At 43.4% G+C, this 115343-nt stretch carries 104 protein-coding genes, 1 riboswitch and 3 other annotated features (2 of these 108 running past the window's edge); of the genes, 83 read left to right on the plus strand and 21 right to left on the minus strand.

Annotated features, from left to right (window positions below; genetic code table 11):
- The 23 genes from radC to BM243_RS01170 form a co-directional block, all read left to right on the plus strand.
- A protein-coding gene (gene radC / locus BM243_RS01060; RefSeq protein ID WP_074909210.1) for a RadC family protein crosses the window boundary here: on the plus strand, positions 1 to 548 show its 3' portion. It extends 133 nt beyond the left edge of the window; the window shows 548 of its 681 coding nt (coding positions 134-681); its start codon lies beyond the left edge, outside the window; the stop codon is at positions 546 to 548.
- Positions 549 to 570: 22 nt separating this feature from the next.
- Positions 571 to 1584, plus strand: a complete 1014-nt coding sequence (locus BM243_RS01065; RefSeq protein ID WP_031575883.1) for a rod shape-determining protein — start codon at positions 571 to 573, stop codon at positions 1582 to 1584.
- Positions 1585 to 1587: 3 nt separating this feature from the next.
- Positions 1588 to 2436 (plus strand): rod shape-determining protein MreC, encoded by an 849-nt coding sequence (mreC, locus tag BM243_RS01070; protein WP_074909213.1) that lies wholly within the window; start codon positions 1588 to 1590, stop codon positions 2434 to 2436.
- Complete coding sequence (locus tag BM243_RS01075) at positions 2436 to 2924, plus strand: hypothetical protein (protein WP_074909216.1); 489 nt, start codon at positions 2436 to 2438, stop codon at positions 2922 to 2924. The genes mreC and BM243_RS01075 overlap by 1 nt, the downstream gene beginning before the upstream one ends.
- Positions 2925 to 3061: 137 nt before the next feature.
- Positions 3062 to 3700 (plus strand): septum site-determining protein MinC, encoded by a 639-nt coding sequence (locus tag BM243_RS01080; protein WP_074909219.1) that lies wholly within the window; start codon positions 3062 to 3064, stop codon positions 3698 to 3700.
- Between the two features lie 18 nt (positions 3701 to 3718).
- Entirely contained in the window at positions 3719 to 4516 is a 798-nt protein-coding gene (gene minD, locus BM243_RS01085) for a septum site-determining protein MinD (protein ID WP_074909222.1), read from the plus strand.
- 12 nt (positions 4517 to 4528) lie between these two features.
- On the plus strand, positions 4529 to 4792 hold the full coding sequence (gene minE / locus BM243_RS01090; protein ID WP_031575901.1) for a cell division topological specificity factor MinE: 264 nt from the start codon (positions 4529 to 4531) through the stop codon (positions 4790 to 4792).
- A gap of 106 nt (positions 4793 to 4898) precedes the next feature.
- Positions 4899 to 6038 carry an FtsW/RodA/SpoVE family cell cycle protein gene (locus BM243_RS01095; RefSeq protein ID WP_074909224.1) on the plus strand — a complete coding sequence of 380 codons (1140 nt, stop codon included), beginning with the start codon at positions 4899 to 4901 and terminating at the stop codon, positions 6036 to 6038.
- A gap of 43 nt (positions 6039 to 6081) precedes the next feature.
- The gene (locus BM243_RS01100) at positions 6082 to 7491 is read left to right on the plus strand and encodes a ribonuclease E/G (RefSeq protein WP_074909227.1); all 1410 of its coding nucleotides are present in this window, start codon (positions 6082 to 6084) and stop codon (positions 7489 to 7491) included.
- A 125-nt stretch (positions 7492 to 7616) separates the two neighbouring features.
- A complete protein-coding gene (gene rplU, locus BM243_RS01105) occupies positions 7617 to 7931 on the plus strand; it encodes a 50S ribosomal protein L21 (protein ID WP_031575909.1) in 315 nt (104 codons plus the stop codon).
- A 2-nt stretch (positions 7932 to 7933) separates the two neighbouring features.
- Positions 7934 to 8266: a ribosomal-processing cysteine protease Prp gene (locus BM243_RS01110; protein ID WP_074909228.1), complete on the plus strand. Its 333-nt coding sequence runs from the start codon at positions 7934 to 7936 to the stop codon at positions 8264 to 8266.
- Positions 8267 to 8270: 4 nt separating this feature from the next.
- Positions 8271 to 8570 carry a 50S ribosomal protein L27 gene (rpmA, locus tag BM243_RS01115; RefSeq protein ID WP_031575914.1) on the plus strand — a complete coding sequence of 100 codons (300 nt, stop codon included), beginning with the start codon at positions 8271 to 8273 and terminating at the stop codon, positions 8568 to 8570.
- A gap of 117 nt (positions 8571 to 8687) precedes the next feature.
- Entirely contained in the window at positions 8688 to 9965 is a 1278-nt protein-coding gene (obgE, locus tag BM243_RS01120) for a GTPase ObgE (RefSeq protein ID WP_074910871.1), read from the plus strand.
- 11 nt (positions 9966 to 9976) lie between these two features.
- Positions 9977 to 10273, plus strand: coding sequence for a ribosome assembly RNA-binding protein YhbY (gene yhbY / locus BM243_RS01125; RefSeq protein WP_031575920.1), 297 nt, complete (start codon positions 9977 to 9979; stop codon positions 10271 to 10273).
- Positions 10270 to 11454, plus strand: a complete 1185-nt coding sequence (gene nadD, locus BM243_RS01130; protein ID WP_074909231.1) for a nicotinate-nucleotide adenylyltransferase — start codon at positions 10270 to 10272, stop codon at positions 11452 to 11454. Before yhbY ends, nadD begins: the two co-directional genes overlap by 4 nt.
- Positions 11444 to 12403, plus strand: a complete 960-nt coding sequence (locus BM243_RS01135) for an RluA family pseudouridine synthase (RefSeq protein WP_074909234.1) — start codon at positions 11444 to 11446, stop codon at positions 12401 to 12403. Before nadD ends, BM243_RS01135 begins: the two co-directional genes overlap by 11 nt.
- 90 nt (positions 12404 to 12493) lie before the next feature.
- The gene (locus BM243_RS01140) at positions 12494 to 12727 is read left to right on the plus strand and encodes a hypothetical protein (RefSeq protein WP_074909237.1); all 234 of its coding nucleotides are present in this window, start codon (positions 12494 to 12496) and stop codon (positions 12725 to 12727) included.
- A gap of 214 nt (positions 12728 to 12941) precedes the next feature.
- Positions 12942 to 14858, plus strand: coding sequence for a 1,4-alpha-glucan branching protein GlgB (gene glgB, locus BM243_RS01145; RefSeq protein ID WP_074909240.1), 1917 nt, complete (start codon positions 12942 to 12944; stop codon positions 14856 to 14858).
- Complete coding sequence (locus tag BM243_RS01150) at positions 14855 to 15991, plus strand: glucose-1-phosphate adenylyltransferase (RefSeq protein ID WP_177213431.1); 1137 nt, start codon at positions 14855 to 14857, stop codon at positions 15989 to 15991. Before glgB ends, BM243_RS01150 begins: the two co-directional genes overlap by 4 nt.
- Before the next feature lies 1 nt (position 15992).
- On the plus strand, positions 15993 to 17129 hold the full coding sequence (gene glgD, locus BM243_RS01155; protein WP_074909246.1) for a glucose-1-phosphate adenylyltransferase subunit GlgD: 1137 nt from the start codon (positions 15993 to 15995) through the stop codon (positions 17127 to 17129).
- A gap of 9 nt (positions 17130 to 17138) precedes the next feature.
- The gene (gene glgA / locus BM243_RS01160) at positions 17139 to 18572 is read left to right on the plus strand and encodes a glycogen synthase GlgA (protein ID WP_074909249.1); all 1434 of its coding nucleotides are present in this window, start codon (positions 17139 to 17141) and stop codon (positions 18570 to 18572) included.
- A 13-nt stretch (positions 18573 to 18585) separates the two neighbouring features.
- A complete protein-coding gene (locus BM243_RS01165) occupies positions 18586 to 21009 on the plus strand; it encodes a glycogen/starch/alpha-glucan phosphorylase (RefSeq protein WP_074909253.1) in 2424 nt (807 codons plus the stop codon).
- A 102-nt stretch (positions 21010 to 21111) separates the two neighbouring features.
- Positions 21112 to 22938 (plus strand): glycoside hydrolase family 13 protein, encoded by a 1827-nt coding sequence (locus tag BM243_RS01170; RefSeq protein WP_074909255.1) that lies wholly within the window; start codon positions 21112 to 21114, stop codon positions 22936 to 22938.
- A 62-nt stretch (positions 22939 to 23000) separates the two neighbouring features.
- Here the strand turns inward: BM243_RS01170 and BM243_RS01175 are convergent, their stop codons facing one another.
- Positions 23001 to 24344 (minus strand): D-alanyl-D-alanine carboxypeptidase family protein, encoded by a 1344-nt coding sequence (locus BM243_RS01175; RefSeq protein ID WP_177213432.1) that lies wholly within the window; start codon positions 24342 to 24344, stop codon positions 23001 to 23003.
- A gap of 131 nt (positions 24345 to 24475) precedes the next feature.
- Here BM243_RS01175 and BM243_RS01180 point away from each other — a divergent pair, with 131 nt between their 5' ends.
- Complete coding sequence (locus tag BM243_RS01180) at positions 24476 to 25057, plus strand: helix-hairpin-helix domain-containing protein (RefSeq protein ID WP_074909261.1); 582 nt, start codon at positions 24476 to 24478, stop codon at positions 25055 to 25057.
- 83 nt (positions 25058 to 25140) lie between these two features.
- Here the strand turns inward: BM243_RS01180 and gltX are convergent, their stop codons facing one another.
- On the minus strand, positions 25141 to 26607 hold the full coding sequence (gltX, locus tag BM243_RS01185; RefSeq protein ID WP_074909264.1) for a glutamate--tRNA ligase: 1467 nt from the start codon (positions 26605 to 26607) through the stop codon (positions 25141 to 25143).
- A gap of 83 nt (positions 26608 to 26690) precedes the next feature.
- Positions 26691 to 27584 carry a ComEC/Rec2 family competence protein gene (locus BM243_RS01190; RefSeq protein WP_083422533.1) on the minus strand — a complete coding sequence of 298 codons (894 nt, stop codon included), beginning with the start codon at positions 27582 to 27584 and terminating at the stop codon, positions 26691 to 26693.
- Between the two features lie 186 nt (positions 27585 to 27770).
- Here BM243_RS01190 and BM243_RS01195 point away from each other — a divergent pair, with 186 nt between their 5' ends.
- A complete protein-coding gene (locus BM243_RS01195; RefSeq protein ID WP_074909267.1) occupies positions 27771 to 28514 on the plus strand; it encodes a lysophospholipid acyltransferase family protein in 744 nt (247 codons plus the stop codon).
- 43 nt (positions 28515 to 28557) lie between these two features.
- Here BM243_RS01195 and BM243_RS01200 read toward each other — a convergent pair whose 3' ends face one another.
- Complete coding sequence (locus BM243_RS01200; protein ID WP_031575961.1) at positions 28558 to 29025, minus strand: Lrp/AsnC ligand binding domain-containing protein; 468 nt, start codon at positions 29023 to 29025, stop codon at positions 28558 to 28560.
- Positions 29026 to 29268: 243 nt separating this feature from the next.
- On the opposite strand from BM243_RS01200, the gene BM243_RS01205 reads away from it, so the two are divergent.
- A complete protein-coding gene (locus tag BM243_RS01205) occupies positions 29269 to 29652 on the plus strand; it encodes a hypothetical protein (protein WP_074909269.1) in 384 nt (127 codons plus the stop codon).
- A gap of 73 nt (positions 29653 to 29725) precedes the next feature.
- On the opposite strand, the gene BM243_RS01210 is transcribed toward BM243_RS01205, so the two are convergent.
- Complete coding sequence (locus tag BM243_RS01210) at positions 29726 to 32764, minus strand: vitamin B12-dependent ribonucleotide reductase (protein ID WP_242943491.1); 3039 nt, start codon at positions 32762 to 32764, stop codon at positions 29726 to 29728.
- A 189-nt stretch (positions 32765 to 32953) separates the two neighbouring features.
- On the opposite strand from BM243_RS01210, the gene BM243_RS01215 reads away from it, so the two are divergent.
- From BM243_RS01215 to BM243_RS01225, 3 genes are read left to right on the plus strand one after another with little or no spacing between them, the layout of a single operon-like run.
- Positions 32954 to 33469, plus strand: coding sequence for a gamma carbonic anhydrase family protein (locus BM243_RS01215; protein WP_074909277.1), 516 nt, complete (start codon positions 32954 to 32956; stop codon positions 33467 to 33469).
- Positions 33462 to 34319 (plus strand): CvfB family protein, encoded by an 858-nt coding sequence (locus BM243_RS01220; protein ID WP_074909281.1) that lies wholly within the window; start codon positions 33462 to 33464, stop codon positions 34317 to 34319. The genes BM243_RS01215 and BM243_RS01220 overlap by 8 nt, the downstream gene beginning before the upstream one ends.
- A gap of 13 nt (positions 34320 to 34332) precedes the next feature.
- Positions 34333 to 34815, plus strand: a complete 483-nt coding sequence (locus BM243_RS01225) for a GAF domain-containing protein (protein ID WP_074909284.1) — start codon at positions 34333 to 34335, stop codon at positions 34813 to 34815.
- Between the two features lie 57 nt (positions 34816 to 34872).
- On the opposite strand, the gene BM243_RS01230 is transcribed toward BM243_RS01225, so the two are convergent.
- The 3 genes from BM243_RS01230 to BM243_RS01240 all read right to left on the minus strand — a co-directional run bounded on the left by BM243_RS01230 (position 34873) and on the right by BM243_RS01240 (position 40717).
- Positions 34873 to 35907 carry an aromatic acid exporter family protein gene (locus tag BM243_RS01230; RefSeq protein ID WP_074909287.1) on the minus strand — a complete coding sequence of 345 codons (1035 nt, stop codon included), beginning with the start codon at positions 35905 to 35907 and terminating at the stop codon, positions 34873 to 34875.
- Positions 35908 to 36060: 153 nt separating this feature from the next.
- The gene (locus BM243_RS01235; RefSeq protein ID WP_074909290.1) at positions 36061 to 38721 is read right to left on the minus strand and encodes a calcium-translocating P-type ATPase, PMCA-type; all 2661 of its coding nucleotides are present in this window, start codon (positions 38719 to 38721) and stop codon (positions 36061 to 36063) included.
- Positions 38722 to 38803: 82 nt separating this feature from the next.
- Positions 38804 to 40717 carry an NAD(+) synthase gene (locus tag BM243_RS01240; protein ID WP_074909292.1) on the minus strand — a complete coding sequence of 638 codons (1914 nt, stop codon included), beginning with the start codon at positions 40715 to 40717 and terminating at the stop codon, positions 38804 to 38806.
- 302 nt (positions 40718 to 41019) lie between these two features.
- On the opposite strand from BM243_RS01240, the gene BM243_RS01245 reads away from it, so the two are divergent.
- The 17 genes from BM243_RS01245 (at position 41020) to BM243_RS01325 (ending at position 59968) form a co-directional block, all read left to right on the plus strand.
- Positions 41020 to 44733, plus strand: coding sequence for a phosphoribosylformylglycinamidine synthase (locus tag BM243_RS01245; RefSeq protein ID WP_074909295.1), 3714 nt, complete (start codon positions 41020 to 41022; stop codon positions 44731 to 44733).
- A gap of 35 nt (positions 44734 to 44768) precedes the next feature.
- Positions 44769 to 45251: a 5-(carboxyamino)imidazole ribonucleotide mutase gene (gene purE / locus BM243_RS01250; protein WP_074909297.1), complete on the plus strand. Its 483-nt coding sequence runs from the start codon at positions 44769 to 44771 to the stop codon at positions 45249 to 45251.
- Positions 45248 to 45949 (plus strand): phosphoribosylaminoimidazolesuccinocarboxamide synthase, encoded by a 702-nt coding sequence (gene purC, locus BM243_RS01255; RefSeq protein ID WP_074909300.1) that lies wholly within the window; start codon positions 45248 to 45250, stop codon positions 45947 to 45949. Before purE ends, purC begins: the two co-directional genes overlap by 4 nt.
- A 5-nt stretch (positions 45950 to 45954) precedes the next feature.
- Positions 45955 to 47346, plus strand: a complete 1392-nt coding sequence (gene purF, locus BM243_RS01260; RefSeq protein ID WP_074909303.1) for an amidophosphoribosyltransferase — start codon at positions 45955 to 45957, stop codon at positions 47344 to 47346.
- A 2-nt stretch (positions 47347 to 47348) separates the two neighbouring features.
- Positions 47349 to 48350, plus strand: a complete 1002-nt coding sequence (gene purM / locus BM243_RS01265; protein ID WP_074909305.1) for a phosphoribosylformylglycinamidine cyclo-ligase — start codon at positions 47349 to 47351, stop codon at positions 48348 to 48350.
- On the plus strand, positions 48338 to 48925 hold the full coding sequence (locus tag BM243_RS01270) for a formyltransferase family protein (protein WP_074909308.1): 588 nt from the start codon (positions 48338 to 48340) through the stop codon (positions 48923 to 48925). Before purM ends, BM243_RS01270 begins: the two co-directional genes overlap by 13 nt.
- Positions 48900 to 50399, plus strand: coding sequence for a bifunctional phosphoribosylaminoimidazolecarboxamide formyltransferase/IMP cyclohydrolase (purH, locus tag BM243_RS01275; protein WP_074909312.1), 1500 nt, complete (start codon positions 48900 to 48902; stop codon positions 50397 to 50399). The genes BM243_RS01270 and purH overlap by 26 nt, the downstream gene beginning before the upstream one ends.
- A 10-nt stretch (positions 50400 to 50409) precedes the next feature.
- The gene (gene purD, locus BM243_RS01280; protein ID WP_074909315.1) at positions 50410 to 51663 is read left to right on the plus strand and encodes a phosphoribosylamine--glycine ligase; all 1254 of its coding nucleotides are present in this window, start codon (positions 50410 to 50412) and stop codon (positions 51661 to 51663) included.
- Between the two features lie 100 nt (positions 51664 to 51763).
- Positions 51764 to 51865: riboswitch (SAM riboswitch) on the plus strand.
- 83 nt (positions 51866 to 51948) lie between these two features.
- Positions 51949 to 52920, plus strand: a complete 972-nt coding sequence (locus BM243_RS01285) for a methionine ABC transporter ATP-binding protein (RefSeq protein WP_074910875.1) — start codon at positions 51949 to 51951, stop codon at positions 52918 to 52920.
- Positions 52910 to 53551 (plus strand): methionine ABC transporter permease, encoded by a 642-nt coding sequence (locus BM243_RS01290; RefSeq protein ID WP_074909318.1) that lies wholly within the window; start codon positions 52910 to 52912, stop codon positions 53549 to 53551. The genes BM243_RS01285 and BM243_RS01290 overlap by 11 nt, the downstream gene beginning before the upstream one ends.
- Before the next feature lie 143 nt (positions 53552 to 53694).
- Positions 53695 to 54486: a MetQ/NlpA family ABC transporter substrate-binding protein gene (locus tag BM243_RS01295; protein ID WP_074909320.1), complete on the plus strand. Its 792-nt coding sequence runs from the start codon at positions 53695 to 53697 to the stop codon at positions 54484 to 54486.
- Between the two features lie 191 nt (positions 54487 to 54677).
- The gene (locus tag BM243_RS01300; RefSeq protein WP_074909323.1) at positions 54678 to 55940 is read left to right on the plus strand and encodes a 4Fe-4S dicluster domain-containing protein; all 1263 of its coding nucleotides are present in this window, start codon (positions 54678 to 54680) and stop codon (positions 55938 to 55940) included.
- Positions 55941 to 55952: 12 nt separating this feature from the next.
- Entirely contained in the window at positions 55953 to 56825 is an 873-nt protein-coding gene (locus tag BM243_RS01305) for an RnfABCDGE type electron transport complex subunit D (protein WP_074909326.1), read from the plus strand.
- Positions 56825 to 57829, plus strand: a complete 1005-nt coding sequence (locus tag BM243_RS01310) for an FMN-binding protein (protein WP_074909328.1) — start codon at positions 56825 to 56827, stop codon at positions 57827 to 57829. Before BM243_RS01305 ends, BM243_RS01310 begins: the two co-directional genes overlap by 1 nt.
- Position 57830: 1 nt before the next feature.
- Positions 57831 to 58544: an RnfABCDGE type electron transport complex subunit E gene (locus BM243_RS01315; protein WP_074909330.1), complete on the plus strand. Its 714-nt coding sequence runs from the start codon at positions 57831 to 57833 to the stop codon at positions 58542 to 58544.
- On the plus strand, positions 58544 to 59119 hold the full coding sequence (gene rsxA / locus BM243_RS01320; RefSeq protein ID WP_074909333.1) for an electron transport complex subunit RsxA: 576 nt from the start codon (positions 58544 to 58546) through the stop codon (positions 59117 to 59119). Before BM243_RS01315 ends, rsxA begins: the two co-directional genes overlap by 1 nt.
- A gap of 18 nt (positions 59120 to 59137) precedes the next feature.
- Positions 59138 to 59968 (plus strand): RnfABCDGE type electron transport complex subunit B, encoded by an 831-nt coding sequence (locus BM243_RS01325; RefSeq protein WP_074909336.1) that lies wholly within the window; start codon positions 59138 to 59140, stop codon positions 59966 to 59968.
- Positions 59969 to 60123: 155 nt separating this feature from the next.
- Here BM243_RS01325 and BM243_RS01330 read toward each other — a convergent pair whose 3' ends face one another.
- Positions 60124 to 61302, minus strand: a complete 1179-nt coding sequence (locus BM243_RS01330; RefSeq protein ID WP_074909340.1) for an acetyl-CoA C-acetyltransferase — start codon at positions 61300 to 61302, stop codon at positions 60124 to 60126.
- A gap of 427 nt (positions 61303 to 61729) precedes the next feature.
- On the opposite strand from BM243_RS01330, the gene BM243_RS01335 reads away from it, so the two are divergent.
- The 3 genes from BM243_RS01335 to ymfI all read left to right on the plus strand — a co-directional run bounded on the left by BM243_RS01335 (position 61730) and on the right by ymfI (position 63920).
- Entirely contained in the window at positions 61730 to 62149 is a 420-nt protein-coding gene (locus BM243_RS01335; RefSeq protein WP_177213433.1) for an NfeD family protein, read from the plus strand.
- 1 nt (position 62150) lies between these two features.
- Positions 62151 to 63101, plus strand: a complete 951-nt coding sequence (locus BM243_RS01340; protein ID WP_074909347.1) for an SPFH domain-containing protein — start codon at positions 62151 to 62153, stop codon at positions 63099 to 63101.
- Positions 63102 to 63194: 93 nt separating this feature from the next.
- Positions 63195 to 63920 carry an elongation factor P 5-aminopentanone reductase gene (gene ymfI / locus BM243_RS01345; RefSeq protein ID WP_074909350.1) on the plus strand — a complete coding sequence of 242 codons (726 nt, stop codon included), beginning with the start codon at positions 63195 to 63197 and terminating at the stop codon, positions 63918 to 63920.
- A 111-nt stretch (positions 63921 to 64031) separates the two neighbouring features.
- Here ymfI and BM243_RS01350 read toward each other — a convergent pair whose 3' ends face one another.
- From BM243_RS01350 to BM243_RS01360, 3 genes are read right to left on the minus strand one after another with little or no spacing between them, the layout of a single operon-like run.
- Positions 64032 to 65537: a sensor histidine kinase gene (locus BM243_RS01350; protein WP_074909352.1), complete on the minus strand. Its 1506-nt coding sequence runs from the start codon at positions 65535 to 65537 to the stop codon at positions 64032 to 64034.
- Positions 65530 to 66213, minus strand: a complete 684-nt coding sequence (locus tag BM243_RS01355; RefSeq protein ID WP_074909354.1) for a response regulator transcription factor — start codon at positions 66211 to 66213, stop codon at positions 65530 to 65532. Before BM243_RS01355 ends, BM243_RS01350 begins: the two co-directional genes overlap by 8 nt.
- 23 nt (positions 66214 to 66236) lie before the next feature.
- Positions 66237 to 67550 (minus strand): aminotransferase-like domain-containing protein, encoded by a 1314-nt coding sequence (locus BM243_RS01360; protein WP_074909356.1) that lies wholly within the window; start codon positions 67548 to 67550, stop codon positions 66237 to 66239.
- A gap of 184 nt (positions 67551 to 67734) precedes the next feature.
- Here BM243_RS01360 and BM243_RS01365 point away from each other — a divergent pair, with 184 nt between their 5' ends.
- The 6 genes from BM243_RS01365 to BM243_RS01390 all read left to right on the plus strand — a co-directional run bounded on the left by BM243_RS01365 (position 67735) and on the right by BM243_RS01390 (position 79183).
- On the plus strand, positions 67735 to 68466 hold the full coding sequence (locus BM243_RS01365) for a class I SAM-dependent methyltransferase (RefSeq protein WP_074909357.1): 732 nt from the start codon (positions 67735 to 67737) through the stop codon (positions 68464 to 68466).
- Positions 68467 to 68483: 17 nt separating this feature from the next.
- Positions 68484 to 69731, plus strand: a complete 1248-nt coding sequence (locus BM243_RS01370) for a M16 family metallopeptidase (protein ID WP_074909359.1) — start codon at positions 68484 to 68486, stop codon at positions 69729 to 69731.
- A complete protein-coding gene (gene recX / locus BM243_RS01375) occupies positions 69706 to 70350 on the plus strand; it encodes a recombination regulator RecX (RefSeq protein WP_074909361.1) in 645 nt (214 codons plus the stop codon). The genes BM243_RS01370 and recX overlap by 26 nt, the downstream gene beginning before the upstream one ends.
- A 177-nt stretch (positions 70351 to 70527) precedes the next feature.
- On the plus strand, positions 70528 to 74811 hold the full coding sequence (locus tag BM243_RS01380) for a 2-hydroxyacyl-CoA dehydratase (RefSeq protein WP_074909363.1): 4284 nt from the start codon (positions 70528 to 70530) through the stop codon (positions 74809 to 74811).
- 12 nt (positions 74812 to 74823) lie between these two features.
- Positions 74824 to 75039: a binding site (T-box leader), on the plus strand.
- Between the two features lie 103 nt (positions 75040 to 75142).
- Entirely contained in the window at positions 75143 to 77779 is a 2637-nt protein-coding gene (locus BM243_RS01385) for a valine--tRNA ligase (protein WP_074909366.1), read from the plus strand.
- A gap of 99 nt (positions 77780 to 77878) precedes the next feature.
- Complete coding sequence (locus BM243_RS01390) at positions 77879 to 79183, plus strand: bifunctional folylpolyglutamate synthase/dihydrofolate synthase (protein WP_074910877.1); 1305 nt, start codon at positions 77879 to 77881, stop codon at positions 79181 to 79183.
- Between the two features lie 56 nt (positions 79184 to 79239).
- On the opposite strand, the gene BM243_RS01395 is transcribed toward BM243_RS01390, so the two are convergent.
- Positions 79240 to 79764: a DUF4364 family protein gene (locus BM243_RS01395; protein ID WP_074909369.1), complete on the minus strand. Its 525-nt coding sequence runs from the start codon at positions 79762 to 79764 to the stop codon at positions 79240 to 79242.
- Between the two features lie 205 nt (positions 79765 to 79969).
- Between BM243_RS01395 and BM243_RS01400 the strand changes: the two genes are divergently transcribed.
- The 5 genes from BM243_RS01400 (at position 79970) to BM243_RS01415 (ending at position 83065) form a co-directional block, all read left to right on the plus strand.
- Complete coding sequence (locus BM243_RS01400; protein ID WP_074909372.1) at positions 79970 to 80662, plus strand: single-stranded DNA-binding protein; 693 nt, start codon at positions 79970 to 79972, stop codon at positions 80660 to 80662.
- A 54-nt stretch (positions 80663 to 80716) separates the two neighbouring features.
- Positions 80717 to 80884 carry a hypothetical protein gene (locus tag BM243_RS15170; protein WP_177213434.1) on the plus strand — a complete coding sequence of 56 codons (168 nt, stop codon included), beginning with the start codon at positions 80717 to 80719 and terminating at the stop codon, positions 80882 to 80884.
- A gap of 130 nt (positions 80885 to 81014) precedes the next feature.
- Positions 81015 to 81746 (plus strand): class I SAM-dependent DNA methyltransferase, encoded by a 732-nt coding sequence (locus BM243_RS01405; RefSeq protein WP_074909375.1) that lies wholly within the window; start codon positions 81015 to 81017, stop codon positions 81744 to 81746.
- 1 nt (position 81747) lies between these two features.
- Positions 81748 to 82632 carry an Hsp33 family molecular chaperone HslO gene (gene hslO, locus BM243_RS01410; RefSeq protein WP_074909378.1) on the plus strand — a complete coding sequence of 295 codons (885 nt, stop codon included), beginning with the start codon at positions 81748 to 81750 and terminating at the stop codon, positions 82630 to 82632.
- Positions 82633 to 82789: 157 nt separating this feature from the next.
- Positions 82790 to 83065 carry an HU family DNA-binding protein gene (locus tag BM243_RS01415; protein WP_031576063.1) on the plus strand — a complete coding sequence of 92 codons (276 nt, stop codon included), beginning with the start codon at positions 82790 to 82792 and terminating at the stop codon, positions 83063 to 83065.
- 54 nt (positions 83066 to 83119) lie between these two features.
- On the opposite strand, the gene BM243_RS01420 is transcribed toward BM243_RS01415, so the two are convergent.
- The 4 genes from BM243_RS01420 to BM243_RS01435 all read right to left on the minus strand — a co-directional run bounded on the left by BM243_RS01420 (position 83120) and on the right by BM243_RS01435 (position 87864).
- Positions 83120 to 84859, minus strand: coding sequence for an NADH-dependent [FeFe] hydrogenase, group A6 (locus BM243_RS01420; RefSeq protein WP_074909381.1), 1740 nt, complete (start codon positions 84857 to 84859; stop codon positions 83120 to 83122).
- Between the two features lie 5 nt (positions 84860 to 84864).
- Positions 84865 to 86742, minus strand: coding sequence for an NADH-quinone oxidoreductase subunit NuoF (locus BM243_RS01425; RefSeq protein ID WP_074909384.1), 1878 nt, complete (start codon positions 86740 to 86742; stop codon positions 84865 to 84867).
- A gap of 1 nt (position 86743) precedes the next feature.
- Positions 86744 to 87220: an NADH-quinone oxidoreductase subunit NuoE family protein gene (locus BM243_RS01430; protein WP_074909387.1), complete on the minus strand. Its 477-nt coding sequence runs from the start codon at positions 87218 to 87220 to the stop codon at positions 86744 to 86746.
- Between the two features lie 308 nt (positions 87221 to 87528).
- Positions 87529 to 87864, minus strand: coding sequence for a hypothetical protein (locus BM243_RS01435; protein ID WP_074909389.1), 336 nt, complete (start codon positions 87862 to 87864; stop codon positions 87529 to 87531).
- A 203-nt stretch (positions 87865 to 88067) separates the two neighbouring features.
- Positions 88068 to 88287, plus strand: a binding site (T-box leader).
- Between the two features lie 41 nt (positions 88288 to 88328).
- Here BM243_RS01435 and thrS point away from each other — a divergent pair.
- From thrS to BM243_RS01450, 3 genes are all read left to right on the plus strand, one after another.
- On the plus strand, positions 88329 to 90338 hold the full coding sequence (gene thrS / locus BM243_RS01440) for a threonine--tRNA ligase (protein ID WP_074909392.1): 2010 nt from the start codon (positions 88329 to 88331) through the stop codon (positions 90336 to 90338).
- Positions 90339 to 90342: 4 nt separating this feature from the next.
- Positions 90343 to 90732, plus strand: coding sequence for an HNH endonuclease signature motif containing protein (locus BM243_RS01445; protein WP_074909395.1), 390 nt, complete (start codon positions 90343 to 90345; stop codon positions 90730 to 90732).
- 123 nt (positions 90733 to 90855) lie between these two features.
- Positions 90856 to 91482, plus strand: coding sequence for a glycerol-3-phosphate acyltransferase (locus BM243_RS01450; protein ID WP_074909398.1), 627 nt, complete (start codon positions 90856 to 90858; stop codon positions 91480 to 91482).
- A 60-nt stretch (positions 91483 to 91542) separates the two neighbouring features.
- On the opposite strand, the gene ndk is transcribed toward BM243_RS01450, so the two are convergent.
- Positions 91543 to 91938 carry a nucleoside-diphosphate kinase gene (ndk, locus tag BM243_RS01455; protein ID WP_074909403.1) on the minus strand — a complete coding sequence of 132 codons (396 nt, stop codon included), beginning with the start codon at positions 91936 to 91938 and terminating at the stop codon, positions 91543 to 91545.
- 123 nt (positions 91939 to 92061) lie between these two features.
- Between ndk and BM243_RS01460 the strand changes: the two genes are divergently transcribed.
- Entirely contained in the window at positions 92062 to 92532 is a 471-nt protein-coding gene (locus tag BM243_RS01460) for a DNA-deoxyinosine glycosylase (protein WP_431602432.1), read from the plus strand.
- A gap of 35 nt (positions 92533 to 92567) precedes the next feature.
- Here BM243_RS01460 and BM243_RS01465 read toward each other — a convergent pair whose 3' ends face one another.
- Complete coding sequence (locus BM243_RS01465) at positions 92568 to 93005, minus strand: DUF2680 domain-containing protein (protein ID WP_074909409.1); 438 nt, start codon at positions 93003 to 93005, stop codon at positions 92568 to 92570.
- A 97-nt stretch (positions 93006 to 93102) separates the two neighbouring features.
- Positions 93103 to 93396: a hypothetical protein gene (locus BM243_RS01470; RefSeq protein WP_074909412.1), complete on the minus strand. Its 294-nt coding sequence runs from the start codon at positions 93394 to 93396 to the stop codon at positions 93103 to 93105.
- A 176-nt stretch (positions 93397 to 93572) separates the two neighbouring features.
- Between BM243_RS01470 and BM243_RS01475 the strand changes: the two genes are divergently transcribed.
- The 18 genes from BM243_RS01475 to BM243_RS01560 all read left to right on the plus strand — a co-directional run bounded on the left by BM243_RS01475 (position 93573) and on the right by BM243_RS01560 (position 114496).
- Positions 93573 to 94277 carry a response regulator transcription factor gene (locus BM243_RS01475; RefSeq protein ID WP_074909415.1) on the plus strand — a complete coding sequence of 235 codons (705 nt, stop codon included), beginning with the start codon at positions 93573 to 93575 and terminating at the stop codon, positions 94275 to 94277.
- Positions 94267 to 95757 (plus strand): sensor histidine kinase, encoded by a 1491-nt coding sequence (locus tag BM243_RS01480; protein WP_074909418.1) that lies wholly within the window; start codon positions 94267 to 94269, stop codon positions 95755 to 95757. The genes BM243_RS01475 and BM243_RS01480 overlap by 11 nt, the downstream gene beginning before the upstream one ends.
- A gap of 274 nt (positions 95758 to 96031) precedes the next feature.
- Positions 96032 to 96523 carry a translation initiation factor IF-3 gene (gene infC / locus BM243_RS01485; RefSeq protein ID WP_431602433.1) on the plus strand — a complete coding sequence of 164 codons (492 nt, stop codon included), beginning with the start codon at positions 96032 to 96034 and terminating at the stop codon, positions 96521 to 96523.
- Between the two features lie 22 nt (positions 96524 to 96545).
- Positions 96546 to 96743 carry a 50S ribosomal protein L35 gene (gene rpmI / locus BM243_RS01490; protein WP_031576107.1) on the plus strand — a complete coding sequence of 66 codons (198 nt, stop codon included), beginning with the start codon at positions 96546 to 96548 and terminating at the stop codon, positions 96741 to 96743.
- Positions 96744 to 96768: 25 nt separating this feature from the next.
- Positions 96769 to 97125 (plus strand): 50S ribosomal protein L20, encoded by a 357-nt coding sequence (rplT, locus tag BM243_RS01495; RefSeq protein WP_074909427.1) that lies wholly within the window; start codon positions 96769 to 96771, stop codon positions 97123 to 97125.
- Between the two features lie 232 nt (positions 97126 to 97357).
- Complete coding sequence (locus BM243_RS01500) at positions 97358 to 98713, plus strand: TrkH family potassium uptake protein (protein WP_074909435.1); 1356 nt, start codon at positions 97358 to 97360, stop codon at positions 98711 to 98713.
- Positions 98714 to 98723: 10 nt separating this feature from the next.
- Entirely contained in the window at positions 98724 to 99389 is a 666-nt protein-coding gene (locus BM243_RS01505) for a potassium channel family protein (RefSeq protein ID WP_074909438.1), read from the plus strand.
- The gene (locus BM243_RS01510) at positions 99382 to 100185 is read left to right on the plus strand and encodes a TrmH family RNA methyltransferase (RefSeq protein ID WP_074909440.1); all 804 of its coding nucleotides are present in this window, start codon (positions 99382 to 99384) and stop codon (positions 100183 to 100185) included. The genes BM243_RS01505 and BM243_RS01510 overlap by 8 nt, the downstream gene beginning before the upstream one ends.
- A 129-nt stretch (positions 100186 to 100314) precedes the next feature.
- Positions 100315 to 100530, plus strand: a binding site (T-box leader).
- Between the two features lie 42 nt (positions 100531 to 100572).
- Positions 100573 to 101595 (plus strand): phenylalanine--tRNA ligase subunit alpha, encoded by a 1023-nt coding sequence (gene pheS, locus BM243_RS01515; RefSeq protein ID WP_074909443.1) that lies wholly within the window; start codon positions 100573 to 100575, stop codon positions 101593 to 101595.
- 12 nt (positions 101596 to 101607) lie between these two features.
- Positions 101608 to 103971 carry a phenylalanine--tRNA ligase subunit beta gene (gene pheT, locus BM243_RS01520; RefSeq protein ID WP_074909446.1) on the plus strand — a complete coding sequence of 788 codons (2364 nt, stop codon included), beginning with the start codon at positions 101608 to 101610 and terminating at the stop codon, positions 103969 to 103971.
- A gap of 166 nt (positions 103972 to 104137) precedes the next feature.
- Complete coding sequence (gene zapA / locus BM243_RS01525) at positions 104138 to 104758, plus strand: cell division protein ZapA (RefSeq protein ID WP_074909449.1); 621 nt, start codon at positions 104138 to 104140, stop codon at positions 104756 to 104758.
- Between the two features lie 99 nt (positions 104759 to 104857).
- Positions 104858 to 107203 carry a U32 family peptidase gene (locus tag BM243_RS01530; protein ID WP_083422541.1) on the plus strand — a complete coding sequence of 782 codons (2346 nt, stop codon included), beginning with the start codon at positions 104858 to 104860 and terminating at the stop codon, positions 107201 to 107203.
- On the plus strand, positions 107203 to 109548 hold the full coding sequence (locus tag BM243_RS01535; protein WP_074909452.1) for an endonuclease MutS2: 2346 nt from the start codon (positions 107203 to 107205) through the stop codon (positions 109546 to 109548). The genes BM243_RS01530 and BM243_RS01535 overlap by 1 nt, the downstream gene beginning before the upstream one ends.
- Positions 109549 to 109550: 2 nt before the next feature.
- Positions 109551 to 109982, plus strand: coding sequence for a 2-thiouracil desulfurase family protein (locus BM243_RS01540; protein WP_074909456.1), 432 nt, complete (start codon positions 109551 to 109553; stop codon positions 109980 to 109982).
- Positions 109982 to 111013, plus strand: a complete 1032-nt coding sequence (locus tag BM243_RS01545) for an alpha-hydroxy-acid oxidizing protein (RefSeq protein ID WP_074909460.1) — start codon at positions 109982 to 109984, stop codon at positions 111011 to 111013. The genes BM243_RS01540 and BM243_RS01545 overlap by 1 nt, the downstream gene beginning before the upstream one ends.
- Positions 111014 to 111217: 204 nt before the next feature.
- A complete protein-coding gene (locus BM243_RS01550; RefSeq protein ID WP_074909462.1) occupies positions 111218 to 112126 on the plus strand; it encodes a phosphate acyltransferase in 909 nt (302 codons plus the stop codon).
- Positions 112123 to 113898 carry an indolepyruvate ferredoxin oxidoreductase subunit alpha gene (iorA, locus tag BM243_RS01555; protein WP_074909465.1) on the plus strand — a complete coding sequence of 592 codons (1776 nt, stop codon included), beginning with the start codon at positions 112123 to 112125 and terminating at the stop codon, positions 113896 to 113898. The genes BM243_RS01550 and iorA overlap by 4 nt, the downstream gene beginning before the upstream one ends.
- Complete coding sequence (locus tag BM243_RS01560) at positions 113891 to 114496, plus strand: indolepyruvate oxidoreductase subunit beta (protein WP_074909468.1); 606 nt, start codon at positions 113891 to 113893, stop codon at positions 114494 to 114496. The genes iorA and BM243_RS01560 overlap by 8 nt, the downstream gene beginning before the upstream one ends.
- Before the next feature lie 63 nt (positions 114497 to 114559).
- Here BM243_RS01560 and idi read toward each other — a convergent pair whose 3' ends face one another.
- Positions 114560 to 115075, minus strand: a complete 516-nt coding sequence (gene idi / locus BM243_RS01565; RefSeq protein ID WP_074909470.1) for an isopentenyl-diphosphate Delta-isomerase — start codon at positions 115073 to 115075, stop codon at positions 114560 to 114562.
- A gap of 207 nt (positions 115076 to 115282) precedes the next feature.
- Between idi and BM243_RS01570 the strand changes: the two genes are divergently transcribed.
- A protein-coding gene (locus BM243_RS01570) for an acyl-[acyl-carrier-protein] thioesterase (RefSeq protein ID WP_074909472.1) crosses the window boundary here: on the plus strand, positions 115283 to 115343 show its 5' end (the start). It continues 719 nt past the right edge of the window; 61 of the gene's 780 nt are visible here — the first part of the coding sequence; it begins with the start codon at positions 115283 to 115285; its stop codon lies off the right edge, out of view.

Below are 115343 nucleotides of genomic sequence, written 5' to 3' on the forward strand. Positions count from 1 at the left end.
TCATCCAGCTTTCGCAAAAGGTGATCACTGTGTTCAACGGCATCAACGGACTGCTCGAAGCATCCCAGGAAGATCTCATGAAGATTCCTGGAATCAAGGAAGCTAAAGCATCCCAGATTTTATCAGTGGCTGAAATGGCCAAAAGATTCCAGACCTATCGAAGCGGAGACAGTTATAAGATCAACGCTCCTGGAGATGCGGCGGATCTTCTTATGGTCGAGCTTAGGGAGTACAAACAAGAGGTGCTGAAAGTGCTTCTGCTGAACACAAAGAACATTGTCATCGGCACTTATAACGCATCTGTAGGAAGTCTCAATTCTTCTATCGTGCATCCGCGTGAGATCTTTAAAGAAGCCATACGCAAAAGTGCCGCATCGATCATCATGGTTCACAACCATCCTTCTGGGGATCCTTCTCCAAGCAGCGAAGACATCGCTGCCACAGGTAGAATCAAAGAAGTAGGAAAAATTGTCGGTATCGACCTTTTAGACCATATCATCATCGGTGATGGGAAATATATCAGTTTAAGAGAAAAGAACTTATTGTAAATTTGAAAGGAGAAAATCATTCATGCGTTTATTTGGAATGAGCAAGGATATGGGAATTGACCTGGGAACGGCCAATACCCTAGTTTATGTAAAAGGAAAGGGGATTGTTCTCAGAGAGCCTTCTGTTGTGGCTTTCAACACCCATACCAACAAGCCACTGGCTGTTGGTGAAGAGGCCAAAAGAATGATCGGACGTACCCCAGGGAATATTGTAGCGGTCCGTCCACTTAAAGATGGTGTTATTGCAGACTTTGACGTGACACAGACTATGCTGAGACAGTTCATTGAAAAGACTGCTTCTAAATCCGCATTTACTTCTCCAAGAATCATCGTTTGTTTCCCATCAGGTGTTACTGAAGTGGAGAGACGCGCTATTTTGGAAGCGACAAAGCAAGCAGGGGCAAGAGACGTAATCCTCATGGAAGAACCCATGGCTGCAGCCATCGGAGCTGGCCTTCCTGTAGATGAGCCTACAGGTTCTATGATCGTGGATATCGGCGGAGGAACCACTGAGGTTGCAGTAGTTTCACTGGGTGGTATCGTTGTTGCCAAATCTCTCCGCGTAGGTGGAGATGAGATGGATCAGGCAATCATCGCTTACATCAAGAGAGAATACAATCTCATGATTGGAGAAAGAACAGCTGAAGCCATCAAGATGACCATTGGATCCGCTTTCAGAATCGAAGGACAGGATGAAGCCTATATGGACGTGAAGGGAAGAGATCTCGTGACAGGGCTTCCAAAAGTCATCTCTGTCTCAGAAACTCAGATTAGAGAAGCACTTCATGAGCCAATCTCTGATATTATTGAAGCCATTAAGACCACACTGGAGAAAACACCACCAGAATTATCTGCAGACATTATGGATAAGGGCATCATGCTTGCAGGAGGAGGGGCGCTATTAAGAGGTCTTGGAGAACTCATCACCCATGAAACCCATATGCCGGTTGAGATCTCAGATTCTCCACTTGACTGTGTTGTATTAGGTGCTGGTAAAGCACTGGACAATTTCGACAAAATAGCGCGCAGCTACTAATTAATGTCCAAACTTTTGAAAAACAAGCTGTCAAGACGACTCGTTCTCTTGGCAGCTGTTCTCATTGTATTATTCGGGTTTACTGTTTACAAAGATCAGAAAACCCTTGTGGAAAGCGGTGCTGGCACAGCCCTTAATCCTGTGCAAAGTGTTCTCTATACTGTAAATAAGCGGATGGAGAGTTTCATTGACTTCTTTCTGCGCTATGAGGAAGTCAAAGAGGAAAATGAATCGCTTTTATTGGAAAACATCGAACTGAAAGCAAATCTTAGAAATTATGAAACGTTGAAGTCGGAAAATGAACGTCTTCGTGAAATGTTCAACTTCAAAACCCGAGCGGACCAATATGATTATATAGGGGTGAATGTCATTGGCAGATCCGGAGGCGGGGTCATCACTTCCTATATCATTGACAGAGGGGAAGAGGATGGTTTGCTTTCGGGAATGGTGATCATGACAGAAGAAGGAATCGTAGGTCAAATTACAGAAACTGCGAAAACCTGGTCACTTGTTGAAACGCTCTCCAGTGAGAATATTGCCATTCATGTAAAATCAACAGATGATGCTTCCATCAGCGGTATCCTGGAGGGTCATATTGGCAGTGGACAAACCCAGATGGCGAAAATTTCTTTCCTGCCCATTGATTCATCTATCAAAGAAGGAGATACCATTGTGACTTCAGGTCTAGGCAGATTTTATCCGCCTGATTTCCTTGTAGGAACTGTGGTAAGAGTAGAAGAAGACAAAGGAAATCTTATGAAGACAGCCATTGTAGAAACTGCTGTTGACTTTAAAAGAGCGGTTCAGCTTTTCGTGGTGAAACCTAAATCCATGGGAGATGTGGAGTACTGATGAGAAAGATATTTATTTTCCTGACTGTACTCCTCTGGCTGCTTCTTGATCAGACTCTTCTGCCTTTTCTGTCCGTCTATGAATCCAGTGGAAGTCTTCTGTTCACATTTATGGGTCTCTTTATGCTTATGACTGATGAGCATGATGCATTCTATATTGGCTTAATCACTGGGATGATGCAGGATCTGTTTTTTCCATATGTGTTTGGATTGAACACACTTCTTAATGTGCTGCTCTTTTTGATCTTATCAAAAGTCGGTCTTACGCTGAAAGAAGGAAAAAAAACAGTACCCGTCTTTTCCGTATCCATTGCCCAAGGCGTTAAAACCCTCATCATAATTCTTGTGCTCTGGGTCTTTGGGATAAAAGGAAATTATTTCGCCCTCATCGTCATGCCACTGTATACCGCTGTGCTGGGAATGGTTCTATACCGTCCCTCTATATCTTACAGCAGAATACCTCTTGTAAAGAAAGAATGGAGATTCTAACTTGCTTTTTTGAAGCAAGTTCTTTTTTTGATGAAAAATTGTCAATTTCCAGGTTTTTCCTGATTAGAGTGGAATTATTCTATTAAATCCTATAAAATAGATTTTAGATGTATTTTTTTAGCATTTGGAGGAACTCAATGAGTACTATGGACCGTATTCAGATGAAAGGAAACCGTAAAGGCCTGAATCTGATCATAAACCTGCTTGAATTCAATTCTTTTGAAGAACTGATTGAAGCAGTTAAGTCAAAACTGGAACCTGTTAAAAATTTCTACAGCGGGAATGCTGTTTTTGTAACAACGTATCCCATCCGACTGAAAGAAGAGGAGAAAACGCTGCTGGAAAAGCTCCTTTATGATACCATTGCACTGTCAAGTGTTACTTTTGAAGAATCCAATCGCAAGGAAGATCTCCCTTCAATATTCGACGGTGTAGAAGAAGGCCTAACGAAATTCATCACAAGATCTCTTCGAGGCGGTCAGATGATTGAATTCAAAGGAAATGTCGTTGTCGTTGGAGATGTTCATATCGGTGCCGAAATATTCGCCGAAGGAAATATTGTGATTTTAGGCCAGCTCAAAGGAAGAGCCTTTGCGGGAACTTCCGGAAATGAGAAAGCTTTTGTAGCAGCACTCAAACTTACACCGGCACTGATGTCCATAGCCGGCATCTTTGCACGCTCGGCAGAAAATGAACCAAACTTCCCAGAAGTTGCAAAACTTGTAGATGGAAACATCTATGTAGAACCTTACATCCCAACAAAGTTCGAATATTAGAAAGAAGGAGAGACTTAAATGCCAGAATCCATTGTAATCACATCCGGAAAGGGTGGGGTAGGCAAGACCACCACCACAGCCAATATAGGAACAGCTCTTGCTCAGCTCGGTCACAAAGTCGTTGTTATCGATGGGGATACAGGACTTCGTAATCTTGATGTCCTCATGGGGCTCGAAAACAGAATTGTATATACGCTTCTCGATTATTTTGAAGGAAGATGCAAACTGAAGCAAGCACTAATCAAGGACAAGCGCCTTCCTCATTTATGTCTTCTGCCTACCGCGCAGACCCGTGATAAGAATGACATCACCACGGAACAGATGATTGGACTCATTGAAGAGCTAAAAAAAGAGTTTGATTACATTCTCATCGACTCTCCGGCAGGAATAGAGCAGGGCTTTGAGAATTCTGTAGCTGCTGCAGACAGCGCCATCATCGTTGTCAATCCTGAAGTCACTTCTGTTAGAGATGCCGACCGTGTCATAGGAAAGCTTGACTCAAAAGGGATTGAGAACCATAAAGTCATCATCAACAGACTGAACTATGAGATGACAGAAAATGGGGAAATGCTGAATGTAGAAGACATTTTGGAGATCCTCTCCGTGAAACTGCTGGGTATCGTTCCCGATGACCGAAACATCACAATTTCCACCAACAGAGGAGAGCCCATTGTAACCGTTGAAGGAACCCTGGCGGGAGCCGCCTTTATCAACATTGCAAAGAGAATTACCGGTGAAGAAGTGCCTCTGCTGAACCTGAAACCAGAGGAACTCGGGTTCTTCGGAAAAATATCCAAGTTATTCAAAAAAAAGTAGAGGGGGTACGGCATGGATATATTTAGCTTCTTTAAAAAGAAAAGCGGATCTAAAGATACCGCGAAGGACCGTCTGAAACTGATTTTAATGCACGACAGAGGAGATGTTTCTCCAGAACTTTTAGAGAATATCAAAAATGATATTTTGGAGGTTCTAAGAAAATATGTGGAAATCGATATAGACCAGGAACTGGATCTGCAGATTACACAAACTGACAGTGAGTTCGGCTCAGTACCTGCTCTAGTGGCAAACATTCCGATCCGCAAGAAAAAATAGGCTAAATCCTAAGAAAATGTTAAATTGAAAGTGAGAGTTGTATGAGTTACTATAATAATGCATACAACTTTTATTTTTGTTTCCACAAGGGAAGGGATTTTAACACATGAATGTACTCAAAGCTCTGATCATTGATCGCAAAGATCTCAAAGAACTGGATTTCGGTATGCTGCTTAGTGCAGTGGCGATTCTGTTCTATGGTGTTTTTAACATATATACGGCGACGAACTTCTACTACGCAAGACTACAGCTTATCTGGCTTGTTCTGTCTCTCGGCGTTGTTTATGTGATTCTTCTTATGGATTATCGGAAGGTTTATAAAATTGTGGATTTATTCTACTGGATTATAATTATTCTACTCGTACTGGTTCTCTTCACTTCCAAAGTGAAAGGTGCTGCAGGGTGGTTCAGTATAGGTTCAAGAGGATTCCAGCCAGCGGAGTTTGCTAAACTTACCACGATGATGATGGTCGGAAAAGAACTTCAGAAAGTGGATGGAAATATCAACAATCTGAGAAACTTCATGAAGGTGACTTTTTATGCCGCACTCCCTATGATTCTTATGATGCTTCAGCCTGAAATGGGCATCACAATGATCACATTTTTCATCGTATTGGGGATCTATTTCGCAGCTGGTCTGTCTCTGAAAGTTATTTTTGCTGGATTTGGTTTTGTCGCAATGTCTGTCATCATTGTGCTTCAGACCAACTTTCTTCCTGCTCATTGGAGTGCCAGACTCACAAGTTTTCTATTCAATGAAGGAAGTGAGCTTGGTATAAACTATCAGCTCAGTAGGAGTGTCATCAGCATCGGCTCAGGACAAGTCTCTGGAAAATTCAATTTTGGTCAATTTCTTCAGGACATGACGGTCTCCACACAATCCAGCACTCAATTTTTCAATCGTGTTCCAGAGAATCACACGGACTTCATATTTTCTGTGCTCGCAGAAAATTTCGGACTCATCGGTGGGATCACACTGCTCCTGCTCTATGGTATTCTCCTATATCGCATGATTCGAATCGCCAAGAAGTCCGAAGATATTTTCGGCAGCACCATTGCTGTTGGCGTATTTTCGTCTTTCTTGTTCTCTATTCTTCAAAATGTAGGTATGACCATGGGACTCATGCCCATATCAGGGATTACACTCCCACTGGTTTCCTACGGGGGAAGCTCTGTTCTGACTACGTTTATCGCCATAGGAATGGTCCTCAATGTAGGCATGAAAAAGAAAACAACTCTTTTCTAGTAAGTATGCTGAGGTCTAAACTCCTCAGAAAGGTTGAATAAAAATGATTGAACTGTTTATAGAAGATGATGTACATCGTCGAATTGTACTAAAAGACCGAGGCACCGTGACTGAATTTTATGTGGAAGATACAGAAAGAAGCATTCAGCCTGGCGACCTCTATCTTGGAATTATTAAAAAAAAGGTAAAGTCCCTGAAATCTGTATTTATTGACATTGGTGCAAAGAAAAACGCCTATCTCTATGTTCAGGATTTCCAACGATTTCAGGATTACAAAGAAGGTCTGAGCGTCCTTGTGGAAGTACTGAAAGAAGAGGAAGGCTCCAAAGGAACGAAGGTCACAGATAAAATTTCCATTGGTGGAAAATATGTGGTTTTATTCCCAGGCAAAGGATTGGGGTTTTCTAAAAAGCTCAATCGGGATCTTTTTCTTGATACACATGGCAGCTTCACAGCAATAGAAGGGTATCGGATACTATTCCGAGAAGCCTCCATGGATGCTTCAAGAAAAGACATTGAAGAAGAAATAAGCCAAATAAACCGCTCCTTTGAGGATGTATACAAAAAATCGGAAACTGGAGCAGGTCCATTGAAACTCTATGGCCAAAGTTCTGTGCTTTCAAGGATCCTAAGAGACAACTTTTCAAAAATCCAGATGATCTATGTCAATAGCAGAAATCTTCAGAAAGAACTGGAGGATCAGTATGGGATTCCATCTCTGCTTCATAAGAGCGAGCGAAGTCTTTTTGATTTCTACGGTATTGAGAATGAACTGGCAAATCTTCGGAATCGAAAAGTATATCTCAAAGACGGCGGAAATATTGTCATTGAAGAAACAGAAGCCATGGTGGTGGTTGATGTGAACAGCGCAAAGCACAAAGGATCCCAGAGCAAAGATGATTTTGTTATGGAAGTGAATCTTCAGGCAGCTTGGGAGATTGCCCGTCAGATCAGGCTCAGAAATTTATCAGGAATTATCCTGATAGACTTCATCGACGTGAAAAATGATGTTCAAAAATCTCTTCTGAAGGAAGCGGTGGAAAAAGCATTTCTGGAAGATCCTCTCTTTGGCAAATGCTATCCCATCACAGATTTAGGACTTCTCCAGCTGACAAGGAAGAAGAAAGGGGCTCCCGTCTACTCTTATCTTGAGGAACCTTGCACTTTCTGTAAGGGAGTGGGTACTAGACTTTCTTTCTCCTATGTCATGATGCGTATCAAGAATGAACTGGCAAGCAAGACAGAACAGATTGACATTAAAGATTTCCACATTCAACTCCATAAGCATTATGAAGAAAATGTCAGAGAAGACATCGACTTATTTATCCAGAAAATTGATTCCGGTCAGAAAAGACTCTATCTGGAGTTTAAAGATTTCCATCAGGATTATGAGGTTCAGCCACTGGTTTTTAAAAACCAGATTCAAGAGATGGAAAAATATTTGATCTCATAGCAACTTATCCTTTACATTGCAAGGTAAGATTGCTATAATATTTTGTAGGCCGCTCCGAAAAGGTTTTGTTAAACAGCCCAAAGCTGTACCTTGAAGGCGAGTACTGATATGAGGAGGTGTTTCATATGTATGCAGTTTTAAACACAGGTGGTAAGCAGTATAAGGTATCTGAAGGAGATATTCTCAGAATTGAGAAGATTTCTGCAGAGCTGAATTCTACTGTAGAACTCACTGATGTTTTGGCAGTTTCCAACGGAGAAGGTGAATTGACCATTGGTAACCCTGTAGTAGAGGGTGCTAAGGTTGTTGCGAAGGTTCTTGCTCACGGTAAGGCGAAGAAGGTTGTTGTCTTCAAGTTCAAGCCTAAGAAGGACTATAGAAAGAAGCAAGGTCACAGACAGCCTTTCACAAAGATTCTGATTGAGAAAATCGAAGCGTAATCATGATTGAAGTCCGATTTTTAAGAAAATCCGGTAATCTGATCTCGTTCACTTATGCAGGTCATGCAGACTATGATGAATATGGCAAAGACATTGTATGTGCAGCAGTTACAGCACAATGTATGATGGCATATAACGGTTTGGATGAAGTGCTCAAAGTGAAAAACAAGATCGATCTTCACGAAGATGGCGGATATTTATCTGTCAGCATCGATGGTGCAGATGCTTCTGAAAAGAAGGATGCGCAAGTGATTATGGAGACATTGTTATTAGGAATCAAAGCAATTAAATTGCAGTACGGTCATTTTATTAACCTAATTGAAGAGGAGGTGTAACACCATGCTTATATTAAACCTTCAGTTTTTTGCTTCCAAAAAGGGAGTAGGAAGTACAAGGAATGGTAGAGACTCTGAGGCGAAAAGACTTGGAGTGAAGTCCGCTGACGGACAGTTTGTTCTTGCAGGAAATATTCTCGTTAGACAGAGAGGAACAAAGATTCACCCAGGCACCAACGTGGGCAGGGGAAGCGATGATACTTTATTCGCAAAAGTTGATGGAGTCGTAAGATTCGAAAGACTTGGTAAGGATAGAAAAAAAGCGAGTGTTTACCCAGTTGAACTGGAAGCAGTTGCAGAATAGTTAGCTTGAATGGGCCTGCTTATGCAGGCCTTATTTTTTAGAAAGAGAAATCACGATACAAGTGATTTGTAGTATAATAGAAAAAAACCAGATAAGGTAGGTGAGAAGGCTATGAATATGTTTATAGATATTGCAGATATTTTTATTAAAAGCGGTGATGGTGGCGACGGTGCTATTTCCTTCAGAAGAGAAAAATACGTTTCTCATGGTGGTCCAGACGGTGGTGACGGCGGACGTGGTGGTGACATCATTTTCGTAGTAGACCCTTCGATGACAACGCTTCTGAATTTCAAGTATAAAAGAAAACATGAAGCTGGACGTGGTGAAAACGGCGGTAAGAACAAGTGTTATGGCAAGGATGCGGAAGACCTCATTATTCCCGTTCCTCTAGGTACTGTCATCAAGGACAAGGAAAGCGGGAAAATCATTTCTGATCTTTCAACGGTTGATGATAAGTATATCGTTCTAAAGGGCGGAAAGGGCGGAAAAGGAAATACCAAATTTGCCACCCCCACAAGACAGGCTCCAGATTTTGCTGAACCAGGCATGCCTGGAGAGGAACGTCATGTCACACTGGAACTGAAACTTCTGGCGGATGTGGGTCTCTTAGGTTTCCCTAATGTTGGTAAGTCCACGCTTTTATCCAAGGTATCCAAAGCTCAACCAAAGATTGCCAATTACCACTTCACCACTCTGGAACCCAATCTAGGTGTAGTCGCAATGCCAGGGATCAATCCTTTTGTCATTGCAGATATCCCCGGAATTATTGAAGGCGCTTCTGAAGGTGTTGGACTTGGAATACAGTTCCTTCGTCATATAGAACGTACCCGGTTATTGCTTCATATCGTGGATGTATCAGGTATCGAAGGAAGAAATCCAGTGGAAGACTTCATCAAAATCAATGAAGAATTAAAGAAATACAAATTGGACCTGACAGACAGACCTCAAATTGTTGTCATGAATAAATTGGATCTCCTTTATGATAGATCTTATTTGGATGAGTTCAAAAAAGAGATTGAAGGTCTCGGTTATTCTGAAATCTATGCCATTTCCGCTGCTACAGGGGAAGGCGTTGCAGAAGTTATGAAGGCATGTGCTGAAAAACTTCAGACGATTCCAGTGACAGAAACCATCTACGATGTAGAGGACTTCTTTATTCCTGAGATTAAACAGTTCACCTATGATGTAGAAATTGATGAAGATGGTGTATTTGTTGTTTCCGGTTCTTTTGTGGACCGACTGCTTTATGCCGTTGACATCCATAACCCAAGCCACTTGAGATACTTCCACAAAGTGCTTGGAAACAAGGGCGTTCTAGATCGCCTCAAAGAAATGGGCATTGAAGACGGAGACTTTATCAGACTCAATGATTTTGAATTTGAGTATTACGCATAGGAGGAACCTAAATGATTTCAACAAAGCAAAGAGCATACCTTAGAAGCTTAGCCAATCAGATTGATCCGATTTTCCAGGTTGGAAAAGGTGGCATCGAAGCGCCTTTTATCCGACAGGTAGAAGATGCTCTTGAAAAAAGAGAACTGATTAAAATCCATATACTGGAAAACAGCGGAATGGATGCAAGAGAAGCCCATGATCAGCTGGTAAGTGCAATCGGATGTGAAGGCATTCAGATTATCGGCTCGAAGATTGTGCTCTATAAAGAAAGTAAAAACAATAAGAAAATAGAACTTCCAAGAAGATGAACATTGGCATCCTAGGGGGGACCTTCAACCCCGTTCATCTTGGCCATCTTTATATGGCTGAGGAAGCTATGAAAAATTTGAAGCTTGACCACGTGATTTTCATGCCCAATTATATCCCCCCACATAAAGAAAATACCGCTGTTTCAGCTGATGAACGCCTGAAGATGCTCCATCTTGCACTTTCAGAGCATCCCGACTTTTCTGTTTCCACTTTTGAAATTGAAAAGGCCGGCATCAGCTACACCTATGAAACAGTAGAAGAACTTCATAGAAGGCATCCTTTGGATACCTTCTTTTTTATCATTGGCGAAGATTCCTACGTGAATTTCTGGAAATGGAAGTACCCAGAAAGAATCCTCAAGTATGTGGAAGTGGCCGTCATTGAACGAAGCGGATTTTCAAAAGATGCATCCCGTAAAACCGATGAACTTTTTCGACTAAATCGTAAAAAAGCTTTCCGAATCCAGTCTGAAACGGTTGACATTTCCAGCACAGACATCAGAATCAGGCTGAAGGAGGGTGAAAATGTCTATGAGCTCCTCCCCAGAGAAGTAGCAAAGTATATTGAAGAGAAACATCTTTACCAGTGCCATCCTTGGACGTTTCAACAGCTGCAGACTTTTGTGAAAGAACATGTGAAGCCCTCCAGATACCTTCACATTGAAGGAGTGATGGAAGCCGCGCTGATCCTCTCTGAACTGTATGGTGGGAATATGGAAACCATCACTCTTGCAGCCCTATGTCATGATATGCTGAAAGATCATGAAGATTCCGTCCTTTTGGGTCTCATCCTTCGGTATGGGGAAGTACCAGCAGACAATGGGAACTCCCCCCAAATCCTTCATGCCCAGGCAGGTGCAATTTATCTGGAGCATGTCTGTTGTATCAGAAATGAAGAACTGTTGAACGCAGTGCGGTACCACACCACGGGACGAGCTCATATGGGTCTTACAGAAAAAATAATATTTATTGCAGACTATATAGAAAAAGGCAGAAACTTCCCTGGTGTGGAAGAGCTCCGTAAACTCGCACCAGAGAACCTCGATAAGGCAGTTCTCACTGCACTGTCCGGAACCATTAAACATCTGGAAAGCTTGAACAAGCCTGTTGCTGCTATCTCCAGATCAGCAATGGAATACTATGAAAGACTGCTGAAGGAAAGGGCCAATCATGAAAGATAAAGAGAATCTACAATCCATTGAAAAAAGCATTCCCCTTACCTATGTGGGAGAAAAAATCAAGACCTACCTGAAAGATGAACTGGGCCTGTCAACGAGATTTGTAAGAAGCGCTGCACTGTCCGGGCGGATCCTAATCAACGGAAAAACGGTAAAACTCGACTATATACTAAGGGAAGAAGATCAGCTTCGAATCCATTTGGAGGCGAAAGAGCATCAGGAGATCGAAGCTGAAGATATACCCATCCAAGTGGTATACGAAGACGATGCGATTCTGGTCCTGAACAAAGAGCCTTATATGGTGGTGCATCCTACGAAATCCTATCAAAGCGGCACGCTCAGCAATGCTGTGATGCACCATTATCAAAGCAACGGAAAGAGCACCATCATCAGACTGGTATCAAGACTTGACATGAACACATCCGGGCTTATTATTCTTGCCAAAAATCAATTTGTACATTCCCGAATTTCCCAGGATATGCAAGCTGACTTATACGAGAAGTATTATGTGGCCATCGTCCAAGGAGCATTTCCTGAAGAAACCTCTTTAATTGATCTACCGATATACAGGGATGAGGAGGGTGCCTATCAAAGGGTTGTGGATGAAAGGGGCCAAAGAAGTCTCACAGAAGTAAAAGTTCTTCATTATGCAGAAGGACACACTCTACTTCTCCTGAAACTTCTGACAGGCCGCACCCATCAGATCCGTGTTCATCTCAGTCATCTCGGGTTCCCCATAATTGGAGATGAGCTTTATGGGGGAGATCTCTCCATCATGAAAAGACAGGCGCTACACGCCGTTTATCTTTCTTTCAGACATCCAGTGACTGAAGAGAAGATGAACGCTTATGCAAAGGTTCTGGATGACTTTACGGAAGCAGCCCAGAAGATCGGACTGGACCTGAATTCAATTGAAAAAGAAATCACAAAACTACAGGTTGTGGAAAGCTAAGGCTTTTCACAACCTTTTTTTACGTTGTATTTTCATAATTTTCATAAAGTAATGTTAGAATGGAACTACAACAGCGGAAGGAGAATTCAGATGAGAAATCATAAAAAACCACATTCCTCCTCGTTCAATCCAATCTTGGATGAATATAAGGAGAATGAGAAAAAAATCATGGAAAATGAATGCATCACAGGAAGCTCTTATGAAGAGAGGGCGGAAAAGACTGTTTCAGGTTTCCGAAGAAACCGCACACTGTATTTGCTCACGCAACTGATGTTTATTCTAGGAATACTCATCGCCCTGATTCTTTGGATAACGAGAGAATAATTCACGCTTCTAAAGGGCTGTATAAATCTATGAAAATGGCCTATTTCCTACTTTTGCACTATTAGTACCAGTGGAATTATGGTATATTATAAATAGAAAATAGTAAATATTCTCACATTATCACATAGTTTTTTTGCGTGATTACTTCAACTGAATCAGAAAGCAAAATTCGAGTGCTGATAATAGTACTGTATTCAATACATGGGAGGAAGCTATGGTAAAGACAAAAGACGATCCAAACAAGGTATTAAACACGGAGTTCAACCACTATCTGTTCAACACAGGCAACCACAGGAGAGCCTATGAGTTTATGGGCGCTCATCTCATTGAATTTGAAGGAAAAAAAGGGGTTCAGTTTACGGTTTGGGCACCGAACGCACAGAACGTGACTCTTGCTGGAGACTTTAACAATTGGGGCTATGAAGAGATGTTTCCACAAGGCTCCACGGGAATCTGGACCTGTTTTTTAGAAGGTCTCGGAGAGAATGTCCTTTATAAATACAGAATCAGAAGACATGATGGGTATGAATTTCTAAAAGCGGACCCCTATGCCTTTTACTCCGAGCTTCGTCCAAAAACTGCTTCCATTGTAAAGGAACTGGGTGGATTCAAATGGACAGATGGCAACTGGAGAGGAAGAAGCAAAAGAGTACCTGTGAATGAAAAACCCATGAATATCTATGAAGTTCATCTGGGATCCTGGAAGAGGCATTGGGATGGAACATTTTTCACCATTGAAGAGTATACCAAAGAACTCATCCCCTATGTGAAAGAAATGGGATACACACACATTGAACTCATGCCACTGATGGAACACCCATTAGATGATTCCTGGGGCTATCAGATTACTGGATATTATAGTATGACCTCTCGTTATGGTGAGCCTAAAGATCTTATGGCCTTTGTGAATGAGTGCCATAATGAAGGAATCGGCGTAATCATGGATTGGGTTCCTGCTCATTTCTGCAGAGACGACCATGGACTGCTCCTCTTTGACGGAACTCCCACCTATGAATACCAGGATCCAAATAAAGCGGCCAACAACAGATGGGGAACTACCCATTTTGATTACGGAAAACCACAGGTCCACAGTTTTCTTCTTTCCAACGCTCTTTTCTGGATGGATGCCTTCCACATAGATGGACTCCGTGTAGATGCGGTGTCCGCAATGCTTTATCTCGATTATGATGATGGCCCCTGGACACCGAATATATACGGTGGGAACACAAACCTGGAGGGTGTAGACTTTCTCAAAAAGCTCAACACCGTCATCAAAGAAGAGTATCCCGCTGCACTGATGATTGCTGAAGAAAGCACTGCTTTCCCACTGATTTCTCATGAAATTGAGAAGGGTGGCCTTGGATTTACTCATAAATGGAATATGGGATGGATGAATGACATCCTGCGGTATTTTGAACTGGATCCATTGTACAGAAAGCAGCACCATAACTTGATCACGTTTTCTTTCATGTACGTTTTCAACGAGAATTACATACTGCCCATGTCCCACGATGAAGTGGTCCATGGTAAAAACTCTCTGCTTAATAAGATGCCTGGTGATGAAACCATGAAATTCAGAGGTCTGAGGACACTCATCACCTACATGATGTGCCACCCAGGCAAGAAAATCAGTTTCATGGGCAATGAGATAGCCCAATGGATGGAATGGAGATTCAGAGAAGGTCTGGAATGGATTGGACTGAAGCATGAAAACCATCAGAAACACCAGCACTTTGTACGAGTGCTCAATGCTCTTTACAATGAACATAAAGCTCTTCATGAGATTGATGATTCCTATGAGGGCATCGATATTCTGGACGCGGACAACAAAGAGGAAAGCTTATTCACCTTTATCCGAAAAGGGAAGAACGCCAGAGACTTTCTTTTGGTCATCTGCAACTTTGTGCCAGTGGAGAGACATGGGGTGAAAGTTGGCGTTCCATTTGAAGGTCAGTATGAAGAGATTCTTAATACAGAGCTGAAAGAATTCGGCGGGACTTGGGACTATTCCCAGAATGTCTATCAGACAAAAGATGAAATGATGAACGGTAAAGACTTCTCCCTGGAAGTGACAATCCCACCATTATCCGTTCTTATCATAAAACCTAAAAGAATAAAGGGGGCCAAATGATGAAAACAGAAATTCTAGCAATGATCCTTGCAGGTGGCCAAGGCACAAGACTTGGTAAATTCACCAAAAATATCGCAAAACCAGCTGTTCCTTTCGGGGGTAAGTACAGAATCATCGATTTTGTTCTTTCCAACTGTGCCAACTCCAACATGAATACAGTTGGCGTACTGACCCAGTACCAGCCACTGATCCTCAATACCCATATCGGTATTGGTGCACCCTGGGACATGGACCGTGGCACCGGAGGTGTTACCATCCTTCAGCCCTACGCCAGCGCCACAGAAGAGAAATGGTTCAGAGGAACTGCTCATGCGATCTATCAGAACTTTTCCTACATTGAGGATTATGATCCCGATTTTATCTTGATACTTTCTGGCGATCATATCTACAAAATGAACTATGAAGCCATGCTGGATTACCATAAAGAGAAAGAAGCTGCTCTTACCATCGCTGTATTGGAAGTCCCTTGGGATGAAGCATCAAGATTCGGGATCATGAATACTGACAGTGAACTGAAAATCGTTGAATTCGAGGAGAAACCTGCTAACCCAAAGTCAAACTTAGCCTCCATGGGTATTTATATTTTCAACTGGAAAATGCTGAGAAAGTATATGAATGAAAGTATCAACGCAGGAAAGAACATGGACGACTTCGGCAAGAATGTCATACCTGAGTTTTTGGATGCGAAAGAGAGGGTATATGCATATCCATTCAAAGGATACTGGAAGGATGTAGGTACTCTTGATTCTCTTTGGGAAGCGAATATGGATCTTTTGGATCAGGACTCAACCCTTCAGATCAATGACAGGTCCTGGAAAATCTATTCAAAAAATCCATCCATGCCGCCACAGTACCTGTCCAAAACTGCTGATGTCAAGGATTCACTGGTGGTGGAAGGATGCGTTGTCCATGGAAAAATCAGGAAATCCATTCTGTCACCAAAGGTTATCGTGGGAGAGGGAACTGAAATCTATGACTCCGTCATCATGGAAGATGTCAAAATTGGAAAGAACTGTGTCATCAGAAAGGCCATGATTGGCTCCCATGCCGTGATTCCAGACAACTCTGTCATCGACGAAAAAGGTGAAATCGCCGTTGTGGGCGAACATGAAATCTTCAAGGGAGGGAACTAATATGCCAAGAAATAAATTATTCGGGGTTGTAAACCTCACAGAAAACGACTACTACATGAAGCAGCTCACCATCAACAGACCCTTGGCTTCTGTTCCATATCTTGGAAGATACAGACTCATTGACTTCACTTTATCCAATCTGGTGAATGCGGGTATCGATACCGTTGGTATTTTTTTAAATGATAAGTACCGTTCCTTAATGGATCATATCGGTAATGGAAAAGAGTGGAACCTGGACCGTAAAAAAGGAGGCGTATTCTACTTCTCTCCTTATTCTACACCTGACATCCACAGCTCCTTAAGAGGAGACTTATCCACTTATTTTTCAAATATTGATTATTTGACTGAAGCATCAGCGGATTATGCAGTCATCATGGGAACGTCCATGGTATGCAATATTGATTTGAAGGAAGTCTTTAAAAATCACCTGGGCACCAAAGCAGACATCACTGTTGTCTATAAGAAGATTGCCGAGGACGATCTGGGATTTGAAAGATGCAATACTGTAACGACCAATGAATACGGCTCAGTGACTGCTTTCGGAAAAAACATCAGACGTCCTGATATGCTTTCCGAAAGGAAAAAAGTTTCTATGGAAATCTTCATTGTGAAAAAAGAACTTCTTGTCGATATGATCACTGATGCGGTAACCACAGGAGAAAATGTATATCTTACAGAAGTACTGCACGATGCCGTGACAAAATACAAGGTTCGAGGTTATGAGTTCAAAGGATATCTGAAAAACATCGGATCCATTGAGAACTACTTTGAAGCGAGCATGGATATGCTGGATGAAGATCATATCGAAGAGGTTTTCTTTGGTGAGAATAAAATCAAAACCAAAGTAAAAGATGAAACGCCTACATACTATGCTCCAGAAAGCAAAGTGGAGAACTCTCTGATTGCCAATGGATGCAAGATTGAGGGTACTGTCATCAATTCCATCTTGTTCAGAAGAGTCCATGTAGCCAAAGGCAGTGTTGTGAAGGACTCCATCATTATGCAAAACTCTGAGGTAAGAGAAAATTGCAGTCTGGAAAATATCATTACGGACAAACAGGTCATTTTAACCAGTGATACTGAACTGAAGGGAAGTCCAAAGAATCCACTTGTGGTCAGCAAGGGCTCCGTTCTATAGGAGGAAATTATGAAAATTTTGTTTGCGACTTCAGAATGTTATCCCTTTTTAAAAACAGGAGGACTGGCTGATGTTGCCTATGCACTTCCAAAAGAACTGGTAAAAATGGGAGAAGACTGCAGAGTCATTATGCCCAACTATGGAACCATCAAGAAAGAGTTCTCGGACAAGATGGAGCATCTTTTTGAAACCACCGTCCGTGTTGGATGGAGAGAACAGTACCTCGGTGTAAAATATCTGAAATACGAAGGAATTGATTACTACTTTCTGGACAACATGTACTATTTTCATCGTGAGACTCCCTATGGTTATTTTGATGATGGGGAAAGGTTCTCTTTTTTCTCACAAGCAATTTTGGAAATATTGACAAGAATTGATTTCGTTCCGGATGTTCTTCATGCCAATGACTGGCATACGGCTGTCATTCCGGTGCTGCTCCGTACGAAATACCGATGGGAGAAAGCGTTTGAGAAAGTGAAAACTGTTCTGACCATCCATAATCTTAGATTTCAGGGCGTATACCCTCCAGATGTACTTGGAAATCTCCTTGGTCTTGGCAATGAACTTCTTCAAGACTTTTGTTTCGAGTATTATGGAAATGTCAATTATCTGAAAGGCGGCATCAATTATGCAGATCTTGTAACCACCGTAAGCCCCACCTATGCTGATGAGATTAAGACGGAGTATTTCGGAGAGGGTCTTCATGGTGTTATGCAGAAAGTGTCTTATAAACTGAAAGGAATTCTCAACGGCATTGATTATGATATCAATGATCCGTCCAATGATCCTAACATTCCTCATGGATTCACATCTAATGATTTGGAAGGAAAGATCCAGAATAAACTGGACCTTCAAAAGGAACTGGGGTTGGAAGTCCGGGAAGATGTGCCCCTGTTTGGCATCATCTCCAGGCTCACTGACCAAAAGGGATTCGATCTCATCGCGGAGCGTATAGAAGAACTGCTTCAGAACGATCTGCAGATTGTCGTTCTTGGAACAGGAGAGCGGAGATACGAAGATATGTTCCGCTATTTCAGTTTTAAGTATCCGAATAAAGTTTCTGCAAATATCACATATAATGGTACCCTCGCTCAAAAAATCTATGCAGCTACAGATTTTTTTCTCATGCCATCGCAATTTGAGCCCTGCGGTCTCTCACAGCTTATGGCACTGCGCTACGGCAGTGTGCCCATCGTCAGAGAAACCGGCGGTCTAAAAGATACCGTAACGCCCTATAATAAGTTTACAGGTGAGGGAATCGGTTTTACCTTTTCAAACTATGACAGTTATGATATGCTACAAGCGATATATCGTGCTTTAGAAGCATATCAGAACAAGAACAGTTTCAATGACATCATCACACAAGGTATGGGTATGGATTACAGCTGGACATCCTCTGCGCTACTATACAGACAGCTGTTTGAGGACATTCTGAAACAGTAAAAGGAGTAACCGAATGATTATTACAAAAGAACAGTTCAAAAAGGACTTTGAGAAGAAAATGCTAAAACTCTATGCTCAGGAAGTGGAAAATGCGACGATTCAGATGCAGTACTTCACACTTGGGTATCTGATTAAAGAATATATTTCAGAAGGGTGGGCAAAAACCACCACAAGATATACAAAATACGGAGAGAAACAAGTATACTATTTTTCAATAGAGTTTCTTCTGGGAAGACTTCTGGCAAGCAATCTTCTGAATCTGGGCATCCGGAACACAGTGAAGGAAGCACTGAATGAAATGGGCCTGAATCTGAAATCCATAGAAGATGTTGAAGTGGATCCTGGTCTAGGAAACGGTGGCCTTGGTAGGCTTGCAGCCTGTTTTATGGACTCCATGGCATCCTCAGGTATCCCTGGAAACGGAAACGGAATCCGATATAAGTACGGATTGTTCCAGCAGAAAATCGTAGATGGCTATCAGGTGGAGCTTCCTGAAAACTGGTTGAGAGATGACAACGTATGGGAGATCCGTAAGTCCGATAAGGCTGTGAAAGTCCGTTTTTATGGCGATGCCTGGATGAAACCTACGGATGATGGGAAACTGATCCCTGTTCATACAGATTATCAGGAAGTACTTGCTGTGCCTTATGACACTGCTCTTGTGGGCTATGAGAACAAAACTGTAAATACCTTGAGACTATGGAATGCAGAAGTTCCGAACTACGCGGATGAACCAAGAGGGGAGCTGAACTTCCATAAAGTGCTTCTTAACAAGCGCGAGATCGAAAGCATTTCAGAAGTGCTGTATCCAGATGATTCCAATCATGAAGGTAGAGTCTTAAGACTGAAGCAGGAGTATTTCTTTGTGTCAGCTGGACTTCAAAGCATCGTAACCCAGCACAAAGAAGCAGGAAGACCGCTGTCTGAACTGCATAACTTTGTTGCTGTGCACATCAATGACACACATCCTGCGGTAGCCATCCCCGAGCTTATGAGAATCCTCATGGATGAAGAGGGCATGGAATGGAATGAAGCTTGGCATGTTACACAGAATACCATGAGCTATACCAACCACACCATCATGAGCGAAGCACTGGAAAAATGGCCTGTGGAACTCTTTAAAGATCTTCTGCCTAGAATCTACCTCATCATCGAAGAAATCGACCGTAGATTCAGAGAAATCCTTACCGCCAAGTTTGGCGAACAACAGGATCAAGTGGAGAAGATGGCCATCATATCCGGTGGATTTGTGAAAATGGCACATCTGTGTATCCATGGAACCCACAGCATCAATGGTGTGGCTAAGCTCCATACAGAGCTTCTGAAAAGCCAGGAACTAAAAGACTTCTATATGCTGTATCCTTATAAGTTCAATAACAAAACCAATGGCATTACCCACAGAAGATGGCTGATGCTTGCAAACCCTGAACTTTCAACTCTTCTGGATGATACCATCGGTACGTCCTGGAGAAGAAACCCTCAGGATCTCAAGCTTTTCAAAAAGTACAAGAGAGATCCAGAGGCACAAAGGAAAGTAGAAATCATCAAACAGCACAACAAGGAAAAGCTTGCAGAGTATATCAAGGAGAAAAATGACATCATCATTGATCCAAACTCCATATTTGATGTGCATGTGAAGAGACTTCATGCCTATAAGAGACAGCTTCTCAATGCACTCCATATTCTGCATCAGTATCATGAGATTCTGGAAAATCCGAATTACGACATGGTGCCAAAAACCTACATTTTTGCTGCAAAGGCAGCTCCTGGTTACTACTATGCCAAGGAAGTTATTAAGTTCATCAATGCTTTGGCACAGCAGATCAACAACGATCCAAGGGTAAAGGGTCTCATCAAAGTGGTTTTCCTTGAAAACTACGGAGTGACCTTGGCTGAAAAAATCATTCCTGCGTCTGAAGTATCCGAGCAGATTTCCACAACCACAAAGGAAGCATCCGGTACCAGCAACATGAAATTCATGATGAACGGCGCAATTACTCTTGCTACGTTAGATGGAGCCAATGTTGAAATCCTTGAGGAAGTAGGAGATCCGAATATCGTGATTTTTGGGATGACTGAAAAAGAAATTCTCAGCTACTACAGAAACGGTGGTTACAGATCCAGAGAAATCTATGAATCAGATATCCGTGTCAAGAGAGTGCTGGACAGTCTTGTAAACGGACATATCAAAGGAATTCCTGTGGAAGGAGTCGATATCTTTAAGAGCCTCATCGACTATAACGATGAGTTCTTTGTACTGAAAGACTTTGATTCTTATGTGGATGCCCAGAAGAAAATTGATTCCTTGTATCAGGACCGATTTACCTGGAACAAGATGTCCATTGAAAATATCTCCTCATCAGGTGTATTTTCTGCAGATGTTACTGTAATGCAGTACGCTTCAGGAATCTGGGACACGAGAATCATTGAGAGATAAGATCAGATCATATAAAATGAAGTCCTGGAGAAATCCAGGACTTCTGCATATATCCGCTGAAACGAGATAAGGAGAAAGAGACAGACAGTCTCAGAAAAAAAGATGAAATACCGTGAAATTCAAATCCAATATAATTCATTTCAGATTCAGCATAAAAAACCCTTTGGTGCTGTACTGAAAGATCAGGAGATCCAATTTACACTCTCTGTGAAGCACGCCATGAATCCAGAAGTGACTTTTGTTGTTTCCAAAGAAGGACAGGGGGAACAGTACTTGAAAATGTCCTCTCGGGAGGAAGGTACTTTCACCGCATCCTTTTCTTCTCCAGCACTTGGACTGTGCTTCTATTTCTTTATTTTGAACTATGATGACCATGGCATGCGCAGAACAGTTTACTTGGGTGCACCCACTCAGGGAAACGGTGGCGAAACCGTCGCCCGTGAAAACAGATGGGAACTCATACCCTATCAGATCACCGTACACAACTACCAGAAAAGCGCTCCTGGATGGTATAAAAATGCTGTCTTTTATCAGATATTTGTGGACAGATTCTTTAATGGGGAAGAACATGGAAAAGTGCGCTCTCCCAAGAAAAACTCTTTTCTATATGCCACCTGGGACGACAGCCCCATGTACATCAAAGACCATCAGGGGAATATTCTCCGCTGGGATTTCTTTGGTGGAAATCTCAAAGGTGTTCTACAGAAACTCGATTATCTGAAGTCTCTTGGAATCGGGGGAATTTATCTAAATCCCATCTTCAAGGCACGAAGCAATCATAAATATGATACTGGTGATTATATGAAAATTGATGAGATGTTCGGTGATGAAGAAACCTTCAAGACACTCCTGCAGGAAGCAGAAAAAAGAGGAATCCGTATTGTTCTGGATGGGGTCTTCAATCATGTGGGTGCTGACTCCAAATATTTCAATGCTTTTGGCAGCTATGAAACTGTAGGTGCAGCACAAAGTACAGATTCTCCTTACTACTCTTGGTTCAATTTTTTCCAGTATCCTCATGATTATGAAAGCTGGTGGGGCGTCAAAGACCTGCCCAACGTGAACGAGAACGTAGACAGTTATAAAAACTTCATAGTTGGTAAGAATGGTGTAATTGACAAGTGGTCCCGTATGGGAATCGGCGGATGGAGACTGGATGTTGCTGATGAGATGCCAGATAAATTTATTGAAGAGATTCGACAAGCCATGGATACCGTAAGTGAAGACCAAGTTCTCATTGGGGAAGTTTGGGAAGATGCATCCAATAAGATAGCCTATGGCAAAAGAAGACGGTATCTCTTAGGAGATGAACTTCATGGAACCATGAACTACCCATTTAAGGATGGTGTCATAGCTTATCTGAACGGTCATATGCGGGCAAAAGACCTTTATATGAGGTTTATGTCTCTTAAGGAAAATTATCCCCCTGAAGCCCTTTATTCTGCTTTAAACAACCTAGGTACTCATGATACCCGCAGAATCCTCACGGAGCTGAAAGATACTCGAAAACTTCAGGTCGCAGTAGGCCTGCTGCTGACATTTCCTGGTGTACCTTGTATCTATTATGGTGATGAAGCTGGCATGGAAGGGGAGGCGGATCCTTTTAACCGCGGTCCATACCCCTGGGGGAAAGAGTCTCCAGAGATCTTCGCCATCTACCAGTCCATGATTAAGCTCAGAAAAAATCACGAAGCGCTTACTTCAGGAGAGTTCATCCCTTTCTATCAGGAGGAGATGTTTGGTTTTCTCAGGAAAACGGAAGAGGAGTGCCACCTGATTCTTGTAAATTCGAAACCAGAAAAGGTACGGACTGTACTGGCTGATGTCATCGGACTTGAAAATATGACCTGTGACATCTCAGCACAGTTTGGCGAGGTGCATTATCTGGAGCCTTATAGCTTTATGCATCAACATATCTCACTAAAGTGATCATAATATAAAACCCTCCAGCAGTAGGATGCTTTATCCTGCTGCTGGAGGGTTTTATATTATCATCTTCTGGTTTCTTCCAGTTGCTTCAAATACTGCATTCTTTTGTTGGACATTTTTCTGGAACGTACTCTTCTGCGACGTTTTCTCAGAACTAGCCCTAAAATGAACAGGAGGGAAACAATGAGTATAATGCTGAAGAGTAGTATGGAGACAACTCTAACAAAAGGATGACTGAAGAAGGAACTTTTGGATTCTATAGCTTCTCCCTCTGGAGACTCTTCTCCTTCACTGGCAATAAGATGTATGTTCTCTTCACAGACCAGTTCAATATCTCCAATGACTTCCTGGTCTAAGGTAACCTTTGCCACATGCACCGTCTCACCAGCATTATAGTTTTGACTGATTTCCAATCCTTGAAAATCAATGACAGGCATCGGACGTTCTAATGGAGCTGTAACATAATAAAAATCATCTTTTGCATAAAGAGGGACTGTCTCACCATTGCTGAGCACAGCATTTTCAAGAAGCTGCCCCCTCGTATACAGCTTATGAACTTCTGTCTCCTGGAAAGCCCATTCAAGCAAACTTCTGGACTCCAACCAGTAGGTATCCTGATTAACCGCCTTCAGCATAGATACCGCGAGTTTTCTTCCATCTTTTTCTGCCAAAGCCGTCCAAGAAAATCCTGCTTCCGGTGTCCATCCTGTTTTACCGAAAATGATGGGTTCATAATAAAACTTACTGTTCTGATACAACATCTGGTTCTTATTGGTTGCCCATCGGTTGGTGTCCGCAACCAGGTTTGTGAGAGGGAGCATATGACTTTTTTTCTGTCCCAGTTCAACAAGCTCATCATACTTTAATACTTCAGCCATGATGAGAGAAAGATCTTTTGCCGTGGTGTAATTATTGTTCTCCAGATCATCCGAATCGGACAGTCCAGAGGGATTATGAAAAACTGTATCAACAGCACCAATATCATGAGCTTTTTTTGTCATTCTTTCCGCGAACTTTTCCATAGTTCCATCTACTGCTTCTGCCAGAGCTTCTGCCGCATCATTGGCAGAGTGGAGAATTAAGGCGTAGAGTAGATCAACCACCATAACTTCTTCTCCTTCCTTGAATCCCATGGAGGATCCTTGGGCATAAGGTGGATTGGGACCGATGGTGATCACCTTATCCATCTCCAGGTTCTCATAGGCCAGTATGGCTGTCATAACTTTGGTGGTGGATGCAATCATATGCTTTGTTGTTGCATTCTTTTCATAGATCACTTCACCAGACTCCACATCAAGAATTAAAACAGATTCTGCAGTGGTTTCTGGTGGATTTGTGATGGCCTTTACTTCCCAAAGAGGGGAGCCAAGTGAAAAAATCAGTGTCAATGTAAGTAAAAAATTCATAAATCTCATATAATGTCTCAATTTGTTAACACCTCGCTGTTGTAATTATAACAAAATATTGAAATCAACTCTATAAAAAATCAAAACTTCTGCATAATATATATGACCAAAATGCAGGAGGTAAACAAAACATGCGAAGATATTTAATTCTACTTTTGATGTCTCTTTTATTATCTGTTTCTTCAGGCTGCGCGCTAAAAGAGAAGACTCTCTATGTGAAGGATGATACACAGAATGTTACTGACCTGATTTCTCCGACCTTACCAGAAAAAGATGAAGAAGTAAGGGAGATCATCGTTGAAATCAAAGGTGCTGTCCTGAATCCAGGGGTGTATCAGATGAATGGAGATTCCAGACTACATGATCTATATTGGAAAGCAGGAGGCGGAACTGAATCTGCTGAACTGAGGACGGTTAATCTTGCCATGCACATAGAAGACGGTCAATCCTTCTACATTCCTGAAAAAGGAGAAGAACTCCTTCAAAACCCACCTGAAATTCAAGGGGGTCAAGGGAAAGGAAAGATCAATCTCAACACCGCCACAAGGGAAGAGCTCATGTCTGTCACGGGTATTGGCCCCTCCACTGCTGACAACATTCTAGCTTATAGAGAGGAGACAGGAAGGTTCACTTCAGTGGAGGATCTTCTTCATGTGAACAGGATTGGTGAAAAGACACTGGATAAAATCCGGGACTATTTTACAGTGAAATGACTTCCTGATGATTTAGCCGTATTCCAGAGTATTCAAAAAGCAGTTAAAATTTTACTTTTAACTGCTTCTTTTACTTTTATTAACTATTGAAGCTCTTTCTTCAGCAGATCCATACCGATCCTGATTCGCTCCAGTGACTCTGTCTTTCCGAGTATATCTGCTGCTTCAAATGCCCCACCAGGAGTAAACTGTTTCCCCGATAAAGCGGTTCTGATGGGCCAGAGCATCTGACCATTCTTAAGGCCCAGCTCCTTCACTTTATTCAAAACAATCTCATGAAGATTCTCCAGTGTCCATGCATCTTCCGGAATATTTTCAAGAACCGGGAGAATGGTTTCCAGAGACGATAACGCTACTGCACTATCCGTTTTCATCTTCTTATGGGTATAAAGCTCTATGGAATATTCTGGGAGTGCATAGAAGAAATCAAGCTGACCTTCAATTTCCGCAAGGACTTCAACACGATTATGAAGAATTTCAGCAATTTTCATTGTGTTTAGGGGCTTTTCTTTAATATCCTTTAGGATATATGGAAGTGCAAGAGTATGGAACTCTTCCAGCGGCATCATTTTGAGGTATTCTCCATTCATCCATCTCAATTTCTCTGAATCGAAAATGGCAGGACTCTTATTGATGTTCTTGTAATTGAATATTTCAACCAGCTCTTCTAAAGAAAATATTTCTTGTGTGGTTCCAGGATTCCATCCAAGAAGGGAAATATAGTTCATGACCGCTTCCTTCAGATATCCCTTCTCCAGCAGGTCTTCAAAGGATGCATCTCCTGTTCTCTTGGAGAGTTTATGCTGAGCGTCCTTCATAATGGGGGGACAATGAACATATACAGGCACATTCCAGCCAAAAGCCTCATAAAGGCGGTTGTATTTAGGGGAAGAGGAGAGATACTCGCTTCCTCTCACCACATGGGTGATTTCCATCAGATGGTCATCCACCACATTGGCAAAGTTGTAAGTAGGCAGTCCATCACTCTTTAGGAGCACCATATCTTCCAGCTCTTCATTATCAACGCTGATGGTTCCATAAATTACATCTTCAAACTTTGTCACGCCTTCCGTTGGGTTGTTCTGCCTAATGACATAGGGGAGACCTTTCTTCAGGTTTTCTTCCACCTCTTCCACGGAAAGTGCACAACAGTGTTTATCGTACTTGAAAGGCTTTTTCTGGGCTTCCGCATTGTCTCTTAACATGTCAAGACGTTCCTTTGTACAGAAGCAGTAATACGCTTCTTTCTTTTCCACCAGTTCAAGTGCGTACTGCTTATAAAGATCTCTACGTTCACTTTGCACATAAGGCCCAAAGGCTCCTCCAACATCAGGACCTTCATCATGAATCAGTCCCGTATCTCTCAGTGTCTTGAATATCACATCCACTGCACCTTCCACATAACGTTCCTGATCTGTATCCTCAATTCGCAGTATGAAATCTCCACCTTCATGCTTTGCGATTAAATACGCATAAAGTGCTGTTCTCAAATTACCCACATGCATGTAACCCGTTGGGCTGGGGGCAAATCTTGTTCTAATTTTGCTCATAATGGCCTCCTTACAGATTAAAGAAGTTTTGGTCTGCCCAAAACTTCATCGTCATTCTCATTATACTATCCATCGGATTTCTGTCAATTACGAAGGGGAATCACTTCTTTTCCGTTGGAACCAAAGACAACACTTCCCATCTCTTCTGTCAGGAGTATTTGTATTCCTAACGTACCATAGCGCTCCAGAATCTCAGGTGAGGGAAGATTGTGATCATTGCCAAGACCCGAAGTGACCACCCCATATTTAGGACCCACTTTTTCGAGGAACGCCTCCGAACTGCTGGTTTTGGATCCATGATGGGGAACCTTCATCACATCTGATGCAAGTGGGACACCCAATCTCAGTACTTCCTGTTCAACAAGCTCCTCGGCATCTGCTGTAAAGAGAAATGCATTGTTTCCCACCACAAGTCTCATAATCGGGGAGTAATTATTGGGATTCAGATAGGCGTCCCGGTTTGGAGACAAAAACTCCATCCGGATGTCCTTGCTGAAATTCAGCGTCATCCCGCCTTGGATATAGATGGGTTCCAGCCCATGATTCTTTACTTCACTCATCATATGCTGAAAGGATTTTGTGACAAGGTGTTTATCCGGCATATAAAAAGACTGAACATCAAAAGCACTAAGTACCTCTCCCATACCTCCGATATGATCCTCATGAGGGTGCGTCGCAATCACATAGTCCAGTTTTTCCACATCATAGCTTCTCAGATACTCGATGATCTTTTCTGCGTGTTCCTTCTCACCGGCATCAATGAGCATGTTCTGACCCATAACTTCAATAAACGTGGCATCTCCCTGTCCAATGTCAATGAAATGCACTTTCACAGGCAGGGGAGAATTCTGAATTCTTTCAACTTCAGTTGTTTTCTCAACCCCAACAATGCCATAGTCCAGAAAAAAATATATGCCCGCAAGACCCGCAAGCAGTATAGCAATCAGTATCATAGGAAAATAACTTCTTTTTCTCATGGCTCATTTCCTTTCTTTTCATCTTCTTATTTTACCATTAATTTCTTACTTTCTGAACCCATTCATCTCTTGTACTCCTATTATGGGAGGAGGATATCAAAATATTCCCTGAGACACAAAATCATAGGATAAACGCAAGAAATCCCTTATAATAGAACTAGTTCAAATGGAAGAGGAGAGAAGAACATGCTTTTTGATATTATTGCAAAACTCCGTTTCGGATTGTCTCTGATCCGCCTATGGTTCAGACTGATCTGGGTAAAACGCAGGAAACAGAGCCTTTCAAAAGATGAGTATTATCATGAGATTGTAAAGAAAGCGGAAATTCATACTGGAGAACTGATAAAGTATTCAAAAATGAACCTTACGGTGGACGGTCTTGAGAATATACCAGATGAACCTGTGGTCTTTATGGGGAATCACCAGTCTTATATCGATATTTATGTAACGGTCAATGCCCTGATCCAGAAGATCAAATCCCGTCATCTGACGCTCATCGGAAAGAAGGAGATTCTGAACATGCCCATCATCGGCAGATTAGGCACAGAGATGGATGTTCTGTATCTGGACCGTGAAAATGCCCGTGAAGGACTAAAAACGATTCTGGAGGCCATCAGGCGAATCAAAGAGGAGCAGCATGATGTGCTTATTTATCCAGAAGGAACCAGAAGCAAGTCCAGAAAAATGAATGAATTCCACAAAGGGAGCTTTAAGATTGCACAGAAGTCCGGTGCAGCGATTGTTCCTATGGTGGTCAATGATGCGTATAAAGTTTTTGAGGAAACCTATCGGGTGAGACCCAATGTTCCAGTCCATCTAAGATTTCTGCCTCCGATCTATCTCAGTGAGCTGGATCCAGAGGATGAGAAAAACATCGATCAGATTCTAACAGAAAGGATCCAAAAAGAGCTGGACAGCTGGAACAGCTGAGTGCATAGAAAAAAGCAACACTTCAGAGGTGTTGCTTTTTATATTATAGCTTAATATTTCGGTCCAGTGGCTGAGAAAGGGAAATGAAGGTATCGGTTCTCTGCACTCCGCTGATCACATTGATGCTGTTCAGCAGAAGGTCTTGCAGATGAGCGATGTTCTTGCATACAAGCTTCGTGAAAATGGAGTAATCTCCTGTAGTGTAGTGAAGCTCCACTATCTCATTGATTTTTGAAAGCTCATCGATGGCCGCCTGGAAAGAAGAACTCTTGTCCAGATAAATTCCAACAAAACAGCACACGTCATAGCCTAGTTTTGGCATATCCAACAGGATCTTTGTGCCTTTGATAATCCCCAAATCTTCCATTTTCTTCATTCTGACATGAATCGTTCCACCAGAAACATGGCATACTCTAGCGATCTCTAGATATGGTGTTCTGGCGTCTTTGATGAGAATCTCCAGTATCTGCAGATCCAAATCATCTAAATTAATACCTGCGTGACTTGTCATAATGCACCCCCATAATCGATATAACTTATTATATCAAATAAAATGATATAAAATAATAATATCGTAAAAAAAATATTATTTTTCCATGGAATTTATAATACACAAAAAATAACGATTTGTCTAGATACTCTTTTGAAAAACAAAGTATTGTTATGATTTCTACAAAAACAGATCTGCAAGAGGGCCTCTTGCCAAGTAATTGGAAATAACCTAAAATAAGAGGGAACTGAGGAGGTTTTAATCTTGAACTGGAACAATTTACTTATGGTCTTTGCACTTTCTATCGGTATTTTCGTGGTATATTCCATGGCCAATCTCTATTTCTTGAGTAAAATCAAGATCAACAAATGGATTGTACTGGTCCTGGGACTGTTCTTTCTATTCATTGGTCTGATTGTACCAGCGTATACCGACAACATGTTTCTGAATTATCTGCCCACCGGAATCTTTGTCTTCTTATTCCTGTGGTATGCTGATCTTTCAGGACTCTCAAAAATCGGAGTGCCCAAAGAAAAAACTCAAAATACACAAGTCATCAAACCAAAGGCTAAGCCAAACAAGCTGAAGTATGCGGACGAAAAAGACATCATCCGGGACAGTGGAAAAGGCAAGAAGAAAAAGAAATAACAAAATGGTTTGAAGTGATAAACCCCCGATGACTAAAAGCATCGGGGGTTTTCGCTGTCATACGAGTTTAATTTTATGAGCAACCAGTTGTAGTACCACAGTCAAGGCATACTTTACAAGTTCCATTTTTTACCATTCGCGTACTCTGACAGGTAGGGCAGACGGAGTCGTAAATCTTCTCTCCGTTCTTCTCTGCATCTTTAATGATGTCTTTCACATCACGTTCATCTACCACAAGAGAAAGCTGTTTTGTAGCAACTTCTTCAAACTGTGCGTTAACAAAACGGGATCTGGATCTCGTAAGCACATCATTTTCTTCCGGTTTGATCTGAACTCTGGAGAAATCTCCCAGCTCAATATCAATGACCTTGGAAATCAAGTCAGAGATGGAACTCACATTCTTAATGTATGGATGCTTGGACACAAATCCGTATGGCTCATATTTCTGGCCTCTCAGCATTCTAGAAATGTCCTTTGGTGGAATATGATACTGGAGCATCACAGAAATGGTCTTTGATAAAGAGTTCAGAAGTCCAGTGATCAGTGTTCCTTCACGGTCTGTGGTCATATAGATTTCTGAAATTTCGCCACGAACATTTCTGTTCACCGTAATATATACTTTAACATCTTCAATCTGTGCTGGATGGGTGTGTCCTGCACGAATTCCTGTCATCTTTTCTCTTCTGTTTCCTGCTACACTGGATGATTTTGGCATATGGTTCTTCGCTTCCTTCGCATAAGAAAGAAGCGCATCATAGGTAAGATTCTCCAGTGCCAGATTCTCATCCTTATAGTCGATCTTGGTGTTCAGCGGCTGAGCGAACTTGGAACCATCACGATAGAGAGAAATACCCTTTACGCCAGTTTCCCAGGAACGGATATGCACTTCCTTGAAATCTTCCACCGTTGCTTCCTTTGGCAGATTGACAGTTTTGGAGATAGCACCAGATACCAGTGGGGTAAGAGCCGCCACCATGTATACATGTCCATAGTGATGAATAAATCTCCTTCCTGTTCCACAAACATTCGCTGTATCAAAGATTGGATAGTGTTCTTCTTTCAGGTGAGGCGCACCCTCAATCTTGCCATCCACAACCATGCCATTTTCTTCCTTGCCGACATAATCCATGATGTCTTTGATTTCATCCCGGCTATAGCCAAGATTCTTCAATGCCACTTCGATGATAGGGTTCGCAATGGTCATATATCCACCGCCAACCAGTTTCTTATAAACAACATGAGAGAAGAAAGGTTCAATGGATGTAGCTGCACAGTCCATGGCAAAGGAGATGGTACCAGTAGGAGCAATTACACTCACCTGAGCATTTCTATATCCATACTTCTCTCCCTGTTCCACAGCTTCCATCCAGGATTCTTTCAGTGTGTCACTCAGTTCCACATGTCCAATATTCTGAAGAACCCCATGGTTCACTCTAAACGGCTCATAGTGGAGCTCTTCCAGTTCAGAATCCAGTGCACCTGCAACTCTTGCATGGTTTCTGATGACACGGTTCATATAAGGTTTGTTGATGCCGTATTTCTCAAATGTACCCACTGCCTTTGCCATAAGAGCGGAAACATGATAACTTTCTCCTGTAATCAGTCCCATAATCGCTGCAGACAATGCTCTCGCTTCCTCAGAATCGTAAGGAATGCCTAGCGCCATGAGCAGGGAAGCACTGTTTGCAAGGCCTAGCCCTGTAGTCCTGAACATATAGGTCTTTCTTGCGATATCTACGGTAGGGAACTGTCCCCAGTGGATTGACGCTTCCAGCAAAAGCTGGTTCAGTCCGATCATATGCTTCAGACCTCTCACATCCAGATGGTTTTTCTCCACATCGTAGAATCTGTAAATATTAAGAGAAGCAAGATTACAGCTGGTGTCATCCAAGAATGCATACTCTCCACATGGGTTGGTGGAGTTCAGCATGTTGTGCTTTGCATACAGTTCTCCATCTTCTCCTGCAGGGCAGGTATGCCATGCATTGAATGTATCTGTGAACTGAGGGGCAGGGTCAGCAGACTTACAAGCAGCATCATTGAACTCTTCCCAGAGCTTTGCCACTTCAATGTCTCGGTTGACTCTTTCATCTACTCTTCCTTTGAGTGTGATGGTTTCATTAGGATTTTCCCCAAGGTTTCTCACTTTTCTCATGAAATCATCTGAGATTCTCAAGGAGTTGTTTGAATTCTGACCAGATACCGTCTCGTAAGCTTCTCCATCGATGTCCGCATCATACCCCATCTTGGATAATGCGCGTACCTTGTCCTCCTCTTTTGCTTTCCAAAGAATGAACTCTTCAATCTCTGGATGGTCAATATCAAGACAAACCATCTTTGCCGCTCTTCTTGTGGTTCCACCGGATTTGATGGCACCCGCATTTCTGTCAAGTCCCTTCAGGAAGCTCATGAGCCCTGAGGAAACTCCACCACCAGTGAGATTCTCTCCAATGGCTCTGATGTTTGAGAAGTTTGTTCCAGTTCCTGAACCGCCTTTAAAAAGCTTGGTTTCTGTCACATACTGTTCTGAGATGGAATGGTCTCCAAGAAGCTTATCTTCAATGGAAAGTATAAAGCAGGCTGATGCCTGTGTTCTTGAATAGGTGTCTTTGGACTTGACCACTTTCTTCTCGGTTTCATCATAGTAGAAGAGGTCATTTTGTCCGCCGGTGATACCATAGCTTAAATGAAGCCCTGTGTTGAACCATTGTGGAGAGTTTGGCGCATACATCTGATTCAGCAGTCCATAGACCATTTCATCATAATAGATGTCCTTTTCCTCGTCTGTTGTGATGATTCCTTCATCCACAAGTGATTCTGTCCAGAAATTCACCATTCTGTGGGCTACCATGCGCATGGAGTTTTCATAGCCAAGCTCATTGTTCACACCGGCTTTTCTAAAATACTTGGAAGCGATGATATCTACTGCATTTTGCGAATAATGTGCAGGAAACTCCAGATCTTTCATATCCACCAGAACTTTACCGGTCTTATGATTTTTCAGAAGCACATCTCTCTTGGTCCATTCAAACAGATCATATACAGTTTTGTCTTTATTATTCTCCAGCTCTTTAGTATAATAACGTTTGAACAAGTCTTTAATATCCTTCATTTCGAACCTCCTGAATTTATTACGATGGCTTAAGTATAATACCATATCTAGTGCAATTCAACCTTAAAAAACACAACATATAGATTTTTTGCCAGTTTCGCAATAGGAACACCTTGGGGTTCAAAGAAAAGAAATTTAATAGGATTTTCAAAGGTCAAAAAAACTAAATTCAGAAAGGTAGGCTGATGTATGATAAAATCACTGAATACACTCACACCAGAAATAAATGAGCATACCTTTATCGCAGAAAATGCAGTGGTCATTGGGGATGTTCATATTGGTGAAGGTTCCTCTGTGTGGTATGGATCTGTTCTCCGTGGAGATGTTGCTCCCATAAGAGTGGGTAAGAAAACAAACATTCAGGATTTATGTATTTTCCACTCAGACCATGGCCTGATTTTGGAAATAGGAGATGCCGTCACCATCGGGCACAGCTGCATCATTCACGGCACAAAGATACTAGGCCACTCCATCATCGGCATGGGGAGCATTTTGTTGAATGGATCCGTCATAGAAAAAAACACCATACTCGGTGCTGGCAGTCTAGTCACCGAAGGAAAAGTAGTGAAAGAAGGAGAACTTTGGATGGGTCGGCCAGCAAAGTTCATCAGGAATCTCACTCCGGAAGAAGTGCTGAAGATTGAGGCTTCTGCTGAAAATTATTACCAAAATGGCCTGACGCATAAAGGAGAAAACAATGATTAAATTTGGAGATTACAACGAACTGAAAGTAGCCAGAGAAGCATCTTTTGGCCTGTATCTTGATAAAGAAACAGGCAACACCTCAGATGATATTCTTCTCCCAACAGGGAGTATCGTAGGAGAGACACCAAAAGTCGGTGAGACCGTAACTGTCTTTATCTATCGGGATTCCAAGGACCGTCTGATAGCCACCATGAAGAAACCTATCGTTACCGTTGACAACACTGCTGTACTTAGTGTAACTTCCGTAACAAACTTCGGAGCATTTGTAAATTTCGGTCTGGAAAGAGACATCCTGGTACCCCAAAGAGAAATGAAATTCCCATTGGAGACGGGAAAAGAATACCTTTTCTTTATCTATGAGGATAAGACTGGACGTCTGGCTGCTTCCACTGAAGTGGGCAGATATCTGGAAACACCTGAAGAGGATCTCTACAAAGTAGGGGACACTGTTTCAGGTATTATTTATAATAAGCAGACAAACGGCACCCTGGAAGTTGCCATAGATGATGTGTATCCAGGAATCATATTGGTGAATGAATACTTCTTCAACGCAAATCCAGGCGACAGAATTTCTGGAACTGTGAAAAAAATACTGGAAGATGGAAGAATCAGCTTCACACCAAGAAAAAAAATGATAGAAGCAAAAGAGGAGCTTTCTGATACCATCCTCAGATATCTGGAAGATCATGATGGATTTATGCCTTACAATGACAAATCCACACCAGATGAAATCAAGAAAAAATGGAACAGCAGCAAGAATTATTTCAAGATTGCGCTGGGAAACCTCATGAAAAAAGGCCTGATCCGACAGGATGAAAAAGGAACGCACCTCGTGAAAGAAGAAAAGTAAAGGGGAGACCAGCATGTTAGAGACAAAAGATCCAAAAGGAATGACTGCAGAGAAGAAACTGGAAAGTGCTCTTCTCTTTACAAAGGCGCAACTGAAAAATGAAAAAGACACTCTGGCAAATCTATCCAACATCAGTGCCATCATAAACATGTACATGGATGATATCAACTGGGTCGGCTTTTATCTGATGAAAGAAGGCACCCTGATCCTTGGACCATTCCAGGGAAAACCAGCCTGCAACAGAATCGCTGTGGGAGAAGGGGTTTGTGGAACAGCGGTGCAGGAAAGAAAAACCCAGCGTGTGGACGATGTGCTCAGTCTTGATAATCATATCGCTTGTGATTCAGCATCCCGTTCAGAGCTGGTGGTTCCCATATATAAAGAAGGGGTTATTTTTGGCGTTCTTGACATCGACAGTCCTTCACTGGCCCGGTTCAGCGATCTGGAGCAAACGTATATGGAGAAGCTTGTGAACCTTCTAGAAAACTCACTGTGATCATAACATAATAAAGCACTGAAAGAATTAGAGTTCTTTCAGTGCTTTTTATTTACATTATTTCACCCGAAATTGTTCTTCCACTATGGTATTGTATTCTGAAAAAATCAGATCCAAATTCTCATAGATTCTTTTTGCCTGATCATCTTCCAGCTCATACACATGATAGTGAGGCATGAAATTATCCCTGTCAGGACTTGCTGAGAGAAAATCAAGTTGTCCGAACTTATACATGAAATCATGGTAGGATTTCAGCTGATCCGGTTTTATCCTGACTTTAAATGTATCTTTGATGAAGCAGCTGTCATAGGCCAAATGGGTCATCAGTTTCATTCTTTTTACAACATCTTTGGCGGTTTCCAGATGCTCCTTCTCCAATATTTTAAGGGGGAGGAGAGGGTCTTTTGACAATGCGGCCAAATTACTGGAGACCGTTTCAATATCAGCAAAAGCAGAAGAGAATACTGCATTATATTGTGGCTGCAAATCTCCTTCTTCCGTCAGAAAACGGTACGTATAGCTCATGACAAAATCCAGCTTCACCTTCACATATTCCAGCCTCTTTTTTGTGATTTTCCTGTAATAGATCAAGGAAAACACAAGATTGAAAACCATGGCTATGAAGACACCAAGGCCCAGCGCAAAAATCCGCAATCTGATGGTCAGAAGGATGCTGGGATTCCCCAATGCATCGCTTTGGAGATATTGCGTCATATAAATACTTGTGAATATCGCCACTGGCGAGACAGCCGTGTAGTCAATTTTTAGCGCAATAAAGAGCGTCAGTCCCATCCCTAGCATAACTGTTACTACATTCACACCAAGTATATAGACTAAAACTCCTGTTGTCACCGCACCAAGAAACGATGCCAGAAGCTGGTTGATCCCGCCTTTTACAGCAGAAATATTAGTTGCCTCTAAATTATACATAACACCAAGCAGCACAGAAATCATATCCAGTCTTGTGACAGAAAACATATTGCCTAAGATGTAACCGGTACCGATGGCAAGCATGGCTTTTACGATATAGAGCCAAGAGTCCAGAAGTACCGCTTCTTTTTTGAGTCCTAAGAATCTTTTTGATCTTTCCATATTAACCTCACTATTCTTTCGATCTTATGAAGATTGACTGCCTAAAGATTATACCATGGAGAAAAATTCTTCGGTATATTCATTTTAATGAATCTTAAAAAAAAGCACAGAGCTGGTGGGAGAACCACCAGTTCTGTGTCTGAAAATGTATAATCAGTCTTCTTTCATTCTCATAAAGATTTTGATGATCTCATTTGCAATTAATGGCAGTAGAGACAATCCAAATACAATGATCCAATCGTTCAAAGGCAGTGCATGCACTTTGAATGCATTTGCCAGGAAGGGGATTGTAATGACCCCAAACTGAAGCACTACACCAGCAATGATAGATAGAATCAGATACTTGTTTTTAAAGATGCCAACCTGGAAAATAGATTTTGTCTCGCTTCTCATAGTCAGGCTGTAGAAGAGCTGTGATGTCGCCAGTACGACGAAGGCCATGGTTCTTGCATAGACAATGACATCATCCGGTGCACTCATAGAGTCTTTTAAGGAAACACCTCTTTCAGCTAACCCTATGGTGAAAGCAAGTAAAGTCAGCGCACCAATGAGAAGACCACCGATGATGGCACGAACTCCAGCTCCTTGAGCGAAGAAGCTCTCCTTTGGATCTCTCGGTTTTTTCTTCATCACAGCATCATCTCCTGGATCTACCCCAAGGGAAATGGCTGGTAATGTATCTGTCACCAGATTCACCCAAAGAATCTGAGTAGGCAAGAGCGGAATCGCAAAGGAGAAGAGCACCGAAATGAAAATAGCAACTATTTCGCCAAGGTTACAGGAGAGCAGGAATATGACCGCTTTCTTGATATTGTTGTAAATATTTCTTCCTTCTTCAATGGCAGCCACAATGGTGGTGAAATTATCGTCTGTCAGGATCATATCCGCAGCGCCTTTGGATACGTCTGTGCCTGTAATTCCCATGGCTACACCGATGTCTGCATGCTTCAGGGAAGGGGCGTCGTTGACGCCGTCACCCGTCATGGATACAATATTTCCCTGGGCCTTATAGGCTTTCACGATTTTTACCTTGTGTTCAGGAGAAACTCTTGCAAAAACACGATACTCATTTATCTTCTTTGCAAACTCCTCATCACTGAGCTCATCAATCTCAGCACCTGTCATGGCCTGCTCAATACTCTCTGCAATGCCCAGCTCTTTGGCGATGGCCACAGCCGTATTCTTATGGTCTCCTGTGATCATCACAGAGGTGATTCCTGCACCATGGGCGGATGCAATGGAGTCTTTCACTTCAATACGGGGTGGATCAATCATTGCGACAAATCCGATTACTGTAAGGTTGTTCTCCATATCCTCTGGAGAGATTCTCTCTTCTGTATCTTTATAGGCTACCCCAAGTACTCTGAGCGCAGCATTGGACATTTCTTCTGAAGCTTTCATGATATTTCTTCTCATATCCTCTGTCAGTGGCTTTACTTCTCCACCGATGAGAATCTTATCTGAGATTTTAAGAATATTGTCAATGGCACCTTTTGTATGGACACGGTACCCTGATTCCTCCTCATTTAAAGTGGACATCAGTTTTCTGTCTGAATCGAAAGGTTTCTCATCGATTCTGGGATAAAGTCTGTTGAGTTCATCCTTCGTCATCCCATGCCGGTTTCCAAGAACAATCAGCGCGATTTCTGTGGGGTCACCGGTGGATTCCTGTTCGTTGGATGTGGCGTCACTGCAAAGAACAAAAGATTTGATGAGCTCTTCCTGAGTCTCACTTTCCACTTCAATGGACTTCACATTGATATCCACATTTCTGATTTGATCATAAACATAATATTTCAAAACTGTCATCTTATTTTGGGTTAGAGTACCAGTTTTATCGGAACAGATGATATTGACAGATCCCAGGGTTTCCACTGCAGGAAGTTTCTTGACAATGGCATTGATTTTACTCATTCTGGTGACACCCAAGGCTAAAACAATGGCTACAATGGCAGGAAGTCCTTCAGGAATTGCCGCTACTGCAAGACTGATGGATGTCAGCAGCATATCCAGAAGATCTCTGCCCTGGAAGAATCCAATGACAAACATCAGAATGGTGATGCCTAAGGCTAGCTTTCCCAGTGTTTTACCCAGTTCATCCATACGTTTTTGAAGGGGTGTCATACCATCCACCTCTTCGTTCAGGCTCTTAGCAATCTGACCCACCACAGTATCCATACCGGTTGAAACAACTACACCTTCTCCACGGCCATAGGTGACCAGAGTAGACATGAACGCCATATTCGCCTGGTCTCCCAGCGGAATCTTATCTTCTTTGAACACTTTGTCAAAGAACTTGTCCGAAGGGACAGATTCTCCTGTCAGAGCTGATTCTTCAATCTGAAGGTTCGCACTGCTGATGAGACGAAGATCTGCTGGAACATAACGGCCAGCATCCAAAATGACAATATCTCCAGGGACGATATCTGTTGAATTGATTTCTGTTGTCTCACCATTTCTTCTGACCAGGGAATGGGGGGTGGTTAGTTTATTCAGCGCCTCAATGGCTTTTTCCGCTTTGTTCTCCTGGATGACACCAATGGCTGCATTCAGAAAGACCACCGCAAGGATGATGACTGTATCGGCATACTCTCCTACAAATAATGTGACCACAGAAGCTGCCAGAAGCACATAGATCAGCGCGTCCTGAAGCTGTGAAAGAAAGAGCTGAAGAAGCGTTTTCTTTTTCTTCTCCTGTAGCTTGTTTTCGCCATATTTTTCTCTTCTTATCTGAACTTCCTCATTGCTGAGACCTTTAGAACCTTCAACCTGAAGTTCGGTTAAAGCTTCTTCTTGTGATTTCTGAAACCACATATGCAACACCTCTCTTATATCTATTTTATAAAGTAACAATTATCTCTTTTATTATATTCCTCAAATGTTCAAACAGATGAACTTACTCTAAATGTTTTGTGAAAGTTCCATAGGCGGCATCTGATGGCATTCGGAGATCTCCTCGGGGAGAGAGAGAGATGCTGCCGACCTTTGGGCCATCGGGCATGGCTGATCTTTTGAACTGTTGGGTATGAAAACGGCGGATGAAAATCTTCAGCCACTTTCTGATGCTTTCTTTGTCATAGGTTTCTTGGAAAGCATGTTCAGCCATAAAGAGAATCTTCTCAACTCCTGCACCGTATTTCATGAAATGATAGAGGAAAAAATCATGGAGCTCGTAAGGACCTACAAGATCCTCCGTTTTCTGCAGCAGTTCATCCTGATCTCCTTTGGGAAGAAGCTCGGGACTGACAGGGGTCTCCAGAATGTCTTTCAGTATCCTGGACAGTTCTCCATGAAACTCCACTTCATAGAAGTATTTCACCAAATAACGGACCAGTGTCTTTGGAATAGAACCGTTCACACTGTACATGGACATCTGGTCACCATTGTAGGTGCACCAGCCAAGGGCAAGTTCTGACAAATCCCCAGTACCGATGACAATGCCACCTTCTTTGTTGGCGATGTCCATCAGAATCTGCGTTCTTTCTCTTGCTTGGACATTTTCATAGGTTGCATCATGAACCGAAGGATCGTGTCCGATATCCTCAAAATGCTGAAGGGAGGCTTTCACGATGCTGATTTCCCGTAGGTCAGTACCCAACTCCCGGCAAAGAGAAAGCGCGTTCTGATATGTTCTGTCTGTAGTGCCAAATCCCGGCATGGTCACCGTGATGATGTTTTTTAAAGGCAGATTCATCACCTGATAGGCTTTCACAATCACAAGGAGAGCTAGGGTAGAGTCCAGTCCACCGGATATACCTAGCACTGTTTTGTCAAGCCCCACATGCTTCAGTCTTTTAATGAGACCATGGCTTTGTATCGCAAGAATTTCTTTGGCCCGTTCTATCCGTTCTGATTCAGCTTTGGGCACAAAAGGATGGGGATCAATCTCTCTGTCAAAATTCTTTATGGGTGTTTGCTTCTGAGAAAAACGGACTCTATGAGCCTCCTGAGAAGCCTGATGGGCTTCTCTTTGAAAGGTGGTGTTCTTCAGACGTTCTCCACGGATTCTGCTCACATCAATAAAGGCTTCCAGCAGGTCACTTTCAAAGGAAAATCGTTTATTCTCCTTTAGGAGGGTTCCATACTCACTAATGAGAAGATGCCCGGAAAATACCAGGTCTGTTGTGGACTCATTGGGTCCAGAAGACGCATATAAATAGGCTCCGAGGTTTTTGGCGCTGGTCAGGTTCACTAGGCTTCGGCGAAACTCTTTTTTCCCGACCAGTTCATTGGATGCAGACAGATTGAACATAAGCTCTGCCCCCTGGAGGGAAAGACTTGCGGAAGGTGGAATCGCCGCAAACAGATCTTCACAGATCTCCACACCGAAAGTGAAAGCATCGCTTTCAAAAATAAGATGTCCAAAAGGCACTGCACCAAATCCGTTCAGATAAATCTCGTTTCCGTGGCTCTTTTCATAAGCAGTAAACCATCTGCTCTCATAAAACTCATTGTAATTTGGCAAATGCTGCTTCGGCACAACCCCCAGCACTTTCCCCTGATGGAGGACAGCCCCGGTATTGTAGAGGCGGTTTCTGTGACGAAGGGGGAGTCCAACCACAAGGATCAGATCCAGTTCTTTCGTTTCCTCCGCAATGAGACGAAGCGCTTCTTCTGAAGCATTCAATAAATCTTCCGTAAAAAAGAGATCTGCTGGCGTATATCCCGTTAAGGAGAGTTCTGGAAAAAGAACAGCTCTCACATCTTCTGAAAGCCTGTTTCGCACAACATGCAGAATCTCCTTCGTGTTATAGGTCACATCTGCTACCCGAAGCTCAGGTGAAACGGCCGCAGCTTTAATATAATTCATACAATTCCCTCACAATCTGTCTATAATCTTGGGTTCTTTGAAATTAACCATATTATACCACCTACGGTTCATCCTTGAAACAGCAGGGGAAGGCGGGGTCTTGAAACAGCAGCAGTACTTTCATAAAAAGGTTCCTTCGCTCAACTCTCCACAAGAACTTTCGTCCTCTCTGCACAAACACATAAATCTCTTAATGTTTTATAGTTCGTATCTGTACGAATTATAAAAAGAAAAACATCAAAAAATATTGACTAATCCATGTACAATGTTATTATTTACCTATAAATCGTTCGGAGGTTGTCATGGAAATTATAAGAAATGTTTTTGTGGAAAAGAGATTGGGCTTTCAGCAGGATGCTGAAGCGCTGAAAAATGAACTGAATGAAATGCTGGGTTTCAATCTGTTGCCAAGGGTTCTTCATCTGTATCAGGTGAGAGGACTTCAGGACGAACATATGAACGCCCTAAAGAACACGGTTTTTAGTGATCCGCAGATTGATGTGGTCCACGAAGAACCTTTTTCATTTTTAGATGAACCACATTTTCTGCTTGAACTGCTTCCAGGACAGTATGATCAGAGAGCAGAAGCTGTAAAAGAGTGCATCCTGCTTACCCTGGGTCTTTCTGATATTGAGGTCCGTTACAAAACCCTTTATGTGATACCCGAGGCAACATCGGAAATGCTGGATGAGATCAGAAGCTACTTGCTCAATCCTGTGGAAATGAGAGAAGGGATGATTGAAGCGAACTTCACACAATTTCCTGAAAAGCCTCTACTTGTGGAGACGAAGAAAGGCTTCACAAAGCTTGATCTTGGTTCACTGGAAAAATTCCAGAAGGAGCATCAGCTTGCCATGACCGTGGAAGATCTTGCTCTTATACAAACCTACTTTACCGAAGAAAAGCGTGATCCTTCCATCACTGAACTGAAGGTGCTGGACACCTATTGGTCCGATCACTGCAGACATACCACATTTCTTACAGAAATCAAAAACATCAGATTCAGCGAGGATGCAAGGAAAGAAAAAGAGAGCTATGAACGGTATCTTGAAATCAAAGGGATTCTGGGCAGAGATCATAAACCTGTCACTCTGATGGATTTGGCAACGGTTGGGGCTAGATTCCTGAAAAAAACCGGAAAGGTCCAGGATCTAGATGAATCGGAGGAAATCAATGCCTGCAGTATCGAGAGAACCGTCAGAACTACAGATGGGCTGAAGGAAGCGCTCATCATGTTCAAAAACGAAACCCATAACCACCCCACAGAAATCGAGCCTTTTGGCGGAGCCGCCACTTGTCTGGGCGGAGCCATCAGAGACCCGCTCAGCGGAAGAACCTACGTGTATCAGGGTATGAGAATCACGGGTGCTGCTGATCCCAGAAAATCCATAACACAGACCAGGAAAGGGAAGCTTCCTCAGCGGACCATTACGAAAGGTGCGGCTAAAGGATTCTCCTCCTACGGAAATCAGATTGGACTTACTACTGGATTTGTAGAAGAGATCTATCACCCTGGATATGAGGCGAAACGAATGGAAACCGGTGCTGTCATCGCAGCAAATCTGAAGGAAAACGTCATACGGAAGACACCTGTCCCAGGAGATCTGATCCTGCTTCTTGGTGGCAGGACGGGCAGGGATGGCATTGGTGGCGCAACAGGCTCTTCCAAGGAGCATGACGAGAACTCCGTGGAAATCTCCGGACAGGAAGTACAAAAAGGAAACGCTGTCGAGGAACGAAAACTCCAAAGACTCTTCCGAAGGGAAGACCTGACAAAATGCATCAAAAAGTCCAATGACTTTGGTGCAGGTGGGGTTTCAGTAGCCATCGGCGAGCTTGCACCCTCCCTTAAGATCTATCTCCACCGGGTACCTAAGAAATATCAGGGACTGGATCCTACTGAAATTGCCATTTCAGAATCCCAAGAAAGAATGGCCGTTGTCATCTGTAAAGAGGATTTGGACTTTGTAAAGAAAATCTGCCAAGAAGAAAATGTGGAAGCTACTTTTGTGGCAGAAGTGACAGATACAGGATATATGGAAATGTATTATGGAGATCAGATTGTGGTCCGGCTGAAGCGGTCATTTCTTGATACCAACGGGGCCCATCAGGAGACAGACGTTTTCGTGGAAGCGGGTAGACTCTCTGAGGATGTGCCAGCTGATAAACTACCATCGAAAGAAACAGTGCTCAGTATGCTGCGACAGCTGAACAACGCCTCCCAGAAAGGGCTCCTGGAAAATTTTGACACCACCATCGGAAGAGGCACCCTCCTGCTCCCGTACGGGGGACTGTATCAGGACACCAAAAGCCCCGGTATGGCTGCGGTGATCCCGCTGAAAAATTTGACCACTTTAGATGCTTCTCTCATGACCTATGGGTTTGACCCGGAAGCAACAGACCGCGCACCTTATGAAGGTGCCTATGAGGCTGTGGTGGAAAGCATCGCCAAAATCGTTGCCATGGGGGGAGATCTCACCGGCATCCGGCTGAGTTTTCAGGAATACTTCCGCAAACTGGGCACCGATGAGCGCAACTGGGGAAAGCCATTTTCCGCACTCCTTGGAGCACTTCAAGCGCAGCTGGATTTTGAGGTGCCTGCAATTGGCGGCAAAGACTCCATGTCCGGCAGTTTTGAAGAGATTCATGTACCAAACACCCTGATTTCCTTTGCTGTACAGACCGCAGAAAAAGAGAAGATTCTTGTGAATACAATGAAAGGTGGAAAGACCAGCCTCCTGATGCTGCGAACGGAAAGAAACAATGGGATGTATGAAAAAACTTCATTCAAAGAAAATGCAGCTTTTCTGAAGACCTTGACAGAACAGGGGAAAATCATATCTATTGATACATTGAAGAGAGGACTCTTCCCCACAGCGCTGAATATGGCTCTGGGCAACAGAGTGGGCATGGAGCTCACAAGAATCCCCAGTGGCTGGGCTGAAAAAGATCCTGGAAGCTTTCTCCTGGAAGTGGCCTATGAAGATGTGTGCGGGATTCTGAAAGAAGGTCAGGACCATTCACTGCTTGTGGTTGGAAAAACCAGCTCCTCTCACGGTATTCAGTATGGCAAAGAGTTCATTTCCTATGAGGAAGTGCTTACCCATCTGGAATCACCACTGAAAAATGTTTTCCCTTCTTATCAGAAAGAAGGAGAGAACCTTCCTTTAGTGGTTTCCCCTAAGACTCCAGAAAGATATCAAGGAAAACAGACAGACAAACCCAAAGTGCTCATTCCTGTTTTTTTCGGCACCAACTGTGAGCTGGACTTGGAGTTCGCCTTCAGAAAAGAAGGCGCGGATGTGCATTCTTTTGTTCTTCCCAGTGGAAAAGATGCCCTGGAGAACGGGCTTAAAACCCTGGCGGATAAAATAGACGGGTGCCAGATTCTGATGCTGGCTGGCGGATTCAGTGCAGCGGACGAACCAGAGGGTTCAGGAAAATACATCGCGAATGTGCTCAGGAGCACACCAGTGAAAGAAGCGGTGGAAAGGCTCTTAAACGAGAGGGACGGGCTGATTCTTGGCATCTGCAACGGCTTCCAAGGTCTCGTGAAATCAGGTCTTCTGCCCTATGGCAGAATCATCAGTCCGAAAGAAGATATGCCGATTCTCACATACAATACCGCTGGAAAACACATGTCCAGACTGATAAAAACCAAAGTGGTCTCCAAAAATACTCCATGGATGCAGTATTGTGCACTGGGTGATGTCCATGATGTACCAGTCTCTCATGGAGAGGGGAGATTTGCAGCGACTCCTGAGATGCTCGAAACACTTCTTGAGAATGGACAGATCATCACGCAGTATGTGGATCTTCAACATAACATCACCATGGAAGCTCCCTTTAACCCCAACGGGTCCATGTATGCCATCGAAGGAATCGCCTCCAAGGATGGACGTGTTTTCGGAAAAATGGGTCATACAGAGCGTTATCAGGATGGACTATACAAAAACTACACTGGATCTTATTATGAAGATTTTTTCAAAGCCGGTGTGGATTACTTCAAAAAATAAAACATGTTCAAATATAGATACATTAGGAGGTTCTTATGAAAGTACTTATTCTATTCGGAAGTCCCAACGATCAGACCATCATGAAAAAAGCAAAAGATCTGCTGGATCAGTTTGGTGTGCACAATGAGTCCTATGCCATTTCAGCACACCGCGCTCCTGAACTGCTGGCAGAGGTTCTCCAAAAAAAGGAGGACGAGGGCTTTGAAATCATCATTGCAGGAGCAGGTCTTGCCGCTCATCTTCCCGGCGTTGTCGCCTCAAAGACTGCTCTGCCAGTCATAGGTGTTCCCCTCAACGGGGCTTTGGAAGGACTGGATGCTCTGTTATCCATCGTTCAGATGCCTAAAGAAATTCCAGTGGCCACCGTGGGGATCAATAATTCATTTAACGCTGCCATGCTGGCTGTGGAGATCCTCTCCATCAAATATCCGGAACTGAAAGAAAAACTGAAAGCATACCGAGAGACCATGAAAGAAACTATAAGAAAGAATAACGCAATGGAGGTAATGTATTCATGAATAAGCTATATGAAGGAAAAGCAAAAATCATTTACAGCACAGAAAAGGAGAACGAAGTCATTGTCTACTATAAGGACGATGCCACTGCATTCAACGGCGAAAAAAAAGGCAGCATCTCTGACAAAGGTGTCATGAACAACGAGATCTCATCCATGATCTACACATATCTTGAAGAAAATGGCATTAAAACACATTTCATTGAGAAGCTTTCTGAAAGAGAGCAGAGGGTGAAAAAAGTTTCCATCGTCCCCCTCGAAGTGATTGTAAGAAACGTAGCGGCAGGATCTTTTTCAAAAAGACTTGGAGTAGAAGAGGGCAGTGCACTGAACACAACTATTTTTGAAATCTGTTATAAGAATGACGACTTCGGTGATCCTCTCATCAATGACACCCATGCGGTGGCTCTTGGTCTGTCCACCTTCGAAGAGCTGAAAGAGATTTATAATGCCACAGCAAAAATCAATGTGCTTCTGAAGTCTTTCTTCCAGAAATTAGGTCTGATCCTTGTGGATTTCAAGCTGGAGTTCGGAAAAGATCAGGAGGGAACTCTCCTGCTGGCAGATGAAATAAGCCCGGACACTTGCAGACTCTGGGATGAAGTAACCCTGGAAAAAATGGACAAAGACCGTTTCAGAAGAAATCTTGATAATGTGAAGGGCGCATACGAAGAAGTTGTGTCCCGTATGAAAAGAGGATAAAAAGCATGATTGAAATCATCGATAAGTTTAAAGAGGAGTGCGGTGTCTTCGGAATCTACTCAGATTCCAGCAGTGCGGCCTATGATGTCTACGATGGACTTTACGCTCTCCAGCACAGAGGACAAGAAAGCGCAGGGATTGCATCCATTCATCAGGGAGAACTTCTGGTCCGAAAAAGAATGGGACTTGTGAACGCTGCAATCAGTGAAGAAGATCTGGCTCAGCTGAAAGGGAACATTGCAGTGGGACATGTGCGTTATTCTACTAAAGGAGATTCCAATGTACTGAATGCGCAGCCCCTGACAGCCAAGAGTAAGTTCGGCTCCTTGGCAGTTGCCCATAACGGTACCCTGATCAACACCAATCTCATCCGCAGTCTTCTGGAAGACAGTGGCGTTCTGTTTCAGACTGACACAGATTCAGAGATTGTGGTGAATCTCATCTCCAGAGGGATTCATAAGGGGCTGGAAAATGCTGTACTTAATGCGGTTCAGACAGTAAAGGGCAGCTTCGCACTGGTCATTGCATTTGGCTCCAAACTCATCGGTATCCGGGATCCTTTCGGCATACGGCCGCTCATCATCGGAAAAAGAGGGGAGGACTATATTCTTGCCTCAGAAAGCTGCGCCATCGATACCGTACAAGGAACAGTCCTTCGGGATGTGCTTCCCGGAGAAATGGTCGTCATTGAAAATGGCGAGCTCACCTCTTATATATACTCCGAAAAAACCAAGAAACAGACCTGTTCTTTTGAGTATATTTATTTCGCCAGACCTGATTCCATCATAGACGGAATCAGTGTTCATGATTTGAGAGTAAAAACAGGAGAAAAACTCTATGAAGAATCTCCTGTAGAAGCAGATGTAGTCATTGGTGTGCCTGACTCTGGTCTGGCAGCTGCCATCGGCTATTCCAGAGAGTCTGGTATTCCCTTTGATATCGGATTCTCCAAAAATAAGTATATTGGCCGAAGCTTCATAACACCAAATCAGGAAACCCGAGAAAAGGTAGTTTCCTTAAAACTCAATGCACAGAAAGATGTGGTGGCTGGAAAACGTGTTGTTCTCATTGATGACTCCATCGTAAGAGGAACAACGTCCAAATATCTCGTAGACCTTCTCTATAGAGCAGGCGCTAAAGAAGTGCATTTTAAAGTATCTTCTCCCATGGTGATGTTTCCCTGCTACTTTGGCATTGATACCCCCTACAGAGAAAATCTCATCGCTGCCAATATGTCAAAAAAAGAGATCAATGATTATATCGGCAGCACCAGTCTCACCTATCTGTCCACAGAAGGACTCCTTTCCTGTCTCAAGGACAATTCCTTCTGCATCGGCTGTTTTACGGGGGTATACCCTTTAGGCGCACCAAACGAATTCTTAGGAGGTCTCGAATAAAGATGATGGATTACAAATCTTCAGGCGTGAATATCGAAGAAGGCTACCGTTCCGTAGAGAAAATCAAAGGGTATGCGAAAAAGACCTTAAGCCCTCTGGTTCTGAATGGATTAGGTTCCTTTGCGGGAATGATGGAGCTGCCGGAAGGCTACAGAAAACCAGTGCTCGTTTCAGGCACAGATGGCGTAGGCACAAAGCTCCGTATCGCACTGGATCTAAAAAAATACGATACGGTCGGGATTGACTGTGTTGCGATGTGTGTGAACGATATTCTGTGCCACGGAGCAAAACCGCTCTTTTTTCTGGATTATATCGCCTGTGGAAAACTGGATGCAGACGTATCTTCAGAACTTGTGAAAGGTATCGCGGAAGGGTGCATACAGGGCGCCATGTCTCTCATCGGGGGAGAAACTGCTGAAATGCCAGGTTTTTATGAAGAAGGTGATTATGACATGGCAGGATTTGCTGTGGGCGTTTGTGAGAAAGATCAGATCATCACCGGAGAAACCATTGAATCAGGAGATGTGCTCATCGGCTTGCCTTCCTCCGGATTTCATTCCAATGGATTTTCACTGCTTCGAAAGGTGTTTCCTGATTTTCAGGAAATAATCCATGAAGAGAGAATTGGGGATCTGCTTCTCACACCTACTCGAATCTACACCTCCATTGTCATGAAAGCCTTAGCACATTTTGAAATCAAAGGCATGGCTCATATCACCGGAGGAGGCTTTATCGAGAATCTTCCCAGAATCACTCAGAAAGAGCATCTCCGACTGAACGTATACAAGGATTCCTACAGCCTGCCTGACATCTATGATGTCCTTGCTTCAAGAGGCGTGGACAGAGAAAGTTTTTACAAAACGTTCAACACTGGGATCGGATACGTGTTCTGTGTCAGCTACGCTTTCAAAGAATCATTCCTGGAATTTCTCAAAGCAGAAGGCGAGGAACCGGTTCTTCTGGGTTATGTGGATGAAGGAGACGAAGAACTATGTTTCAGGTAGCAGTACTGATATCAGGTAAAGGATCGACCCTGGAGGCTATTTTAAAGGACCAGAAGAGGGATTCTCTTTATGAGGTGTCTCTTGTTCTCGCAGACCGTCCCTGTGAAGGGCTGCGCTATGCAGAAATGGAAGGAATCAGAACCAGAGTTCTTCCTAGGGATCAGGATTTATCCAGAAAGATCCTCGAAGAAGTTTCCGCCTTTGATCTGGTGGTCCTGGCAGGATTTTTATCCATTCTTGAAGGACCGGTCTTAACAGAAATGTCCAGCAGAATCATCAATCTTCATCCCTCGCTGCTGCCCAAGTTTGGTGGCAAGGGCATGTATGGAATGAGAGTGCATGAAAAAGTGCTGGAGTCAAAACTTCCCATATCAGGCTGTACAGTCCATTATGTCAGCGAGGTGGTGGATGGAGGCTCCATCCTGCTTCAGAGAATTGTTGGCATCAAAGAGTGCCATACCAGCGATGATGTTATGAAAAAAGTCTCAGCAGTGGAGAAAGGTGCATTGATTGATGCCATAAGACTGCTTGCAAAGGAGGAACGGATCTATGAAAGCGTTACTGAGTGTCTATAACAAAGAAGGCATTGAAAAACTCGCAGATTTTTTTGTGAAGGAGGAGATTGAAATACTCTCCACAGGAGGAACTTATACCCATTTAAAAGCATTAGGGTACTCTGTAACCAAACTGGAAGAGTTCACAAACAGTCCTGAAATCCTTCATGGACGGGTGAAAACCCTTCATCCGAAGGTCCATGGGGGAATCCTCTACCGAAGGGATCAGGAAGATGATTTAAGAGATGTGACAGAAAACGGGCTTTCAAGCATCGATTTTGTCTGCGTAAATCTCTATCCATTCTTTGAAAAACTGGAGGAAAACCTTTCTGAGCTGGCACAGGTGGAGTTTATTGATATCGGAGGCCCCACCATGCTTCGTGCAGCTGCCAAAAACTACCCCTTTGTCTATGTTCTCAGTGATCCAAAGGAATACAGCACCTTCATGACCGTGTATAAAGAGGGCACAGAAGAGGAGAAACAGGCTTTCCGCAGAAAGAGCGCAGGACTTGTCTATAATCTCATGGGTGCCTATGACAGTGCAGTAGCCAATTTTCTTCTCAGCGAAGAGGAGAAAACTTATGGAAGTTTTTCCTACAGGAAAGTGCAGTCATTGCGCTATGGAGAAAATCCACATCAGAAAGCCTCTGTATATGAAGAAATCGATGGACATGGCGCACTGAAAAGCATCAGAATTCTTAGTGGAAAAGAACTCTCCTACAATAACTACAAAGATCTTGATATCGCTTGGAAGGTCGTCCATGAATTTTCTGAGCCCTGCTGCTGTGCCCTGAAGCATAATACACCCTGCGGAGTCGCATTGGGTGAAAACGCATTGGACTGTTATGAAAAAGCGTATGCGGCGGATCCTGTTTCCATCTTTGGCGGTGTCATCGGCTTTAATGTGGAGGTGACCAAGGAATGTGCGGAAAAGATGAATGAGATCTTTTTGGAGGTCATCATCGCGCCATCCTACACACAAGAAGCATTGGAAGTGCTGAAAAACAAGAAAAATCTACGGATCCTCACCTGCAGCCATAAGCCTTCTGCCACTAATACCATGGTCTCTCTGGATGGGCTCCTGCTTGTACAAGAGGAAGACCAGAAAATCTTTGATCAGCTTAAGACCGTCACCCAAACGAATCCGACAAAAGAGATGCTGGAGGAAATGGTCTTTGCTTTTAAAGTTGTCAAATATGTGAAGTCCAATGCCATTGTGGTGACAAAGGATAAAATGACCTTAGGCATCGGAGGAGGTCAGGTCAACCGTATAGATGCTGCTAAATTTGCACTGTCAAAGGCAAAAGGACAAGCTGTAGTCCTTGCTTCAGATGCATTTTTCCCTTTCCCTGATGTGGTAGAGGAATCTGCTGCCCATGGAATTGCTGCCATCATTCAGCCTGGTGGTTCGTTAAAAGATGAAGCCTCCATACAGGCCTGCGATGCTCATGGCATCGCCATGGTATTCACTGGAATGAGGCATTTCAAGCATTAGGAGGAACTCTATGAAAATACTGATTGTAGGTGATGGGGCGAGAGAACAGTCCATTGCCCATAAACTGTCCCAGTCTCCCAGCGTGGAAGAGATTTATCTTTGTCCCGGGAACGGTGGAACCCATTATATACAGAAATGCAAAAATCTGCCTCCCATGACCCAAGAGGAGCTTCTTGATTTTTCAGTGGAAACAGGCATCGCCTATACCGTGGTCGGTCCTGAAAAAAATCTCATGGAAGGGATTGTGGATCTCTTTCATCAGCATAACCAAAGCATTGTCGGTCCGCATAAAGATGCAGCCCTTCTGGAAGGCTCCAAGAGCTTTGCGAAAGATTTTATGAAAAGACATCATATCAAAACAGCTGCCTATGAAGTGTTTGATGATTTTCATAACGCTCAGGAATACCTGAAAACCGCTTCCTACCCCCTCGTCATCAAAGCAGACGGTCTGGCCCAGGGCAAAGGGGTGGAAATCGTTGAAAACTATGAGAACGCCTTGACAATACTCACTGAATTCATGATACAGGAGAAGTTCCAGGATGCTTCAAAAACCATCGTTGTGGAAGAGTATCTTGTGGGGAAGGAAGCCTCCATCATATCTCTTTATGACGGAAATCACATTGTTCCATTATGGTCGACCATGGACCACAAGAAAATCGGAACGGGAGAAACAGGACTTAATACAGGAGGAATGGGGAGCATCACTCCAAATCCGCATTATACTTCATTCATGGAAGAAGACTTCAACAGAAGTATCCTTCTGCCTACAAGGGACGGATTGTCCCAAGATGGTCTTGGGTTTCAGGGCATCATTTTCTTTGGCCTCATGATGACTGAAAAAGGGGTCTATCTTTTGGAATATAATCTTCGTTTTGGCGATCCTGAGACCCAAAGCCTCCTTCAGGTCCTGTCCTCTGACCTTCACGAGGTTTTCCTGTCGCTTCTTTCCGGTAAATTGAAAGATACGCCGCTCACCTTTCAGGAGGAAGGCGCCGCTTGTGTTGTATTGTCCTCTGCAGGATACCCGCTGGATTATAAAAAGGGGATTGATATCACCGATTATTTTAGGCTTTGTCCAGAAGGGGTTACTCTGTATGCCTACAAATCCAGACAGGAGAGCGGCCGTATTCTCTCAGACTCCGGCCGTGTTCTGTCAGTAGTTGCCAGTGGCAATAAGGACGTGGCCACGGATAAGATCTACAGATTTTTAGAAAAAGTTCGTAATGAAAACCTTTATTATCGAAATGATATTGGAAAGATTTGATATTACAAACCTTTACATAAATCACTTTTATAAAAGTATGAAGAACAGCATTGACATAGGCTAAATTCGTGCTAAGATAATAACAATTCAATAATTTATGTTCTTATCCAGAGAGGTGGAGGGATAGGCCCTGTGAAACCCGGCAACCAATACGAGAGTATATGGTGCCAATTCCTACAGCGTAACAGCTGAAAGATGAGAATAAACTTGTATGTGTATCGTCTAAGTTTATTCTTAGGCGATTTTTTTATTGCCTAAAAGACCAAGTAAAGGAGTATACAGATGTTGATTCAAATCAGATCACTTCGAAAAAACTATGATCAGCAAGCTGTCATCGATGATGTAAGCTTCGATATCATGAAAGGAGAAATTTTTGGTATCGTCGGAAAGAGCGGTGTTGGGAAATCGACACTTCTTCGCTGCATCAACGGACTGGAGCCCATCACCAGCGGAGATATCGTTGTTGACAATTTTAGACTGGCTTCTTTGGACAGCGATGGCATCCGAAATCTCAGAAGAAAAGTAAGTATGATCTTTCAGAATTTCAATCTTCTCAATCAGAAAACTGCTCTTGAAAATGTCATGCTTCCCATGGAAGTGTGGGGGATGGAGAAGCATTCCTCCAAAGAAAAAGCCATGTCTCTCCTGGATTTGGTTGGACTGAAAGAAAAATACCACAGCAGACCAAAATCCCTTTCAGGTGGAGAGAAACAGCGTGTAGCCATCGCCAGAGCTCTCGCTCTTGATCCAGAGATTCTGCTTTGCGATGAGGCAACCTCAGCACTGGACCCGAAGACAACCAAGGAGATTCTCTCCCTTCTTAAGGAAATCAACAAATCCCTGGGACTGACACTGGTTGTTGTAACACATCAGATGGAAGTGATCAAAGAAATCTGTCAGCGTGTCTGTGTCATGGAGAGTGGTAAAGTATCGGCACTTGGCAAAGTGGAAGATCTTTTCCTGAATCCAGAAGTCAGTTTGAAAAAACTTCTCGGTGAGGAGGATCTTGAGATACTGCCGAAAGGTACAAACCTGCGTATTTTCTTCACCAAGGAGTTCAGTGATGAAGCCATCATCACCAACATGAGTCGTGATCTTGCCATCAATTTCTCCATCGTCTGGGGAAAACTGGAGAACTTCAACGGAAGCGTTTTAGGAAGTCTTGTACTGCATATCCATCCTGAAGACGAGCACCGTATCAGAGAGTACCTGACACAAAGAGGCCTGAAATGGGAGGTGATAAAGAATGAATCTTAATGGGTATCTGAATGCCTTATATGAATCATTACTTATGATTGTATTATCCGGTATTTTTTCTGTGGTACTAGGCTTTCTCTTGGCCATTGTACTAATCTATACAAAAGAAAAGGGACTTTCTCCCAGAAAGAACCTCTATAATGCACTGGATTTTGTCATCAATGTCTTTAGAAGTTTCCCATTCATTATCCTGATGTTTCTTCTGTTCCCTCTATCCAGAGTGATTGTAGGCACTTCGATAGGAACAGTGGCTGCCATCGTGCCCTTAACCATTGCAGCCACACCATTTGCCGCAAGAATTATCGAAGGGTCACTGGATACGGTAGACAAAGGAATCATTGAAGCTGCCCGTTCATTCGGCGCCACCAACAGACAGATCATCTTCAGAGTCATGCTTGTGGAAGCATTGCCGAATCTTGTCCAGGGCATCACGAATATTTTCATCAACATCGTGGGCTACTCTGCCATGGCTGGTGTCATCGGTGGTGGCGGATTAGGCGCTGTGGCCATCAATTACGGTTACTACAGATGGGAAGACACCATCATGATCATTGTAGTGGTTATGATTTTCCTTTTAGTACAGCTGTTCCAATCTCTGGGAAATAGGATTTTCCAGAAGCTCACACGATAAATGACTCATATCAGGACAAAATTATTGAACATAAAACACTCATTACGATAATTTTTTAACATATCGTGCAAAACCGAAAATTTAGACTCTTTTAAAAATAGTACAGTAGAAAAAAACAGATTAAAAAAGCGAGGAAGAATCAAATGAAAAAAATATTTGCTATACTAACTGCCGCACTGCTTAGCACATCCATTCTGACCGCCTGCGGAGAAAAAAGCTCTTCAGAAAAAATCGTGGTTGGAGCATCTGCTGTCCCACATGCTGAGATCTTGGACAATGTCAAAGAAGACCTGAAGGAACTGGGATTTGAGCTGGAAGTAAAAGTCTTCAATGACTACGTTTTACCTAATACCGCACTATCTGAAGGCCAGCTGGATGCGAACTTCTTCCAGCATATCCCTTACCTTGAGGAGATGAACAGCAAGGAGAATTTAGGAATCACCTGGACCGTTAAAGTCCACATAGAACCAATGGGTCTCTATTCTGACAAGATTTCCTCCTTGGATGAGCTGAAAGACGGTGCTACCATAGCAATTCCGAATGATGCCACCAACGGTTCCAGAGCACTGAAGCTTCTTGCGGACAATGGTCTGATCACGCTGAAAGACAGTGAAATCGCCTCTGTGCTTGACATCACTTCCAATGAGAAGAACCTGAAGTTCAAAGAACTCGATGCACCTGCATTACCAAGAACACTGGTGGATGTGGACGCGGCTGTAATCAACACCAACTATGCCATAGAAGGGGATCTGAACCCACTGGAAGATGCCATTGTCATTGAATCCGCTGAATCACCCTATGCGAATGTGCTGGCTGTAAAAGAAGAAAATAAGGATTCAGAGAAAACAAAAGCACTGAACACCGTGCTCAACAGTGAGAAAACCAAGAAGTTTATTGAGGAAAAGTACGAAGGATCCATCTTCCCAGCTTTTTAAACTGTACTAATTTTTTCACTATATTTTGAAAAACTGTTAAATAAAAGAAATCCTGAAAAACCGTTGATTATCAACGGTTTTTCTTAAAATTACACTTGTTAATCTCTTGTCAAATATTGTTAATGAACGTTTACAATGTTATACTATGTAGTGTATTTGTTATATTTTTATTGAAAAATAGGGGGATGTATATGAAACTGTTTTCTATTTCAAAAGCAGTGCATGTGCCCAAGTTCAAGGTTGCGGAACACTTTAGTGAAGTCATAGAAGTGGATGCACCGAAGAACATGGTATATTCACTATCTCAACAGCATAATATGAAATGCTCACCGACAGTCAAACGAGGCGACAGAGTACTGGTCAATCAGGTCATTGGTGTAGGAGAGAACAACAGCGTTGTTCCAGTATATTCCAGTGTTTCTGGTACAGTAAAACAAATCACCACGAAAACTGATCTTCTTGGAAACAAGGTGGATGTGGTCCTAGTGGAAAATGACGGTCTTTACGAAAAGCAAGAGCGTGAAGTATTTAGCTACAGCACGTTATCCATGGATGAACTCCGTGAGAAAGTTAAGGCCTTAGGCCTCATTGAAACACAGAACCTGTCCAACCGAAAAAGAGGGATGCAGCTGTCTTTCAAAGATACCGCGAAAAACATCCTGATCAACGCCCAGGAAAGTGGACTTTATGGACAAGTGGATTCTTACCTGTATGAGAAAGAAAAACAGGATTTTCTTCGGGGCATAGACCTTCTGAAGTCACTTTATAAAGATGCTCAGATTGTTGTGCTTTCCACATCAGATGCAGATTCAGTCATCGGATTCACCGAACTGTTGAAAAACTCAGGGGTAAGCCTGATTTCTAAAATTCCGACACAGTTTTATCATGACATGAACCTTGCAGCTAGAGACGTATTTGGTGATTTTGCCATGAAAGATACCATGGTCATTGATGCATTCCTGCTGCCCGCTGTGGCCAGAGGTCTTATGGATCAGAGACTCACCCATTATCAGCTGCTTCTCATCAATGGCGGAGCAGTGAAAAATCCTGGCATATACAAGGTAATGTCTGGTACAACCCTGGACCTTGTTATGGAAAAAGCAGGTGTGGAAAACCCATTCAGAATTGTGGCAGGGAATATCCTCTCCGGTGATGCTGTTTTCACAACAGATTCACCCATCAACAGAGGAATCAGAGAAGTACTCTTCCTCAATGAGAACGAAGTTTCCATCGATGAGGAAATGAACTGCATTAAGTGCGGTCGATGCGCAGACGTTTGCCCCATGGGTCTACAGCCCTATGAGCTCAATCAGCTGGTCATTGTCCGAGACTTCGATGAGTTCTTCAAGAAACGTGGTGGCATGTGTGTTGAATGTGGCCGATGCTCTTATGTGTGCCCATCCAAGAGACACTTGCTTCAATCTTTCAAAACAGCAAAAAAGGTTAAGAGATAGGAGGGAATAAAAATGGAAAATAGAAAAATAACCGTTGCATCCTCTCCGCATATCAAATCAAACCTGAGGGTCAACAGAATCATGCTGGATGTCATCATTGCCCTAGTACCCGTGGCTGCAGCTGGGATCTACTTCAATGGAATCAAGGGTCTGCTCCTCATTGCCGTCACTGTGCTTGGCAGTATGGGTACCGAAGTTCTCTTTAAGAAACTTCTTCATAAGAAACACTCACTGAACGACTTATCCGCAGTAGTGACCGGACTGATCCTCGCACTCATCTTACCTGTAGACACACCACTTTGGGTTGCACTTCTTTCTTCCATCTTCGCCATCTCCCTGGTTAAGGAGATATTTGGCGGACTTGGACAGAACTTCATGAATCCTGCTGCTGCAGCGAAGATCTTTGCTGTGGTATCCTATGGAAACATCGTTGTGAACAAAGGGTTTGAAGGTATTTCAATCCAGGAAAGACTCGTAGGAAGCGCAGGTGGGAACTTAGGAGAAGCTTCCATCATCGCTATCCTTGTTGGTGGAATCTACCTTGCAGTGAAGGGAATCATCCGTGCAAGAGTTCCATTTATGGTGCTTCTTGTCTCCTTTGTATTCTCAGCAGTTGTCCTCGGGGATATTTCAATCCTTGCAGGAAACAGCAGTATTTATTTGATTGCATTTTTCCTTTCCAACGATTATGCAAGCTCATCCATCACCAACCCCGGTAAATGGATCTACGCCGCATTCGTAGGACTGGCTGCATCTTTATTCATTGGCTTGTCCAAGAATATCGAAGGAGCCTACTATGCAGTTCTCATCGGCAATGTTTTCGCTCCATTTATTGATTCTTTCTTTGAAGGAAAAGTAGATACGAAGAAGGGGGCGACTGCATAATGAAGAAGAAAAGCTTACTTCAGGAACTGATCACACTGGGTCTGACCCTTATGGTGATCTCCGTGGTCATCGGAGGTCTTGTTGCCTTCGTCTACGAGACTACCAAAGAACAGATCGCCATGAACAATGCCGTGAACGCGGATGACTTGGCTGTGATTATGCCCGGAACAGAAACCATTGAAGATTTTGCCGGTGAGTTCGAAGCAAATGAAGTCATCACCGAAATGTATCGTGCAAAGAGTGGGGATGAGGTCATAGGTCATGTTTACAAAATGACCGTTAATGGATACAAACCAGGTCTCACCATTCTTGCTGGAATTGATAAAGACGGTAACCTTGTTGCCGCAAAAGTAACACAGTCTTCCGAAACCCCTGGTTTAGGTGCTTTGGTTGCAGAAGAAGCCTTTATCTCACAGTTTACTGGTAAAACTACTGCTGCCGATTTTCAGGTGGTAAAAGGCACCGTTGCAAATGAGAATGAAATCGTAGCTGTCTCTGGTGCAACGATCTCCTCCAACGCAGTTGCAAGCGCAATCAATGAGGCTGTGAAGTTCCATAAACAGAACATCCTTGGGGAAGAGGTTGTTGAAGAAAAAGCACCTGAGGCCACCATTGAAACTCTTCTGCTTACAGGAGATGAGATGGTTGAGATTGAAGGGGAATACCAAACCTTCGAAGTGAAGACAGCCGGTGAAGTCACTGGATATATTGTCATCACATCCCATGCTGGCTACTATCAGGACATGCCGATGACCATCGCTGTGGGATTTGACAATGCCACAAAGAAAATTTCCAACATCGTCGTTCTGGAGCAAAATGAAACAAAGGGTCTTGGAGATGTCATTGAGCAGGAAGGCTTCCAACAGCTCTTCCAGGGTAAAGACACTCAAGAGCTTACTGTAGAAATCTACTCTGGCGCTTCCGAAAGCTCAAAGGGCGCATTCAAAGCAGTAAATCAGGCCATCCTCTATTACAATGATGTTCTGATGCAAGGAGGAAACTAATATGTTGGCATTGATAGAAAGATTGAAAAATGGACTTTTCAGTGAAAACCCGATTTTCGTTCAGGTTCTCGCCATGTGTCCTACTCTGGCAGTTTCCACCAGTGTTGAAAATGCGCTGGGTATGGGATTGTCCTCCACTGCAGTACTGATACTATCGAACGCAATCATATCCGTACTGAGAAAGTATATTCCTAACAAGATCCGTATTCCTGCATACATTGTTGTCATTGCGGGATTTGTATCCATGATCGATATGTTCCTTGCAGCATACCTGCCAGACCTCTATAAATCTCTTGGTCTGTTTATACCGCTGATTGTTGTAAACTGTGTCATCCTCGGTAGAGCAGAAGCATATGCAAGCAAGAACAACGTGCTTCATTCCATCTATGATGGAATCGGCATGGGCCTTGGCTTTACTTTTGCGCTGAGCATTCTGGCATTTTTCAGAGAAATCTTTGGTGCAGGCACTGTATTGGGTCTCAGAGTGATGCCAGCTGCATATGAACCAGCAAACATCATGATCCTGGCACCTGGTGCCTTCCTTACCTTAGGGTTGATCATGGCTTTCATCAATAAGAGAAACCTGAAAAAAGGAAAAGCTTCCCTGAAAATCCATGACTGTGAGAGCTGTGGTATGGGTTGCGACCTTCCTAAATCAGAAAAGATGAACATCAAACTCGATAAAGAAGTTCTACAGAATGGAGGTGCTAACTAATGGACCTGCTCATTATATTTATCAACGCAATGCTCATCAACAACTTCGTTCTGTCAAGATTCCTTGGAATCTGCAGCTTCTTGGGTGTATCCAAGAAAAGAGACGCTTCCATTGGTATGGGTCTTGCCGTATTGTTTGTTATGGTAATTGCCTCTTTAGGTACTTGGTCCGTCTACACCTTTCTTCTGGAACCCTATGATCTGGATTATCTGAAGACAGTTGCCTTCATTCTAGTCATCGCAGCTCTTGTACAGTTCGTGGAAATGGTCATCAAAAAAATCAGTCCAGCGCTTTATGATGCACTTGGAATCTTTTTGCCTCTCATCACAACGAACTGCGCTGTTCTCGGAGTTACCTTCCTCAATGTGCAGGAGAAGCTTTCCCTGTTAGGAAGCTTAACCAACGCAGTAGGGGCTGCACTTGGATACTTCCTCGCCATTGTTCTGATGGCAAGCATCCGTGAAAAGCTCGATCGTGTTTCCAGCATTCCTCAGGCATTCCAAGGACTGCCTATTGCACTTGTAACAGCTGGCCTTATGGCTATCGCATTCCTTGGTTTCCAAGGTATGATTTAAAGAAGGGGGGATGAAACAATGACTGAAATATTGATTCCAATTGCCATTATGGCTGGATTAGGTATCGTCTTAGCGGTACTTCTCGGATATGCAGCAGAAGTATTTGCTGTGAAGCAGGAGCCCAAAGTTGAAGAAATCCTTCTGGTTCTTCCTGGTGTAAACTGTGGTGGATGCGGATTTGCTGGGTGTGAAGCCTATGCAAAGGGCGTTGCGCTTCAGGGTGCTTCACCATCTCTTTGCACCGTTGGCGGAAACCCTGTAGCCAATCAGATCGGAGATATCATGGGCGTAAAAGTGAACGCTCAGGAAGTTATGGTCGCCTACGTGAAGTGCAATGGTGACTGCAATAAAGCAAAAGACAAATATGAGTATCATGGTATTATGGATTGTGTCAGCGCTGCGGCACTTCCAGGTGGTGGAGCAAAATCCTGCACCTATGGCTGTCTTGGACTTGGCACTTGTGTTGGTGTCTGCGAGTTTGACGCCATCATCATCCGTGACGGTATTGCCATCATAGATGAGAACAAATGTACCAACTGTGGCGCTTGTGTAAAAGCATGCCCAAAAAACATCATAGAATCAGTTCCGCTGAATTCCAGAGTACGAGTTGCCTGCAACTCTCTGGACTCTGCAAGAGACATCATGCAGAACTGTGAAGTTGGCTGTATCGCTTGTAAGAAATGCGAAAAAGCTTGTGAATACGATGCGATCCATGTGAACAACAACCTGGCGAAGATTGATTACGACAAATGTACTCAATGTAATGCCTGCGTCGAAGTTTGTCCGAAGACAACCATCGAGAATCTGCTTATGATTCATAAGGCTAAACCCAAAGATATCACTGCATAAGAAAAGCTGAAAAGGCTGTCTTCCTCGGAAGACAGCCTTTCTTATTTGCTCCAAGTTATTTTTCATGAAAATCCTGTTCAAAAAGGGAAGCCATGACATAAAAAATGTCATGGCTAGAAGGGTGGTGGGGAAACCACTCTATATCAATTTTGAGGTTATCTCTTTACCACAACAGAAGTACCCATACCGCCACCGATACATAGTGTAGCAAGGCCATAGCTTGACTTTCTTCTCTTCATTTCATGAAGAAGTGTCACAAGGATTCTTGCTCCAGAAGCACCCACAGGATGTCCTAATGCAATGGCACCTCCATTTACGTTAACCTTTTCCGCGTCCCATTTAAGATCCTTGCCTACAGCCAACGCCTGCGCAGCAAAAGCTTCATTCGCTTCAATCAGGTCCATATCATCAATGGTGAGGCCAGACTTCTGAAGTGCTGTTTTTGTAGATGGAACAGGCCCAATACCCATTATGCTTGGATCTACACCGCCATTTCCATAAGAGACAATGGTCGCTAATGGCGTCAGTCCCAGCTCATCTGCTTTTTCTTTGCTCATTACCACAAGAGCTGCTGCACCATCATTGATTCCTGAAGCATTTCCTGCCGTAACCGTACCATCTTTCTTGAATGCAGGTCTCAGTTTGGCCAAGGAATCTATCGTAACACCTTTCTTAGGGTACTCATCTGTATCCACAACAAGAGGTTCGCCTCGTCGTTGTGGTATGGTCACAGGAGCAATTTCATCCTTGAATTTTCCTTCTGCCATGGCTCTTTCTGCTTTATTCTGGCTGGCAACTGCGAATGCATCCTGTTCCTCTCTAGTAATTCCGTATTTTTCAGCAATGTTTTCTGCTGTAATTCCCATATGATATCCATTGAATGCATCTGTAAGCGCATCATGAATCATCGTATCCACCATGGTGTCATTGCCCATTCTGGATCCAAAACGAGCGTTGTTCAATACATAGGGCGCTCTGGACATGTTTTCAGCACCACCTACCACAACCACATCATTGTCACCTGCAATGATGGTCTGGGCAGCCAATGATACAGTTCTCAAACCAGAGCCACACAGCATATTGATTGTTGTAGCAGGGACCTCCACAGGAATTCCTGCCTTCACAGAAATCTGCCTTGCCACTCCTTGACCTAAACCGGACTGAAGAATACATCCCATATACACTTCATTGACATCTTCTGGCTTGATACCAGCTTGTCTGATGGCTTCCTTCACAGCGACCACACCAAGATCCACTGCAGGAACATCTTTGAACACTCCGCCGAAGCTTCCTACCGGAGTTCTCACCGCACTGACAATTACTACTTCTTTCATTTTGACCTCCCTAATTCAAATGTTGCTCAACTACATGGATATCAACAGATACACAGGTTTTGGCAAGCATTATTTTCACTCTTATCATAACATGAACAACCTTTCATTTGTAATAGATTTCATATTGCGAGTTCACCAGAATTTCAATCAAATTCTGACATAATTGATGAAACCCTTTGAAATATGAGGGTTTCATCATGTTTGGAATATTCCAGTAGTTCTCACCATGAAAATAATTTACATTTTATTCATAATTTCACGTAAATTGTAGACCAATATTTCATAAAAGTAGTGCAGGCTCAAGAAGCCAACTTCATCATTCCTAAAAATAGTTTAATTTATTTTATTATAGGTTAATAATTACCGCTTAAAGCTTTATTTTATACTATTTGTGTGTTATACTATAAAACATAAGGAGGAGATGAATATGAACTGGATCTGGCTCATTCTGATTATTGTTGTAGCCGTTCTGGATCTCATGACCAGCAATGTTCTGTTTTCATGGATTGGCATTGGATTTCTTGCAGCCTGGCTTGCAGGATTCTATGTGGATTTTTGGATTCAGATGCTGATTGCTTTTCTGATTGGTCTTGTTGCCCTCATCATCGGCAATAAAATCAGCAGAAAGTATATCAAAAGGAACATTCCCAATGATCCCATTTTGGTGGATAAAATCATTGGACATACCTTTATTGCTGAAAAAGAGATCACAGGATCAGTGCAGCAAAAAATCAATGGAATCTACTGGAACCTGAAAAACATCGGGGACCCTGTACAACCAGGGGAACGTTTCAGTGTTCTGAAGATTGAAGACAACAAATTAATTATTCGTAAGGAGGAAAACTAACATGCCATGGATTATTATTTCAGCAGTCATTCTACTACTCATTCTGGTGGTGCTTTTAAGTTCCATCAAAGTCGTCAATACGGGTTCCGTCTATGTACTTGAAAGGTTCGGACAATACTACAAAACCCTTCAGCCTGGGTGGCATGTCATACTGCCTTTTGTGGATTATGTCAGAAGAAAAATCTCCATGAAGCAGCAGATCCTTGACATCCAGCCTCAAAATGTCATCACCAAAGACAATGTCAACATCAGTGTGGATAATGTTATCTTTTATCAGGTGCTGAATCCCAAAGATGCAGTTTACAACATTGAAAATTATGTATCTGGTATCATGTACTCTACCATCACAAATATGCGTAACATCATCGGTGATATGTCACTGGATGAAGTTTTAGCCGGACGTGACAGGATCAATATGAAACTTCTGGATATCGTTGACTCCATCACCGATGCATACGGAATCAAAATTCTGTCTGTAGAAATCAAGAACATTGTACCACCGGAAGAGATTCAGAACGCTATGGAAAAGCAGATGAAGGCTGAACGAGAGAAAAGAGCTGCTATTCTCATAGCTGAAGGAGACAGAGAATCTAGTATCGCCAGAGCAGAAGGTGAAAAACGAAGCAACATCCTGCGCGCTGAAGCAGAAAAAGAAAAGAACATCCGGCTGGCAGAAGGTATGAAAGAGTCTCAGCTTCTGGAAGCGGAAGGTAAAGCCCGAGCTATTGAAGCCATCGCCACCGCTGAGGCTGAAGCCATCCGAAAAGTGAACGCCTCCATCATCGAATCTGGTACAGACGCAAGAATCATTGCGCTGAAACAAGTGGAAGCCTTGAAGGAAATGGCAACAAATCCAGCGAACAAACTCATTCTTCCTGTGGACACTCTGAACTCTCTTGGCAGCATTGCAGCCATTGCAGACATCATCGGGGAGAAAAGATCTCAGCAGTAAATACCCTCGGAAAGGATCTCCAATTATGGGGATCCTTCTTCGTTTCGTTAAAGAACTCTGTTATAATTTAGAAAGACGTAAGGAGGCGATTGTTTGAAAAAAGCGGTGATTACCGGAGCAACAGGGGGAATTGGAGAAGCGATTGCACGAAAATTCGCATCCCTTGGCTATGAACTTATCCTTATTTTTTCGAGAAATCTCGAAAAGGCCCATCATCTGAAGGAAGAGCTTTCATCTCATGTACCTGTCTCCATTTATAGTTTGGATTTTAGCGACACGGAAGGATATCCCTACACATTCCGGCAGATTCTAAACCATCATGGTGCGGTTGATGTGCTCATACACAGCGCAGGCATCTCCAGCCGAACACTCTTTCACGAGATGAGGGGGCTGGAATTTGAAAGGTTATTTGATATCAATGTAAAGCCATTATTTTATCTCACAAAAGAGATCATCCCTGAGATGATTTCAAAAGGAGAAGGGTCCATTCTGAGCATTTCTTCCATCTGGGGATCCAGAGCAGCTTCCATGGAAGTGGCTTACTCCATGACAAAAGGTGCCGTGGAGCAGTTCACCCGAAGCCTTGCTGCAGAGCTGTCCCATATGAACATCAGAGTGAACGCCATTGCACCAGGAGGGGTTAACACAGCGCTCCTTTCCAATCTGACACCGGAGGAGATGCGCACTTTTACGGAGGATATCCCTTTCAGCAGATTGGCTACTCCGGAGGAGATTGCAGACCTTGCAGCCTTTCTGGTACTGAAAGGCACCTACATCACGGGCCAGGTTCTGACCATTGATGGCGGATTCACCTTATAGCCTTATATTTATAAACAAAAACACCCCTGTGAACTTGGCGCGGAATTCGCGTCCTTGTTCACAAGGGTGTTTTACTGTAGGATTCGATGTTCTTAGTAAACCAGCCATGGGCTATTCGTGCGGATTTGTATCATATTCTTTATACTCACTGAAAAGAATTTCAAAAACAACACCTTCCTGATCATTAGAGAGGCTGTACTGGTACTTGTGCTTCTCCAGAATATTCTTCACAATGGAAAGGCCCAGTCCTGAACTTCCTTCTTTTCTTTGTCTCGACTGATCTTTTTTATAGAATTGGATCCACAGATTCTGAAGTTCTGCTTCTTCAATATGTGCTGGGAAGTTCTTCACTTTAAGAGATAAGCCATGCTGTGTTTTTTCCAGAGAAATCATCACCGTAGCTTCAGGCTTCTCTTCCGTATAGGTAATAGCATTTTTCATGATATTTCTCAAGGCAGTAGACAACTTGCTGCTGTCCCCAAAAATCATGTAACTGACGGGCATCCTGAACTCAAAATGAATCTTGTTCCCATAGATTTCTAAAAAAGGTGAGGTGCAATTCACCACGAGTCTGTTGAGATGCACTGGTTCCATGGATACTGTGAAGGAATCGGATTCTGTATAGTTCAGTTCTATCATATCTTTCACAAGTTTTTCCATATTTTTGGTCTCATCCAAAATAATGGAGAGATATTCATCCTTGCTTTCAGACGCTACACCATCAATGAGACCCTCTGTATAACCTTGTATCAGTGTGATTGGCGTCTTCAGCTCATGGGAAATATCGCGGATAAAATCCTTTCTCTGATTCTCCAGTCTCTGGGTTTTCAGAATATCCTCCTCCAGAAGTTTGTTCTTTTCCTGAAGCTCCATCAGTGCTCCTTTCAGATTAAAGGAGAGGGTGGACAGACTCTGCGCCAAATCTCCAATCTCATCTTTTTGCCTGTTTTCTATGGGTACATCGAAATTCAGGTTTGCAAGCTCCTTGGATGTGTGAATCAGTTTTCTGATGGGTTTTGTTACGGTTTTAGACACAAAAAACGCGAGGATTGCCACCACAATAAAGCCACCTAAGAAAACATAAAAAAAGTAATTTTTAATCGTTCTTGCGGACTCATTGATCGGCAGCATTGAACTGATGGAAATGGCAAAAGATTCATAATCACCAACCTGAATGGAACCAGCCGTTAAAAAATAGCGGATACTGCCATCTTGCCGTTCATATTCTCTGCTTAAGATCTCCCGGCCCTTCAGGAGGTTCTCCCGGAGAGAGGGATCTCGAATGAGATCGTTGAAGAACCTGTTGATGATCTCAATATAATCTCCTTCAATGTTGTTGCCTCCATAGGCCATATATTGGAGCTGTCCATTCTGTCCAAAAATAAAAAGACGTGTGTTGTTCTGGGTCTCAAAATTGTTGATGGCTTCGATAAAGGTATCACTCTGGGATATTCCCTGATTTCTGAAGGCCCGAAGATTCTCTTCCAGCGCTGTTTTCTTCGTTACCGTGTAATACGACTCAAAAGAGTAAGACATAAAAAGCATCGACCCAAGAAGCAGTGTGCCCATCAGAACAATCAGAATCAACGTCAGCTTATTTGCAATAGATCTAAACATCATCACTCACCCGGAATCTGTATCCATATCCCCGTACCGTCTCCACATAAGCTGCAGCTGTCTGGAGCTTCTCTCTGAGCCTCTTGACACTTGTATCAATAGCCCTCAGATCCCCCTCATAATCATATCCCCAGACCTTTTCAAGAATCAACTCTCTAGATAGAACCAGGTCCTTATTCTGAGTGAAAAGAAGAAGCAGTTCAAATTCTTTCTTGGTCAGGAATACCTCTGAAGTCTCCACATAGACTCTCTGAGCGCCCGGATGCAGGGTCAGCCGGCCAAAGACAAGTTCTTCCTGCAGCGTATCTTCTTGTTCCAAACGTTTAAAGAGATTCCCGATTTTCATGACCAGAATCTTTGACGAAAAGGGCTTTGAGATGTAATCATCCGCACCAATCTCATAGGCTTTGACAAAATCCTCATCCATGGTTTTGGCTGTAATATAGAATACCCGGGTGCTTTTCTTTTTTCTCAGCTCTTTGAGCATATCGAATCCATTCATAAATGGCATCATCACATCCAGAAGTATCAGATCAAAGTCTTTCTCCAAAGCCATATGAAGGCCTTCCTCCCCATGAGAGGCCAGATCCACATGATATCCTTCTTTCGCTAAATAATCGCGAAGAAGATCCCGCAGCCTTTTTTCATCTTCCACAATGAGAATATGTTTATCCATCTTCACTTCATCCTTTCAGATTGCTAAATATAGATCTTGTTTTTGTCATCCTTGTCACCCTTCATGAGAAGCACTTCCTTCACAAGTTCCTTAATGGCTGTATTCATCGCATTGGGTTCCACCCTCGTTAGACTGATTCTTAGTATCTTCCGGTCTTCCTGTTTGGTAAACCCCTGCAGATCACGGAATCTGTATCCTTTCACCTGCAATCCCTCCAGAAGGGTTTTCAGCTTGAAGTCCTTGGGAAAATAAAGACTTGCAAAAAAGCCCGTTTCAGGAATGAAATAATCAAATGGAAATCCCTGGAGCGCATTTTTAAAAATCATGATATTTTGCTTCACCCGATCCTTCAATACAGACATATCTTTCATATAAAACTCAGACTTCAGATATTTCAGGAGAATGGCCTGATTGAAGAGGGGAGCTCCACCATTCAGATAGGTGATATTGTAGGACAGCTTTTTAGCAATCTCCATGGGTGCAATGACAGAAGCAATTCTCAAAGAAGGGCTGATGGTCTTGCTGTAGCTGCGGATATAAATGGTACGCTCTTTTCCCAAACTGAAAAATGTGTTTCCCTTTGATAATTCTGAAAGATAATCATCTTCAATGATATAGAAATCATACTTCCGGGCAAGCTCCAGAACTTTTTTCATTTCTTTCTCTTTCAGGTCTGTTCCCAATGGATTATGATTTCTGCTGATGGTGTAGAAGAACTGGAACTCTCCTGATCTAGCCTGTTCTTCCAGCTGTATCAGATCCAGACCCTCTTTGGTTCTGGTCACGGTTTCGTGGGGTATGTTCTTGATCCTGAGATAAGAAAGGACAATGTTGTACGTTGGATCTTCCACCAGCACTTTTTTCTCTCTAAGATCAGCCCCCAGTAAGAGGTCTATGGCACCTTGGGCACCCTCTGTTATGAGTACAGATTCCAGCGAAACCTCCGGATCATGCAGCTCCATCAGCAGATGTTCCCTCAGCAGGTTGTATCCCATGGGATAGCTGTAGTTCAGAAGGTTCTGGTTGTTCTCTTCAAGCACCTGGTCATAGATTTTCTTCATAGATGCCAGGGGAAGATTCTTATTATTGGGTACACCAGAGAAGAAATCATATTCTGTTGTACTTCTCTTTTTATTCTTATTGATATAGTACCCGCTCTTTGGCGCTGAAAAAACCAGTTGCAGGGATTCCAGCTCATTGTATGCTTTGATCACTGTTGAGTTTGAACAGCCAAACTTTATCGCAAGACCACGGATGGAAGGAAGTTTATCCTTATAAACATCCTTGTCAATCTCAGAACGTAAATAATCCATGATTTCTGTATACTTGTAATTCATAATATCCCCCTCGGTGTACCAGTTCAGTTTTAACCATTATATCATCATACCCTGGGGGAATTCCAGAGTGTTCAGGTATCTGAACACTCTGGCTATAATTTTCAGGACTCTTGTTGTATACTGTATTATAGTATTGTATTGTGTCATACCGGTGACAGAGATGCGTAGTAGAGGAGCAAAACTGATGAGATTTTATGAGATTCTTGAAAAACACTATGACTTTATATTCCCGTTTCAGAATTCCACCTATGACTTCATCCGTGAGGGGCTCAATCCCCAGGATAAAGTGCTGGATGTCGCCTGCGGTACAGGCACTTATACCATCGCTCTTCGAAAAGAAGGCATCCTGTCCTGTGGTCTTGATCTGGAAGAGTCCATGATTCGGATCGCAGAAAAAAAAGCAGAAGAACAGGGAATACAGGGAGATTTCATCGTTTCAAACATGCTGGATATGGATCTTGTGCATGAGGGTGGATTAAGACGGATTTTCATCATCGGAAATTCACTGGTGCACTTGAATTCACTGGACCAGATCAAAGGCTTCATCACTACAGCGTTCAGCCTCCTCCATGATGAAGGAGATCTGATGATCCAGATCATCAATTATGACCGGATTCTGAAAGAGAATATAGACCATCTTCCCACCATCCATGTGCCCGATATCAGCCTGACTTTTACGCGGAACTACAAGTATGATGCCGAGGCGCATCTTATTGATTTTTCATCACAACTGAATGTTCATGGTGAAACGGAAGAAGCGTCAGTCCAATTGTTTCCCCTAAAAAAAGAGGAGCTCGTCCATGTGCTGATGGAAGTGGGCTTTGAGGAAATACATCTTTATGGCAGCTTCAAGAAAGAGCCCTATACAGAATCCTCCACACCTCTCATTGTTGTTGCAAAGAAAAAACTATCATAATTGGAGATTAAAGAGATATGATCGATTACAGACAATGTACACTTGAAAATGGACTTACTTTACTGACAGTGGTGAAACCAGGGAGTCTTTTTTCACTCAACTTAGGCATCCGTATCGGAGCACTCCATGAACCCATCCCTCAGAAAGGAATCTGCCATTTCATCGAGCATATGCTTTTTAAAGGAACGCACACTCTGGATAACCAAACCCTGAATCATAGGATTGAGCATCTTGGAGGCGATTTCAATGCCTATACAGACTATATTTCCACAGTTTTCACAGTCTCAGCCATGACCAGCGAGCTGAAAGATGCCTTGATGCTGCTCTCTGATATGGTCCAGCATCCTGCCTTCAACGAAAGCGAGATGGAAAAAGAAAGAACCGTAATCATCTCGGAACTGAAAGCCTCCCTGGATGATGCGGAAGACAGTACGCATAAGCTCTTATACGAGAAGGCTTACAATAAAAGCCCGCTGAAATATGATGTCATTGGAACCAAAGAGAGCATTTCCGCTTTAAAAGCGGAAGACCTTTCCTCTTTCCATCAGAAGCACTATATTCCCAATGACTCCATTCTAGTCCTAGTGTCCGATCTGCCTCATACCGAGGCTGTTTCTATGGTTGAAAATCACTTCGGCACATGGAAAAGAGGTCAGCAGCCGAAGAAAAACGTGACCTTTGAAAAGAACACACCGGGTATTCATACTTCCTACAAAGATATGGAACAGTCCGCCCTGGGGTTTCTCTACACCTTTGAAATCAAAGAAGAAGAGAAGCTTCCCCTTAGAGTGCTGAATTATAAGCTTGGTGTCAGTGGGAATTCTATTCTTTTTAGAGAGCTTAGAGAGAATCGTGGACTTGCCTATGATGTCTATTCGGACTTGGAGCTGACAGAACCTTTGCAGAATCTCATGATTTACACTCAGATCCCTGACGAGCGTCTCGAAGAAGCTGAGGAACTGATTCTTCACATTCTGGAGGAGATCAAACGGGGTGCATACTTTAAAGAAGAGGATCTGCTGCTGATGAAGAAGGTGCTAACCACCAGCATCTTCAGCACACTTCACCATCACAGCGACCTGTCATCCTTTATGCTGGATGCTGTGCTCAGCAAAGAAGATCCACTTTCCTTCCAGAAGGATCTGGAGAAGCTGAAAGATGTGACGCTGAAGGATATCATGACCATTGCAAAGAAAATTTTTACATCGCCAACCATTTACAGGTTAAGAGGGGAGGAACATGAAGACAATAACGAAGATTTCTGAAAACAAGAAAAACAGCAGCCGAGTCAGCATCTTTGCAGATGAAGAGTTTCTGCTCTCTTGTGATAAAGAACTGATTTATAAAAGAGGTCTTGTGAAGGGCATGAAGATCGATACGGATCTTCTATTAGAAATAGCGAAAGAAGATACCTTCATCCGGGCAAGAGAAACAGCCCTTAGAAGTTTGGAGCGGACCATGAAAACGGAAGAGGAGATTCAGAAGAAACTCCGGGAGAAAGAATTTGATGAAGACACCATCGCACGAGTTCTTTCCCTTTTGAAAGAATACAATCTTCTAGATGATGCACGTTATGCAGAGCTTTACCTGAAAGAAAAGCTTCGGTCCAGGGGCCAGAAAAAAGCAAAGTTTGAACTGCTTCATAAAGGAGTGGACAAAGAAGTGCTTCATCAGGCTCTAGAATCTTTAAAAGACAGCAGTCTTGAAGAAGAGACCTGTTTCAAACTGGCCAAAAAGAAATATGATCAGCTGTGTAAAAGAGAACAGGACCCTTTCAAACTAAAATCAAAACTCTATACTTTCCTCGCGGGAAAAGGGTATGAATACGAGCTCATCAGCACCACCTTGAGAAAAATTCTTACTGACTCTGATGAGGAATACTAACGGGAGCAAAACATCTTGCAAGAGATGGTTTGTTCTTTTTTTTAACTGAAATCTCTTTTTAGATTCACTCAGGATTGAGAAATAAATATTAACTTTTATACTCTTTCTTTATTTTTTGTCAGTGCTATAATTATTTCTATATTCAAAATACAACAAAGACGGAGCAGGTGAGTCTTCATGCTGGATAAAATATATTTAGGGCTGGACGTTGGATCCACAACAGTAAAAGCTGTTGTTACAGATAAGAATCATCGGATGATCTATCATTCGTATGAACGTCATTTTTCAGATATCAGAAGTACCGTGGTGAATGTCATGCAAAGGATCCACGATGCCTTTGGAGACAGGGAAGTCTATGTGGCTGTGACAGGTTCTGGTGGCCTGTCTGTTTCTTCCTGGCTGAAAATTGACTTCATCCAGGAAGTGATCGCATCAACAAAGGCTGTAGAAGCCATGATTCCCGATACAGATGTTGCCATAGAGCTGGGGGGAGAGGATGCGAAAATCACCTATTTCAAAGGCGCTGTAGAACAGAGAATGAACGGCACCTGTGCAGGTGGTACCGGTGCTTTCATCGATCAGATGTCTTCTCTTCTCAAAACAGATGCCCAGGGACTGAACAAACTGGCAGAAAATGCCACTTATATTTATCCCATCGCTGCACGATGTGGTGTGTTCGCAAAAACAGATCTTCAGCCGCTGCTCAATGAAGGAGCAAGAAAGGAAGACCTAGCTGCTTCCATCTTCCAGGCAGTAGTGAATCAGACCATCTCTGGTCTTGCCTGCGGAAGAAAAATTGAAGGAAAGATTGCCTTTCTTGGAGGGCCACTGCATTTTCTTCCAGAGCTGCGAAAACGCTTCATAGAGACTCTTCAGTTGAAGGCGGAGGACATCCTGGAGCCGGAAAATGCAGAGCTCTATGTTGCCTTAGGTGCCGCTTTAAGCTCAGAAGGAAACTATCCTCATGAGCTCAATCTCCTGATGCAAAGAGCAGGGAAACTGAAAGATGTATTTCAAAAAGAAGTCCACAGACTTCCCGCACTGTTTAAGAGCGAGGAGGACTACCAGACATTCCAGGAGAGACATCACAGCGCACAGGCTGCCCGAAAACCCCTTGCCTCTCATAAAGGTGCTGCTTTTCTAGGCATTGATTCAGGCTCCACCACAAGCAAGGTGGTGCTCACAGATGAGGACCTCAATATCCTGTACTCCTATTACGGAAGCAATCAGGGTGACCCGCTGCAAGAGATTCTGAAAGTTCTGAAGGAGCTTTATCATCTTCTGCCTGACGATGTTCATATCGCCCATTCAACAGTAACAGGGTACGGCGAAGGTCTCCTGAAGGCTGGACTGGGGATTGACACTGGCGAGATTGAGACCATAGCCCACTACGAGGCAGCAAACCACTTTCTTCCAGGAGTGGATTTCATCTTGGACATTGGTGGACAGGATATGAAGTGTCTCCGGATCAAAGATGGTGCCATCGATTCGATTCTATTGAACGAAGCCTGTTCTTCAGGATGCGGATCCTTTATCGAAAGTTTTGCAGAATCCCTGGGAAGCAGTGTGAAGAGCTTCGCGAAAGCTGCAGTGTCTTCCAGTGAACCTGTGGATCTTGGTTCCAGATGTACTGTTTTCATGAACTCCAGAGTAAAACAAGCCCAAAAAGAAGGTGCAAGCCTTTCTGATATCAGCGCTGGGCTTTCTTATTCTGTCATCAAAAATGCACTCTTTAAAGTCATTAAAGCCAGAGACCCCAAATCCATGGGAGAGAAAATCATTGTACAGGGTGGTACCTTCTACAATGACAGCGTTCTTCGTGCTTTTGAGCTTATTTCTGAAAGGGAAGCCATTCGTCCGGATATTGCAGGACTCATGGGTGCCTTTGGCGCAGCAAAAATATCAAGGGATCGTTATACCGGTAAAGAAACTACACTGCTATCTCTTAGCGAACTCGACTCCCTTCATCCCAAAACTGAAATGAGAAGGTGTAAACTTTGCAATAACCACTGTCCTCTAACCATCACTTTCTTTAAAGAAGGACAAGAGGAGTATATTACTGGTAACCGTTGTGAAAGACCATTGTCATCCAAAAACACACGAGAAAAACTCCCAAATCTTTATGACTATAAATACCAGAGAACCTTCCGCTACAAACCTTCTACAAAAGTGGAGGAGAGCAGAGGTACTGTGGGAATTCCTAGGGTGCTGAATCTTTTTGAGAACTATCCATTCTGGGCTGCTTTTTTTGACAGTCTCAAGTTCCGGGTGGTGCTTTCCCCCGCTTCCTCCAAGACTCTTTATGAAAAAGGGATGAGCAGCATACCATCAGAATCAGTGTGCTATCCCGGAAAGCTGACCCATGGACATATTGCTTCGCTGGCGGAGAAGAATGTAGATTTTATCTTCTATCCCTGTATCCCCTACGAGGAGAAAGAAGACACAGGTGCCAGCAACCACTATAACTGTCCAGTGGTCACTTCTTACCCAGAAGTAATCAAAAACAATATGGATGTTCTTCACTTAAACAAGGTGAAATTTCTTCATCCGTTCCTGAACCTTCAGGATCAGAAGCACCTCTCGAAAAAACTATACGATGTCCTTTCAAAGCACTACCCCATCTCTCTTTCAGAAGTAAAGGAAGCTGTGCGAAAAGGGTATATTGAGGTGGAATCCTATAAGAAGGATATCCGCCAGAAAGGCGAAGAAGTGGTCCGGTATCTGGATGAAACGGGTCATAAGGGCATTGTTCTTGCAGGAAGACCTTACCATGTGGATCCAGAAGTGCATCATGGCATTCCGAATCTGATCATAGAGCAGGGGATGGCTGTACTGACTGAAGACTCTGTAGCGCATCTGTCTCAGGTAGAACGGCCACTTCGCGTGGTGGATCAATGGACCTATCATAACAGGCTCTACCGTGCAGCTGCCTATGTAAGCAAAAAAGAGAATCTGGAGCTCGTTCAGCTCACAAGTTTCGGCTGTGGTCTTGATGCAGTAACCAGCGATCAGGTGGAAGAAATTCTCAGAAGCAAAAACAAACTGTTCACCCTCCTGAAGATTGATGAGGGCAACAATCTTGGTGCTGCAAGAATCCGAATCCGGTCACTCAAGGCAACCATGGAAGAACGGATCCGCAATGGGATCCATTCAACCGATGCGCCGCTGACCTATGACCGGCCTCTCTTCACCAAAGAAATGAAAGAAAAACATACCATCCTATGTCCACAGATGTCACCCATACATTTCCGTTTCGTGGAAGCTGTTCTCAAGAACCAGGGCTTCCATGTGGTGGTGCTTCCGGATACGGACTTTGCAGCAGTGGATGAAGGGCTGAAATATGTTAATAATGATGCCTGCTACCCCTCCATTCTGGTGGTGGGGCAGATGATCAAAGCGCTGAAAAGCGGGGAGTATGACGTAAACAACACGTCCTGCCTCATCACACAGACTGGAGGTGGCTGCCGGGCTACAAATTATGTGGCATTTCTCAGAAAAGCCCTGAAAGATGCCGGATTTTCTCAAATCCCTGTGATTCCGCTGTCCGTTCAGCAGTTTGAGAAACATCCCGGAATGAACCTGGATCTGAAAACACTGAGCGGCGCTCTTCAGGCGCTGCTATATGGCGATCTTCTCATGAGAGTGCTTTATCGGGTTCGCCCGTATGAAGTCATCAAAGGTTCTGCCAATGCACTCTACGAGACCATGAGCCAAGAAGTGGAAGAAGCTCTCAAGAATCCAACCGTCTCATCCTTCAAAAAACAGGTCCGAAGAATCGTGGATCTTTTTGATACCTTGGAACTGAAAGAGACTGTGAAGCCAAAGGTGGGTCTGGTGGGAGAAATCCTAGTGAAATTCCATCCTACTGCCAATAATTCTGTTGTTCAGGTCATTGAAGAGAATGGGTGTGAAGCCGTAATGCCAGACCTGACAGATTTTCTACTCTACTGTGCCTACAATAATGTGGCAAAGCATGAGGATCTTCATCTCAGTCTCGGAAAGGCTATGGCAAGCAAAGCTGTCATCGGGCTGATTGAGAGTATCCGAAGACCGATGAAAGAAGCACTCACCGCATCCAAGAGGTTCCATGCACCCAGCAGGATTGAACATCTTGCTGCAATCACAAAAGATATCGTACAGATCGGAAATCAGACGGGTGAAGGATGGTTTCTGACGGGTGAAATGCTGGAGCTCATTGAAGAAGGGGTGGAGAACATCATCTGTATGCAGCCCTTTGCCTGCCTTCCAAATCATATTACCGGAAAAGGGGTCATCAAAAAACTCCGCGAAGAAAATGAGAACGTGAACATCACAGCCATCGATTATGATCCCGGTGCCAGTGAGGTCAATCAGCTGAACCGAATCAAGCTCATGCTTTCCATCGCATTCAAGAACCTGGAAAAGAATCAGGACATCGACGCCAAGGAAAACCGCTTGACAATCCTCAAGAGGCAGATATAATGAGAATATATGTGAAATGCGCTGAAAAAGAGGAGTATCCATGAGGATGTGCCAGAGAGGAAAACCCCAAGGCTGAAAGGTTTTCTCATTTGAACCGTGGAGAAGGTAGCTTTTGAGCTTCTGGACTGAACTTTTATCTGTAAGTCCAGACGGTTGTTCCCAACCGTTATGTTTTGAGAGCCCATGGAAGTGGGAATAAAGGTGGTACCGCGAGTCTTCGTCCTTTTTCAGGATGAAGACTCTTTTTTTTTACACATTTTTCAGTATGCATATAGCTATGTTTGTACATTTTCTGTCCATGTGGGACGGAGCAATTCACTAGGAGGAACTTATGGAAAAGAAAAATCTCAACACAACGTACAACCCAAAGGATTTTGAGAAAAGACTCTATGAACACTGGCTGGAGAAAGATTACTTCACCGCCAAGGTGAATCCGGACAAAAAACCTTACACCATCGTGATGCCGCCACCAAATATCACCGGAAAACTGCACATGGGTCATGCACTGGATCTCACGCTTCAGGATATGCTCATCAGATTCAAGAGAATGCAGGGCTTTGAGACTTTATGGCTTCCCGGCGAAGACCATGCATCCATTGCCACAGAGGTCCGGGTGGAAAATGAGCTTCTGAAGGAAGGTATCATAAAAAAAGAAATCGGCCGCGAAGCTTTTCTCGAAAAAGTGTATGAATGGTCCGAAGAATATCGCGGAAAAATCAGAGATCAGATCAAGAAACTGGGCTCTTCCTGTGATTTCACAAGAGAAGCCTTCACCATGGACGATAATCTTTCCAGAGCAGTCCGCGAGGTTTTTGTAAAACTATACAATGATGGACTGATCTACCGTGGAGACAGAATCACCAACTGGTGTCCAAAGTGCCAGACGGCTCTCTCAGACGCGGAAATTGAATATGTGGAGACACAAGGCAACTTCTGGCATTTCAGATATCCTCTGACAGATGGAACCGGATATCTGGTCATCGCCACCACAAGACCTGAAACCATGCTTGGTGATACGGCTGTCGCTGTTCATCCTGATGATGAAAGGTTCCAGCACCTGGTTGGAAAAACGCTCACACTGCCCCTCATGAACCGAATCATACCCATTGTGGCTGATGATTACGTGGACAAAGAGTTTGGTACAGGCTGCGTAAAGATTACCCCAGCCCACGATCCAAATGACTTCCATGTGGGAGCCAGACATCATCTGGAAGCCATCAAAGTTCTGGATGACCGTGGGGTTGTCAACGAACTGGGTGGAAAATACCAAGGAATGGACAGATATGAGGCAAGAAAAGCCATTGTCAAGGATATGGAAGAGCTTGGACTATTAGATAAAATCCAGCCTCATGTCCATAACGTCAACACCCACGACAGATGTGGCACTGTTATAGAGCCCATCATGTCCAAACAGTGGTACGTTGAAATGAAGCCTCTGGCAGGACCTGCCATTGAATCGGTAAAATCCAGGAAAACAAACTTTGTCCCAGAGCGTTTTGAGAAAACATATTTCCACTGGCTGGAGAATATTCAAGACTGGTGTATTTCCAGACAGCTCTGGTGGGGCCATAGGATACCAGTTTGGTACTGTGATGACTGTCATGAGATCAACGTGTCCAATGATGCTCCTTCATCCTGTAAAAAGTGTGGAAGCACAAATCTCAGAGAAGAGGAAGATGTGCTGGATACCTGGTTCAGTTCTGCTTTATGGCCATTTTCCACTCTAGGATGGCCAAATGAGACAGAAGATCTCAAGTATTTCTATCCAACTTCAACCTTGGTCACCGGCTATGATATCATTCCATTCTGGGTCATGAGAATGATGTTCTCCGGACTTTACAACATGAAGGAAATCCCATTTGATACTGTCTTTATCCATGGTATCGTGAGAGATTCCCAGGGCAGAAAGATGAGTAAGTCCTTAGGCAACGGTGTAGATCCACTTCTCACCATCGACGAGTATGGCGCAGATGCCTTGAGATTCATGCTGATCACAGGAAATGCCCCAGGAAGCGACATCCGTTTCTATCCTGAACGGGTAGAGGCTGCAAGAAACTTTGCCAACAAGCTCTGGAACGCATCCAGATTTGTACTCATGAATTTGGATGATACCCTGCTTGAAACCTACAAAGAGAGCGAGAACTACAGCTTAGCCGACCGCTGGATCCTATCCAAGATGAACCATCTGATCGAGGAAGTCACGGAGAACTTCGAGAAATTCGAGCTTGGCATCGCTCTGGCAAAAGTCTATGACTTCATCTGGAATGAGCTCTGTGACTGGTATATAGAACTGGTGAAACCTGTATTCTATAATGGGACCGACGAGGAGAAGGGCGTCAGCTACCGCGTGATCCGGGAAGTGCTCATCAAGTCCCTGAAGCTTCTTCACCCAACCATGCCTTTTATCACCGAAGAGATTTACTCCTTCCTGAATGATGAAGAAACCATCATGAAGGCACCATGGCCAGAAGCAGAGAAAACCTTCATGGATCCTGCCATTGAAGACACCATGGGTGGCATCATTGAAGCCATAAAGAGCATCCGAAATCTCCGCGCTGAAATGAATGTGCCAAATAAGAGAAAGACCATGCTGAACATTCTGCCAAACAGCGGAAAAGAAGAAGCCTTCAAAAACTCCAGAGATTACCTGATAAAGCTTGCCTATGCAGAAGACATCACTCTGCTTGAGACAGCACCTGCAGAAGAGGGCAGTGTAACTCTGGTCACATCCACGGCAAAGATCTATATTCCACTCTTGGATCTTGTAGACAGAGAAAAAGAGCTGGAACGTCTCGAAAAAGAAAAACAGAAGCTGCAGTCGGAAATCGAACGTGTCAGCAAAAAACTGAACAATGAAAAATTCCTGGCCAATGCAAAAGAGGATGTGGTTCAGGAAGAACGAGCCAAAGGGGAGAAGTATCAGTCCATGCTGGATGCTGTCCTTGAAAGAATTGGCGCATTACGTTAAGTACAGAGAGGGAAGATGGAAACATCTTCCTTTTTCTTGATTCTATGGTAGAGTTCATTATAATGAAGATAGAAAACTGGAAGGAATTTGGTGAATGCCTTGAATTATCAGGAAACATTACAGAATCTGCATAGTATTCCCAGAAGAAAAAAAGAAAATGATCTGAAGAGAATGGAAAGGCTTATGGAGCTTCTTGGCGATCCGCAAAACTCTCTTCAATGTGTGCATGTTGCGGGCACTAACGGAAAAGGATCCATCTCCAAAATGATTGCCCATAGTCTCGCCACCAGCGGATATCACGTCGGGCTGTTCACCTCACCTTATATCATTGAATTCAGAGAAAGAATCGCGGTGAACGGTAATTTAATCGAAGAAGAAGAGGTTATCAATTACTACAGGATTGTCGAAAAGAGAATCGAAACACTTCTTCAGGAAGGCTTCGGTCATCCTTCCGAATTTGAAGTGGTCACAGCCATGGCCTTCATGTACTTCAAAGAAAAAAAAGTGGATGTCTGTGTCATAGAGGTTGGGATAGGGGGACGTTATGATGCCACCAATGTGCTGCTGCCCATTTTATCGGTGATCACCTCCATTTCTATGGATCATGTAAGTCAGCTTGGAAATACACTTCATGAAATTGCCATGCATAAAGCCGGTATCATAAAATCAGCTCCAGTGATTTCTTCCACACAAAAGCAGGAAGCCAGAGAGGTTCTCTGCAGTGAAGCGACTAAAAAACAAACAGGCATCACCTTTGTCGAACCGACCATGTATGAATTTCTTGAACTGGAAGGGTTCAGACAGAAAATCCGTTTGAAGATGGATGACATTCCGCCTTTCACTGCAAGACTGAATCTTCTTGGCACCTATCAGCTGGAGAACGCCGCCACTTCAGTTCTGGCGCTCCTGACACTTCAAAAGTCAGGCTACCAAAAACTGACTGTGGAATCCATCAAAAAAGCGCTAGAAACAGTCACTTGGATCGGCCGTATGGAAATTGTGGAAGAAGAGCCCTTGACTTTGATGGATGGGGCTCATAATGAGGATGGGGCAATACGGCTCATCGAAAGCATCCAGTCCTATTTTCCGGATAAAAAGATACTTCTATTGCTGGGTATGCTGAAAGATAAGGATGTATCTGCTGTCACAAAACTCCTTACAGAGACTGCATCAAAATGTTACCTTCATACACCAGATGATTTCCGGGCACTTCCGGAGAATGAGCTGGCGTCCTACATTCCACCTGAAAAACCATACTTTCTTTGTCATACAGTAGCAAAAGCTTACAAAAAAGCTGTAGAGGACTTTACGGAAGGAGATCTCATCCTCTCCACAGGTTCACTCTATACCATTGGAGATATGAAGACCGCTGTAAAACAGATTCGGGAAGAACCCATCGAATAAGCTTAACAGTAGAAAAGTCCGAAGGAAAACAGCCATTCTGCTTCCTTCGGACTTTTCTACTGTCCTTTTTTACTGAGCTCCTTATATAGAAGCTCATAAATCTTTGTGGACTCTTTCTTCCATGTCTGAACGGATTTTTCTGCTGTTTCCTTCGTTGGCACATTCATACTGATCCGTATCAATTCATCTTTGTTTTCAAAGGCACTCAGTATCACTTGGAATGTACCGTGAGGACCCTCACTGATTTCATGAGTAATGGTGGTCTCTCTGATTAAATGGTTGATGTTTTCCGTAAGATAGGTATCAATGACCTTTTTCTTCCGATCGGGTATTCTATCCTGAAACATACCAAGAACACTCTTTCCCTGATCTGAAATCACCACAGCTTCCTTATCATGAACAACATCCAGAAGCACCAGTCCGGTCTTTATGAGTTCCTCAATGTACTGCTGCAGTTCAAAATAATTGATGTACATACATTCCAGAATAATATTGGAAAACTGAGTTTTCGTAAGAATCAGTTTGGACTGATTCAATGTATACAAAATTAATAGTTTATTCTCTGCTAAAGCGTTGTCCATAATCTCCTCCTTAACACTATTTCCATGATACTCAAAAAACACGGACATGACAACTGAAAAAGTAGGAGAAGCCTTTGTGAAATAATTCCATATTTTTATGATATATTTCAGAGATGACTTGTAATCGAATACAAGTTTGTTATAATTAAATGTAGAACTTTTACAAAAGTGACGTGTATATGGAACAAATGGGGGGAATCGCAACTTGGAAGCAACAAATGATAACATTGTCATCCTAGAAGGTCTTTTTGTACAACCACCTGAATTCAGCCATGAACTCTTTGGGGAAGAGTTCTATACCGGATTATTCTCTGTAAACCGGTTGAGTGATTCAAAGGATGTTTTAAACATAACCATATCCAAAAAGCTGCTGCCTGAGAACGAAAGCCTTTTGGAACGATACACTAAAATCACCGGGCAGCTCAGAAGCTACAATAAAATGGTAGGATCAAAAAACAAGCTGCTCCTTACCGTTTTTGCAAGAGATATTGAGTTTCCAGAAGATCACGCAGAAGAGCCTAATCTCATTGAGCTTACAGGATATATCTGCAAGGATCCCATTTACAGAATGACACCCTTTGGCAGAGAAATTACAGATTTATTGTTGGCTGTGAACAGACAGTTCAATAAAACCGACTACATCCCTGTGATTGCCTGGGGTCGTAACGCAAAGTTCACTAAGAATATGCAGGTAGGGGATATGTTGAGAATCACAGGAAGACTCCAGTCCCGAGGGTATACGAAAACCTATCCTGATGGACGGACAGAAGATAAAGTCGCTTATGAGGTTTCATCATCTTCGATACAGAAAGCAAGTTCTGTAAACGATTTATTCGGAAATGATGAAGATTCTGAAGAGAATGATAAAAATCTGAATATATCATATTTTCCATATTGACATCCTTTCTAATGAGCCTATAATTACATATTATAGATGAATAGAGGGATATTTATGGATAAAAGCTTACTTCTATTCCAAGGCGTAGTGATACTCCTGATGCTTTTCGCAGCTGTACTTTTCATTCTGGATCAGGCTTATCTGCAAGGCATCCTGTACATCGCCATTGGTTTTGTATTTCTTGTTTTTTCTCTAAGTGGGAGAAAGAAGAAATCTCAATAGCACACCTAATAAAGACTGCTGAACAGCAGTCTTTTTTTGCACCTCTTTCAGCGCTAGGATAAAACTGTGATTTATGATAAAATACTAGAATCATAACTGCATATAGTAACTTGGAAGGAACTGTGATGAAATGGAAAGTTATCGTGATTTTTCGAGAATTTATGATATGCTGATTCAGGAGGATATCTGTTATGAGGATATCGCATCCTTTATCTTAGAAAACACAGAGAGTAAACACCGTTACCTGGATCTTGGGTGCGGAACTGGCACTTTATCGATGCTCATTGCCAGACATTTTCAGGAGACATATCTTGTGGATCTGTCACCAGATATGCTTACGGAAGCAGTATCAAAGTTCACTGAAGCTGGATTACACCATAAAGCTTATGCCTTATCCATGGAAGAGATTGATTTCCGGAAAGAATTTGATCTTGTGACTTCTTCCATCGATGCGCTTAATTATCTTCTGGAGGAAGACCAGATACAAGAGGTGTTCAAAAAGGTTTTTGACCATCTTACACCAGATGGTGTATTTATCTTTGATGTCCAGTCTCCTTATAAAATAAAAGAGATACTTGGAAATCACGACTTTGTGTATACCACGGATGATCTGGTCTATACCTGGGAGAACTTCCTGGATGATGACATTGTGGAGATGTCTTTGAACTTCTTCATTCAAAATGGTGATCTTTATGAGCGTATTGAGGAGTTTCACATGGAGCGCGCCTATGAGTCAGATCTTCTGATTTCACTGCTTGACTCTGCTGGCTTCAAAAGTATCGAACTATATGACAATTATTCAAAAAACAAACCAGTGCAAACCACAGAACGATGGACGATTATTGCAAGAAAGAGGGAATAAAATGGACAAACTGATACACGCAATGGCTAAAGAAGGCAGTGTTAGAATCATCGCTGCCGAAACAACTGCACTCGTGAACGAGGCAGTGAAAAACCACAATACGATGCCTACTGCAACGGCTGCTTATGGAAGAATGCTTACCGCTGGTGCGATGATGGGTTCCATGCTGAAAGGCGAACAAGACTCAGTCACCGTTCAGATAAACGGTGGAGGCATCTCTGGCGGCATTCTCGTCACCGGACGCTCCGAAGGGCGGGTGAAAGGCTATATCGTGAATCCTGACGCAGATATGGTGCACAATGATCTTGGAAAGCTCAATGTTTCCGGAATCATCGGTCTGGATGGCAAACTCACGGTGATTACAGATTTGGGAATGAAAGAGCCCTATGTGAGTTCTGTACCCATCTATACTGGTGAAATCGCAGAAGATCTGGCCTATTATTATACGGTCTCTGAACAGACTCCCTCTGCTGTGGCTTTAGGGGTTCTTGTCGATGTAGACGGCAGTGTGATGAAATCCGGAGGTTTTATCATACAGATGATGCCTGGCGCCGACGAAATGCTGGCAGATCTTATCACGTATCGCTTGGAGGAAATTCCAAGCTTGACCACATTGCTTCGTGATGGAAATTCCATTCTAGAAGTGCTTCAGTTTATTTTCGAAGACATGGACTTGCAGATTCTTACAGAAGGCACACCTGTCCTTTATTGTGACTGTACTAGAGAGCGAGTTGAAAAAGCCTTCATTTCCATCGGAGAAGAAGAACTGACAAAGCTTTATGATGAAAATAAAGAAGAGGAACTGGTCTGCCATTTCTGTAACACAAAGTATGATTTCACCCATGAAGATATTGGAAATCTTCTCAAAGAGATCAAACAGGACTAACACCGAATCCATGTTCCTGAATATTGATACAGTATTTTGAAACCCTTTAACTCAAAAAAGAGTGCGGTTCAGGAACAAAATCTCGTGAAGCACTTGATTTCTAAGGTGAATTCTGTTTTAATAATCTTTGTGTTCAGAAATAAGGAGGACTATGTAAATGAATAAAGCACAACTCGTAACCAAGATTGCAGAAAAAACAAACTTCACAAAAAAGGATTCTGAAAAGGTTCTGAAAGCTACCATCGAGAGCATCGTAGAAGCTCTAACAGAAGGTGATAAGGTACAGCTTTCCGGATTCGGTACTTTTGAAGTTAAGAATAGAAAAGCTAGGGTAGGAAGAAATCCTAAGACCAACGAAGAAATTCAGATTCCAGAGTTCAAGCAGCCAGCATTCAGAGCAGGCAAAGACCTCAAAGATATCATCAACAAGTAAAAAGTAATTCAAAATAAAAGAGCAGCGGTTGCTGCTCTTTTTGCTTGGGTTATTTTACTTTTCTCTTTCGAAGTACTTGGTGTGAAGGAGCTTGTGCGCCATCTCTCCACCAGGTTCTCCGAGGAATTCTTTATAAAGATCCTGAATGTATGGATTTTCATGGGACATTCTGATGCTCTGACTCTGGTCGATTGCATAGACTCCCTTTGCTCTCTCTTTAAGAATCTCCAGATCCCCATGATGGTAGGGTTGTCCACCACCGCCTATACAGCCTCCAGGACAAGCCATAATCTCGATGGCATGGTAGTTGCTCTTTCCTTTTCTGATGTTCTCCAGAAGCGTTCTCGCGTTTCCAAGGCCATTGGCAATGGCGATGTTCAGTTTCAGGTCTCCGATTTCAACGGTTGCCTCACGGAGTCCTTCCATTCCACGCACTTCATTGTAGTCAATCTTATCAATTGCGCCGCCTGTGAGCTGAACTGCTGCGGTTCTGAGCGCCGCTTCAATAACTCCGCCTGTGGTGCCGAAGATCTGTGCTGCACCTGAAGATTCTCCTAGTGGATTGTCATATTCGGAGTCTTCCAGCATGAGGAAATTCATTCCTGCTTCTTTGATCATCCTTCCAAGCTCTCTGGTGGTGATAACGACATCCACGTCCTTTACTCCGCCATACTCAAGCTCTGGTCTTTCTGCCTCATATTTCTTTGCTACACAAGGCATGACTGAAACCACCACAACATCTTTGGGGTCGATGTTCATTTTCTTTGCGAAATAATGCTTTGTGATGGCCCCAAACATCTCGTGAGGGGACTTACAGCTGGATGGAATATCCAATAGATCCGGGAACTGATGTTCAAAGAACTTCACCCAGGCAGGGCAGCAGCTGGTAAGGATTGGTAGCTTTTTATTGTTCTGGATCCTATTGATCATCTCGTGGGCTTCTTCCATAATGGTCAAATCCGCAGCGAAATTTGTATCAAAAACATAACTGAATCCAAGATTCTTGAGGGCTGTGACCATCTTTCCAGTCACTACAGCTCCAGGCTCGAGACCGAAAAGCTCACCAATGGCTACACGCACCGCAGGAGCCACTTGCACAACCACTGTTTTTGATTTGTCCGCTAGTTCATTCCATACTTTGGACACATTGTCAATTTCAACAAGTGCGCCAGTAGGGCATACAGCTACACACTGACCGCAGAATGTACAGACCGTTTCTCCAAGCGGTGCGTGGAAGGCAGGACCGACAACAGTATCAAACCCACGGTCAAGACCGGAAAGCGCATGCACCGTCTGTACTTCATTACACATGGTTTCACATCTTCTGCAAAGGATACATTTGGAAGAGTCACGATAAATGGCTTTAGAAGACATATCCACAGGGAACAGAGACATCTCACCTTCGTAATGAACCTGCTTTATGCCCAAATCTGCTGAAATCTTCTGCAGCTCACATTCCTGATTCTTTAAGCACACCAGACAATCCTTTGGATGATCGGATATGAGAAGCTCCACCATGGTTCTTCTAGCCTTAATGGAACGGATGGTATCTGTCTTGATCTTCATGCCTTCATATACTGGTGTGGAACAAGCTGGAGCAAGATTTCTTCTTCCTTCCACTTCAACAACACAAGCTCTGCAGGATGCCACTTTATTCACCATCTTGATGTTGTGAAGGTCCAAATGGCAAAGGGTAGGGATTTTGATATTCAGAGTTTCTGCTGCCTGCAAAATGGTGAAATCTGCAGGAACCTGAATCTCCTTATTATTAATGGTGATATTGACCATAACGATTCCTCCTAAACAATTTGAACTGCCTTAATAGGCTTCACTGGACAAGCGGTGTAACAAGCACCACATTTGATGCATTTTTCCTGATCAATGACATGTTTCTCTCTGACTTTTCCTGAAATTGCATCCACTGGACATGCTCTAGCGCATTTTGTACAGCCGATACACGCATCTGAAATCACATAGCGCATCAGGTCTCTACATACTCCTGAAGGACATCGTTTCTCTATAATATGAGCACGGTATTCATCCTCAAAAAACTTAATTGTGCTTAAGATTGGATTTGGCGCAGTCTGTCCAAGTCCACACAAAGAGGTGTCCTTAATGGTTTCCGAAAGGTTCTTGAGCTTCTCAAGGTCAGCTTCTTCACCTTTTCCTTGAGTGATTCTTTGTAGGATTTCAAGAAGTCTCTTGTTACCAACTCTACATGCAGTACATTTACCGCAGGATTCTTCTACAGTGAAGTCCAGATAGAATTTGGCGATATCCACCATGCAGTTCTCTTCATCCATGACAATCATTCCACCAGAACCCATCATGGATCCGATGCGGCTCAAAGACTCATAGTCAATAGGAGTATCCAGATCTTTCTCTGTGATACAACCACCTGAAGGGCCTCCTGTCTGGACCGCCTTGAAGGCATGCCCACCTTTAATTCCTCCACCGATTTCATAGATGATTTCTCTCAAGGTGATGCCCATGGGAACTTCCACAAGACCTACATTGTTGATCTTTCCTGCCAAAGCAAATACTTTGGTTCCTTTTGAGAACTCTGTTCCGATGGAAGCATACCATTCAGCACCCTTCTGGAAAATCACAGGAATATTCGCAAGAGTCTCCACATTGTTTACACAGGTTGGCTTTCCGAAAAGACCTGACTCAGAAGGGTAGGGAGGCTTTGACACAGGTTCTCCACGGTGACCTTCTATACTCTGAATGAGAGCTGTTTCTTCACCACATACAAAAGCTCCTGCACCATACTTAATCTCCAGGTCAAAATCAAATCCGGTATTCAGTATGTTTTTGCCGAGAAGATTGTATTCTTTCGCCTGTGCTATGGCAATCTTGAGCCTCTTAATGGCTAGGGGATATTCTGCTCTGATATAAACAATACCCTTATTTGCACCTATTGCAAATCCGCCAATCGCCATGGCTTCAATGATGCTGTGCGGATCTCCCTCCAGAATAGAACGGTCCATAAACGCTCCTGGATCTCCTTCATCAGCATTACAAACCATATACTTTTCTGAACCTGGGCTTCTTAATGTCATACCCCATTTGGATCCTGTAGGATATCCACCGCCGCCACGTCCACGCAGTCCTGAATCCTTCAGATGGTTCACCACATCGATGGGCTGCTTGTTTGAAAGAATGTCTGCCAAAGCAACATATCCATCATTGGCGATATACTCCTCAATTCTTTCAGGATCGATGAGACCGCAGTTTCTTAAAGCAATTCTATTCTGCTTGCCATAGAAGTCCATATGATGCTGAGTATCAATTTTCTTCTTGGTCTTTGGATCCACATAGAGAAGACGTTCTACAATCTCACCTTCCATAAGGTGGTTGGAGATGATCTCATCCACATCGGATACCTTAACTTCAGTATAAAAAACATCATCAGGATATACTTTAACAATGGGACCTTTTTCACAGAACCCGAAGCAACCGGTTATATGGCAAGTCGCTTTATCCGACATGTTGCGCTTTTTCAGCTCGTCATTGAACTCCTGTACGATTTCTTTACTCATGGCACTGTGGCAGCCTGTTCCCGCACACACAAGGATTTCTCTTTTTCCAGTGACTGCTTCCACATTCTTTCTCAGGAAGAGAAGGCCTTGGCTCTGCTCTCTTACTTTCTGTAGATCTTCAATACTTCTTAGCATATTACACCTCACACTCACTGATGATCTTAGCTACATCAGCGCTTTCAACTCTTCCGTAGACTTTATCATTGACCATGACAACTGGAGCCAATCCACAAGCTCCTACACAGCGTAAGGAATCAATGGTATAGAGACCATCAATGGAGGTTTCTCCTGATTTCAATCTCAGCTGGGACTCCAGTTCTCTCAGAATCTTATCTGCACCACGTACAAAGCAGGCGGTACCCATACAGACATTGATGACATTTTTGCCTCTAGGTTCCGTTGTAAAATAGGAATAGAAGCTCACCACGCCATAGATCTTAGCTCTTGGGACCCCAAGCTTATCACTGATATGAGCCACCAGCTCTTCCGAGATGTATCCGAAGAGGTTTTGGGCCTTATGAAGCACTTCGATGAGGTCAGATTCTTTTGCATGAATTTCATCAATAAAAGTGTCCAGCTCCTGGATTTTTGGATTTTCAAGTAAACTACACATTAATTCTCCCCCTTGTTAAATAATTGCCAAACAATATTAATTATAGCCCGAGAGTACCATCAAATCAATGGAAAGCGCTTCAATTCAGTACAATTTACACTATTGTCAAATTATTGTCATTTTAATTCGGAAAAAAGCATTTGTTGTCAGTTGATGCTATGAGAAATGGGGCAAACGTGATTTTTATTTCCTACTAAAACACTAAGAAATCCAGCATTTTCAACGGTTTTCATATAATGAAAAACAGGCGGAAACTCTCCGAGAAGTACCATTGTCTACTCCAGAAGTCCTACCTGATCTGTCTGCTATTATTCGAAAAAAGATTCACAATCGCTGTTCATGATAAAAATTGATACATCATCCACTTTGGTACCCGAAAAAATATTGATTTCATCCTTCAGGATCTGTGCCAATGCTTTTTTCTCTTCCAGCACTAGTGGAGGACAGGAAACCACATCAATGTGAATGAAATCTCCTAAATTAGGCTCCATATCAGATCGGAACTCCGATTCATAAAAAATGACACGAACGTCCTGATCGGGCAAGGAAAAGCGTCCTGCCACACGAAAGACGATGCTTTTAATGAGCCGGTTTTTTCTTTCATGGCCACTGCACCGCGGAAAATGAAGTGAAATAGTAAGCATCTGAAAACCTCCTTATACTCCTTCATTATACTTTGAAAAGTGTCCTAAAAAAAGACTGTAAACGTTTATTTTTTTCTTGGTTCCAAAGAAGATTACGGTGCTGAAGTTTTCCAAAAAAGAAAGACACCTAAATCCTTGCATTAGATGACTTCTTCCGTTGACGATGCTTTTTTTATCCGCTATAATAAAGGAAATTCAATATCATCAACATGATGAACAGGACGAGTACTTATTAGAACTCTCAAAGAGAAGGAAACCAAGGCTGGAAGTTTCCAGTGAGTTCTACTAACGAAGACCCCCTGGGAGTGGAGCACGAGGATACTTTTTATATAAGTGCTTCCGTTTGCCGCGTTAAGGCGTAGAGTGATAATAAAGTATATCTTTATTTTAATTAGGGTGGAACCGCGACGACTCGTCCCTTTCTTTGGGACGGGTCTATTTTTATTTATACAGGAGGAATGGAAATGATCAACATTACATTAAAAGACGGAAATGTCATAGAGCTTGAAAAAGGCTCCACAGTAAAAGATGCCGCATTTGCAATCTCATCTGGCCTCGGCAGAGCTGCCATGGCAGGAAGGGTCAACGGGGAGCGTGTAGACCTTCGGTTCCCGCTGGAAGAAGACTGTACTCTTGAAATCAGAACTTTTGATGATGAAGACGGACAGCATGCGTTCCGGCATACCTCTTCTCATATACTTGCGCTAGCAGTGAAGAGACTATATCCAGAAGTGAAACTGGCCATTGGACCAGCCATCGCAGACGGATACTACTATGACTTCGATAAAGAAGGCAGTTTCTCTGCGGAGGATCTGCTGAAGATCGAAGAAGAAATGAAGAAAATCGTAAAAGAAGATCTGAAACTGGAAAGATATACTCTTTCTAGAGAAGAAGCCATCGCGCTCATGAAGGAGATCGATGAGCCTTATAAAGTGGAGCTCATTGAAGATCTTCCTGAAGATGAAGTATTGTCCTTCTACAAGATGGGAGAGTTCGTGGATCTGTGCGCTGGACCTCATATCACATCCACAAAGCTGGTGAAGGCATTTAAGCTGACCCAGGTGGCAGGAGCTTATTGGAGAGGTTCTGAAAAGAACAAAATGCTGACAAGAATCTATGGCACCTCATTCCCTAAAAAAGCAGACCTGGATGAATACCTTTTAAGAGTAGAAGAAGCAAAGAAAAGAGACCACAACAAGATCGGAAGAGAGCTCGGCATCTTCACATCTTCCGAACTGATTGGCCAGGGCCTTCCACTGTTCAAGAAAAATGGAACCAAAATTCTCCAGGTCATGAAGAGATTCATAGAGGATCTGGAAGAAAGCAGAGGCTATGAGTTTACTCAAACACCTCTGATGTCCAAGTCTGATCTGTTTAAAATTTCCGGACACTGGGATCATTATAAAGATGGCATGTTCATCATGTGTCAGGACCCTCATGGTCATGGAGACCTGTTCGGTGACGACGTTGAAGGGGAAGTCATGGCTTTAAGACCAATGACCTGTCCTTTCCAATTTGCCATTTATAATTCTGATCAGCACAGCTATAGAGACCTGCCCGTAAGAATGGGTGAAACCTCCACACTGTTCAGAAATGAATCCTCAGGAGAGATGCACGGTTTAACAAGAGTCCGCCAGTTCACCATTTCAGAAGGTCATCTCATCGTAAGACCGGATCAGCTGGAAGAAGAGTTCAAAGGGGTTCTTGATCTTACCAATTATGTCATGGAAGTCTTGGGCATTAAAGATGACATTACCTATAGATTCTCCAAATGGGATCCAAAGGATACGCACAAATACATCAATAACCCTGAAGCTTGGGAAGCGACACAGAACACCATGAGAGAGATCCTCGACCATGCGGGCGTGAATTATGTGGAAGCAGATGGGGAAGCGGCTTTCTATGGTCCAAAACTTGACCTTCAGATGAAAAATGTACATGGCAAGGAAGATACCATCATCACAGTTCAGATCGACTTTGCTCTTCCTGGCAGATTCAACATGACTTATGTGGATAAAGACGGGCAGAAGAAACACCCCATCGTCATTCATAGAACCTCCATCGGGTGTTATGAAAGAACTTTGGCCATCCTCATTGAAAAGTATGCGGGCGCAATGCCACTATGGCTTGCTCCAGTCCAGGTAAGACTTCTCCCCATCTCAGAAAAATATCATGATTATGTGGAAGAAGTGCTGGCGCTCATGAAGAAAAAGGGAATCCGCGCAGAAATGGATGAAAGAAACGAAAAGATCGGCTACAAAATTCGAGAAGCTAGAAATGAAAGGATTCCATATTTTGTGGTCATTGGAGAACAGGAGCAGCAAGACGGTACATTATCTGTAACCAGCAGAGAAAAGGGTGATGAAGGAAAAGTATCCATGGAAGATTTTATCAACCGAATTGTCATGGAAGACGAAACCAAGTTCAACTATCATTTTGCTGAAAAAGCTGACGAAACAAAGGGTGAGAACTAAAGTTTTGAATCCTTGCTATGTTTGTGGAAAAAAAGGAGACAGGCATCACATCATTCATAAAGAAGAGGGTGGGCTTGACTATCCGCTGAACAGGATCTATCTGTGTGATGAGCATCACCGGGGACCTCACGGTCCCCATAAAGATCCCCAGGTGGATGCTTCCTATAAAAAAATGCTCTATGAGAAACTGCATCTTCTTTTCGAAAAATCTTATTATCAGGAAGAGGAGATTAAAACCACCATCCATCTCTCAGCAAGCCTTCTCAGAACGATCACAAAAACACTGAAACGATATAAGGAAGGATACCGGAATCTGGACCTCATAGATTTTCTCATGAGCGGTCATCAGATTTCTGATGAGGTTCTTGAACCCGACCTGTATTTGGACGAATAAGTTTTAATGACCACTGCAGAAAACAGCAGAATAGTCCTAGACTGCTCTAAAGCATTGAAATCATTAGACTGTTCACACCTCAACACAGAATATATGAATCGGACATAGTTCCTTAGGAGACACATGAAAGAAATCATTATTTCCGCTGTCATCGGATATTTGTTGGGCAATATCCAAGCTGCCTATATACTTGGAAAACTGATCAAGAAAGTGGATATCAGGACCATGGGCCAGGGAAATGCTGGGGCATCCAACGCCGTAGAATCTCTTGGCTGGAAGTTCGGGGTACTGGTTGGTATCATTGATGTGCTGAAAGGTGTAGTTTCCATTCTGCTGATTAAGCTGCTCTTTGATGTGAAGCTGAACCCAGATGGTGCCTTTCTTCTTTACCTTGCTGGTTATACAGCAATTTTAGGACATATCTATCCATTTTATATGAATTTTAAGGGAGGGAAGGGTACAGCAACTCTAGTAGGAATCTTGCTTGGTTTGAATCCTCTATATGGTCTCATCGGAATCCTATTTATTGTATCCACCACTCTGCTTACAGACTATATCGTCCTTGGTACCGCTGCGCTGACTACCTATGTGGTGGCTCTGACCTGTCTCAAAGATTTTGGAACAGGTGCCCTCGTCCTGTCCATATTAGGAGCACTCCTTAGTATGTTTCTTCATCGTAAGAACTACAGAAGAATCAAACTTGGCACAGAAACGAGACTGTCACAGGTACTTCATAAAAAGAAGAAATAGGCAGGAGATAGAAAGACCGCTTCAAGTCCAACGACTGAAGCGGTCTTTTCACATGGTTTTCTAAAACCAAATACTGATTTCTTTTTCTGCGTTCTCCAATGAGTCTGACGCATGAACTGTATTCTCTTTATAACTGACACCATATAGATTTCGGACTGTACCTGCTTCCGCTTCTGCGGGATTGGTTTTTCCGTTCAGCACTCTTACTTTCTCAATGGCATTTTCACCCTCCAGCACTAAAGCTACCAAAGGACTTCTTGTGATGTAGGATATAAGTGGCTCAAAGTAATCTCTACCCTCATGCTCCTTATAATGCTCCGTTGCGGTCTCCACATCCGCATGGACCATGCGAAGTTTAGTGACTTTCAGGCTGTTTGCTTCATAAAGTGCTATAATGTTGCCGATGAGGTTTCTTTCCACCGCATCAGGTTTGATCAGTACCAAGGTGTTTTCCATAATTATCTCCTATCAAACGTTATTTTAAACCATTATATCAAGGTTTCAATACCTTGTGAAGAGTAAATATACACGGAAAAGAGGGTTCAAATCACGGAAAATCAAATACATCCACTTTCACCAATCTATAATAAATATTCTACGACTCTCATTCTTGGCAGTTTTCCTTCGGTGAAGTCTAGAGCATCTATGTTTTATTACGCGCATCCTCAGAACCGATTCTGGAGGATCTTGCCAAGAATTTATAACAATCATCAGACACTGGAGACTAATGAGGAGAAATCGCAGTTCCTTCTGGAACACAGAATCGCACTTTGGGATGTCCTTCATTCCTGCACGATAGAAGGTTCCTCAGACAGCAGCATCAAAGATGCTGTCCCCAATGACCTGACCTTCCTTCTCGAAAACTCGGACATCCGGCGCATTCTATGTAATGGCACAACGGCCTACAAACTGTTCCAAAAATTTCAGAAGTTTGACCTGGAAAAATCAGTTGAAGTGCTTCAATTACCAAGCACCAGCCCAGCCAATGCAAGATTTTCAGAAGAGACGCTGGAAAAGATCTGGAAAGAAGCTTTGTTACATCATAAATAGAAGGAGATGCATCAGCATCTCCTTCTATTTATAAACTATCTGTTTCTACCAAATCCTCCGAAACCACCATTCATCATACCACGTCCCATGCCTCTTCCAAATCCGAGACCATAATTCTGACCAGCAACTCCACCACCGCATGGACCAGTACCATTTTCGATATTTTCAAGAATTTGATCTGCACGTTCTCTGGAAAGGGTACCTTCCTTCACACGCTCCTCAATGACTTCTTTTTTCTGTTCCAGAACTTCATTTCGGAACTCATCAAGTTTTCCCTCTTCCTCTGCGATCTCATAAAGCATTTTTCCTTCTTCAAAATGTTCATCTTCAATCTCTTCAATGGACTTTCCTGTGATCCCAGCCAGCGCCTCCCAGGGATTGTCATACTTTGCTGCTGCAAATACTGTAAGGGATGTGATTCCCATAGCCACCGCCAATGTGCTGCCTGCAATAATTTTACTGATTTTGTTCATTTTTTACTTCCTCCTTTGGTTGTTCTTTGATTACATCATATGATCCATTTGTGTCTAAAATTTGTTTTTTCTCAAGTAATCCTGTGTTTTTTCAGCTCTACATCTGACAGTGGTGGACATTGGGATTGTTTTCAATCGGACAGTTGTAGATTCCATTTTTTTGTCCATTTCCCGGTACATCTTGCCCCATCATAAGCGCTTTGTGATACTCATGCCTTCTGCTTTTCATGAAATTTTCCATAGCAGGAACTGACTCCTCAGAACCCTCCATTGTCATTTCACCGACTTCAGCAGCACGAACTTCCACAGGAGTGAGAAAAGAGGCCCCCGCAGATACAGCCATAGCCAGCATAAGTGCATTTGTCATAATCATGAATTGTATTTTTTTCATTATTAAACCCTCCAAATTCGTTTTATAAGGTCACTATACAGCGCAATTGTGTTGAAAGTTTGTCTTAAGATAGCATTTTCTGTGTTTCTCTTTTACCCTACAGTCTGAATCATCACAAAAAAAACATATCTCTTCGCTAAAATGATATTATTGAATAGAACAGAAAACAGAAAGGAATGAGTGTCATGAACCTGCTCATCGCAGACGACCATAAACAAATCACATCAATACTAAGTGATTATGCAAAAAAAGAAGGATATACTGTAATGATCGCCAACGATGGCAAAGAAGCGTTAAGTTTGTTCAGTAGGAATACGTTCGATCTGGTGCTTCTTGATGTGATGATGCCGGAGATGGATGGTTTTCAGGTATGCAGAGAAATCAGGAAAACATCTTCTGTCCCCATCATAATGGTCACCGCTAGAGGAGAGGACTTTGAACGCATCATGGGCCTTGATATGGGGGCTGATGATTATATCGTGAAACCTTTTTCCCCAGGGGAAGTCATGGCAAGAATCCGTGCGATTCTTAGAAGGATTTCACCTGACCCAAAAGAAAACCAGGATAAAAACCTCTTAATCTATGACAATCTCACCATTAATATTGAGGAGTTCACTGTACTGATTGAGGCTGAACCCGTATCACTCACAAAAAAAGAGATTGAGATCCTTTATACCATGGCAAAGAACCCCAACAAACTTTTTACACGGGATAATCTTTTAAGCAGTTTATGGGGCTATGATTACTTCGGCGATGCCAGGACTGTAGATTCTCACATAAAAAGACTCCGTGCAAAACTAGACAGCTATCATCATCCAAATTGGGAAATAAAGACGGTTTGGGGGATGGGTTACAAATTTGAGGTGGAACATGAACTATAAAATCACAAGAAAACTGGTTCTTTTTATCGTTTCTTTGCTCCTTCTCTTTTCAGTGCTCATGAGTGTTGTATTTGCGCGCCTTTTTTCCGAACATACTTTAGAATACCATCAGGAGGATCTAAAGATCCGAGCGGAAGCCATAGCTTCAAATCTCACAGAATTTTTGAACTCCACTACAAGTTCTGGTTCCATGGGTATGGGTGGTATGGGCATGGGGATGAACGGCATGAAGGGATATATGCCATATTTGAGAGGGCTAGAGCAGGTTGCCATGGGTAATGTATGGATTGTGGACCGGAATGCTTCTATCATCTATGAATCAAAAGGACTAGAAATCGAGTCCCAAGAGCTTCCACCCACTGCTAATGAAATCATTGAAAAAGCACTTTCTGGCAGCACTTCTTTCAGTGAGACCTTCAGTGACTTTATTGGTATAAAAAGCCTGACTGTAGGGGTGCCCATTCTCAATGATACGCAAGAGGTCATAGGTGCTGTGCTGCTTCATGCTCCTGTGAACAATATTGACTCCTCTATCTTAAGCGGACTGAATATCCTTTTTATTTCAGCAGCCATTGCTTTGGTCCTGGCGATTCTCTTAGGTACACTTTTTTCTTTAAAGTTCATAGCACCCATCAAAAAAATAAATAAGGCAGCATATAAACTATCTGAAGGGGACTATGCTACCCGGACACAAGTGATTCAAAATGATGAAATCGGAGATCTCGCGAAAACTGTAGACCAATTGGCCCTTCGGCTTGATGAAGCATCCAGGGAAAGCAGTAGACTGGAACAGAGCAGACGGGACTTTATCGCCAGTGTCTCACACGAACTGAGAACTCCTGTCACTGTGTTAAGAGGTTCTCTTGAGGCACTGAAGGACGGAATCATTGAAGACGAAGAGCAGAAGAAGCAGTACCAGGATCAGATGTTTCAGGAAGTACTCTCTCTTCAGAGACTGGTGGATGATCTTCTCAGTCTCACAAAGCTTCAGAATCCGGATTTTAAGATCAGCAAAGAACTTCTCAATCTTTCCGAAGTCCTTTCTGATGGTGTGGATGCCATGAAACTAGTAAGTACGGACAAAGAAATCAGCCTGAGCCTTACAAATCCATATTCCTTTATTCCATTCTCAGGGGACTATGGAAGACTTCGCCAAATGTTCATGGCTGTCCTTGATAATGCTATAAAATTTTCACCGAAACGAAGCTCCATTGACATAGAGGTCATTGACCAAGCAACTACAGCAGTGGTGGAAATCAGGGACTATGGTATCGGCATGGAAGAGAAGGTAAAAGCGCATATTTTCGATAAGTTCTTTCAGACCTCTACATCAGAGAACCTGAAGGGAACTGGACTGGGTCTTTCCATTGTCAATGAAATTGCTTTGAGGCATCAGGTGTCCATTGATGTGGAAAGCCGTAAAGGGGAGGGAACCGTCTTTACCTTCACCTTCCTAAAGGAAAAAAATCCCACTACATAATTTTCTTTATTCAAAACCTTGTCAGCGCAAGTTATATCCGGTATGATAGGAGAGTACAAAAATTATTTTCAGGTAGTTGACAGACTATCTGATTATGTTATAATAGTTTGGTACAAGTAGAAACCACCGTTTCTCACCCTACGACTCGCGTTGTATGGTCACAATTCATTCTTTAGTGAATTTGAGGACGGTTTATGCCGTCCTTTTTTAGCGTCTACCGTTAGAAAAGGCATGTTGAATTCCGGAGGTGAAAATTATTAAACAAAACAACCCAATCAATCACGAAATAAGAGAAAAAGAAGTGAGACTTATTTCAAGTGAAGGTGAACAGCTGGGAATCGTCTCATCCAGAGATGCGCTGAAAATGGCTGAAGATCAGAATCTTGATCTCGTTATGATCGCTCCTACAGCTAAGCCACCTGTATGCAAGATTATGGATTACCATAAGTTTACATACGAACAGGCCAAGAAAGAAAAAGAGGCCAAGAAGAATCAGAAGATCATCACCCTAAAAGAAATCCGATTCAGCCCTAAGACCGAAGAGCATGATATCACAATCAAGGCAAACAAGGCACGGGAATTCCTGACAGATGGAGACAAGGTGAAGGTTACTGTGAGGTTTAGAGGCCGCGAAGCCGCCTACGCAGAAAATGGATACAAGATCCTGAGTAATTTCGCATCAAAATTAGAGGATGTCGGTACGATCGAAAAGCCTGCCAAAATGGAAGGTCGTAACATGATCATGATACTGACTCCAAAGAAGTAACAAACTTTAGGAGGAAGAAACGATGCCAAAAATGAAAACCCATAGAGGCGCTGCCAAGAGATTCAGAAAAACTGGAAGTGGAAAGCTGAAGAGAGGAAAAGCTTTCAGAAGTCATATCCTTACTAAGAAGTCTTCCAAGAGAAAGAGAAATCTTAGAAAGACCGGGTATGTTTCTACAACACAAGAAAAGGCAATGAGAAAGTTGCTACCATACCTATAATTAGAAGGATACAGGAGGATTAAAAATGGCAAGAGTTAAAAGAGCCTTAAACGCTCGTAAGAATCATAAAAAAGTACTGAAGCTTGCAAAGGGATACTACGGTGCAAAGAGCAAGCTGTTCAAAACAGCAAATGAAACTGTTATCAGAGCTCAGAGAAATTCCTATATCGGCAGAAAGCTGAAGAAGAGAGATTTCAGAAGACTCTGGATCGCTAGAATCAATGCAGCTGCTAGAATGAATGGTCTGAACTACTCCAGACTGATGAACGGTCTGAAGATTGCTGGAATCGACATCAACAGAAAGATGCTTTCTGAGATCGCAATCCATGATCCAAAGGCATTTGCAGTGCTCGTTGAGACCGCAAAGTCCAAATTAGCATAAAACCATCAAAATCACCTGTTTTCAGGTGATTTTTTATTTTCCGATTTAATACCAATGGTTGAACATTTCAGAATTATTCTATAAGATGAAGAGTAAGATAGATTGCCGCTCTTATAAAGTCTGACAAGAGTGGTGTACTGATTAATTATTTACAAAAGGCATCTTGCAAAACACAAAAAAAGGCGTACAATAATCCGAGTGACAGGCTAATATTGACAAACGAGGTGCTCCTATGGAGAACATAAAAAAGAAGAAACATCTAAGTCCTTTTAAAATACTGGCAATAGGATTTGCCACAGTCATCCTGACAGGAGGAATTCTCCTGTCCCTTCCAATATCCTCTGTATCTGGCCAATACACAAGTCTTCTGGATACCATTTTCACCGCAACCTCTGCGGTCTGCGTAACGGGGCTTGTGGTTCTTGATACAGGAACCTACTGGTCGGTATTTGGACAATGGATTATTTTAATCCTAATCGAAATCGGCGGCCTTGGATTTATGGCATTATCGACAATCTTTGCACTGCTTCTTGGAAAGCGTATCTCCTTAAGAGAACGGCTCGTTATGCAGGAAGCATACAACACTTTTTCTTTACAAGGTGTCATCAGCCACGTTCGTTATATGCTGTTTTTCACCCTTGCCGTACAGGGAGGCGCTGCTCTCATACTGATGACACAGTTCATTCCCCTATATGGGATCGGAACAGGAATATATTATGGAATCTTCCATGCGATATCAGCATTCAACAATGCAGGCTTTGATCTGCTGGGCAACTTCACCTCAGTCACTGTACTGAACACCAATAAGGTGGTGCTGATGACCTTAGGAACACTGATTAACATCGGTGGACTTGGCTATCTCGTATGGCGTGAAATCATCAGCAGCATCCGGTCGAAAAAGAAGTTAAAGAACTTCAGCCTTCACTCAAAAGTGGTTCTGACCATTTCACTGACCTTAGTATTATTCGGCTCATTGATTTTCCTGATCTTTGAGTGGAATAATCCTGCAACCATGCAAGGGATGAGATTTTCAGATAAAATCGTCAACTCGTATTTTTCTGCAACTACCCCTAGAACAGCCGGCTTCAACAGCATCTCGAACTCCGAGATGTCTCCCGCCGGAAAGCTTCTGACCATGGCTTATATGTTTATTGGTGGTTCTCCAGGTTCTACAGCAGGAGGTGTAAAAACCACCACACTGGGTATCGTGATTTTCACACTGATTTCTGTCCTGAAAGGGCGGGAAGACGTGGAGGTCTATCACAAGAAACTCTCACAAAGCACTGTATACCGCGCAGTGGCAGTTTTCTTGCTTGGCATATCCATTGTAATTATGGGCGTCATGGTGCTATCCATTGCAGAGGTAGGAGCAACCTTTGAAGTCATTCTTTATGAAGTCCTTTCAGCCTTCGGCACCGTAGGACTGACCCAAGGCATCACACCAAGCCTCACTGCAGTCAGCAAGGTCACTTTAACTCTCATCATGTATATGGGAAGAGTGGGTCCATTAACCGTCATGCTGGCCTTAGCAGGAAAACAGAGTAAAGCAAACGTTAAATATCCAGAAGGAAAACTTCTGATAGGATAAGGAGAACGACATGAAAGCAAAACAATTTATTGTAATAGGACTAGGCCGATTCGGCCAAAGTGTTGCAAAGACACTATTTCAAATGGGATACGACGTTTTGGCTGTGGATGATGATGAAACCACCATTCAGGAAATTTCCGATTCAGTTACCCACGCAGTTCAAATGGATGCTACAGATGAGTACTCCTTGCGAACACTGGGTGTCAGAAACTTTGATATTGCAGTAGTTTCTATTGGTACAAATATCCAGTCTTCCATCATGGTGACATTGAACCTAAAAGAAGCTGGCGTAAAAAAAGTCATTGCAAAAGCTACCAACGAAATGCACGCAAAGCTGCTGACAAAAATTGGAGCAGATCGGGTGATTCTTCCAGAATATGATATGGGTGTCCGCGTGGCACACAATTTGGTTTCTTCCAACATTCTTGATTTCATCGAGCTCTCACCTGATTATTCCATCATAGAGGTCAAAGCACCTGAAAGCTGGATAGGCAAAGACATCAAGACCTTGGATGTCCGGGCAAAATATGGCATCAACATCATGGCGGTGAAATCAGGTATGGATATCAACATCTCTCCAAGTGCAACAGACCTGATCAAACAGGAAGATATCCTTGTCGTCATTGGTTCTATTGATGATCTGTCACACATTGAAGGACTTGTGTCCAATGACTGAGTTCCGGATTGAGAGTAAATCAAACCCTGTGATCAAAATGGCGAAAAAACTGAAAGAGAAGAAATACAGAAATGAGAGCAGACGATTTCTTGTGGAAGGATTCCGGTTTCTGGAAGAAGCGCTGAAATCCGGGAAAAAAGTTGACAAGATCTTTTATGTTCCGGAAAAAGAAGACGACTTCAGAAAATATATTGAGCCTAATCTGAAAGGGGAAGAGATTTATACCGTACCTGAAGCTCTATTGAAGGAACTGTCCTCTACGGTCCATCCCCAAGGGGTGGTTGGAATCGTCCAAATGGATGAATATTGTGAAACTAAGGACTCAGTCCCTTTCAGGAACTCCATGTATGTTTATTTAGATGGACTGCAGGATCCGGGAAATCTTGGCACCATCATCCGCTCTGCCCATGCTGCAGAAGCTGGCGGGATTCTTCTTGGAAAGAACACTGTAGATCCCTACAGTGACAAAGTCCTCAGAAGCTCCATGGGCTCAATATTTCATCTCCCTCTCTACAGTGATGGGGATATGATGCTGAAAAAACTCCAGAGTCAAGGCTATAAACTTGCCGTTACGAGTCTGGAGGCAACAAGAAGTATTTATGAGGAAGATCTTACAAAGAACCTGATCCTCGTCATCGGCAACGAGGGCAGTGGGGTGACAAAGGAGATTCAGGAAAACGCTGAAGTGCTTCTGAAAATCCCAATGCCTGGTGGTGCGGAGAGTCTTAATGCAGCTGTTGCCGCATCTGTTGTACTGTTCGAAAAGGTCCGTCAGACTCAAGGAAAGTCTCTCTAATCAAGACTTTATTGAGCTCAGTGTACAGTGTCAGATCTCCATAGATCCCATAGAATCGATGGGAAGTCGCTGAGAATGGCTTGCACATTTGCAAAATACCTTTTATAATAGATTAGAACTCAAACTGAATACTGTGCGAGGATGAAGAGAGTACCTGTACCCCTTCCAGTTAGGGAAAAAAAGCCATGGACTGAAAGCTTTTTATGGAAAGATACAGCGAAGTTCACTTTGGAGCATCAGAGGGGAAATCCAGTAGTCTCTGACGGGTAAACCGATACATTTAACTGAGCGGACAGAAGAATTCTGTCAATCAGGGTGGTACCACGGAAGTATTCCGTCCCTATTTATTAGGGGCGGTTTTTTTATTTATTTTGATAGGAGGAACATATGAGAGAACAAATTGACGCGATAAAACTGAAATTCAACGAGAGACTGACAGCTCTGTCCACCAGTGAAGAACTGGAGAAGCTGCGTGTAGAGGTTCTGGGCAAGAAAGGAGAGTTCACCCAGATTCTCCGAAGCATGGGCAGCCTCAGTGCAGAGGAGAGACCCCTCGTCGGAAAACTCGTTAATGAAGCAAAAGAGGAGCTGGAGGAAAAAATCCGCTCCGTGAAAGAAAGTCTCAAAGAACGTGCTACAGACACCAAACTGAAAAATGAGGTCATAGACATTACGCTGCCTGGGGTAAAATCTCCCATGGGCGGAAAACATCCCCTTATGATGACCATGGAGAAGATTGAGAACATCTTCCTGGAAATGGGATTCACCATTGAAGAGGGACCTGAAGTAGAACTGGATTACTATAACTTCGAAGCGCTGAACATTCCGAAGGATCATCCCGCAAGAGGAGAACAGGATACTTTCTATATTGACGATCAGGTGGTACTGAGAACACAAACTTCTCCAGTACAGATCAGAACCATAGAAAACCAGAAACCGCCCATCAAGATGATTTCTCCTGGTAAAGTCTACAGATCCGATGATGTGGATGCAACACATTCCCCCATCTTCTATCAGATTGAAGGCCTTGTGATTGATAAAGGAATCACCTTTGCAGATCTTAAAGGCACTTTGGATCTTTTTGTGAAGAAGATGTTTGGAGATGATATCATCACCAAATTCAGACCCCACCACTTCCCATTCACAGAACCCTCTGCAGAAATGGACGGTACCTGCTTTGTATGTCATGGAGAAGGCTGCAAGGTATGTAAAGGCGAAGGGTTCATGGAACTTCTAGGCTGCGGTATGGTGCATCCCGAAGTACTCAAAAAGGGCGGGATTGATCCCGAAGTCTATTCCGGATTTGCCTTTGGCTTCGGTCTGGACCGTATGACCATGCAGAAGTTCGGTATTGACGACATCAGACTGCTGTATGAAAGCGATATGCGTTTCCTGAAGCAGTTCAAGTAGGAGGAAGTAGAGATGAAATTACCAATAAACTGGCTGAAAGACTATGTAGATATAGATGTGGACGGAAAAACCCTTGGCGATGCTCTGACCCTTTCCGGCTCTAAAGTGGAAGGTCTCGAGAATCCCTTTGATATACTGAAAAACATTGTCACCGGAAACATCACAAAAATTGAAAAGCATCCGGAAGCGGATAAACTTCAGGTATGTACCGTGGAGATCGGTGAGGCGGAACCCATTGTCATTGTCACCGCTGCAACCAATATGAAGGAAGGCGACACAGTTCCAGTGGCGCTTCACCAGTCCACTCTTTTTGACGGTTCCGAAATCAAAAAAGGAAAGCTTCGCGGCATCTTATCCAATGGGATGTTTTGCTCTGAAGAAGAACTGGGACTGAAAGAAAAAGGCACCTGTGACGGTCTCATGATCCTTCCTCTGCATACTCCAGCAGGAAAAGACATCAAAGAAGTCCTTGGCTTGAACGGTGGTATTCTGGACCTGGAAATCACCTCCAACAGACCCGATTGCCTCAGCATCCTGGGTCTTGCCAGGGAAGTTTCTGCTGTATACGGCACCACACTGAAAAAACCTGACCTGGACTTCAAGTCACAGAAAAAAGACGTGGATCCCGTGAAAGTTTCTATAGACACACCTCTTTCCAGAAGATATATGGCCCGGGAAGTTGTGGATGTTGTCATCGGGGAAAGTCCGGATTTTATCAAGAGCAGACTTTTAGAAGCTGGCATCAGACCCATCAGCAATATGGTGGATTTGACAAACTTTGTGATGCTGGAAATTGGTCAGCCTCTTCATGCATTTGACAAAAGAGAAATCGCCTCTGGCCATATCCGTGTCAAAGAAGCAGCCGGTGGAGAGAAATTCACAACCTTAGACGGAAACGAGCGGACACTGAGAGAAAAAACACTGCTCATCATGGATGATAACAACATCATCGGACTTGCAGGTCTTATGGGCGGTCTGGATTCAGAGATCAAAGAAGACACTACCTCTGTCATACTGGAATCTGCAAACTTTGATGGTGTGACCATTAGAAATGCATCCTCTTATCTGAATCTTCGCACCGATGCTTCCACAAGATTTGACAAAGACATTGATCCGAATCTGGCAGAACTTGCCTTAGACCGAATCTGCCATCTCATTGAGAAGCTAGGCATCGGAAAGGTGCTGGACTATACTGTGGATGTTTATCCCATGAGAAGAGAGCCCAATCAGCTGGCTGTATCTACCGAGTACATCAACGGGTTCCTCGGAACAGATCTTTCCAGCCAAAAAATGGCGGACATCCTGAACGCCTTGGAGATTGACACAAAGGTGGATGGAGATGTTTTAGAGATCACCACGCCAACCTTCAGAAATGATCTGTTCATCAAGGAGGACATCGTGGAGGAAGTAGCCAGGATTTATGGCTACAATAACATCACCCCAACCGTCCCACATGTGAATGCAGAGCGTGGAGGTAGATATCCTTATCAGATCTTAAGAAAAAGGCTTGAAAATTCACTTGTGGCGCAAGGTCTTTACGAATCCATCAGCTACAGCTTCATTTCCAGAAAGGACCTGCAGAAAATACTTCTGCCTGAGGACTCTCCATTAAGAAATATGGTGGAGATCCGAAATCCTCTGGGCGAAGATTTCTCCGTCATGAGAACCACCATGATTTCATCTATGATGGAATCTCTGGCTAGAAACGAAGCAAGAAGCAACGAAGAAGCCTCTCTTTATGAGATTGGCAAGATTTACCTGAAAAATGAAAGTCCGCTGCCTGAGGAAAGAGAAATTCTTACCGTAGGACTCTATGGAAAGGATCTCTTCTATCACCTGAAAGGCATCATAGAAGTCATCATTGAAGAGTTTGGTCTCACCAATATCTCCTACGAACGGGCAGACCATCCTTCCTTCCATCCTGGAAAATCCGCCCATGTTCTTTTAGGGAAAAAGAAACTTGCAACCTTTGGTGAAATCCATCCAAAGGTTTCCCAGAACTACAACATGGAAAAAGCATCTTACATTATGGAACTGGATCTTATGACCCTCTATAATGCAGCCGTGACCGAGAAAAAGTATGTGGAGATTCCAAAATATCCTTCTGTCACCAGAGACATTGCTGTACTCATTGATGATGCTGTACTGGTTCAGGAAATGGAAATGATCTTCAAGAAGCAGGGGGGATCCCTTCTTGAAAGCTACACACTTTTCGATGTCTATAAAGGAAAACAGCTTCCAGAAGGAAAGAAGAGCGTCGCCTACAATTTAGTCTACCGGAACAAGGAACGGACTCTGACTGATAAAGAAGTCAATAAAGTTCATGAAAAAATCGTCCGTACACTGGAACATATGTTGGGGGCAGTACTGAGATAATCGGAAAAGAATCTTTAGAATCCGTCAGGAAATTCTTCCTGACGGATGATTTTTTCAAGAAAACGAGCTATAATATTAGATACTGATGAATAATTGAGAATATTGAAAAATATAAAGATGCTAAAAACACAATGCATTCGGGGGCATGCAGAAAGGGGACGACAAGATGAATAAAGTGACGGTACGGATCTGTGGTCAGGAGTACACCTTAAAGGGTGAGGAACCTGAGGAATATCTAAGAAAAGTCGGCAAAGAAGTACATCAGATGATCAGCTCCATGATGGAGAGAAACCGTCAGATGGATACTTCCTCCGCCTCTGTTCTGGCTGCGCTTAACGCCGTGGACAGACTATACAAAAAACAGGATGACCTGGAGAACCTCAAAAAAGAGGAAGGATCTGTGTACAAAAAAGCAGCGGGCATGAAAGAGGAAATGCAGCTTCTTGAGAATGAGGTGGAGAGAATCCAAAAGGAAAACAACCAGCTGAAAGAAACTCTCTCAAAACTTCAGGAAGAGGACAGCCGCGAAAAACTGGGCAAAGAGAGGGAAATCAAAAGACTGGAAACAGAGCTGAGGCTGACTCAGGACAGCGCCAAAGAATACCGTGATGAGAACGAAAGCCTCTCCAAGCTGAACAAAGAGCTGAAGTTTGAGCTGCAGTCCTACAAATATAAAGTGCTGGAGCTTCAGAAAAAACTCTTTGACACTCAGCTGACCCAGACGAAAGAGCTGAAAGAAAAAGAAAAAAAAGAAAAGAATCCCATCTTAAAAGAAAAATCCAGGTAGAAACGCCGGATTCCTATGAAAACCAGAACGAAGAGGTCCTTCGTTCTGGTTTTCATGCTATAATAGATAGGTAAATTTTAAGGATTGAGGTAGATTTTTGTGAGATATATAGAACTATTAGCACCAGCAGGCAGTATGGAATCCTTGGTGATGGCTGTGCAAAATGGAGCCAACGCTGTTTATCTTGGCGGAACCAAATTTTCCGCCAGAGCCTATGCCACCAACTTCACTGAAAAAGAGCTCGAAGAAGCGGTAGATTACTGCCACAGCTATGATGTTCGAGTAAATATCACGCTGAACACTCTTCTGAAAGACAATGAGCTGGAGGAAGCTGTGTCCTATGCATCCTATCTCTATAAAATCGGTGTGGATGCCCTCATCGTTCAGGATCCAGGGCTCATCTACAGATTACGGACAGAGCTGCCGGAGTTTGAGCTCCATGCATCTACTCAGATGACAGTCCATAATGGAGAAGGCGCTCTGTATTATACAGAGAAAGGTATTCGGCGGATTGTGCTGTCCCGGGAGCTGTCCTTTGAGGAAATCAAAGAAATCAGTGTGGACCTTGGTGTAGAAACCGAGATCTTTGTCCATGGTGCCCTTTGTATCAGCTATTCTGGGCAATGCCTCATGTCGAGCATCTTAGGCGGGAGAAGCGGAAACCGCGGAAGATGCGCCCAGCCCTGCAGGCTCCCTTATGACCTGATGGATGGGAGGGGCACTTCCAGAGCCAAAGCTTATCTCATGAGTCCGAAGGATATCACAGCCATAGACAACATGGATGAGATTCTGGATTCCGGTGTGTATTCCTTGAAGATTGAAGGAAGAATGAAACGTCCGGAATATGTGGCGGCCACAGTACAGTATTTCAGGGAAGAGATTGAAGGATACAAATCCAATAAACATAAAGAAAACCTCCTGAAAGTCTTCAACAGAGAAGGGCTTTCCGATGGTTATTTCCATGGTAGGACCGGTAAAGATATGATGGCCTTCCACTACCCTAAAAACACAGGGGTACCCATCGGGAAGGTCCACGGGGACGGAAGTCTCCAGCTGGATGCGCCTCTAAAAAAAGGTGATGGTCTTCGAGTCGGAGAAAAGGGACTGACTGTAGAAGGAATCCGGGACGGAAAAGATGTAAAAGACTCTGCAGCCGCGGGCGAACAGGTGAGACTCATCGGGAGAAGCAAGTTGCCTGAGGGAGAGCTCTATAAAACCTATGATTTTGAGCTGATGGATCAGCTCAAAAGAAGCCACAATGGTCTGTACGATAAAAAAATAGGCCTCACAGCCGAACTAACCTTTGCCCCTGGTGAGGAAGCCTCCCTTACAGTGATCTATAAGGACAGAACGTATCAAAAGTCTTCAAAAATGGTGGAGAAAGCGCAAAAAGCACCCCTTTCCAAAGAGAGAGTGGAAGATGCGCTGAAGAAAAGTGGCGAGATTCCTTTTGTCATAGAAACCCTCCATTTCACAAAATTCGAGGAAGGCTTTCTGCCGGTGAAAGATCTCAACGAAATGAGAAGGCTGCTCCTGGAAGACATCGTAACTTATGAGGTGCAGAATAAAAAAAGGACCGGAGGACGTCAGGAAAAAGAAGCTCCTTTTCTTGAGAAAAGACAAGAGAAGCTGCGCCTTGTGGGCATCTCCACCAAAGATCAGCTGAAAGCCGCACTGGACAGTGATATGAAAGAGCTGGTACTTTATCCGTTTTACCGGGGAGAGAGACACCTCAATTTCAAGGATGTGGCAGATCTTCTGAAAAACCAGGAAGAACTGGGTCTGAAGATTTATCTGAAGGTCTCCAATATTTTGAGAAAAGAGCTGCACGGCGTGGTCTCTAAAGTAAGGGACCTGAAAAAACATGGTGCAATAGAAGGGATCGTCACAAATAATGCGGGTGTCCTGCGTGCCCTCCACAAGGAGTTCCGGATCATCGGCGACTATAAAATGAACCTTATGAACAGCTATGCTCTTCATCTTTATGGAGAAGATCTTTATATGAGTATGGTCAGTGAAGAGCTGAACCGTCAGGAACTGAAAGATCTGAAACATAAAGACCGTCTGATTACTCTTGTCTATGGAAGGCAGGAGCTCATGCACAGTGAGTACTGTCCTGTGGGTGCTTCTTTAGGGGGTATGACACGGGAAACGCCATGCAATGAGATCTGCATGAGAGATACCTTTTCTCTGAAAGACCGTATGGGTGAAGAATTCCCCGTGATGACGGATGTGTTCTGCAGAAGCTACATCATGAACGGCAAACCCAAGAATCTTCTGGACACCACAAAAGATCTGCAGTCCCTAGGATTCACCTCCTTCCGTGTGGATTTCACCACCGAGTCCTATGAAGAAGCCCTGGAGATTCTGAGAGCATTCAAAAACGAACAAGCCTTAACCCTCGAAGCATTCAACCGCGGACATTATAAAAGGGGAGTGGAATAGTGAACGAAAAAAATATACAAAAACTGGAATTCCCAAAAATCCGGGAAAAAGTAGCCGCCTACGCGGTATCTTCTCCAGGAAAAGAAGAAATCCTGAAGCTTATGCCCTTCACCTCCAAGACAGAAATCCTCCGCGCTCTTCAGGAGACCAACGAAGCGAAAAGTCTTCTGGATGAGAAGGGAGGCGCTCCTTTTGAAGGGGTCTATGATGTTCTTGGCACTTTAAACTATATTGGGAAAGGAGGCACCGCCTCCATCGACGGTCTTATTAAAACCGCCAACATCTTGAAAAGCGCCAGACTTCTGAAAGACTATGTGGGCAAAGATGAAAAAACAGGTGCACTTCAGGAGCTCACTGCTGGTGTCACATCCTTAAAAAATCTGGAGAACGCCATCTATCAGGCCATCACAGATGAAAATGAGATTGCAGATCATGCCAGTGACGCACTGTTAAGAATCAGACGGGCACTTCGTGAAAAGACTGCCAGCGTCAAGGATAAAATTCAAGGAATGGTCCGGGAGAATGAGAAATATCTTCAGGATGCCATCTATACTGTCCGGGGAGACCGCTATGTCATCCCGGTAAAAGCAGAACACAAAAGTCAGGTGAAAGGCCTGGTCCATGATCAGAGCGCATCCGGCGCAACTCTTTTCATTGAGCCCATGGGGCTTGTGAATCTCAACAATGAGATCAAAGAACTGATGCTGAAGGAAAAGGCTGAAGTGGAACGGATTCTTATGGAACTGTCTCAGAAAGTGGACAAGGACTTGCCTTTCGTCAAGACCAATGCCGACATTGTTTATGCTCTGGATGTGATCTTTGCAAAGGCGAAGTATTCCATCAGAACCGATGGCACCATACCTGCACTTATGGATAACCTCACATTCAATCTAAGAGATGCAAGGCATCCTCTCATTCCAGATAAAGTCGTGGTCCCTTCCACCATCTACATGGAAGAAGGCATCACTGCCATCATCATCACAGGACCCAACACTGGAGGTAAAACGGTGACGCTGAAAACCGTCGGCCTTCTTCATATTATGGCCATGTCCGGCATCCTGATTCCGGTCACGGATGGCTCCAGCATTGGTCACTACAGCAGTATCTATGCAGACATCGGGGATGAGCAAAGTATCGAACAGAGTCTGTCCACCTTCTCCTCTCATATGGTGAACATTGTCCATATCATTGAAGAAGCAGATGAAAGAGCTCTTGTTCTTTTTGATGAGCTTGGCGCAGGAACCGATCCAACAGAAGGCGCGGCTCTGGCCATGGCCATCTTGGAAACACTGAAGGAGCGGGGACTTCACATTATGGCCACCACCCATTACAGTGAGCTGAAAGCCTACGCACTGAAATCGGATAAAACCACCAATGCATCCGTGGAATTCAACGTGGAGACGCTACGTCCAACGTACAGACTCCTTATTGGCGTGCCTGGAAAATCCAATGCATTTCTCATTTCCAAACGTCTTGGACTTCCGCAAGAATTTATAGAACGTTCCAGAGCTTACATCGATAAAGAAGCCCTCCGGTTTGAAGAGCTCATTGAGAGCTTGGAAAAATCCAGAAGAGATGCTTCTAAAGATGCCCGCTTTGCAGAAAATATCAAAAATGAGCTGAAAAGAAAAGAAGAGGAGCTGGAAAAGAAGCTTCAGCGGATCGAGGAAATCCGAGAAAAAGCTCTGGGGGAAGCTCGCCAGGAAGGAAAGAAGTATCTGCAGGAAGCCAAAGAGAAGGCCGATGTCCTCTTGAAGCAGCTTCGTGAGATCGAGCAGAATGTGGATCTCAAAGACAGCAGAAGAAGCCTGCAGTCTCTCCGGGATACACTGAAGAAGGATCTTGAAAAAGGAGAACAGAAGGAGCTCTTCGAACGTGTGGAAGGAGAAAAGGTCACAGAGTTCAAAGAAGGACAGGAAGTGCTTCTGTCCACGCTGAACCAGAAAGTATCTATTCTCAGTCTCCCGGATGCCAAAGGAGATCTGATGGTACAGGCGGGTATCATGAAACTCTCTGTAAACAAAAAAGATCTGGTGGTGCTGAAGGAAGACAAGAAACAGAGAAAATTTGAAAAGCGTGAGGCAAGGCTCAATTTGAGAAGCGTCTCCACCAGCTGCGATGTCCGGGGCAGTGATGCCCTAGAGGCGGAAAGAGCGGTGGATTATTATCTGGATGAGGCCTCCATGACAGGTCTTCTGGAAGTCACCATCATCCATGGCATGGGTACAGGCATCCTGAAAGAACATCTGTGGGATATGTTCCGTCATCATCCCCATGTGAAGAAATACCGTCTGGGTGAATATGGAGAAGGAGGAAAAGGCGTGACCATCGTCACTCTGAAATAACCATGAGAGAAAAACTTTTGGTCTCTTCCTGTCTTTTGGGCGAGAAAGTGCGCTATGATGGAGAAGGATTTCATTATCCAGAAGTTCTTGCTCTGTCGGGTAAATATGAACTCCACCCGTTCTGTCCTGAAGTTTCCGGGGGACTTCCCATCCCAAGAACTCCAGCAGAGAGGCTTGGAGCGAGCGTATGGACAAGAACGGGAAAAGACGTGACAGCAGAGTACAGGCTCGGTGCTGAAAAAGCTCTGGCATACTGCCTGAAAGAAGGCATCAGAAAGGCTGTACTGAAATCAAGAAGCCCTTCCTGCGGAAGGGGCCGCATCTATGACGGCACCTTTTCCCAAACATTGGCTGAAGGCCACGGAGTCACAGCAGAGCTGCTTTTGGCTCATGGCATTGAAGTATATACAGAAGAAGATTTAGGAGGTCTCTAATGACATTACAGGAAGCAAAACAACAAGCGAGAGAAAAAATGATGCCCCAGTGCCGTATGTGCAAAGAATGTGATGGGGTAGCCTGCAGAGGCGAAGTGCCAGGAATGGGCGGGAAAGGAACCGGAGCAAGCTTTATCCGGAACGTGGAAGCTCTGAAGAACATCACCTTGCATCTGAAAACCATCCATGATGTGAAGGATGCAGACCTTTCTTTCACGCTCTTTGGCAAAACCTTGTCCATGCCAGTGATGCCTGCACCAGTCACAGGTGTGAACATCAACATGGGCAACAAAATGACTGAAAAAGACTATATCCGTGGCGTGGTGAAAGGCTCTGAAAAAGTGGGTATTCTGCCTATGGTGGGAGATTCAGCCTTCAAGTCCTTCCTGGAGGACAACCTCAGTGTGCTGCAGGAAGAAAATATGGCGGGCATTCCGTTCATTAAACCTTGGAATCAGGAGGAGCTCTTTGCAAGAATTGATCTGGCCATGGCATCCAATCCTGTCGCTCTTGGAGTGGACATTGACTCCGCAGGGCTTGATACTTTGAAAATCCACGGCCACAGGGTCGATCCGAAGTCTCTGGAAGAGCTGAAAGCCATCAAATCTTATCTCACAGTTCCTTTTATCGTCAAAGGAATCATGACCGTTGAGGAAGCAATGCTTGCAGTAGAAGCAGGAGCCGATGCTATTGTGGTCTCCAACCACGGCGGCCGTGTCCTTGATCATGCAAGGGCCACCATATCCGTTTTACCTGACATTGCCAAGGCTGTGAACGGCAGAGTGCCTGTTCTTGCAGACGGCGGCATCAGAAGTGGTGTGGATGTATTTAAGTTCCTGGCTCTAGGCGCGGATGCTGTCCTCATCGGCAGACCTTTTGCCCAGTACGCCATCGGCGGTGGGGAAGAAGCTGTGGAGCTTTACGCCAAAAAGATTGCACAGGAGCTGAAAGGCGCTATGCTTCTCACGGGCATCAAAGACCTTCAGACGCTGAAGGAGCAGGGCAGAAGCGCACTGCATTTTGAAGTCTAAATCATTACGAAACTGCCAGTATCTGTTTTATTTTATTGACAGGTTATTTTGATTTTCGTGAAATCTCTGACGGAATTTGTATAGTTTGTCCATTCAATTGATAATGTAAAAAGGATATTTTATACTGAAAGAAGATGAACCTTTGGTTTCATCTTCTTTTTCACCTTTATTGTATACGTTATCAAAGTATAGGAGGGGTATTTTTTGATTACCAGTTTAAAGGAAATACTGACATTGGCGAAGAATCAGAAGAAACGCATTGCAGTCGCCTGCGCAGAGGACAAGGATGTTCTGGTATCACTGAGTGAAGCGGAGCGCCATGGTCTTGCCACATTTCTCCTTTATGGGGATGCTCTGAAAATCAGGGAAGTCATGGAAGGGAACAATCTATCCTTCCGTCATGCGGAAATCATCGATGTGAAAACACCCGAGGAAGCCGCATATGAAGCCGCAAAATCCATCTCTGAAGAGAGAGCGGATATTCTTATGAAAGGCCTTGTGGACACGAAAATCCTGTTGAAGGCTGTGCTCAGCAAAGATCTCAATCTGCGTGGGGGCGGGATTCTGTCTCATGTGATGATCTATGAATTAAAAAATTATGAAAAGCTGATTCTTCTTACAGATGGAGGTATGGTGATGAAACCCAGCCTCGAAGACAAAAAGGGAATTATAGAAAACACCAGAATCCTAGGAAAAATCCTGGGACTTCAGCCCATGAGGGTGGCTGCATTGTCTGCTGTCGAAAAGGTGAATCCAAATCTGGAAAGCAGCACTGATGCCCATGAACTGAAAGAGTTCTATCAGGAGGATGCAGAGCTTCTGGTAGAAGGTCCTTTATCCTTCGATATCGCCATATCCAAAGAATCTGCACAACATAAAGGGTATCAAGGAAAAGTCGCTGGAGATGCCGATGTGCTTCTTGTGCCGAGCCTTGAATCCGGGAACTTCCTCGGAAAGTCCTTTACCTATATGGCAGACGCCGACAGTGCAGGCATCATTCTAGGCGCTAAGTGTCCTGTGATTCTGACCTCCAGGTCTGATTCCAGCGAAGCAAAACTCAACAGCATCGCACTGGCTGTACTCATGACAAGAACCGAGGGGGAAACCATATGAAAGCATTGATGACCGGAAATGAAGCTCTTGCAAGAGGAGCCTTCGAAGCAGGAGTGCACTTTGCCTCCGCATATCCAGGGACACCTTCCACCGAAATCCTGGAAAATCTTTCCCAGTATAAAGAAGTCTACTCCGAATGGGCACCAAATGAAAAAGTGGGTATGGAGGCCGCTTCAGGAGCATCCATCATGGGTGCAAGGGCACTGACCACCATGAAGCATGTAGGCCTCAACGTGGCCGCAGATCCTTTCTTTACCATGGCTTATATCGGTGTGCTGGGTGGATTTGTCATCATCAACGCAGATGATCCAGGCATGCACTCTTCCCAGAATGAGCAGGACAACAGATTTTATGCGCCTCACGCGAAGGTCCCTATGCTGGAGCCTTCAGATTCTGAAGAATGCCGTATCTTCACCAAAAAAGCCTTTGAGATCAGCGAGGAGTTTGATACCCCTGTGATGATCCGCACCACAACAAGAGTAAACCACTCCAAGTCTCTGGTGACTCTAGAGGACAGAGTGGAGATCCCTGTGAGAGAATACAAGAAGGACAAACTGAAAAATGTCATGACTCCAGGTCACGCCCAAAGACGACATCCCATTGTGGAAGAACGTCTGAAAAGCCTTGAAATCTATAACTGCCACAGTGCATTAAACAAAGTGGAGAAACATACAGAGCAGCTGGGCATCATCACTTCCGGCATCTCCTATGCCTATGCCAAGGAAGTGTTTGGTGAAAGCGCTTCTTATCTGAAGCTGGGCATGACGTTCCCGCTGCCAAAAGAGCTGATTCAGGAATTTGCCAAAGAGATGCGGGAAATCATTGTCATAGAAGAGAATGAGCCTTATCTTGAAAAGGAGATCAAGGCCATGGGCATCCACTGCACCGGCCGGGATGTCCTTCCTACCTGTGGCGAACTGAATCCAGAGATCATCCGCGAAGCATTCTTGTCAGAATCTCCTAAAATCCCTCCCGTGATGGAAAGCAAAGCCCCTACGCGACCTCCTGTGCTCTGTGCCGGATGTCCCCATAGAGGATTCTTCAATGCACTGAAAACGGATAAGGACATCATCGCCTCCGGAGACATCGGCTGTTACACCTTAGGCGCCATGGACCCCATCAATGTCACAGATACCGTCATCTGTATGGGCGCTTCTATCTCCGCAGGAACGGGAATGCAAAAAATACTGGAGCTCCAGGGAGATAAAAAGAAAAAGATCTTTTCTTTCATTGGAGATTCCACTTTCTTCCATTCCGGCATCACGGGACTAGTGAACTCCATCTATAACAAAATCCCACTGGTCACCGTCATCATGGACAACCGCACCACAGGCATGACAGGTCACCAGCAAAACCCAGGAACCGGAAAAACCCTCATGGGAGAAACTGCAGGCGACATCAACATCCCAATGCTTGTCCGTTCCCTGGGCATCAAAGACGAAAACATTAAAATCATCAACCCTTACTATCAGGAGAAGGCAAAGGAAGTCATCAAAGCAGCCAAAGCTTGCGAAGAGCCCTTTGTCATCATCACCCAGGAGCCCTGCGCACTTTTGAAGGAAGTTCAGGTTCTTAGAAGAAACTCCTATGTGGAGATTGATCAGGAGAAATGCAAAAAGTGCAAAACCTGTGTGCGTACCGGATGTCCTGCCATTTTCATGAAGGACGGCAGTGTATTCATTGACCGTGAGATGTGCAATGGCTGTACACTCTGCTATCAGGTCTGTCCGTTCCAGGCCATTGAAAAGAAGGGGGATCTTGTTCATGCGTAAAGAAGCGAACATTTTATTTGTCGGGGTAGGCGGTCAAGGGACCATCTCCGCCTCGAATCTTCTGTCGGCAGCACTCATCGAGCTGGGATTTGATGTGAAAATGAGTGAAGTCCACGGTATGGCACAGCGGGGGGGAAGTGTATCCACCCAGGTGCGCTACGGGGAAAAAGTGCATTCTCCGCTCATAGAGAAAGGCACTGCAGATTACATCATGTCCTTTGAAAAGAGTGAATCCCTCCGATGGATCGGATTTCTGAAAGAAGAGGGAAAAGTGATTTCCAGCCTTCATGAGATCCGTCCCTATCTCGTCAACGTAGGCAAAGAGGTTTATCCTGAAAACTCTCTTTCTGAACTGAAAGAGAAGGGAATAAATGTCATTTCCCTGGACGCACAGGAAAAGGCCATTGCCTTGGGCAATGGGAAGGCGGCCAATATGATTCTTCTGGGGATCCTTGCAAAGGAGCTGGGTCTTTCCCAGGAGCTTCTTGAAAGACTCATCCAGCAGTATTTTAAGCCACAGCTGCAGGAAGTGAATCTGAAAGCGCTGCAGGAAGGATACCGCTATGATGAAACCCATTCAGCTACTCTGACAATTTAAAGAGCATTCTAAAAACAAGAAGGAGCATCCGACCTGGATGCTCCTTCTTGTTTCATAAATATATTAAAGAACCGCTGTGAAATCAAATTCCTTCATGATTTTTTTGAACCAGAACGTATACTTCTCGGGCTCATCCTCCATCTCCGCCATGAGAACTGGAAGAGAAATCCACCGGAAATTCTGGACTTCTTCTGGATTCACATCTGGATCCTTTTCATAACGTCCTACATAGACGTGATCATACTCATTTTCAATGATGCCGTTGTCAAACTTCACTTCATAGGACATCTCGTACACGTGGGTAAGCGCACAGTCGAATCCCATTTCTTCCGGAAGTCTTCGGTGAACAGCACTGTCTGTGGTTTCTCCATATCTTGGGTGACTGCAGCAGGTATTGGCCCAGAGGCCTGGCGTATGGTATTTGTGAAGCGCTCTTTGCTGAAGGAGCAGCTCATTTTTGTCGTTGAAGACAAAAATGCTGAAGGCTCTATGCTTTACTCCTTTGACATGCGCTTCCTCTTTTCCCATGTATCCTTGAAAATTGTCTTTCTCATCCACAAGAATCAGTATATCTTCCATCTCATTCTTCTCCTGTTCTCCATAATTTTCATTATTATAACGAATAATTTCATTTTATTCAATCCAGTTGTATCTCATGTATTTCCGAAATCTTAAGGCCAATTTAAAAAGTTTGCGATATATTCATTATATCCGTGACGAAAATCACAATGTCACAAGAGATTCCATTTATAATTCTTATACTTTTTTGACGACTGGAGGAAATTCATGAAAGACTATACAAAATCCATGATAGTGGATTTCAAAGAAGTGGACCGTTATCTTCATC

Source organism: Proteiniclasticum ruminis (assembly GCF_900115135.1).
In the GTDB taxonomy this organism is placed as follows: domain Bacteria; phylum Bacillota; class Clostridia; order Clostridiales; family Clostridiaceae; genus Proteiniclasticum; species Proteiniclasticum ruminis_A.

Coding starts and splice junctions, on each gene's coding strand:
- gltX (WP_074909264.1), bottom strand. CDS start 26,607: ATGAGCAAAATTAGAACAAGATTTGCCCCCAGCCCAACGGGTTACATG.
- BM243_RS01425 (WP_074909384.1), bottom strand. CDS start 86,742: ATGCTAAGAAGTATTGAAGATCTACAGAAAGTAAGAGAGCAGAGCCAA.
- minE (WP_031575901.1), top strand. CDS start 4,529: ATGGATATATTTAGCTTCTTTAAAAAGAAAAGCGGATCTAAAGATACC.
- purH (WP_074909312.1), top strand. CDS start 48,900: ATGAAAGCGTTACTGAGTGTCTATAACAAAGAAGGCATTGAAAAACTC.
- BM243_RS01505 (WP_074909438.1), top strand. CDS start 98,724: ATGAAAGCAAAACAATTTATTGTAATAGGACTAGGCCGATTCGGCCAA.
- BM243_RS01180 (WP_074909261.1), top strand. CDS start 24,476: ATGCGAAGATATTTAATTCTACTTTTGATGTCTCTTTTATTATCTGTT.
- BM243_RS01150 (WP_177213431.1), top strand. CDS start 14,855: ATGATGAAAACAGAAATTCTAGCAATGATCCTTGCAGGTGGCCAAGGC.
- mreC (WP_074909213.1), top strand. CDS start 1,588: ATGTCCAAACTTTTGAAAAACAAGCTGTCAAGACGACTCGTTCTCTTG.
- BM243_RS01175 (WP_177213432.1), bottom strand. CDS start 24,344: ATGAATTTTTTACTTACATTGACACTGATTTTTTCACTTGGCTCCCCT.
- purF (WP_074909303.1), top strand. CDS start 45,955: ATGATTGAAATCATCGATAAGTTTAAAGAGGAGTGCGGTGTCTTCGGA.
- BM243_RS01315 (WP_074909330.1), top strand. CDS start 57,831: ATGTTGGCATTGATAGAAAGATTGAAAAATGGACTTTTCAGTGAAAAC.
- BM243_RS01080 (WP_074909219.1), top strand. CDS start 3,062: ATGAGTACTATGGACCGTATTCAGATGAAAGGAAACCGTAAAGGCCTG.
- BM243_RS01230 (WP_074909287.1), bottom strand. CDS start 35,907: ATGGAAAGATCAAAAAGATTCTTAGGACTCAAAAAAGAAGCGGTACTT.
- BM243_RS01095 (WP_074909224.1), top strand. CDS start 4,899: ATGAATGTACTCAAAGCTCTGATCATTGATCGCAAAGATCTCAAAGAA.
- BM243_RS01450 (WP_074909398.1), top strand. CDS start 90,856: ATGAAAGAAATCATTATTTCCGCTGTCATCGGATATTTGTTGGGCAAT.
- BM243_RS01065 (WP_031575883.1), top strand. CDS start 571: ATGCGTTTATTTGGAATGAGCAAGGATATGGGAATTGACCTGGGAACG.
- BM243_RS15170 (WP_177213434.1), top strand. CDS start 80,717: ATGGATAAAAGCTTACTTCTATTCCAAGGCGTAGTGATACTCCTGATG.
- BM243_RS01290 (WP_074909318.1), top strand. CDS start 52,910: ATGAATCTTAATGGGTATCTGAATGCCTTATATGAATCATTACTTATG.
- BM243_RS01395 (WP_074909369.1), bottom strand. CDS start 79,764: ATGGACAACGCTTTAGCAGAGAATAAACTATTAATTTTGTATACATTG.
- BM243_RS01220 (WP_074909281.1), top strand. CDS start 33,462: ATGATTAAATTTGGAGATTACAACGAACTGAAAGTAGCCAGAGAAGCA.
- BM243_RS01430 (WP_074909387.1), bottom strand. CDS start 87,220: ATGTGTAGTTTACTTGAAAATCCAAAAATCCAGGAGCTGGACACTTTT.
- BM243_RS01140 (WP_074909237.1), top strand. CDS start 12,494: ATGAGAAATCATAAAAAACCACATTCCTCCTCGTTCAATCCAATCTTG.
- BM243_RS01340 (WP_074909347.1), top strand. CDS start 62,151: ATGCCATGGATTATTATTTCAGCAGTCATTCTACTACTCATTCTGGTG.
- pheS (WP_074909443.1), top strand. CDS start 100,573: ATGAGAGAACAAATTGACGCGATAAAACTGAAATTCAACGAGAGACTG.
- BM243_RS01330 (WP_074909340.1), bottom strand. CDS start 61,302: ATGAAAGAAGTAGTAATTGTCAGTGCGGTGAGAACTCCGGTAGGAAGC.
- BM243_RS01360 (WP_074909356.1), bottom strand. CDS start 67,550: ATGAATTACAAGTATACAGAAATCATGGATTATTTACGTTCTGAGATT.
- purM (WP_074909305.1), top strand. CDS start 47,349: ATGATGGATTACAAATCTTCAGGCGTGAATATCGAAGAAGGCTACCGT.
- glgB (WP_074909240.1), top strand. CDS start 12,942: ATGGTAAAGACAAAAGACGATCCAAACAAGGTATTAAACACGGAGTTC.
- glgA (WP_074909249.1), top strand. CDS start 17,139: ATGAAAATTTTGTTTGCGACTTCAGAATGTTATCCCTTTTTAAAAACA.
- BM243_RS01475 (WP_074909415.1), top strand. CDS start 93,573: ATGAGTGTCATGAACCTGCTCATCGCAGACGACCATAAACAAATCACA.
- BM243_RS01075 (WP_074909216.1), top strand. CDS start 2,436: ATGAGAAAGATATTTATTTTCCTGACTGTACTCCTCTGGCTGCTTCTT.
- purD (WP_074909315.1), top strand. CDS start 50,410: ATGAAAATACTGATTGTAGGTGATGGGGCGAGAGAACAGTCCATTGCC.
- BM243_RS01465 (WP_074909409.1), bottom strand. CDS start 93,005: ATGAACAAAATCAGTAAAATTATTGCAGGCAGCACATTGGCGGTGGCT.
- BM243_RS01300 (WP_074909323.1), top strand. CDS start 54,678: ATGAAACTGTTTTCTATTTCAAAAGCAGTGCATGTGCCCAAGTTCAAG.
- BM243_RS01110 (WP_074909228.1), top strand. CDS start 7,934: ATGATTGAAGTCCGATTTTTAAGAAAATCCGGTAATCTGATCTCGTTC.
- BM243_RS01335 (WP_177213433.1), top strand. CDS start 61,730: ATGAACTGGATCTGGCTCATTCTGATTATTGTTGTAGCCGTTCTGGAT.
- BM243_RS01210 (WP_242943491.1), bottom strand. CDS start 32,764: ATGAAGGATATTAAAGACTTGTTCAAACGTTATTATACTAAAGAGCTG.
- thrS (WP_074909392.1), top strand. CDS start 88,329: ATGATCAACATTACATTAAAAGACGGAAATGTCATAGAGCTTGAAAAA.
- BM243_RS01245 (WP_074909295.1), top strand. CDS start 41,020: ATGGAAATTATAAGAAATGTTTTTGTGGAAAAGAGATTGGGCTTTCAG.
- purE (WP_074909297.1), top strand. CDS start 44,769: ATGAAAGTACTTATTCTATTCGGAAGTCCCAACGATCAGACCATCATG.
- minD (WP_074909222.1), top strand. CDS start 3,719: ATGCCAGAATCCATTGTAATCACATCCGGAAAGGGTGGGGTAGGCAAG.
- BM243_RS01560 (WP_074909468.1), top strand. CDS start 113,891: ATGCGTAAAGAAGCGAACATTTTATTTGTCGGGGTAGGCGGTCAAGGG.
- BM243_RS01310 (WP_074909328.1), top strand. CDS start 56,825: ATGAAGAAGAAAAGCTTACTTCAGGAACTGATCACACTGGGTCTGACC.
- BM243_RS01235 (WP_074909290.1), bottom strand. CDS start 38,721: ATGTGGTTTCAGAAATCACAAGAAGAAGCTTTAACCGAACTTCAGGTT.
- BM243_RS01385 (WP_074909366.1), top strand. CDS start 75,143: ATGGAAAAGAAAAATCTCAACACAACGTACAACCCAAAGGATTTTGAG.
- recX (WP_074909361.1), top strand. CDS start 69,706: ATGAAGACAATAACGAAGATTTCTGAAAACAAGAAAAACAGCAGCCGA.
- BM243_RS01510 (WP_074909440.1), top strand. CDS start 99,382: ATGACTGAGTTCCGGATTGAGAGTAAATCAAACCCTGTGATCAAAATG.
- BM243_RS01135 (WP_074909234.1), top strand. CDS start 11,444: ATGAAAGATAAAGAGAATCTACAATCCATTGAAAAAAGCATTCCCCTT.
- BM243_RS01480 (WP_074909418.1), top strand. CDS start 94,267: ATGAACTATAAAATCACAAGAAAACTGGTTCTTTTTATCGTTTCTTTG.
- glgD (WP_074909246.1), top strand. CDS start 15,993: ATGCCAAGAAATAAATTATTCGGGGTTGTAAACCTCACAGAAAACGAC.
- BM243_RS01500 (WP_074909435.1), top strand. CDS start 97,358: ATGGAGAACATAAAAAAGAAGAAACATCTAAGTCCTTTTAAAATACTG.
- purC (WP_074909300.1), top strand. CDS start 45,248: ATGAATAAGCTATATGAAGGAAAAGCAAAAATCATTTACAGCACAGAA.
- BM243_RS01270 (WP_074909308.1), top strand. CDS start 48,338: ATGTTTCAGGTAGCAGTACTGATATCAGGTAAAGGATCGACCCTGGAG.
- rpmI (WP_031576107.1), top strand. CDS start 96,546: ATGCCAAAAATGAAAACCCATAGAGGCGCTGCCAAGAGATTCAGAAAA.
- BM243_RS01305 (WP_074909326.1), top strand. CDS start 55,953: ATGGAAAATAGAAAAATAACCGTTGCATCCTCTCCGCATATCAAATCA.
- BM243_RS01200 (WP_031575961.1), bottom strand. CDS start 29,025: ATGACAAGTCACGCAGGTATTAATTTAGATGATTTGGATCTGCAGATA.
- BM243_RS01365 (WP_074909357.1), top strand. CDS start 67,735: ATGAGATTTTATGAGATTCTTGAAAAACACTATGACTTTATATTCCCG.
- BM243_RS01240 (WP_074909292.1), bottom strand. CDS start 40,717: ATGAATTATATTAAAGCTGCGGCCGTTTCACCTGAGCTTCGGGTAGCA.
- obgE (WP_074910871.1), top strand. CDS start 8,688: ATGTTTATAGATATTGCAGATATTTTTATTAAAAGCGGTGATGGTGGC.
- BM243_RS01545 (WP_074909460.1), top strand. CDS start 109,982: ATGACATTACAGGAAGCAAAACAACAAGCGAGAGAAAAAATGATGCCC.
- BM243_RS01295 (WP_074909320.1), top strand. CDS start 53,695: ATGAAAAAAATATTTGCTATACTAACTGCCGCACTGCTTAGCACATCC.
- BM243_RS01170 (WP_074909255.1), top strand. CDS start 21,112: ATGAAATACCGTGAAATTCAAATCCAATATAATTCATTTCAGATTCAG.
- zapA (WP_074909449.1), top strand. CDS start 104,138: ATGAATAAAGTGACGGTACGGATCTGTGGTCAGGAGTACACCTTAAAG.
- BM243_RS01215 (WP_074909277.1), top strand. CDS start 32,954: ATGATAAAATCACTGAATACACTCACACCAGAAATAAATGAGCATACC.
- BM243_RS01100 (WP_074909227.1), top strand. CDS start 6,082: ATGATTGAACTGTTTATAGAAGATGATGTACATCGTCGAATTGTACTA.
- BM243_RS01225 (WP_074909284.1), top strand. CDS start 34,333: ATGTTAGAGACAAAAGATCCAAAAGGAATGACTGCAGAGAAGAAACTG.
- BM243_RS01190 (WP_083422533.1), bottom strand. CDS start 27,584: ATGAGAAAAAGAAGTTATTTTCCTATGATACTGATTGCTATACTGCTT.
- ndk (WP_074909403.1), bottom strand. CDS start 91,938: ATGGAAAACACCTTGGTACTGATCAAACCTGATGCGGTGGAAAGAAAC.
- BM243_RS01380 (WP_074909363.1), top strand. CDS start 70,528: ATGCTGGATAAAATATATTTAGGGCTGGACGTTGGATCCACAACAGTA.
- yhbY (WP_031575920.1), top strand. CDS start 9,977: ATGATTTCAACAAAGCAAAGAGCATACCTTAGAAGCTTAGCCAATCAG.
- BM243_RS01165 (WP_074909253.1), top strand. CDS start 18,586: ATGATTATTACAAAAGAACAGTTCAAAAAGGACTTTGAGAAGAAAATG.
- BM243_RS01540 (WP_074909456.1), top strand. CDS start 109,551: ATGAGAGAAAAACTTTTGGTCTCTTCCTGTCTTTTGGGCGAGAAAGTG.
- BM243_RS01350 (WP_074909352.1), bottom strand. CDS start 65,537: ATGTTTAGATCTATTGCAAATAAGCTGACGTTGATTCTGATTGTTCTG.
- rplT (WP_074909427.1), top strand. CDS start 96,769: ATGGCAAGAGTTAAAAGAGCCTTAAACGCTCGTAAGAATCATAAAAAA.
- BM243_RS01470 (WP_074909412.1), bottom strand. CDS start 93,396: ATGAAAAAAATACAATTCATGATTATGACAAATGCACTTATGCTGGCT.
- BM243_RS01435 (WP_074909389.1), bottom strand. CDS start 87,864: ATGCTTACTATTTCACTTCATTTTCCGCGGTGCAGTGGCCATGAAAGA.
- nadD (WP_074909231.1), top strand. CDS start 10,270: ATGAACATTGGCATCCTAGGGGGGACCTTCAACCCCGTTCATCTTGGC.
- rpmA (WP_031575914.1), top strand. CDS start 8,271: ATGCTTATATTAAACCTTCAGTTTTTTGCTTCCAAAAAGGGAGTAGGA.
- BM243_RS01195 (WP_074909267.1), top strand. CDS start 27,771: ATGCTTTTTGATATTATTGCAAAACTCCGTTTCGGATTGTCTCTGATC.
- BM243_RS01325 (WP_074909336.1), top strand. CDS start 59,138: ATGACTGAAATATTGATTCCAATTGCCATTATGGCTGGATTAGGTATC.
- rplU (WP_031575909.1), top strand. CDS start 7,617: ATGTATGCAGTTTTAAACACAGGTGGTAAGCAGTATAAGGTATCTGAA.
- rsxA (WP_074909333.1), top strand. CDS start 58,544: ATGGACCTGCTCATTATATTTATCAACGCAATGCTCATCAACAACTTC.
- BM243_RS01405 (WP_074909375.1), top strand. CDS start 81,015: ATGGAAAGTTATCGTGATTTTTCGAGAATTTATGATATGCTGATTCAG.
- BM243_RS01415 (WP_031576063.1), top strand. CDS start 82,790: ATGAATAAAGCACAACTCGTAACCAAGATTGCAGAAAAAACAAACTTC.
- pheT (WP_074909446.1), top strand. CDS start 101,608: ATGAAATTACCAATAAACTGGCTGAAAGACTATGTAGATATAGATGTG.
- BM243_RS01370 (WP_074909359.1), top strand. CDS start 68,484: ATGATCGATTACAGACAATGTACACTTGAAAATGGACTTACTTTACTG.
- idi (WP_074909470.1), bottom strand. CDS start 115,075: ATGGAAGATATACTGATTCTTGTGGATGAGAAAGACAATTTTCAAGGA.
- iorA (WP_074909465.1), top strand. CDS start 112,123: ATGAAAGCATTGATGACCGGAAATGAAGCTCTTGCAAGAGGAGCCTTC.
- BM243_RS01355 (WP_074909354.1), bottom strand. CDS start 66,213: ATGGATAAACATATTCTCATTGTGGAAGATGAAAAAAGGCTGCGGGAT.
- hslO (WP_074909378.1), top strand. CDS start 81,748: ATGGACAAACTGATACACGCAATGGCTAAAGAAGGCAGTGTTAGAATC.